At 60.5% G+C, this 115,343-nt stretch carries 102 protein-coding genes, 1 tRNA gene, 1 pseudogene and 1 riboswitch (2 of these 105 only partly in view); of the genes and pseudogenes, 40 read left to right on the forward strand and 64 right to left on the reverse strand.

What is annotated here, in order from left to right; all coding sequences use genetic code 11:
• From J5274_RS15265 to J5274_RS15280, 4 genes are all read right to left on the reverse strand, one after another.
• Positions 1–1,127: the 5' portion of a penicillin-binding protein 2 gene (locus J5274_RS15265; RefSeq protein WP_142823226.1), read on the reverse strand. Its footprint begins 598 nt before the window's first position; 1,127 of the gene's 1,725 nt are visible here — the first part of the coding sequence; it begins with the start codon at positions 1,125–1,127; its stop codon lies beyond the left edge, outside the window.
• 194 nt (positions 1,128–1,321) lie between these two features.
• Positions 1,322–1,666: a RidA family protein gene (locus tag J5274_RS15270; RefSeq protein WP_111223016.1), complete on the reverse strand. Its 345-nt coding sequence runs from the start codon at positions 1,664–1,666 to the stop codon at positions 1,322–1,324.
• Positions 1,667–1,748: 82 nt separating this feature from the next.
• Complete coding sequence (locus J5274_RS15275; protein WP_142823227.1) at positions 1,749–2,087, reverse strand: beta-lactamase hydrolase domain-containing protein; 339 nt, start codon at positions 2,085–2,087, stop codon at positions 1,749–1,751.
• 91 nt (positions 2,088–2,178) lie between these two features.
• A complete protein-coding gene (locus J5274_RS15280; protein ID WP_142823228.1) occupies positions 2,179–3,027 on the reverse strand; it encodes a DUF4432 family protein in 849 nt (282 codons plus the stop codon).
• Between the two features lie 249 nt (positions 3,028–3,276).
• Between J5274_RS15280 and J5274_RS15285 the strand changes: the two genes are divergently transcribed.
• Positions 3,277–4,698 (forward strand): L,D-transpeptidase, encoded by a 1,422-nt coding sequence (locus tag J5274_RS15285; RefSeq protein ID WP_142823229.1) that lies wholly within the window; start codon positions 3,277–3,279, stop codon positions 4,696–4,698.
• Positions 4,699–5,226: 528 nt separating this feature from the next.
• Positions 5,227–7,773, forward strand: coding sequence for an AAA family ATPase (locus J5274_RS15290; protein WP_224127731.1), 2,547 nt, complete (start codon positions 5,227–5,229; stop codon positions 7,771–7,773).
• Between the two features lie 391 nt (positions 7,774–8,164).
• Here the strand turns inward: J5274_RS15290 and J5274_RS15295 are convergent, their stop codons facing one another.
• From J5274_RS15295 to J5274_RS15320, 6 genes are all read right to left on the reverse strand, one after another.
• Positions 8,165–8,881 (reverse strand): ParA family protein, encoded by a 717-nt coding sequence (locus tag J5274_RS15295; RefSeq protein ID WP_142823231.1) that lies wholly within the window; start codon positions 8,879–8,881, stop codon positions 8,165–8,167.
• Between the two features lie 220 nt (positions 8,882–9,101).
• The gene (locus tag J5274_RS15300) at positions 9,102–10,250 is read right to left on the reverse strand and encodes an iron-containing alcohol dehydrogenase (RefSeq protein ID WP_142823232.1); all 1,149 of its coding nucleotides are present in this window, start codon (positions 10,248–10,250) and stop codon (positions 9,102–9,104) included.
• Positions 10,247–11,632, reverse strand: a complete 1,386-nt coding sequence (locus J5274_RS15305) for an aldehyde dehydrogenase family protein (RefSeq protein ID WP_142823233.1) — start codon at positions 11,630–11,632, stop codon at positions 10,247–10,249. Before J5274_RS15305 ends, J5274_RS15300 begins: the two co-directional genes overlap by 4 nt.
• Before the next feature lie 263 nt (positions 11,633–11,895).
• A complete protein-coding gene (locus tag J5274_RS15310) occupies positions 11,896–13,266 on the reverse strand; it encodes a glutamine synthetase family protein (RefSeq protein WP_142823234.1) in 1,371 nt (456 codons plus the stop codon).
• 115 nt (positions 13,267–13,381) lie between these two features.
• On the reverse strand, positions 13,382–14,953 hold the full coding sequence (locus J5274_RS15315; RefSeq protein ID WP_142823235.1) for an amino acid permease: 1,572 nt from the start codon (positions 14,951–14,953) through the stop codon (positions 13,382–13,384).
• A gap of 116 nt (positions 14,954–15,069) precedes the next feature.
• Positions 15,070–15,837, reverse strand: a complete 768-nt coding sequence (locus J5274_RS15320) for an N-formylglutamate amidohydrolase (protein ID WP_142823236.1) — start codon at positions 15,835–15,837, stop codon at positions 15,070–15,072.
• A 178-nt stretch (positions 15,838–16,015) separates the two neighbouring features.
• Here J5274_RS15320 and J5274_RS15325 point away from each other — a divergent pair, with 178 nt between their 5' ends.
• The 8 genes from J5274_RS15325 to J5274_RS15360 all read left to right on the forward strand — a co-directional run bounded on the left by J5274_RS15325 (position 16,016) and on the right by J5274_RS15360 (position 23,724).
• Positions 16,016–16,888 (forward strand): MurR/RpiR family transcriptional regulator, encoded by an 873-nt coding sequence (locus tag J5274_RS15325; protein WP_111222809.1) that lies wholly within the window; start codon positions 16,016–16,018, stop codon positions 16,886–16,888.
• A 187-nt stretch (positions 16,889–17,075) separates the two neighbouring features.
• Positions 17,076–18,173 (forward strand): ABC transporter substrate-binding protein, encoded by a 1,098-nt coding sequence (locus tag J5274_RS15330; RefSeq protein WP_142823237.1) that lies wholly within the window; start codon positions 17,076–17,078, stop codon positions 18,171–18,173.
• Between the two features lie 75 nt (positions 18,174–18,248).
• Positions 18,249–19,166: an ABC transporter permease subunit gene (locus J5274_RS15335; RefSeq protein WP_142823238.1), complete on the forward strand. Its 918-nt coding sequence runs from the start codon at positions 18,249–18,251 to the stop codon at positions 19,164–19,166.
• On the forward strand, positions 19,163–19,990 hold the full coding sequence (locus J5274_RS15340) for an ABC transporter permease (protein ID WP_111222807.1): 828 nt from the start codon (positions 19,163–19,165) through the stop codon (positions 19,988–19,990). Before J5274_RS15335 ends, J5274_RS15340 begins: the two co-directional genes overlap by 4 nt.
• The gene (locus J5274_RS15345; RefSeq protein ID WP_142823239.1) at positions 19,987–21,048 is read left to right on the forward strand and encodes an ABC transporter ATP-binding protein; all 1,062 of its coding nucleotides are present in this window, start codon (positions 19,987–19,989) and stop codon (positions 21,046–21,048) included. The genes J5274_RS15340 and J5274_RS15345 overlap by 4 nt, the downstream gene beginning before the upstream one ends.
• An 87-nt stretch (positions 21,049–21,135) precedes the next feature.
• Positions 21,136–21,300, forward strand: a riboswitch (FMN riboswitch).
• 90 nt (positions 21,301–21,390) lie between these two features.
• Positions 21,391–21,870: a 6,7-dimethyl-8-ribityllumazine synthase gene (locus J5274_RS15350; RefSeq protein WP_111222805.1), complete on the forward strand. Its 480-nt coding sequence runs from the start codon at positions 21,391–21,393 to the stop codon at positions 21,868–21,870.
• Positions 21,871–22,044: 174 nt separating this feature from the next.
• Positions 22,045–23,388 carry an MFS transporter gene (locus J5274_RS15355; protein WP_142823240.1) on the forward strand — a complete coding sequence of 448 codons (1,344 nt, stop codon included), beginning with the start codon at positions 22,045–22,047 and terminating at the stop codon, positions 23,386–23,388.
• Between the two features lie 30 nt (positions 23,389–23,418).
• Positions 23,419–23,724: an NIPSNAP family protein gene (locus J5274_RS15360; RefSeq protein ID WP_142823241.1), complete on the forward strand. Its 306-nt coding sequence runs from the start codon at positions 23,419–23,421 to the stop codon at positions 23,722–23,724.
• Between the two features lie 399 nt (positions 23,725–24,123).
• Here J5274_RS15360 and J5274_RS15365 read toward each other — a convergent pair whose 3' ends face one another.
• From J5274_RS15365 to J5274_RS15385, 5 genes are all read right to left on the reverse strand, one after another.
• Complete coding sequence (locus J5274_RS15365) at positions 24,124–25,122, reverse strand: ABC transporter ATP-binding protein (protein ID WP_142823242.1); 999 nt, start codon at positions 25,120–25,122, stop codon at positions 24,124–24,126.
• Between the two features lie 11 nt (positions 25,123–25,133).
• Complete coding sequence (locus J5274_RS15370) at positions 25,134–26,198, reverse strand: Gfo/Idh/MocA family protein (protein ID WP_142823243.1); 1,065 nt, start codon at positions 26,196–26,198, stop codon at positions 25,134–25,136.
• Positions 26,195–27,034, reverse strand: coding sequence for a carbohydrate ABC transporter permease (locus tag J5274_RS15375; RefSeq protein WP_142823244.1), 840 nt, complete (start codon positions 27,032–27,034; stop codon positions 26,195–26,197). Before J5274_RS15375 ends, J5274_RS15370 begins: the two co-directional genes overlap by 4 nt.
• Before the next feature lie 10 nt (positions 27,035–27,044).
• Positions 27,045–27,998, reverse strand: a complete 954-nt coding sequence (locus J5274_RS15380) for a carbohydrate ABC transporter permease (RefSeq protein ID WP_142823245.1) — start codon at positions 27,996–27,998, stop codon at positions 27,045–27,047.
• 171 nt (positions 27,999–28,169) lie between these two features.
• Positions 28,170–29,432: an ABC transporter substrate-binding protein gene (locus J5274_RS15385; RefSeq protein WP_219274662.1), complete on the reverse strand. Its 1,263-nt coding sequence runs from the start codon at positions 29,430–29,432 to the stop codon at positions 28,170–28,172.
• Positions 29,433–29,902: 470 nt separating this feature from the next.
• On the opposite strand from J5274_RS15385, the gene J5274_RS15390 reads away from it, so the two are divergent.
• Entirely contained in the window at positions 29,903–30,787 is an 885-nt protein-coding gene (locus J5274_RS15390) for an N-acetylglucosamine kinase (protein WP_142823247.1), read from the forward strand.
• Positions 30,784–31,548 carry a GntR family transcriptional regulator gene (locus J5274_RS15395; RefSeq protein ID WP_142823248.1) on the forward strand — a complete coding sequence of 255 codons (765 nt, stop codon included), beginning with the start codon at positions 30,784–30,786 and terminating at the stop codon, positions 31,546–31,548. The genes J5274_RS15390 and J5274_RS15395 overlap by 4 nt, the downstream gene beginning before the upstream one ends.
• 3 nt (positions 31,549–31,551) lie before the next feature.
• Here J5274_RS15395 and J5274_RS28800 read toward each other — a convergent pair whose 3' ends face one another.
• The 4 genes from J5274_RS28800 to metH form a co-directional block, all read right to left on the reverse strand.
• On the reverse strand, positions 31,552–31,692 hold the full coding sequence (locus tag J5274_RS28800; protein ID WP_224127735.1) for a hypothetical protein: 141 nt from the start codon (positions 31,690–31,692) through the stop codon (positions 31,552–31,554).
• 76 nt (positions 31,693–31,768) lie between these two features.
• The gene (locus J5274_RS28805; RefSeq protein WP_224127738.1) at positions 31,769–31,954 is read right to left on the reverse strand and encodes a type II toxin-antitoxin system VapC family toxin; all 186 of its coding nucleotides are present in this window, start codon (positions 31,952–31,954) and stop codon (positions 31,769–31,771) included.
• A gap of 11 nt (positions 31,955–31,965) precedes the next feature.
• Positions 31,966–32,184, reverse strand: coding sequence for a type II toxin-antitoxin system Phd/YefM family antitoxin (locus J5274_RS15405; RefSeq protein WP_142823249.1), 219 nt, complete (start codon positions 32,182–32,184; stop codon positions 31,966–31,968).
• A gap of 185 nt (positions 32,185–32,369) precedes the next feature.
• Positions 32,370–36,146, reverse strand: coding sequence for a methionine synthase (gene metH / locus J5274_RS15410; RefSeq protein ID WP_142823250.1), 3,777 nt, complete (start codon positions 36,144–36,146; stop codon positions 32,370–32,372).
• A gap of 404 nt (positions 36,147–36,550) precedes the next feature.
• On the opposite strand from metH, the gene J5274_RS15415 reads away from it, so the two are divergent.
• Positions 36,551–37,798: an AGE family epimerase/isomerase gene (locus J5274_RS15415; RefSeq protein ID WP_142823251.1), complete on the forward strand. Its 1,248-nt coding sequence runs from the start codon at positions 36,551–36,553 to the stop codon at positions 37,796–37,798.
• A 55-nt stretch (positions 37,799–37,853) separates the two neighbouring features.
• On the opposite strand, the gene J5274_RS15420 is transcribed toward J5274_RS15415, so the two are convergent.
• Positions 37,854–38,348: a heme-degrading domain-containing protein gene (locus tag J5274_RS15420; RefSeq protein ID WP_142823252.1), complete on the reverse strand. Its 495-nt coding sequence runs from the start codon at positions 38,346–38,348 to the stop codon at positions 37,854–37,856.
• Positions 38,349–38,503: 155 nt separating this feature from the next.
• Between J5274_RS15420 and J5274_RS15425 the strand changes: the two genes are divergently transcribed.
• From J5274_RS15425 to J5274_RS15440, 4 genes are all read left to right on the forward strand, one after another.
• The gene (locus tag J5274_RS15425; RefSeq protein WP_142823253.1) at positions 38,504–39,469 is read left to right on the forward strand and encodes a polysaccharide lyase; all 966 of its coding nucleotides are present in this window, start codon (positions 38,504–38,506) and stop codon (positions 39,467–39,469) included.
• An 87-nt stretch (positions 39,470–39,556) separates the two neighbouring features.
• On the forward strand, positions 39,557–39,853 hold the full coding sequence (locus tag J5274_RS15430) for a hypothetical protein (RefSeq protein ID WP_142823254.1): 297 nt from the start codon (positions 39,557–39,559) through the stop codon (positions 39,851–39,853).
• A 289-nt stretch (positions 39,854–40,142) separates the two neighbouring features.
• Positions 40,143–40,340 (forward strand): hypothetical protein, encoded by a 198-nt coding sequence (locus J5274_RS15435; RefSeq protein ID WP_142823255.1) that lies wholly within the window; start codon positions 40,143–40,145, stop codon positions 40,338–40,340.
• A 150-nt stretch (positions 40,341–40,490) separates the two neighbouring features.
• Positions 40,491–41,201 (forward strand): LuxR C-terminal-related transcriptional regulator, encoded by a 711-nt coding sequence (locus J5274_RS15440; RefSeq protein ID WP_142823256.1) that lies wholly within the window; start codon positions 40,491–40,493, stop codon positions 41,199–41,201.
• A 6-nt stretch (positions 41,202–41,207) separates the two neighbouring features.
• Here the strand turns inward: J5274_RS15440 and J5274_RS15445 are convergent, their stop codons facing one another.
• From J5274_RS15445 to J5274_RS15470, 6 genes are all read right to left on the reverse strand, one after another.
• A complete protein-coding gene (locus tag J5274_RS15445) occupies positions 41,208–41,912 on the reverse strand; it encodes a hypothetical protein (protein ID WP_142823257.1) in 705 nt (234 codons plus the stop codon).
• A gap of 257 nt (positions 41,913–42,169) precedes the next feature.
• A complete protein-coding gene (locus J5274_RS15450; RefSeq protein WP_142823258.1) occupies positions 42,170–42,526 on the reverse strand; it encodes a hypothetical protein in 357 nt (118 codons plus the stop codon).
• A 134-nt stretch (positions 42,527–42,660) separates the two neighbouring features.
• Positions 42,661–43,092, reverse strand: a complete 432-nt coding sequence (locus J5274_RS15455) for a pyridoxamine 5'-phosphate oxidase family protein (RefSeq protein ID WP_142823259.1) — start codon at positions 43,090–43,092, stop codon at positions 42,661–42,663.
• A 95-nt stretch (positions 43,093–43,187) separates the two neighbouring features.
• Entirely contained in the window at positions 43,188–43,538 is a 351-nt protein-coding gene (locus tag J5274_RS15460; RefSeq protein ID WP_142823260.1) for a CAP-Gly domain protein, read from the reverse strand.
• A gap of 145 nt (positions 43,539–43,683) precedes the next feature.
• Positions 43,684–43,845: a hypothetical protein gene (locus tag J5274_RS15465; protein ID WP_162854782.1), complete on the reverse strand. Its 162-nt coding sequence runs from the start codon at positions 43,843–43,845 to the stop codon at positions 43,684–43,686.
• Positions 43,846–43,957: 112 nt separating this feature from the next.
• A complete protein-coding gene (locus tag J5274_RS15470; RefSeq protein ID WP_142823261.1) occupies positions 43,958–44,374 on the reverse strand; it encodes a hypothetical protein in 417 nt (138 codons plus the stop codon).
• Between the two features lie 342 nt (positions 44,375–44,716).
• Between J5274_RS15470 and J5274_RS28810 the strand changes: the two genes are divergently transcribed.
• Positions 44,717–46,330: a tlde1 domain-containing protein gene (locus tag J5274_RS28810; protein ID WP_257625647.1), complete on the forward strand. Its 1,614-nt coding sequence runs from the start codon at positions 44,717–44,719 to the stop codon at positions 46,328–46,330.
• Between the two features lie 168 nt (positions 46,331–46,498).
• Positions 46,499–46,867 carry a response regulator gene (locus J5274_RS15480; RefSeq protein WP_142823262.1) on the forward strand — a complete coding sequence of 123 codons (369 nt, stop codon included), beginning with the start codon at positions 46,499–46,501 and terminating at the stop codon, positions 46,865–46,867.
• A gap of 187 nt (positions 46,868–47,054) precedes the next feature.
• Here the strand turns inward: J5274_RS15480 and J5274_RS15485 are convergent, their stop codons facing one another.
• The 3 genes from J5274_RS15485 to J5274_RS15495 form a co-directional block, all read right to left on the reverse strand.
• Complete coding sequence (locus J5274_RS15485; protein ID WP_142831458.1) at positions 47,055–48,905, reverse strand: methyl-accepting chemotaxis protein; 1,851 nt, start codon at positions 48,903–48,905, stop codon at positions 47,055–47,057.
• A 341-nt stretch (positions 48,906–49,246) separates the two neighbouring features.
• Complete coding sequence (locus tag J5274_RS15490; RefSeq protein WP_142823264.1) at positions 49,247–51,175, reverse strand: methyl-accepting chemotaxis protein; 1,929 nt, start codon at positions 51,173–51,175, stop codon at positions 49,247–49,249.
• A 197-nt stretch (positions 51,176–51,372) separates the two neighbouring features.
• On the reverse strand, positions 51,373–52,479 hold the full coding sequence (locus J5274_RS15495; RefSeq protein ID WP_142823265.1) for an aldo/keto reductase: 1,107 nt from the start codon (positions 52,477–52,479) through the stop codon (positions 51,373–51,375).
• Positions 52,480–52,585: 106 nt separating this feature from the next.
• Here J5274_RS15495 and J5274_RS15500 point away from each other — a divergent pair, with 106 nt between their 5' ends.
• A complete protein-coding gene (locus tag J5274_RS15500; protein ID WP_142823266.1) occupies positions 52,586–53,479 on the forward strand; it encodes a LysR family transcriptional regulator in 894 nt (297 codons plus the stop codon).
• 93 nt (positions 53,480–53,572) lie between these two features.
• Here J5274_RS15500 and J5274_RS15505 read toward each other — a convergent pair whose 3' ends face one another.
• Positions 53,573–54,223 (reverse strand): NAD(P)-dependent oxidoreductase, encoded by a 651-nt coding sequence (locus tag J5274_RS15505; RefSeq protein ID WP_142823267.1) that lies wholly within the window; start codon positions 54,221–54,223, stop codon positions 53,573–53,575.
• Positions 54,224–54,414: 191 nt separating this feature from the next.
• On the opposite strand from J5274_RS15505, the gene J5274_RS15510 reads away from it, so the two are divergent.
• Positions 54,415–55,371: an AraC family transcriptional regulator gene (locus J5274_RS15510; protein ID WP_142823268.1), complete on the forward strand. Its 957-nt coding sequence runs from the start codon at positions 54,415–54,417 to the stop codon at positions 55,369–55,371.
• A gap of 83 nt (positions 55,372–55,454) precedes the next feature.
• On the opposite strand, the gene J5274_RS15515 is transcribed toward J5274_RS15510, so the two are convergent.
• The 4 genes and pseudogenes from J5274_RS15515 to J5274_RS15530 all read right to left on the reverse strand — a co-directional run bounded on the left by J5274_RS15515 (position 55,455) and on the right by J5274_RS15530 (position 58,234).
• Positions 55,455–55,691, reverse strand: a complete 237-nt coding sequence (locus tag J5274_RS15515; protein WP_142823608.1) for a hypothetical protein — start codon at positions 55,689–55,691, stop codon at positions 55,455–55,457.
• A gap of 859 nt (positions 55,692–56,550) precedes the next feature.
• A pseudogene (locus J5274_RS15520) lies at positions 56,551–56,926 on the reverse strand (transposase); the annotation flags it as partial.
• A gap of 654 nt (positions 56,927–57,580) precedes the next feature.
• A complete protein-coding gene (locus J5274_RS15525) occupies positions 57,581–57,925 on the reverse strand; it encodes a hypothetical protein (protein ID WP_224127743.1) in 345 nt (114 codons plus the stop codon).
• A gap of 233 nt (positions 57,926–58,158) precedes the next feature.
• Positions 58,159–58,234, reverse strand: a tRNA-Ile gene (locus J5274_RS15530).
• 149 nt (positions 58,235–58,383) lie between these two features.
• Between J5274_RS15530 and J5274_RS15535 the strand changes: the two genes are divergently transcribed.
• Positions 58,384–59,127 (forward strand): SIMPL domain-containing protein, encoded by a 744-nt coding sequence (locus J5274_RS15535; RefSeq protein WP_142823269.1) that lies wholly within the window; start codon positions 58,384–58,386, stop codon positions 59,125–59,127.
• Positions 59,128–59,214: 87 nt separating this feature from the next.
• On the opposite strand, the gene J5274_RS15540 is transcribed toward J5274_RS15535, so the two are convergent.
• The 7 genes from J5274_RS15540 to J5274_RS15570 all read right to left on the reverse strand — a co-directional run bounded on the left by J5274_RS15540 (position 59,215) and on the right by J5274_RS15570 (position 64,767).
• Positions 59,215–59,565, reverse strand: a complete 351-nt coding sequence (locus J5274_RS15540) for a hypothetical protein (RefSeq protein ID WP_142823270.1) — start codon at positions 59,563–59,565, stop codon at positions 59,215–59,217.
• Positions 59,566–59,745: 180 nt separating this feature from the next.
• Positions 59,746–60,048, reverse strand: a complete 303-nt coding sequence (locus J5274_RS15545) for a hypothetical protein (RefSeq protein WP_142823271.1) — start codon at positions 60,046–60,048, stop codon at positions 59,746–59,748.
• 125 nt (positions 60,049–60,173) lie between these two features.
• Positions 60,174–60,596 (reverse strand): secondary thiamine-phosphate synthase enzyme YjbQ, encoded by a 423-nt coding sequence (locus J5274_RS15550; RefSeq protein WP_142823272.1) that lies wholly within the window; start codon positions 60,594–60,596, stop codon positions 60,174–60,176.
• A gap of 147 nt (positions 60,597–60,743) precedes the next feature.
• Entirely contained in the window at positions 60,744–61,556 is an 813-nt protein-coding gene (locus tag J5274_RS15555; RefSeq protein WP_142823273.1) for a siderophore-interacting protein, read from the reverse strand.
• A 25-nt stretch (positions 61,557–61,581) separates the two neighbouring features.
• Positions 61,582–62,172 carry a PadR family transcriptional regulator gene (locus J5274_RS15560; protein ID WP_142823274.1) on the reverse strand — a complete coding sequence of 197 codons (591 nt, stop codon included), beginning with the start codon at positions 62,170–62,172 and terminating at the stop codon, positions 61,582–61,584.
• Between the two features lie 195 nt (positions 62,173–62,367).
• A complete protein-coding gene (gene ftsZ, locus J5274_RS15565; RefSeq protein ID WP_142823275.1) occupies positions 62,368–63,393 on the reverse strand; it encodes a cell division protein FtsZ in 1,026 nt (341 codons plus the stop codon).
• Between the two features lie 273 nt (positions 63,394–63,666).
• Positions 63,667–64,767 carry a branched-chain amino acid aminotransferase gene (locus J5274_RS15570; protein WP_219274663.1) on the reverse strand — a complete coding sequence of 367 codons (1,101 nt, stop codon included), beginning with the start codon at positions 64,765–64,767 and terminating at the stop codon, positions 63,667–63,669.
• 212 nt (positions 64,768–64,979) lie between these two features.
• On the opposite strand from J5274_RS15570, the gene J5274_RS15575 reads away from it, so the two are divergent.
• A complete protein-coding gene (locus J5274_RS15575; protein ID WP_142823277.1) occupies positions 64,980–65,750 on the forward strand; it encodes a pyrroline-5-carboxylate reductase in 771 nt (256 codons plus the stop codon).
• 22 nt (positions 65,751–65,772) lie between these two features.
• On the opposite strand, the gene J5274_RS15580 is transcribed toward J5274_RS15575, so the two are convergent.
• From J5274_RS15580 to J5274_RS15590, 3 genes are all read right to left on the reverse strand, one after another.
• Positions 65,773–66,312, reverse strand: a complete 540-nt coding sequence (locus J5274_RS15580) for a GNAT family N-acetyltransferase (RefSeq protein WP_142823278.1) — start codon at positions 66,310–66,312, stop codon at positions 65,773–65,775.
• Entirely contained in the window at positions 66,305–67,531 is a 1,227-nt protein-coding gene (locus J5274_RS15585; protein WP_142823279.1) for an MFS transporter, read from the reverse strand. Before J5274_RS15585 ends, J5274_RS15580 begins: the two co-directional genes overlap by 8 nt.
• Positions 67,532–67,700: 169 nt before the next feature.
• Positions 67,701–68,048 carry a helix-turn-helix transcriptional regulator gene (locus J5274_RS15590; protein ID WP_142823280.1) on the reverse strand — a complete coding sequence of 116 codons (348 nt, stop codon included), beginning with the start codon at positions 68,046–68,048 and terminating at the stop codon, positions 67,701–67,703.
• A 298-nt stretch (positions 68,049–68,346) separates the two neighbouring features.
• Between J5274_RS15590 and J5274_RS15595 the strand changes: the two genes are divergently transcribed.
• Positions 68,347–70,191: a methyl-accepting chemotaxis protein gene (locus tag J5274_RS15595; protein ID WP_219274664.1), complete on the forward strand. Its 1,845-nt coding sequence runs from the start codon at positions 68,347–68,349 to the stop codon at positions 70,189–70,191.
• A 36-nt stretch (positions 70,192–70,227) separates the two neighbouring features.
• Here J5274_RS15595 and J5274_RS15600 read toward each other — a convergent pair whose 3' ends face one another.
• From J5274_RS15600 to dnaG, 7 genes are all read right to left on the reverse strand, one after another.
• Entirely contained in the window at positions 70,228–70,743 is a 516-nt protein-coding gene (locus J5274_RS15600) for a GNAT family N-acetyltransferase (RefSeq protein WP_219274665.1), read from the reverse strand.
• Between the two features lie 22 nt (positions 70,744–70,765).
• A complete protein-coding gene (locus tag J5274_RS15605; RefSeq protein WP_219274666.1) occupies positions 70,766–72,094 on the reverse strand; it encodes a DUF930 domain-containing protein in 1,329 nt (442 codons plus the stop codon).
• Between the two features lie 429 nt (positions 72,095–72,523).
• Entirely contained in the window at positions 72,524–74,578 is a 2,055-nt protein-coding gene (gene rpoD, locus J5274_RS15610) for an RNA polymerase sigma factor RpoD (RefSeq protein WP_142823284.1), read from the reverse strand.
• Between the two features lie 436 nt (positions 74,579–75,014).
• Positions 75,015–77,837, reverse strand: coding sequence for an NACHT domain-containing NTPase (locus J5274_RS15615; protein ID WP_142823285.1), 2,823 nt, complete (start codon positions 77,835–77,837; stop codon positions 75,015–75,017).
• A gap of 34 nt (positions 77,838–77,871) precedes the next feature.
• Positions 77,872–79,866 carry a DNA helicase RecQ gene (gene recQ, locus J5274_RS15620; protein WP_142823286.1) on the reverse strand — a complete coding sequence of 665 codons (1,995 nt, stop codon included), beginning with the start codon at positions 79,864–79,866 and terminating at the stop codon, positions 77,872–77,874.
• Positions 79,867–80,161: 295 nt separating this feature from the next.
• The gene (locus tag J5274_RS15625; protein WP_142823287.1) at positions 80,162–81,550 is read right to left on the reverse strand and encodes a GntP family permease; all 1,389 of its coding nucleotides are present in this window, start codon (positions 81,548–81,550) and stop codon (positions 80,162–80,164) included.
• 532 nt (positions 81,551–82,082) lie between these two features.
• Positions 82,083–84,089, reverse strand: a complete 2,007-nt coding sequence (dnaG, locus tag J5274_RS15630) for a DNA primase (protein ID WP_142823288.1) — start codon at positions 84,087–84,089, stop codon at positions 82,083–82,085.
• A 419-nt stretch (positions 84,090–84,508) separates the two neighbouring features.
• On the opposite strand from dnaG, the gene J5274_RS15635 reads away from it, so the two are divergent.
• Complete coding sequence (locus J5274_RS15635) at positions 84,509–84,844, forward strand: BrnA antitoxin family protein (protein WP_142823289.1); 336 nt, start codon at positions 84,509–84,511, stop codon at positions 84,842–84,844.
• A 244-nt stretch (positions 84,845–85,088) separates the two neighbouring features.
• On the forward strand, positions 85,089–85,265 hold the full coding sequence (locus J5274_RS15640; RefSeq protein ID WP_153816481.1) for a hypothetical protein: 177 nt from the start codon (positions 85,089–85,091) through the stop codon (positions 85,263–85,265).
• Positions 85,266–85,440: 175 nt separating this feature from the next.
• Here the strand turns inward: J5274_RS15640 and J5274_RS15645 are convergent, their stop codons facing one another.
• A complete protein-coding gene (locus J5274_RS15645) occupies positions 85,441–85,893 on the reverse strand; it encodes a GatB/YqeY domain-containing protein (protein WP_142823290.1) in 453 nt (150 codons plus the stop codon).
• A 285-nt stretch (positions 85,894–86,178) separates the two neighbouring features.
• Between J5274_RS15645 and carA the strand changes: the two genes are divergently transcribed.
• Positions 86,179–87,384: a glutamine-hydrolyzing carbamoyl-phosphate synthase small subunit gene (gene carA, locus J5274_RS15650; RefSeq protein ID WP_142823609.1), complete on the forward strand. Its 1,206-nt coding sequence runs from the start codon at positions 86,179–86,181 to the stop codon at positions 87,382–87,384.
• A gap of 39 nt (positions 87,385–87,423) precedes the next feature.
• On the opposite strand, the gene J5274_RS15655 is transcribed toward carA, so the two are convergent.
• The 5 genes from J5274_RS15655 to J5274_RS15675 all read right to left on the reverse strand — a co-directional run bounded on the left by J5274_RS15655 (position 87,424) and on the right by J5274_RS15675 (position 91,976).
• Positions 87,424–87,720 (reverse strand): addiction module antidote protein, encoded by a 297-nt coding sequence (locus tag J5274_RS15655; RefSeq protein WP_307877639.1) that lies wholly within the window; start codon positions 87,718–87,720, stop codon positions 87,424–87,426.
• 6 nt (positions 87,721–87,726) lie between these two features.
• Complete coding sequence (locus J5274_RS15660; RefSeq protein ID WP_142823292.1) at positions 87,727–88,020, reverse strand: type II toxin-antitoxin system RelE/ParE family toxin; 294 nt, start codon at positions 88,018–88,020, stop codon at positions 87,727–87,729.
• 82 nt (positions 88,021–88,102) lie between these two features.
• Positions 88,103–89,509, reverse strand: coding sequence for an MATE family efflux transporter (locus J5274_RS15665; protein ID WP_142823293.1), 1,407 nt, complete (start codon positions 89,507–89,509; stop codon positions 88,103–88,105).
• 146 nt (positions 89,510–89,655) lie between these two features.
• Positions 89,656–90,894 carry a TCR/Tet family MFS transporter gene (locus J5274_RS15670; RefSeq protein ID WP_142829287.1) on the reverse strand — a complete coding sequence of 413 codons (1,239 nt, stop codon included), beginning with the start codon at positions 90,892–90,894 and terminating at the stop codon, positions 89,656–89,658.
• A 170-nt stretch (positions 90,895–91,064) separates the two neighbouring features.
• Positions 91,065–91,976, reverse strand: coding sequence for a LysR family transcriptional regulator (locus tag J5274_RS15675; protein WP_219274667.1), 912 nt, complete (start codon positions 91,974–91,976; stop codon positions 91,065–91,067).
• A gap of 114 nt (positions 91,977–92,090) precedes the next feature.
• Between J5274_RS15675 and J5274_RS15680 the strand changes: the two genes are divergently transcribed.
• Positions 92,091–93,095, forward strand: a complete 1,005-nt coding sequence (locus tag J5274_RS15680) for an aldo/keto reductase (protein WP_142823296.1) — start codon at positions 92,091–92,093, stop codon at positions 93,093–93,095.
• 97 nt (positions 93,096–93,192) lie between these two features.
• A complete protein-coding gene (locus J5274_RS15685; protein ID WP_219274668.1) occupies positions 93,193–95,004 on the forward strand; it encodes a tetratricopeptide repeat protein in 1,812 nt (603 codons plus the stop codon).
• Positions 95,005–95,031: 27 nt separating this feature from the next.
• Here the strand turns inward: J5274_RS15685 and J5274_RS15690 are convergent, their stop codons facing one another.
• Positions 95,032–95,880 carry a helix-turn-helix transcriptional regulator gene (locus J5274_RS15690; protein ID WP_142823298.1) on the reverse strand — a complete coding sequence of 283 codons (849 nt, stop codon included), beginning with the start codon at positions 95,878–95,880 and terminating at the stop codon, positions 95,032–95,034.
• A 95-nt stretch (positions 95,881–95,975) separates the two neighbouring features.
• Here J5274_RS15690 and J5274_RS15695 point away from each other — a divergent pair, with 95 nt between their 5' ends.
• Positions 95,976–96,863, forward strand: coding sequence for an SDR family oxidoreductase (locus J5274_RS15695; protein WP_142829286.1), 888 nt, complete (start codon positions 95,976–95,978; stop codon positions 96,861–96,863).
• Positions 96,864–96,939: 76 nt separating this feature from the next.
• Here the strand turns inward: J5274_RS15695 and J5274_RS15700 are convergent, their stop codons facing one another.
• On the reverse strand, positions 96,940–97,863 hold the full coding sequence (locus tag J5274_RS15700) for a neutral zinc metallopeptidase (protein ID WP_142823300.1): 924 nt from the start codon (positions 97,861–97,863) through the stop codon (positions 96,940–96,942).
• Between the two features lie 94 nt (positions 97,864–97,957).
• Positions 97,958–98,440 (reverse strand): DUF2306 domain-containing protein, encoded by a 483-nt coding sequence (locus J5274_RS15705; protein ID WP_142823301.1) that lies wholly within the window; start codon positions 98,438–98,440, stop codon positions 97,958–97,960.
• A 184-nt stretch (positions 98,441–98,624) separates the two neighbouring features.
• On the opposite strand from J5274_RS15705, the gene J5274_RS15710 reads away from it, so the two are divergent.
• The 3 genes from J5274_RS15710 (at position 98,625) to J5274_RS15720 (ending at position 104,567) form a co-directional block, all read left to right on the forward strand.
• Entirely contained in the window at positions 98,625–99,659 is a 1,035-nt protein-coding gene (locus J5274_RS15710) for a zinc-dependent alcohol dehydrogenase family protein (RefSeq protein WP_219274669.1), read from the forward strand.
• Positions 99,660–99,818: 159 nt separating this feature from the next.
• A complete protein-coding gene (carB, locus tag J5274_RS15715) occupies positions 99,819–103,304 on the forward strand; it encodes a carbamoyl-phosphate synthase large subunit (protein ID WP_142823303.1) in 3,486 nt (1,161 codons plus the stop codon).
• 72 nt (positions 103,305–103,376) lie between these two features.
• Complete coding sequence (locus J5274_RS15720; RefSeq protein WP_219274670.1) at positions 103,377–104,567, forward strand: DUF2235 domain-containing protein; 1,191 nt, start codon at positions 103,377–103,379, stop codon at positions 104,565–104,567.
• Positions 104,568–104,571: 4 nt separating this feature from the next.
• Here the strand turns inward: J5274_RS15720 and J5274_RS15725 are convergent, their stop codons facing one another.
• Positions 104,572–106,080 (reverse strand): UdgX family uracil-DNA binding protein, encoded by a 1,509-nt coding sequence (locus J5274_RS15725; RefSeq protein ID WP_142823610.1) that lies wholly within the window; start codon positions 106,078–106,080, stop codon positions 104,572–104,574.
• Positions 106,081–106,094: 14 nt separating this feature from the next.
• Positions 106,095–107,327 (reverse strand): putative DNA modification/repair radical SAM protein, encoded by a 1,233-nt coding sequence (locus J5274_RS15730; RefSeq protein ID WP_142823304.1) that lies wholly within the window; start codon positions 107,325–107,327, stop codon positions 106,095–106,097.
• 248 nt (positions 107,328–107,575) lie between these two features.
• Here J5274_RS15730 and greA point away from each other — a divergent pair, with 248 nt between their 5' ends.
• Together greA and J5274_RS15740 are read left to right on the forward strand one after the other, a co-directional pair.
• Positions 107,576–108,052, forward strand: coding sequence for a transcription elongation factor GreA (gene greA / locus J5274_RS15735; protein WP_142823305.1), 477 nt, complete (start codon positions 107,576–107,578; stop codon positions 108,050–108,052).
• 17 nt (positions 108,053–108,069) lie between these two features.
• Positions 108,070–109,122 (forward strand): glycosyltransferase family 4 protein, encoded by a 1,053-nt coding sequence (locus tag J5274_RS15740; RefSeq protein ID WP_142823611.1) that lies wholly within the window; start codon positions 108,070–108,072, stop codon positions 109,120–109,122.
• Here J5274_RS15740 and J5274_RS15745 read toward each other — a convergent pair.
• On the reverse strand, positions 109,086–110,000 hold the full coding sequence (locus tag J5274_RS15745; protein ID WP_142829284.1) for a glycosyl transferase: 915 nt from the start codon (positions 109,998–110,000) through the stop codon (positions 109,086–109,088). The genes J5274_RS15740 and J5274_RS15745 overlap by 37 nt on opposite strands.
• Before the next feature lie 2 nt (positions 110,001–110,002).
• On the reverse strand, positions 110,003–110,470 hold the full coding sequence (locus J5274_RS15750) for an Lrp/AsnC family transcriptional regulator (RefSeq protein WP_111223008.1): 468 nt from the start codon (positions 110,468–110,470) through the stop codon (positions 110,003–110,005).
• A 243-nt stretch (positions 110,471–110,713) separates the two neighbouring features.
• Between J5274_RS15750 and trxB the strand changes: the two genes are divergently transcribed.
• From trxB to J5274_RS15775, 5 genes are all read left to right on the forward strand, one after another.
• Positions 110,714–111,688: a thioredoxin-disulfide reductase gene (trxB, locus tag J5274_RS15755; RefSeq protein WP_142823307.1), complete on the forward strand. Its 975-nt coding sequence runs from the start codon at positions 110,714–110,716 to the stop codon at positions 111,686–111,688.
• Positions 111,689–111,711: 23 nt separating this feature from the next.
• Positions 111,712–112,608, forward strand: coding sequence for a LysR family transcriptional regulator VtlR (locus J5274_RS15760; RefSeq protein WP_111222730.1), 897 nt, complete (start codon positions 111,712–111,714; stop codon positions 112,606–112,608).
• Between the two features lie 541 nt (positions 112,609–113,149).
• Positions 113,150–113,443 carry a helix-turn-helix transcriptional regulator gene (locus J5274_RS15765; RefSeq protein WP_142823308.1) on the forward strand — a complete coding sequence of 98 codons (294 nt, stop codon included), beginning with the start codon at positions 113,150–113,152 and terminating at the stop codon, positions 113,441–113,443.
• Position 113,444: 1 nt separating this feature from the next.
• On the forward strand, positions 113,445–114,614 hold the full coding sequence (locus J5274_RS15770) for an MFS transporter (RefSeq protein WP_142823309.1): 1,170 nt from the start codon (positions 113,445–113,447) through the stop codon (positions 114,612–114,614).
• 37 nt (positions 114,615–114,651) lie between these two features.
• Positions 114,652–115,343: the 5' portion of an alkene reductase gene (locus J5274_RS15775; RefSeq protein WP_142823310.1), read on the forward strand. The gene runs 433 nt beyond the window's last position; the window shows 692 of its 1,125 coding nt (coding positions 1–692); its start codon is at positions 114,652–114,654; the stop codon falls past the right edge of the window.

Genomic DNA, 115,343 nt, shown 5'->3' on the forward strand with positions numbered 1-115,343 from the left:
AGATACGCCCTCTGTGCGTCCATTCCGACAATTTCGATCATGCGTGCAGTGCCGATATTCGAAGAATACCGAAAAATCTCGGGAACCGTAAGCCAGCGACGGGGCACGTCGCGGTCGTCGTGGATCGTGAAGCCGGCGACATGCAGAGACTGGGAGGCATCGAATGTATCGGTCAGCTTGACGCTGCCAGTGTCCATCGCCATGGCCATCGAGAAGGTCTTGAAGGTCGACCCCATTTCGTTGGTACCGTTCGTCATCCGATTGAGCCAACCATCGGCCCCATTTGCATTCGGCGCGTTCGGGTCGAAGTCCGGTGCAGACGCCATGGCCAGCACTTCGCCCGTTTTGATGTCGAGAATGACCGCGCCGGCTGATTTGCTCTGGTACTTCGTCAATGCATCCACGACGACATCGTGAACGATATTCTGAACTCGGATGTCGATCGACAGCTTCACCGGTTCAAGCGGTTCGCTGCTGGCAAGACCCGCCGACGTCAGGTCGGAAAGGCCCTGGTTGTCGAGATATTTCTCCATGCCGGCAACGCCATGATTGTCGATATCGACATAGCCAAGCACATGCGCAGCGGTGCTGCCGCCCGGATAGAAGCGGCGGACTTCCGGGCGGAAGCCGATGGCGGGAAGTCCGAGGGCGAGGATTTCGCCCTGCTGCTTCGGTGTCAGCTGACGCTCCAGCCAGACGAAATGAGATCGCTTGTCTGACAGCTTGCGATAGGTTGATTTCCTGTCGAGATTGGGAAATATCTTCGTCAGCTTTTCGATGGTGTCATCGACGTCGACCATCTTGATCGGCTCGGCATACATCGAGAAAGTCCGGATGTCGGTTGCCAGCAGCGCGCCGTTGCGATCCTCGATATCGGGACGCGAGGCCATGGCCGGACCTGCGGGAATGTTCGTCGTGTCGGCCTGCGGCTGCATGCCGAGGAAGATCAGCTTCCCGAACACCACGCAGTAGACGACGCAGAGAGTACCCGCCAAAATGCCGAGCCGCGACTTGCTCTGCCGTGATTTGCGGACATTGCCCTTCTTGGAACCCTTGCCGCGGGGGGCGCCAAGACTAAGCCTTATCAGGCGATCGCTGCGAAGCGTAAGGGCGTGGATAAGAGACATCGTCCAACTTTTTAACAGGCACGGATGCGGTTGAAGACGGCAACCTTATAATCAGATTAACTTAGCGTTAAGGATATTAAGAAACCGTAAAGCCGGAGGCACCGCTGCGCTCACGGTTCCGTTACGACCGCCTATCCACAAAAAAGCCGGCGAGGATAAGGCACCCGCCGGCTTTCTTTGTACAATACCAATGATCAGCCGATTGCGGCTGTGACCGTGAACTCGACCTTGTATTTCGGCGCGGCAAGCTTTGCCTCGCTGGTGGCGCGGGCCGGCGTGTTGGCCGGATCGACCCAGGCCTCCCAGGCAGCGTTCATCTCGGCGAAATACGACATGTCCGACAGATAAATCAGCGTCTGCAGGATCTTGGACTTGTCGGTGCCGGCAGCCGCCAGCAGGCGGTCGACTTCGGCCAGCGCGTATTTGCACTGTTCGGTAACGGTTTCGCCCTCGCCGACCTGGCCAGCGAGATATACGGTGTTACCGTGGACGACTGCGCCGCTCATGCGGGCGCCGGGGTCGATGCGCTTGATGCTCATGTGGTTCTCCTGATGGTGGTCGAATTCTATGGTCGTGATGCCGCAGGGCGCGGCACCGGCAGGCATGTCCGCAGGGTGCGGATTACATGCGCATATGCTTGGTCTTTTCGTAGATCGCCGTCGAGCGCGCGCCGGAGCGGCAGTAGCCGAGCATCGGGCGCGGAAACTCGTCCAGCGCATCCATCATGCTGCTGACCGCCTCCTCGGTGACGCCCATCGGGCCGACCGGCACATGCGCGACGATGAAGCCGAGTTCCTCGGCGCGCGTCGCGATATCGTCGAACAACGGCTGATCCGGGCTTTCATGGTCGGGACGATGGCAGACGATCGACTCGAAGCCCATCGCCTTGATCTCGTCGAGATCGTCGACCGATATCTGACCTGTGACCGAGTATTGGTCGTCGATCTTGCGGATATCCATAGCACATTCCTCCTTGAGACCGGTCTTTGGGATCGGCTTTCTCTGAAACGGTAACGCTGATCTACGACGCGAGGCCGCGAGCGTCAACCGCTCAGCCGGCCTCGACAAAAGCAAAGCTGAGGCCGAAATTCCGCCCCTCGCTCGGCTGCAGAATATTGAACTCGCCGGCCTCTTCGAGCTCTGCGCGTGGCAGCCACCGGTGCGACACCGGTTCGATCCCGAGCACATCGGCGGGTGCCTTCTGATTGCGCCAGACCTGTAAAAACGGCAGTGTCCCGGCTGCAATCCGCACCCGCAGCGTCTTGCCGCCAATCGCCGCAATCGGCCCGAGGGACACCTCGGAAAACGCGCCGTCCGTTGCCGGCGCCGGCACGCAGAATATGCCGCCGAGTTCCTCTCCGAAAGCCCAGGGGAAACCACCGCCTTCCAGCATTTGCCCGGTCAGGCGCACCGCGTCGTCGAACCATTTTCCACCGATGTTCATGTGATACATCAGGAACACAGGCATCGGCTCGCTGCCGGTGTTGATCACCCAGTCATCGAGGAAAACCTCGCCCGTCGCCCCGTCGATCCTCCACAAGCGCTCAAGCCGCGCTGTGCCTCCTTCGGCCGTCACCACGTCGACATCGGCCCGGCATTCCGCATCGCCCTTGTCGAAGCGGGTCCAGAGCACCCGGGCAGGCGTTGCCGAAAAGGACCCGTGCAGCGGATAGGTCCGGCCGGCATGGGGGCCGTGCATGGGCTCGCGATGGCGGATATGGTCCGGACCGCAGGTGAACAGAAAACCCTCGACCGAATGGGATATGCGCGCATCGCCATCGTCCGGAACGGCCTTGCCGGGCGCAAGGTCGATGCCATCTACGACACAGGCGCCGATATCCATCACCGACGCTTCGTCCAGGCTCAGCTTCGGCCCGTTAGTAGCTGAAAATTCGATCATCCGCAGTACCCTCCCTTGCGCCGGCGCTGCCTGCCCGCCACCGCGCGTTATAACACTGTTAACCATACCGAACGTGGCCTGCATCACGAAATCAGGAGCCGGCAACCAATCCCGCAGCGCGGCGTTACGTCGATAACCACAACGTGACGAATTTTTATCTTTTATTCAGCATGCTGCCGAAATATTCCACACTCGTGTCAAGATTGAAGTGTGTGTGGCAACCGACGACCGATCGAGGACAGACCTAACGTGAACCGATTCTTCCAGACAGGCTTATCGCTGGCCGCCGTGCTTGCTGCTTCCGTCGCGACGCTCTCGCCCGTCGAGGCGCAGCAATACTACGGAGGCCAGAACAGTGACACGGTGCTGGTCGCACCCGATGGACGCATCCTTGAGCAGATCCCGGAACAGGGCGACGTCGTGATGACGCGCGACCGCCGCGGCAACCGCGTCCTCGTCGACCGCTACGGCACCGTCATCGCAACCGAAATGCGCGCCAGCACCTATTACCCCAAGGCTCCGAGCCGCGATGGATATGGCGGCAGCGACACGAACCGTTATGGCGATACCGAACTCAGCAGCAACCGCGGCTACGGCAACGATTACGGCAACGGCCAGCCAGACGATTTCTACGGCCAGCGGGAACCCGGCGCCGTCACCGGCGGCATTCCGGGCAGCGGCTCCATAGAACGGATACCTTTGGACAACCAGGGCATTCCGGATGCCCAGGGCAATGGCGGCGGAAATGGCGACTACGCGTCGCTCAACCCCGATGACGCCCCCGCAAGACCGAGAACGGCAGAGCCCGTCATCACCCTCAAAAACAAGTCGAAGATGGAGATCACCGCGCTTGAGGTGTTCCTCGATCGCAAGGGCATTTCACCCGGTGCCATCGACGGCCGGATCGGCGGCAACGTCACCAAGGCTATCTACGCCTACCAGCAAATGACCGGCCAGCAACTCGACCCGAACAACACCGACGCGATCCTCGAGGACCTTCGCAACTCCGGCGGCATGCCGATCGTCAACTACACGATCACGCCGGCAGACGCAGCCGGACCTTACGTCGCCGAAATTCCGGAAGACTATGCCAAGAAGGCAAGCCTGACGTCGCTCGGATACACCTCCACGACCGAAATGCTCGCCGAGCGCTTCCATATGGATGAGGGTTATCTGAAAGAGATCAACCCGGGTGTGGATTTCACCGTGCCGGGTTCAACGGTTAAGGTCGTCAACATCGGCCCGCCGAAGACCGGCGAAGTCGCCCGCATCGTCGCCGACAAGGCGCGCAAGCAGGTGTTCGCCTATGACGCCAGCGGCGCACTGATATCCGCCTATCCGGCATCGATCGGCTCGACCGACACCCCCTCGCCTTCGGGGACGGTCACCGTCGAGCGCGTCGCCTTCAATCCGGGCTACACCTACAATCCGAAGATCAATTTCAAGCAGGGCGCCAACGACAAGGTGCTGGACATTCCTCCAGGCCCCAACGGTCCGGTCGGTACTGTCTGGATGGCCCTATCGAAGCCGACATATGGTATCCATGGAACGCCAGAGCCTTCCAAGATCGGCAAGTCGCAGAGCCACGGCTGCGTGCGTCTGACGAACTGGGACGCAACGGAACTGGCAAAGATGGTCAAGCCCGGCACCGTCGTCGAATTCGTCGACTAGAAAAAATCAGACACGATAAAAAGCTGCCGGACATCCCTCCGGCAGCTTTGTTATTTCAAGAGCTCTGGTTTCAGGAGTAAGCACTGCCTTCCTCGCATATTGACCAAGCGCGATAGGCAGTTCCGAAATGAAAGTTTGATGGCGGCATTGCGCCAAGAGCTGCCATACTCAATTCAACTTTTGAAAGTCGGAAAAGGGGCAGGGAGGGGACTGGCGGCTTTGAACCAATTGAGGGCAATAGCAGACATCAATCGGCATTCGGCATTGCGGTGAACGGGGCATCGTTCGGGGTGTGTCCCGGAGTCAAACATAAAAGGGAAAATCAGCACACCGCCGGCATTGGGCCTGCGTTTTGTTGAAAACTACGAGTTTCGACACCCCATCGATTGTATGTTACGTGTGCTAGTATAGGTTGCGGGCTGCTGCCATTGTCGCAAAACACCTCTAAGTAAAGCTTTGATTATGCACCAAGCTGGCCCGCCGAAAACTGTGCTTCAAACGATACTGGATTGGTCGCAAGGGCGTCCATTGTGGCAGCGAGATGCACTGCGGCGTATTGTAACGGGTGGTACACTTGATGCTGCGGCCATCGACCAAGTTTTGGACCTCTGTAAGAAAGAGCACGGCGCGCCCGATATCTCACTGATGGCCGCAGCGCTGGAAGCGGTGCATTTGCCTGCGAACCCCGGTAACGGCGCAACCATCGCATTAGTCTCCCTCGGCGATGTCGTCGGCGTGAACCAATTGGCTCCGAGGCAGACCCTTACGTTCGAACAACAGGGCCTGACAGTTGTTTACGGACCAAACGGAGCCGGCAAATCGGGATATGGGCGAGTGTTGAAGCGTGCCTGCAGGGCACGCAAAGCCGGTGAAATTATGCCCGACGCATTTTCCTTAACGATCGGCGGCAAGGCCACGGCCAGTTTTACAATCTCGCAAGACGGCGTGCAGCAGTCTGTGCTGCCATGGGAGGACAACAAGAATCCTGATCCGGTGCTTTCTGCCGTTAGCGTGTTCGACCGCGAATGCGGCGCAGTCCACATCCAGGACAAGACAGAGGTTGCCTTCCGGCCGTTCGGGCTCGACATTCCCGACGACCTCGCGGCGGTCTGCACGCAGATCAAAGTGCTGCTACAGGCCGAAGAGACCCAGTTCAAGGCGCTCCGCGATCCCGTGTTCGAGATGCCTACTTGGCGGGCGACCACAGCCGTCGGGCGTATCATGTCCAATCTCAAGCACAATACCAAGCTGGAGCCGCTGGCGACCCTCGCAGTCATGACCGATGCCGAACGGGCACGGCTCCAGCAACTCACCGAAGACCTCGCCAAAAATCCGGTTGAGGCCGCCGCCGAGCAGCACCAGTTTGCCGATGGTATCGCGAGGGTCCTGCGCTATCTCAGAAAGGTTGAGGAATACTATTCCGACGACGCTATCAACACGCTGAAATCGCTTGCAGACGATGCCAGAACCAAACGGTTTGCCGCGACGATCGCCGCGGAAAACGCCTTCAAGGACGCCACCTTCCCCGGCGTCGGCGCGGAAGTATGGCGGGAGCTATGGGAGGCGGCGCGGCACTATTCTAAGCATGTTGAGCGGCAGTTCCCGGCGGCGGAAGGTGAACACTGCATATTGTGCCATCAGCCGCTCAACGCCGAGGCCGGTGCGCGGCTGGGCGGCTTCGAGGGTTTCATCCGCGATGATACGGAAAAGCAGGCTGACGCGGCCGAGAAGGTCTATATGAATACACTCAAAGAGTTCCGGATGCGTAAACCGGATATTCGGCTAGTGGCGGACATACGCAGGCGGATTTCCATCCAGCGCGCTGATGTCGCCGCCGAGGTGCTGCGCTTTATGGCCACCGCCGATCTGCGTAGACTACAGTGTCTGCGAGACATCGAGCACAGCGTTGTCATGACACTGTCGCCGATGTCGGTGATCCCGGAAGCAGAGCTGCTGGCACTTGAAAGTGACACCCGTACCTATGCCGGCCAGTTAGAGGCGGCAGCCGATGTCGTAGGCCGTCAGATCCTGCAGGCCGAGCATGACGAGCTCGAAGACCGAGCTGCAGCTACCGCCCTTCACGCGGTCGCCACGAAGGAGGTCAAGCGGCTGGCAAAGCTCGAGCGCATTGCCAAGTGCCTGGGGCAGACCGCGACGACAACTATCACGAAACTTGGCAACGCACTTGCCGATGATATCATTACTCCCCGGATGCGTGATCGCTTCCAGAGAGAGATCATCAGGCTTGCGGCGGAAAAGGTGCGTGTTGAAGTGGTGCGTTCCGGCGGCCAGTACGGCTCGCCAAACTACCAAATCCGTCTGTTCGCAAATCCCAAGACCAAGGTGCATCTGGTGCTGAGTGAAGGCGAGCAAACCTGCGTAGCACTGGCGGCTTTCCTGACCGAGCTCGCGACAGCCACACACAAGTCCGCACTCATCTTCGACGACCCTGTGACATCGCTCGACCACCGCTGGCGCAAGAAGGTCGCGCAAAGGCTCGTGGAGGAGGCGAAGGAACGTCAAATTATTGTTTTCACCCACGACCTGGTGTTCGTGAACGATCTGAATGACAACGCCCGCGGCCAAGGCATTCCCGCCAAGCTTGCAAACCTTTCACGCGGCCCGGAAGGTACTGGTATCGTGGGCGATGGATTGCCGTGGGATCATGCTGGCGTCAAGGCGCGCTTGGACCGGCTCGAGAAAGACCAACGGGCTGCCAAGGCTCTTTATGATGCCAACGACGAGGACGGCTACCGCAGCTCCGGCGTCAGACTTTACGGTTTTCTGCGGGCCACGTGGGAGCGCGCGCTCGAGGAGATCGTTTTCGCAGGTGTGCTGATGCGGCACCGGGATTACATTGATACCAAGCATTTGAAGAAGGTCACCGCGCTTTTGGAGACGGATACGGAAGCGTTCCGAGCAGCGTTTAAGAAATGCAGCGACATCATCGAGGCGCATGATCCGTCGCGCGTTCGTAATGAGGAGCCACCGCCACCTTCGGAGATCTCGGACGATATTAAGGCCCTAAAGGACTGGGCCGACGCTCTTCGTATTCGGCAGAATGCAGTAGCATAGTCATTCTGAGGCCCGCGTAGGAAACATGGCGCGGCAGCGAGGCTATGCCCGCTCTCGGGCGCGTGCCACTACAACATCTACGACTGCCATGAAGGCGCGAGGCCGACGTTGGCTTAGCGCCTCCTCGATGGCTGCTTCGGGCCGACAGCAGACTTCAGCCGTTTGTTCGTCCAGAATAATTCCACGGCATCGGCGGCGCTGACCGCTCAACCGTCTGGCAAAGCGAGCCTCCGGATCGAGCCCAGGCAGTTCAGCCTCGATCCAATACAGCTCTGCAAGCCACTTAACGACTGAGCCGTTGCGGGTCGTCTCGACCAGCTCGCGCCAGGCGTGCGCCCTGCAATACGCAAGCCGGATGTCCGGGCCACCGCGCTCTGGGACTGTCTGTTTTTCAGGCCGCGCGGGACATCAGTCTATGGGCTGCGATGCGGGCTGAGGAGGTGAGCCGGACGGGCAATTTCGCCAGCATCTCCTCGGCGAACTCGCTGGCATTGTGACGCGCCTTTTCAAGGTTGCTGACCCTGGCCGGATCGAGCGTCTGCAGCGTGCCGCCGACGTCGAAGATATCGCGGAAGGCCGAGCGTTCGACGATCGGCGTTTCCAGCACCGATACCTGACGCTGGTTGAGCAGCGTCTTGACGGTCTGCAGGGCACGGGTCGTCACCATTGAATTGACGCGAGTGAGCACCACGGAGTGATCGATGTGGATGCTTCCCTTCTGTGCCAGGTATTGCAAAAGTTCCAGCACCTGCGCGCCGCCGCGAGCATCCATGGCGCAGCCCTGGATCGGGATCAGCACGTGGTCCGACAGGCCGATAGCCGTTGCCAGCAGCGGAGTGCGCGTGCCCGGCAGGTCGATGATGAAATAATCGGTCGATGCCTGGTTCTCGCGGATATGCAGCGGCAGCGACGTGGCGGTGACGAAGTCGATAACGGAGATGTTGGCAACCGGCCCGGACATCTCGCTCCAATGCGAAATCCAGTGCTGCGGATCGGCATCGAGAATGGTGACGCGGTAGCCTCTGCGAGCCAGTTCGGTCGAAAGCAGCAGAACCGCAGTGGTTTTACCGGCGCCGCCCTTGGTATTGGCAAATGTGATGACTGGCATGGTATGTCCTAGGCAAAGGGAGCTTCACCATCGCTCCGGCTTGCACCGGGGGGTCATGGTGCGTTTAACCATCCTTTCGAATTATGGTTAACAAAGTACAAACGTCGCCACCCTCATTTCATGCGGACATTCTCATAATCACGTCGGAACAGCGATATAAAGCTGCGAGACCGGGAGCGCTTTCGCCTCCCCCGGCCGTCGTCTGTGTTCGCTGCAACGGCTAGAAGCAATCGCGAAACAGCGTCTTGGTGTTTTCCAGCGTCAGCGGAACAGGATTGCCCCCGGCACTCGGATCTTCGATCGCCATCGCTGCGAGATCGTCGATCCGGTCGCTTGCGATCCCCATTTTGGTGAGGTTATCCGGGACACCGAGATCGGCCCGCAGTTGCAGCACATAGTCGTAAAACCCGTCGAACCCGCCGGGAATTCCAAGATAGGCAGCAGCCCGGGCGATCTTCTCCTCGATCGGCTTCCTGTTGAAGCGCAGCACAGCCGGCATGACGACCGCGTTGGTCATGCCGTGGTGGGTATTGTAGACGGCGCCGATCGGGTGGGAAAGCGCGTGGATGGCGCCAAGCCCTTTCTGGAAGGCGACCGCACCCATGGCGGCAGCCGCCATCATGTTGGCGCGGGCCTCGAGATCGGTGCCCTCCCTGACTGCGCGCGGCAGGAACTCCTTCACCAGCCGCATGCCCTCGAGCGCGATACCGGCCGACATCGGATGATAGAAGGGCGAGGAGTAAGCCTCGAGGCAATGGGCAAAGGCATCCATGCCCGTGCCAACGGTGATGATCTTCGGCATCCCGACCGTCAGTTCCGGGTCGGAAATGACGACGCCGGGCAGGAACTTCGGGTGGAAGATGATCTTTTTGACATGCGTCACCGAATTGGTGATGACGCTGGCCCGGCCAACTTCCGAGCCCGTGCCCGCTGTGGTGGGCACCGCAACGATGGGCGCGATACCGTCGACGTTGGCGCGCGTCCACCAGTCGCCAATATCCTCGAAATCCCAGACCGGGCGCGTCTGCGCCACCATGAAGGCGACGCACTTGCCGAGATCGAGGCCAGAGCCACCACCGAAGGCGACGACACCATCATGGCCACCATCCTTGAAGGCCTTGACGCCGGCTTCCAGGTTTTTCTCGTTCGGGTTCGGGTCGACTTCGGCAAACATCGCCCGCCCGAGGCCCGCTTCTTCCAGAATGTCGAGAGCCGTCTTGGTGATCGCCATAGTCGCGAGACCACGGTCGGTAATGAACAGCGGCTTCTTCATTCCGAGGCTCTTGCAGGCCTCGGCCAGCTCCGAAATACGGCCACGGCCGAGCTTCAGGGAGGTCGGATAGCTCCAGTTGGCAGTAATCGCGCTCATGCTGTCACCTTCTTCAGATGGTAGGATTTGGGACGTGTCAGATTGTGGAAGCCAAGTACGGACAGCGAGCCGCCACGACCCGTTTGCTTGACGCCGGTCCAGCAAAGCGCAGGATCGAGATAGTCGGCGCGGTTCATGAACACGGTGCCGGTCTCGATCTCGCGGCCAAGCCGGGCTGCCCGATCCGAATCCTGCGTCCAGAGCGACACCGTCAGCCCGTACTGGCTGTCGTTCATCAGTTCGAGCGCTTCGGCGTCGCTTTTCACCTTCATGATACCGACCGCCGGACCGAAGGTTTCCTCGCGCATGAACGCCATGGAGTGATCGACATCGACGAGGATCTGCGGCGCGAGATAGGCACCTCCGTCATCGGCCGGAAACAGTTTCGGGTCGACCAGCGCCTTCGCACCCTTGCCGACGGCATCTGCAATCTGTTCGCGGACAACCTTGGCAAACCGCTTGTGCGCCATCGGCCCGAGCGTCGTTTCCGGGTCGAGCGGGTTGCCAAGCTTGTAGTTCGATACCCAGGCAACGGATTTTTCGACGAAGGCATCATAGAGGGTTTCGTTGACGTAGATGCGCTCGATCCCGCAGCAGCACTGGCCGGAATTGAAGGTGGCCCCGTCCATCAGCGTGTCGACAGCCGCGTCCAGATCGGCGTCCTCCATCACGTAGCCCGGATCCTTGCCGCCAAGCTCCAGGCCAAGCCCGGTGAAGGTGCCGGCCGCAGCCCGCTCGACGGCGCGACCGCCTGCGACCGAACCGGTGAAATTGATGAAATTGAAGCTGCCTTCGGAGATCAACGCGTCGGCGATATCGTGCTCGAGAAAGACATTCTGGAACACATCGGCAGGCACGCCAGCCTCGACAAAGGCCTGCACCATGCGCTCGCCGACCAACAGCGTCTGGGCCGCATGCTTCAGGATGATGACATTGCCGGCCATCAGTGCCGGGGCAATCGTGTTGATCGCCGTCATGTAGGGGTAGTTCCAGGGCGCGATGACGAAGACCACGCCGTGCGCCTCGCGCTCGATGCGGCGTTCGAAGGTTACACTGTCCTCGACCACCAGCGGCGCAAGCGCGTCGGCTGCAATCGCCGCGACATAGTTCGAGCGTTCGTTGAAGCCGCGGAACTCGCCGCCATACTTGATCGGCCGTCCCATCTGCCAGGCCAGTTCCGGCACCACGTCATCGACCATCTCGTTCAGCCGCGCCACGCCCTTCATCACCAGTTGCACGCGGTCTTCAAGCGGCCGCCGCGCCCAGTCCTTCTGCGCCTTGCGGGCGCGGGCGACAGCCTCCCTCGCCTCCTCCAGCGACAGGCCGGGTCGCTCGGCATAGACCTCGCCGTTAACCGGCGAAATGCATTGAATCATGCTCATTCTCTCTGCTCCAAAAGGCTCAACAAGCCAATGTCTTGACGTGACCGGCGGCACCATAGGCTAGGATCGCACGGTCGCGGGTGATGATTGTCAGGTCGTGTTCGCGGGCGGTCGTCTGGCATGGCCAAGTGCCGCAAGGGCAAGTGGCAACAGCGATTCATTCCGAGCGCCGTCGATGTGTCCCATGACGGCCTTCAAAGATCGAGGGCAAGCCTAGCATAGTGCCTCTAAGGCAACAACAACCCACAACCATTGCGATTATCTCACGCCCGCTCGAACCCCCTCGCCACCTCCCAGTCCGTGACGCGCCGGTCAAAATCCTCCTGCTCCCATTCACCTGCGCGGGTATAGTGGTCGATGACATCGTCGCCGAGGGCTGCGCGCAACATCTTCGATTGCGTCATGGCAACCGTGGCCTCCCGCAAGGTCCGGGGGACTTCGCGCACGTCGCGGGCTGCGTAGGCGTCGCCGACAAACGCCGGCTCCAGCGCCATCTTTTTCTCGATCCCGTCAATGCCTGCCGCAAGTAGGGCCGCGAAGGCGAGGTAGGGATTGAGGTCCGAGCCTCCGACGCGGCATTCGATGCGGATGGCCTTGCTGTCGGCGCCGCAAAGACGATAGCCGGCCGTCCGGTTATCTGTGCTCCAGACGGCTTTGGTCGGCGCAAAAGTGCCCGCCACGAAGCGCTTGTAGGAGTTGATGTAGGGCGCCAGGAAATAGGTGATCTCGCCGGCATGGGCGAGTTGGCCGGCAATGTAATGCTGCATCAGGGACGACATGCCGTGCTCGGCCTTTTCGTCGAAGAACAATGGCGTCTTGCCATCGGCGCTCCACAGCGACTGGTGGACGTGCGACGAACTGCCGGCAGATGCGGCGCTCCATTTTGCAAGGAAGGTGATGGACTTGCCCTGGGACCAGGCGATCTCCTTGCAGCCGTTCTTGATGATGACGTGGCGGTCCGCCATGGTCAGCGCGTCGGCATAACGGACATTGATCTCTTCCTGCCCGGCCGATGCTTCTCCCTTGGAATTTTCGACCGGGATGCCGGCGCCCTGCAGGCCCTTGCGGATAGCGCGCATGACGCCTTCTTCCTTGGTCGTCTGGAAGATGTGGTAGTCTTCGTTATAGGCGCTGGCGAGCGGCAGGTTGCGATATCCGGATGCCTGCGCCTGCTCGTAGCTCTGGTCGAACAGAAAGAATTCCAGCTCGGTCGCCATGAAGGCCTTCATGCCCATCGCTTCGAGCCGTGCCACCTGCTTCTTAAGAATAGCGCGTGGCGAATGCGGCACGTCGGCATGGGTGTGGTGGTCGAGAACGTCGCAAAGCACCAGCGCCGTGCCCTCCAGCCACGGAATGCGGCGAAGGGTCGAAAGATCCGGCTTCATGGTGTAGTCGCCATAGCCCTTTTCCCAGCTTGTCGACGCATAGCCGGAGACGGTTTCCATCTCCATGTCGGTCGCCAGCAGGTAATTGCAGCTGTGCGTTTCCTTCCAGGCACTCTCGAGAAAAAACTCGGCCTGGAACCGCTTGCCCATCAGCCTGCCCTGCATATCCACCTGGCATGCGAGAACCGTGTCGATGCGCCCTTCGGCCACATCCTTCTTCAAATCGTCAAACGTATAGATGCTGCTCATAAAATCCGCCCTGACCCTTTAAATTCTGCGATCTCGTCGGTCTTGCGCCCGACGCCCCTGCCGACCGCCCTGTCGAGGAGCCGCCCGAAGGCGACCCCTCATGGCTCTATATCGCTCAGATTTCCCCGACTGCCTTCTCGGCAGCAGCAATGCTTGCCGCGCGACGGGCGACTTCCTCGCCGATCGGTGGCCCCTTGAAGCGCCGGTTCTCGAAGACCAGCCAGACGAGGGCCGTCAGCACGAGAAAGCCGACGGTGATGTAGAGTGCCCAGTCGTTCGGCGGCTGTACACCGATAACGAACATCACCACCATCGAGATCAGCGCCAGCACCGCCACGACGCGGAACAAGGTCGGACCGATGCTCCATGGACCCATTTTCGGCCATTTCGGCGTGCCGTAGGCGAGAAGGCCGAGGCCGATCGGAACGGCGAAAGAGAGAAACAGGAAGATGACAGTGCAAGACACGACGATGGCATAGGCCGAGGATTCGCCGATGGTGATCACCGAGGTGAGCCATACAAACAGCACCGACAGGATCGATCCCGTCCAGATCGCCGCAACCGGCGTGCGGAACTTGGGGCTAACCTTGGCAAGCGTGCTGGAGCCCGGAAGGCCCTTGTCACGCGAGAACGCATAGATCATCCGCGACACGGATGTCACTGTCGCCAGACCGCAGAGGAACTGCGATACGAAGATGGCGATGTAGAGGAGGATCTTGACCGTCGGGTTGACCTGGCTGTCCATCGCCCAGAAAAACACGTTCCAGCCCTGCTTGGCAGCATCTTCCATGTTGGGCAGCACCAGAACGAAGGCGCACAGCATGATGTAGCCTATGACCGAGGCCCAGACTGCGGCAGAGACCATGCCCTTCGGCACCGAGACGGATGCCTTCACGGTTTCTTCCGACGTATGGGCCGAGGCGTCGTAGCCGGTGATGGTGTAGATCGGCAGCAGCAGACCGAGCGCAAAGACCCAGGCACCCGAAACGGCCGGCCAGACCGGCGGCCCGCTCTGTGTTCCGTCCGCAGCCATCGTCGCCAATCCGGAATAATTGGTGAAGGTGAACAACCGCGAGAACTCGTAGGATGGTGCGCAGATCAGGCACACCACTGTCAGCGCCAGAGCCGCGCCGAGGATGAGGTAGCCGGACATGTCCGTGAGCTTGGCGGTGAGCCCGATACCCATGTGGTTGACCAGCGCCATGATGGCGGTGATCACGGCGACGAAGGTGATACGAACCACCACCGTATCCTCCATGCCGAAATAGGTGCCAAACGCACCGAAGAAGAAGTAATAAGTGCCGACATTGATGGCACCCAGAACGGTGATCAGGCCGAGCAGGTTCAGCCAGGCGGACAGCCAGCCTGTGAAGCGGTTGCCGAGGATGGAGCCCCAGTGATAGAGGCCACCGGCTGTCGGATAGGCCGACGATATCTGTGCCAGAGCCAGCGCAAAGAAGATCGACATCAGGCAACCGACCGGCCAGCCGATGCCGATGGCGATGCCGCCTGCGCCGGACGTCGCCTGCGCCAGCGAATTGATACCCCCCGACATGATGCAGATAATGGAAAATGAAATCGCGAAATTCGAGAACGAACTCATCCGTCGCTCGAGCTCCTGGGCGTAGCCCATGGAGTGCAGGATGCCGACATCCTGCTTCTTATCCAATTCGGTATAATCCGACATGTGAAACGTCCCCTTCAACCGAAAGTCCGCGGAATTGCGGACCGTCCCCATTTATGGCGTGGCAAATATGTTGCCCCGCCTGCCGCAGTTTGACTGTTCCCCGGGGTCTTTATTGTTCAGGCGTCCAGGCTACGCTGGATCAGCCCTGTCAGATAATCGGCCATGACCCCTTGGCCGACATCATCCACGATCAGGTCGTTGCGGACCTCGATCATGACATTCTTCAAATGGTTCGATACGCCGTGTAGTTGCAACGTGTGGGTAACCCCGTGTTGCGGCCCGTAGGGCTGGTTTCGCTCCGTTCGATAGAGCGGCGCTTCGCCTGCCAGCGCCAGCATGCGGTTCGCCAGCCGGTCATCCGTATCGTGCAGGATGCCGAGTTCGACCTCGCGGTACCGGCCGTCATAAATCGGCGTGAAACTATGAATTGTGACAATGACGCTGGCCATCCCCAGCGCCGTCCGGCGCAAGAGTAAATCGCGGATACGTTGATGAAACGGCACATACAGTGCTTCGGTCCGCGCCCTGCGCTCCTCGCTATCCAGCTGGCGATTGCCCGGAATATCATAGATTTCGCTCACCTCCGGCATGGCTGCGGGAGACTCCGGCGGACGGTTGCAATCGTAAATCAGCCGCGAAAAGCGCTGGTAGACCAAAGACGCATCGAGATTGCGTGACAGTCCCCTCGCAACCGCCAAAGCACCCGGATCCCAAGCGATGTGGCTGTTCCGCGCTTCTTCGGACAGGCCGAGATCGCCAAACCGCTCCGGCAACCGGGAGGATGCGTGCTCGCAGATCACCACGACCGGGCTGCGACCATCTGGTCGCTCGACGGCAACACATTCCCCTTCTTGTTCGCTCAGCACAGCCTGATGCATCAGCATCCCGGCCCTCCACCCAAAGTTTAACAAAACCTTCACAGAAAAGAATTCTTCAGCTTATGGCGAGTGTCAACCGTAAACTGAAATTATCTCTTCAATTTAGACATTGACTCAATATGTGACAGCGTTGTTTAAAGTGTCATGGAGACAGGCAAAGACCGTCCCTGGGGGCTAAAACAGAGTGATCAACGCATCGAAAACCGTGGCTGACGTTATCCATGCCCATTTCGATGGGCTGACGCGGGCCGAGAAGCAACTGGCGGAAAGCCTGCTGGACAATTACCCTGTCTCGGGCTTGGGAAGCATCACCACGGTTGCAGAAAATGCACGCGTCTCGACGCCGACTGTTGCACGCATGGTGCAGAAACTCGGTTTCAAGGGCTATCCGGAATTCCAGTCCCATCTGCACCAGGAGGTCGAGGCAACGATCTCCAATCCGCTGACAAAACGTGGGCGCTGGGCAAGCAATGCGCCCGGCACGCATATTCTCAATCGCTTCGCCGATGCCATCAGCGCCAACCTGCGCCAGACGCTCACCGATCTCGATACCGCCACCTTCGACAGCGTTGTCTCCCTGCTTTGCGAGAGCCGCCGTGAGCTTTATTTCGTCGGTGGACGCATCACCGGCGCACTGGCAGAATACTTTTTCACGCACATGCAGGTGATCCGCGCCAACACGACGCTGCTATCCGCCAATTCGAGTTCATGGCCGCAATATGTGCTCAACATGAACCCCGGCGACCTGCTCATCATCTTCGACATCAGGCGCTATGAGCTTGAAATGGTGAGCCTGGCGGCCGCCGCCCGCCGACGAGGCGCCGAGATTATCGTCTTCACGGACCAGTGGGCCTCGCCCGCCTCCAAACACGCAAAACATACCTTCCGCGTCCAGATCGAGGCGCCGTCCGCCTGGGATTCCTCTGTGGTGACACTGTTCATCGTCGAGGCTCTCATCGAGGCTGTCCAGAACTCGACCTGGGACGAGACGAGCGAGCGCATGAAGACACTGGAAGGCCTGTTCGAACAGACCAAGCTCTTTCGTAAAATCGGCTAGAGGAGAAGAAAAAAGGTCGGCAACACGACCACGCCGAAAACCGCTGATGCTATCGATATTCGAGCGCAGGGAGACGCGCCGACATCCCGGCAATTTCCCGCTAATCGGGTGCAAAACAACCGTCACACAAGCTTCACGCAATGTCATTAACAGCTTCGCCAGACACTGAAGATCAAGGAGAACAACAGTGACCAGATCTATTCATCGCCTCCTTTCGCTCTCGACCGCAATCGTCATGGCGTCCACCGCCATAGCCTCTGCCGCGCCGAGCGACGACCTCATTGCAGCCGCCAAAAAAGAAGGCTCGCTGACCACGATCGCCCTGCCGCACGACTGGTGCGGCTACGGCGACGTCATCGCAGGCTTCAAGGCCAAGTACGGCCTGACCGTCAACGAACTGAACCCGAACGCAGGTTCCGGCGACGAAATCGAAGCCATCAAGGCCAACAAGGGCAACAAGGGCCCACAGGCCCCTGATGTCATCGACGTAGGCCTGTCCTTTGGTCCATCCGCCAAGAAGGACGGCCTGCTGCAGCCTTACAAGGTTTCCACATGGGACTCGATCCCTGACAGCGCCAAGGATTCCGAAGGCTACTGGTACGGCGATTACTACGGCGTTCTGGCCATCGGCGTGAACAAGGACGTCGTCAAGGAAAGCCCGAAGAGCTTTGCCGATCTGACGGACTCCAAATATGCCAACGCAGTTGCCATGCCTGGCGACCCGCGCACCGGCAACAGCTCGATGATGACCGTTTACGCGGCCGGCACGGCCAAGGGCGGCAAGGGCGGCGCTGAAACAGCCAAGCTCGGCACTGCATTCATGAAGGACCTCAAGGCCAGCGGTAACCTGGTACCGGTCAACGGCAACGCCCAGAACATGGCGCAGGGCACCACGCCGGTCCTGTTCGACTGGGACTACAATGTCCTTGCCATGCGCGACAAGCTCGCCGGCAACCCGCCGATGGATGTCATCGTACCATCTGACGCCGTCATCGCCGGTGTCTACGTTCAGGCGATCTCCGCATTTGCGCCTCACCCGAACGCTGCCAAGCTCTGGATGGAATACCTTTATTCGGACGAAGGTCAGGTCGGCTGGCTGAAGGGCTATTGCCACCCGATCCGCTTCACCGACATGGCGACCCGCAAGGTCATCCCGCAGGCACTGCTCGACAAGATGCCAGCAGCTGAAGGCTATGCAAAGGCCATCTTCCCGACCCTCGAGGAACAGTCCGCAGCCAAGGCTGTCGTTGCTTCCGATTGGTCCAAGGAAATGGGCGCCAAGTAATCGGATCGATAATCTCGCGCGGATGCCGGCACCAGCCGGCATCCGTTTTCATTACTTGCTTCAAGGGTGTTGTGCATGAGTGTCGCGAATAACGCCTCCAGGTCACCGCCGGGATCGCCTGCGAAGGCGCCGACCGCCCGCCGGACTGGAGCCATCAACTGGGACTGGCTTGGCGTTGCGCCGTTCTTCCTGTTCGCTCTCTTCTTTCTGATCGCACCCGTTCTCTACCTGGTCACCGGCGCATTCGAGAATTCGGCCGGCGGATTTACATTCGACAATTTCATTGCGCTGACCTCCCCGACCATTCTTTCCGCGTATTCCCTCTCGCTGCGCCTCAGCCTCGTCGCCGCTGCGCTCGGTGCGGTTGCCGGCTTGCTTCTCGGATATGCCGTGGTGCTCGGCGGGCTGCCCCCCTGGGTACGCACCGCGTTCATGACGTTTTCCGGGGTGGCCTCCAATTTTGCGGGCATTCCGCTCGCCTTCGCCTTTATCGCGACGCTCGGCCGCCTTGGTCTGGTAACCGTGTTTCTGCGGAACGTCTTCGGTTTCAACCTCTATGGATCGGGCTTCAGTCTCTTCTCGTTCGCGGGCCTAGCGATCACCTATCTTTACTTCCAGCTGCCGCTGATGCTGCTGATTATCACACCTGCGCTCGATGGCCTTAAGTCGGAATGGCGGGAGGCTGCGGAAATTCTCGGAGCAGACCGCAGGCAATACTGGCAGATGATCGCGCTACCCGTGTTGATGCCGTCCATTCTGGGCTGCTTCCTGCTGCTGTTCGCCAATGCCTTCGGCACCCTCGTCACTGTCTACGCCCTCACCGGATCGAGCTTCGGGGTCGTTCCGATCGTCCTCTACCAGCAGATCCAGGGCAACGTGCTCTACAATCCCAACCTCGGCTACGCGCTGGCGGTCGGCATGGTTGTCATCATGGGGATCAGCAACACGCTGTATCTCGTGCTTCGCAACAAAGCCGAGAGGTGGCGCCAGTGACCAAGCGTTTCCCCATCGTCTCGACGTTCATCGTGATCGTTGCAGCATCCTATTTCCTGATACCGCTCTATGCGACCTTCCAGTTCTCGCTGCAGATGCTACGCGGACAATGGAGCTTTGCAGCCTACCGGTCGGTATTTTCGAGCGAGAAATTCCTGGCGACCCTCGGCTTCTCGGCCACCGCATCCCTGCTTGCCATCATAGCCGGCGCCCTCATCGTCGTTCCGACCGCCTACTGGGTACGCCTGAAACTGCCGAAAATCCGCCCGATGATCGAGTTCATCTCGCTGATGCCGTTGATCATTCCGCCTGTGGTTCTGGTGTTCGGATATATCCGGCTGTTCGGCTCCAATTCGTTCCTGCCCCTGACGATGTCGGAAACGGGAACGAACGTGCTGCTGGTCATCGGCTATGTCGTGCTGTCCCTGCCCTACATGTTCCGGGCCGTCGACAACGGCATGGCGGCCATCGACATTAAGACGCTGACGGAAGCCGCCGAAAGTCTCGGCGCATCCCGCTTGCGCACTGTCGCCCAGGTGATTTTCCCGAATATCCGGTCCGCCATCCTGTCCGGGGCCTTCCTGACATTTTCCATCTCGCTCGGCGAGTTCGTGCTCGCCAGCCTGCTGAACAGGCCGGCCTTCGGTCCGTACCTTGTGCAGACCGGGCAGGATCGCGCCTATGAACCAGCAGCACTCGCCATCATGTCTTTCGGGATCATCTGGTTCTGCATGGTGCTGATGCAGTTGTTTGCCACGAAAAGACCGGGACAGCGCTGGTTGCCGCGCCTGTCACAAAAAACTGCAAGGAGTGTAGAGCCATGAGCTTCCTCAGGATCGATTCGGTCAGCAAGAGTTTCGGCCCGAACACCGTTGTCAAAGATTTCAACATGGGCATCGAAAAGGGTGAGTTCGTCTCGTTCCTCGGCCCGTCCGGCTGCGGCAAGACGACGGTTCTGCGGATGATCGCCGGCTTCGAGACGCCGACTTCGGGCTCGATCCTGATCGGCGGCAAGGAACAGCGGGACCTGAAGCCGAACAAGCGCAACATCGGCATGGTCTTCCAGGCCTACGCCCTGTTCCCCAACATGTCGGTTTTCGACAATGTCGCCTTCGGCCTGAAAGTCGCCGGCGCGCCAAAAGCGGAAATCGAAAGCCGCGTCAAGGAAATGCTGTCGCTGATCAGGCTCGATCATCTGGCCGACCGCTTCCCCTACCAGATGTCCGGCGGCCAGCAGCAGCGCGTGGCGCTTGCCCGCGCGCTTGCCGTCAAGCCGCAGGTGCTGCTGCTCGACGAACCGCTGTCGGCGCTGGACGCCAAGATCCGCGTGTCGCTGCGCGAGGAAATCCGCCTCATCCAGCAGAAACTCGGCATCACCACCGTCTTCGTCACCCACGACCAGGAAGAGGCTCTCTCGATCTCCGACCGCATCGTCGTCATGAACGCCGGCCGCGCTGACCAGATCGGTACGCCCTTCGAGATCTACAATCACCCGGCAACGCGCTTCGTCGCCTCCTTCGTCGGGACGCTGAACCTGATCGAGGCGAAGGTCGTCGATCCCGCCACCAACCGTATCTCGATCGGCGACCAGGGCGTGACGCTGAAACAGTCGGTTACCGCCTTCAAGGCAGGCGACACGGTGTCGCTGGCGTTGCGGCCGGAGGCGGGATCGCTGTCCGAAGGTGCCAAGGGCGATACCTCGCTCACCGGCGATGTCACCTCGGCACATTTTCTGGGCTCGGTCATCCGCACCCGCATGAATGTCTGCGGCAACACGATTTCCTTCGACATGTTCAACGCTCCCGGCAAGATGCCGCCGGCCGTCGGCGAACGCGTCACCCTGCGCTTTGCCGCGGAAGACCTGCTGGTCATCAACGACTGATCTCCCTGTCAAGATACAGTGTTCACAAACGCCGGGTATTTCCCGGCGTTTTTGCTTTGATTTCTGTGTTGCAGCGCGGCATATTGACTATGTTCTCAGGGCGGGGTGCAATTCCCCACCGGCGGTATCAGGATCTGCGCGAATGCAGCGAATGGAGCCCGCGAGCGCCTTTCGCCGAAGAAAGCGGAAGGGTCAGCAGATCCGGTGCGATGCCGGAGCCGACGGTCATAGTCCGGATGGAAGAGAGCAGGCCTGATCGACGACCTTTCCGCGCGAAAGGTCTCGGGATCGGGCGTGTTCGCCCAAGGGATATTTGAAACCCTTGAAAGGCAAAACAGAACCATGACCATCTCCACACTACCGCAAAAAGGCAAGATCGCCCTCGTCCGCGCCCGCTGGCACGCCGAAATCGTCGATCAATGCATAGACAGCTTCATCGCCGAATGGAGCAAATACGACGATCGCGGCGCGGCCGCCGTCGAGGTCTTCGATGTGCCGGGCGCGCTCGAAATCCCGTTGCACGTCCAGACACTGGCCCGCACAGGCCGCTACTCCGCCGTGGTCGCCGCCGCCTTCGTCGTCGATGGTGGCATCTACCGCCACGATTTCGTGGCAGGCAGCGTGCTCGACGCGCTGATGCGGGTGCAGCTCGATACGGGCGTCCCCGTTCTCTCCGTCGTCCTGACGCCGCATCACTTCCAGGATACCGAGGCGCATCTCGGCTTCTTCAAGGAACACTTCGTGGTCAAGGGCCGGGAGGCAGCCAGCGCCTGCCAGCACATCCTCAGCGAACGCGCCCGCTTGATGACCTTTGCGGCCTGATGACAACAGGCGGCGTGCACTTCGCGCCGCCACGTCTGCCGGGATCATCGATCCGGATACAGCCTATCCCGGGGCTCGATGGCCGTGACACCAAATACCGCTTGAAATGCCCGCCGCGATCCCGCATGCAACCTGTGGAGTTGAGGCCCGAACATTTCAGCAGAGTGCATTGCCATGTCCCCCATGATGACGCCAGCAGCGGCGCCCCGCCGCCTGACCGCCCAGGATTTTCGAACGCTGGGCCTCGCAGCCCTCGGCGGTGCGCTGGAATTCTACGATTTCATCATCTTCGTCTTTTTCGCCACCGTCATCGGCAAGCTGTTCTTCCCGCCCGACCTGCCCGACTGGCTGGTGCTGATCCAGACATTCGGCATCTTCGCAGCCGGCTATCTGGTACGCCCCATTGGCGGCATCGTGCTCGCCCATTTCGGCGATCTATACGGTCGCAAGCGAGTGTTCGCCTTCTCGCTGCTGCTGATGGCGCTGTCGACGCTCGGCATGGCCGCCATGCCCACCTATGCATCCATCGGCATTGCCGCTCCCATCCTACTCGTCTGCCTGCGTATCCTGCAGGGGGCTGCCATCGGCGGCGAAGTGCCGGGCGCCTGGACTTTCGTCGCCGAGCACGTTCCCTTCCGTCGCGTCGGCTTTGCCTGCGGCTTCCTCTGCTCCGGCCTGACGCTGGGCATCCTGCTCGGCTCGTTCATCGCCGCTATCATCAACACGGTCTTTACTCCTGATGAAGTCGCCTCATATGCCTGGCGCATCCCCTTCCTGATCGGTGGCATCTTCGGCCTGATCGCCGTCTACCTGCGCCGCTGGCTGCACGAAACGCCAATCTTTGCCGATATGAAGAAAAGCCGGGCGCTGGTATCGGAACTGCCGCTGAAAGCGGTGCTGCGCGACTATCCGAGGGGCATTGTCATCTCGATGCTGCTGACCTGGATCCTGTCGGCCGGCATCATCGTCACCACGCTGATGACCGCCACCTTCCTGCAGAAGCTCTACCACTACACCGCCCAGCAATCGCTGGCCGCCACCAGCTTCGGCACGCTCTTCCTGATCGTCGGCACGGCAGCCGCCGGCGCCATTGTCGACCGTATCGGCTCCGGTAAATTCTTCACCGTCGCCAGCCTGTTCTTCGGCGCCGCCACCTTCGTCTTCTACAGCTACGCCGCCACCTCCCTGACAGTCATGTTCATCCTCTACGCGGTGATGGGACTGTCTGTCGGCCTCGTCGGCGCCGTTCCCTATGTCATGGTCCGCGCCTTCCCGGCCCGCGTCCGCTTCACCGGCCTGTCCTTCTCCTACAATGTCGCCTACGCGATCTTCGGCGGCCTCACGCCCATCGCGGTCAGCACGCTGCTGGCCATCAATCCGATGGCGCATGCCTATTACCTCCTCTTCATCGCCGCCCTCGCCTTCTGCCTCGGGCTCTACCTGATGGCCAAGGGCGATGAGATCGAAGCGCAAGCCGGCATCGAGGAACTGACGACGCGGCTGGCAGCAGGTTCCTAGACACCTTCAACGACCGTCCGGAGACAGCCAATGATCACCTGCCACCTCCGCTACATCATCGACGCCTACAAGATTGCGGAATTCGAGGACTATGCACGGCGGTGGATCCCCATCGTCAACCGCATGGGCGGCACCCATCACGGCTACTTCCTGCCCTCCGAAGGCGCCAGCAACGTCGCCGTGGCACTCTTCTCCTTCCCGAGCTTCACAGCCTACGAAGCCTACCGCAACAGCATGGCCGCAGACGCAGAATGCCAGGCGACGCTCGAACTTGAGGCGAAAAACCGCAGTATCATCAGCTACGAACGCAGCTTCATGCGGCCGGTGTTGGGGTAGCGACTGCGGGGCTGGCGATGAAGCTGATGCCGATAGCCACGAACTCCGGTCACCTAGCCAGGCTCGCGCCTTGCGAGGGTATGGAAGTGGGAACAAGTACCACCCTACTTCCCGCATTCGGGTGCTCGTCACAGGAATCCTGTACGCCAAGTCCTTAGACGCAATAGACTTTTTTACAAAACTGCGGAGAGTCCTCTCACCGCGCAGACGCGCGGTGGCTGGATTCCTGTGACGAGCACAGGAAAGAGGGAAACCGTGTGGCCTGAAAATGAAATTCATCGCCTAACGGGCTGCACGTTCATCCTTGCCGAAACGATGCATCTGCCCCCGGTTCCGCGTCGCGCACGGTATCGCGTCGGAGGGCGTAACAGCGAGGGAAACTGGTGTAATATCCGCCCCCTACCGCATCGCCTTGTCGTCCTCGCCGAACCGGTGCATGTGGGCCGGGTCTGGTGTGGCAAAAACCGTCTCGTCCGGCGCATAGGGATGCTCGCCGAAGAGGCGGACCGTCAGCAGGCCGGTCTGGTCGGTTTCGAGGTAGAGGATAGTGTCGGCGCCGAGGTGCTCGACGTGGACGACCTTGGCAGGCCAGGTGCCGCTCTCGCGCGACAGGGTGATGTGCTCGGGCCGGACGCCGATGGTTTTTGCGCTTTCGCCGAGCTTGGCGCCCGGGATCATGTTCATCTGGGGCGAGCCGATGAAGCTGCCGACGAAGACGTTGGCGGGGCGATTGTAGAGCTCCATCGGGGTGCCGACCTGCTCGATGGTTCCGGCATTCAGCACGACGATGCGGTCGGCAAGCGTCATGGCCTCGACCTGGTCGTGGGTAACATAGATCATCGTCGCCTTCAGGCTGCGGTGAAGACGGGCGATCTCGAGCCGCGTCTGGACGCGCAGCGCCGCATCGAGATTGGACAGCGGCTCGTCAAACAGGAAAAGCGCCGGTTCGCGGACGATGGCACGGCCGATGGCAACGCGCTGGCGCTGGCCGCCGGAGAGTTCCGCCGGACGACGGGCCAGATAGGGCTCGAGGGAGAGCATGCCGGATGCCTTGGCAACCCGCTCCTCTATCGCGGCCTTCGGGGTGCCCGCCTGTTTCAGCCCAAGGCCCATATTGTCCTTTACCGTCAGGTGCGGGTAAAGCGCGTAGGATTGAAACACCATGGCGATGCCACGCTTGGCCGGCGGGGTCGTGGTGACGTCGACTCCGTTGATGATCACCGTTCCATCAGTCACGTCCTCGAGGCCGGCGATGCTGCGCAGCAAGGTCGACTTGCCGCAGCCGGACGGGCCGACGAAGATGACGAATTCGCCGTCCTTGACCTCGAGGTCGATGCCCTTCAGCACCTCATGGGTGCCATAGGCCTTTCGGATGGATTTCAGTTGAAGCGATCCCAAAGCTTTTATCCTTACAAAGTGACGGTCTTGCCGGTCCGGACGCTCTCGTCCGCGGCAAGGCAGATGCGCAGCGACTGCACGGCATCGTGCATGTGCCGCGTCAGGTCGATATCCTCGATGATGGCTTTCAGCACATAGGCCTGCTCGAAATCGCAGAGTTCCTGATGCCCGGGCTCACCATCCATATGCAGGTCGCGATCAGGCAGGATGAACCGGCCATCCGGGCCGGTTTCGGCATTGTGCAGCCGGATGACCGATGTCTTGGTGTGCGTGTCGATATCGTCGGACTTGGCGTTCGGGTCCATGACGATCGAAACGGCGCCATTCGGCGACATCACGTCCTTCACGAAGAACGCCGTCTCCGAAATCATCGGCCCCCAGCCGGCCTCATACCAGCCGACCGAGCCGTCCTCGAACTTCACCTGAAGGTGGCCGTAGTTGTACATATCCGGCGCGATCTCATTGGACAGGCGCAGGCCCATGCCGCGCACTTCGACAGCCCTCGCATCGGTGATCTGGCACATGACATCGACATAGTGCACGCCGCAGTCGACGATCGGCGAAGTCGTCTGCATCAGAGCCTTGTGGGTTTCCCAGGTCGGGCCGCTCGATTGCTGGTTGAGGTTCATGCGAAAGACATAGGGACCGCCAAGATTGCGGGCCTCGGCAATCAGCCGCATCCAAGACGGATGATGGCGGAGGATATAGCCGATGACGAGCTTCTTGCCCGCCGCCTTTGCGGCTGCAACCACGCGCTCGGCATCGGCAACCGTCGTTGCCAGCGGCTTTTCAATGAAGACGTCGCAGCCGGCCTCGAACGCCATGACCGCATAGTCGGCATGGCTGTCGGAATAGGTACAGATCGAGCAGAGATCGGGCTTCAGTTCTGTCAGCGCGGTCTGGAAGTCGGCGTGAATCGTATAGCCGTGCAACGCTTCGTCCAGCACTGGCTTGGAGCGATTGACGAGGCCGACGATCTCGAAGCCTGCGTTATTGTGATAGGCGAGCGCATGGCTTCGGCCCATGTTGCCAAGCCCGGCGACAAGCACGCGGATGGGTTTTTCGGATAGGCTCATTTGACCGCTCCCGCAGTGATGCCGCGGATCAGCTGCCGCGAGAAGATGACGTAGAGGACCAGGATCGGAAGAATGGCCAGCGATAGCGCCGCCAGAACTGCATTCCAGTTGGTGACGAACTGGCCAATGAAGATCTGGCTGCCGAGGGTGACAGTCTTGGTCGCTTCGCTCGGCGCAAGGATCAGCGGGAACCACAGGTCGTTCCAGATCGGTATCATCGTGAACACGGCCACGGTCGCCATGGCCGGACGGATCAGCGGCAATACCAGCCGGATGAAAATCGCATACTCGTTCAGACCATCGATGCGGCCGGCGTTCTTAAGGTCATCAGAGACTGTCCGCATGAACTCGGACAGGATGAAGATCGCCAGCGGCAGACCTTGCGCCGTATAGACGAGGATCAGTGCCGTCAGCGTGTTGACCAGACCGGCGGCGACCATCCCCTGCAGGATGGCGACAGTGCCGAGCCGGATGGGGATCATGATGCCGATCGCCATGTAGAGCCCGACGACCATATTGCCGCGAAAGCGATATTCCGAGAGCGCAAACGCCGCCATCGCGCCGAACAAAAGTACCAGCACGATCGAGACGATGGTGACGACAAAGCTGTTCTGGAAATACATGGCGAAATTGCCCTGCCCCAGGACCGTCTGGTAGCCGATCAGGCTAAAGGTGGTCGGCGTCGGCACCATCATCGGCGCGCGAAAGATCGCGCCGCGATCCTTGAACGAATTGATGACGGTCAGGAAGACCGGAAACAAGGCGATCAGCGTGTAGCTGATCAGGGCCAGATGGACGAGACCGGTGCGGATGGTGGATGAGCGTGCCTTGGACATCGGTGCCGCCTCAGAACTGGTAGCGGCGGATGCGCCGCTGAACGATGAACAGGTAGAACGAGACGCCGGCAAGGATGATCAGGAACATGACGGTTGCGATCGTTGCGCCCATGGAGCGGTCGCCAAGCTGCAGCTGGAAGCCGAAGAAGGTGCGATAGAGCAGCGTGCCCAGAATATCGGTCGAGCCATCAGGCCCGGCGAGCGCACCCTGCACTGTATAAACCAGGTCGAAGGCGTTGAAATTGCCAACGAAAGTGAGAATCGAGATGATCCCGATAGCCGGCAACACCAGCGGCAGCTTGATCTTCCAGAACTGGCTCCAGCCGGTAATGCCGTCGCATTCCGCAGCTTCGATCACTTCTTCTGGGATGTTGAGCAGCGCCGCATAGATCAGCATCATCGGGATGCCGACATATTGCCAGACGGAGATCAGGGCGACCGCGATCAGCGCCGAACCCGGTTTGCCGAGCCACGGGCTGAACAATGCCTTGAGGCCAACGAGGTCCATCATCCACGGCGTGACGCCCCAGAGCGGCGACAGGATCAGCTTCCAGATGAAGCCGACAATGACGAAGGACAGCAGCGTCGGCAGGAAGATTGCCGTGCGGTAGAAGGTGACGAAGCGAAGCTTCGGCAACGACAGCATGGCGGCCAGCGCCACGCCGATCGGGTTCTGCACGCACATGTGGATGACGAAGAAGATGAAGTTGTTGCGAAGCGCATTCCAGAAATCATGCGCCCACCTGATATCGCCGAACAGCACCTTGAAGTTGGCAAGGCCGACGAAGGTAAGCTGCCCGTCGACCAGATTGTAAAAGGATTGCCGCAGGGTCTCGACCAGCGGCAGGATCATCACCACCGTGTAGACCAGGAACGCCGGAAAAAGGAAAACGAGAATATGCCAGCGCCGCTGGCGCTTGATCGAAACCGGCTGCAGGGCCGCTGAAGTGGTGATGTCGCTCATGGCTTTGCCTGTTTTCTTGGGGCTTGCGCGGGCACAGCATGATCACGGTACCTCCCCCTTGAGGGGGGAGGTCGCAGCGAGGCTGCGGGTGGGGGTGACGCCACACGCGCAAGGATCACCCCACCCCGGCCCGTCGGGCCGACCCTCCCCCTCAAGGGGAGGGTAAACTTCTTACTTGGCAGGCTTGAACCAGCTGTCGAGGCCGGTCTGTAGCTTCTTGGCAGCAACTTCCGGCGTATCCGTGCCGTTGATGACGTTGGCCGATTCCACCCAGGTTTCGTTCTCGAGGTTAGGCGTGCCACGCGACAGGATCTGGTAGGTCGAGCGAACCGTCGACTTGTACGGACCGCGCCAGGAGACGAATTCCTGCGCCAGCGGATCGCTCATCTTCACCGGTGTCGAGTTCAGGCTGAAGAATCCCGGCAGCGAGTTGGCGTAGATGTCGGCGAATTCCGACGAGGCAACCCAGGACAGGAACTTCTTGGCTTCTTCCGGATGCGCCGATTTGGCATTCAGGCCAACGCCGATATCCGGATGATCCGAGATGTAGCCCGTGTCGCCGGCCTTCGGAACCGGTGGCGGGAAAGCGCCCATCTTGAACTGGGCTTGGGCTGTGAACAGCGCGATTTCCCAAGAGCCGGCCGGATAGATAGCGGCGCGGCCGAGAGTGAAGAGGTTCTGGCTGTCGGCATAGGTCTGGGCTTCGAAACCGTCGCCGAGGTATGGCTTCCACTTGGCCAGCTGCTTGAAAGGCTCGACCCAGTCGGCGTCGGTCAGCTTCTGCTTGCCTTCCATCAGCGCAACTCGGCCTTCTTCGCCCTTCCAGTAGTTGGGACCGATGTTCTGGTAGCCCATCGTTGCGGCTTCCCAGAGGTCCTTCGTGCCCATGGCCATCGGGATATAGGTACCGTCAGCCTTAATCTTGTCGAGCGCGGCGTAGAACTCGTCGGTGGTCTTCGGAACGGAGATACCGAGCTTCGCGAAGGCATCCTTGTTGTAGATGAAGCCATGGATGACAGACGCCATCGGTACGCAGAAGGTCGACTTGCCGTCATCCGTCGACCAGGCAGCCTTGGCGACCGGCGAGAAATTGCTCATGCCCGGCAGCGTCGTCAGGTCGGCAAGGTGCTTCTTGTTGAACAGGTCCAGAGAAGCGTCGAACGGACGGCAGGTGATGATGTCGCCCGCAGAACCGGCATCGAGCTTGGCATTCAGCGAGGCGTTGTATTCGGTCGGTGCTGTCGGCGAGAAAGTGATCTTGATGCCCGGGTTCTTGGCTTCGAAAGCCGGGATGATCTTTGTCTGCCAGATCGACAGGTCGTCATTGCGCCAGCTCTCGACGTTCAAAGTGACGTCGGCCGCATGAACGAACCCGGCCGAGCTCAAAAGGCTGGATGCGAGCAGCAAGCCCTTCAAAATTTTTTTTTGTGTCATTTTTTTCCCTCTCCTGTTCCTGGCGTCTCAAGACGCCGTTTTCGATCTGAAACGAGCACCGGCCGGCTCAAGCCAGCGGCGACCCATATCCCCGCATGAAACCGCAGCAGGAATACATATCAATCAGGAAAACGCTACAACGTCACGCCGCACGGATCGAAATCGATCCGCCCTTTGCCGTGACATCTGCTGACGAATATTGTCGTCCGCCTGGCGCTCCGGCTATTTTTGTTTGCCGCTTCCGCCGATGTCCGTCGATGCTGTTCCCTTGGTCGGAATTAAGTCCAAAAAAATACCAATTGTCCAGTTGAATTTAACCTTTTCGTCGCAAAAAATCCTGGAAACGAAAAATTCACAACAAAAACAATCGAATAAAAACAAACGGCGCAGATCATCTTCGCACTTGGTAAATGGTATTTTTTTGGTATGGTAGTGAAAAACGCGGGAACGGACGGCATCCGGGGGCTCACATGACGAAGTATGCAATCGGCATAGACGGCGGCGGAACGAGTTGCCGTGCCGCCGTAGCAGATGCGACCGGCAGAATTCTCGGGCGCGGCAAGGCTGGCCCTGCCAACATCATGTCGGACCGCGTGATGGCCCTTGAGAACATCGTTGCCTCCAGCCGCAGCGCCCTTGAGAACGCCGGGATTGATCCATCCTGCCTCGTAAGCAGCACCGCCGTGCTTGGCGTTGCCGGCGCCAATGTCGGCCCTCACGGTAGCCTCATCCGCGAAGCACTGCCATTTGCCAAGGCCGAGGTCGTCACCGACCAGCTGATCGCCCTGCAGGGAGCACTCGGACCCTCGGACGGCGTTGTCGCTTCCTTCGGCACCGGTTCCGTCTACGGCGCAAGACGTCACGGCAAGGTAACCGAGATCGGCGGATGGGGGTTTGTCGTCGGAGACCAGGCCAGCGGCGCCAGGCTTGGCCGCGACCTCCTCGAACTGGCACTGCTTGCCCACGACGGCGTCTGCGCCGCAACGCCGCTGACGCGCATCGTCATGGCCGCATTCCGCAACAATCCGCAGGACGTCGTGGAATTCGCGCATAGTGCCACGCCGGGGGATTTTGCCCGGTATGCGCCTCAGGTTTTCGAGCACGCTGCTGCTGGCGACGCCATCGCAACCCGGATCGTCCGCAAGGCGGCGTCTGACATCGACAACAGCCTCGATGCCCTGCTCTGGCCAGATTGCAACACTGTCTGCCTGCTCGGTGGCCTCGCTCTCGCCTATCGCGCGTGGCTGAGCACTGCGCATCAGGCGCTGCTTGTCGATCCACTCGGTGACGCGCTGCAGGGAGCCGTGTCGTTTGCGGTCGCCCTTGCCGGGCAAGACGAAAGGCGCAGCGCATGACCGGCGACCTGACCCTGATCTTCTCTCCCGCCCGCATGCAGGAAGCAGGCACGGGGCCGCTCTACGTCAAGCTGCGCAGAACGCTGGAGGAGGCCCTCAAGGCTGGTACGTTGAAGCAGGGCGACGCTCTGCCGCCGGAGCGCGACATTGCCGAATATGCCGCCGTCAGTCGGGTCACCGTGCGCAAGGCCATCGACAACCTGGTGACCGACGGGCTGCTGGTGCGGCGCCATGGTTCCGGTACCTTCGTCAGCAAGCCGGTCTCCAAGGTCGAGCAGAAGCTGTCGCAGCTGACCTCGTTCACCGAGGATATGGCCCGGCGCGGCATGACGGCGCGATCGCAATGGCTGCACAAGGGCATCCACACGCCCTCGCCCGACGAGATGATGATCCTAGGCCTTGCCGCCGACACCAAGGTTTCCCGCCTGAGCCGCCTGCGCATCGCCGACGACCAGCCGCTGGCGATCGAACACGCCAGCGTCTCCGGCGAATTCCTGCCCGACCCGTCGACCGTTACCGCCTCGCTTTACGCCGAACTTGAGAAGCGTCAGGTGCGGCCGGTGCGCGCCGTGCAGCGCATATCTGCGACAAACATGAAGGAGACGGATGCGGAATTGCTCGGAGTATCGGCTGGAGCAGCCGGCCTGTCGATCGAGCGCATCTCCTATCTCGCCTCCGGCCGCGCAGTCGAATTCACCCGCTCGCTCTATCGCGGCGACGCCTACGATTTCGTCGCGGAACTGACCATCGGGCCGGGTTGATGTTTACCAGATGCGAGCGATCCAGTCTCCGAGATCGTCGAGAGCATCGAAAACAACGTCTGCCGAGATGATCGCGATGCGACTGTCCATGGCCGTTGCTGCAAGCAACCGGTCGAAGGGGTCGCGGTGGCCCCAGTTCATCATCGAAGCATTGACGCATATTGCAGGAGTAATATCAGCGATTTCACCGCCCTGCTGCTAGAGAAGCGCCGGAAGTTCCTCAAACAAACGGCTCCATCTCCGGCCATTTGCCGATACGGACCTTTTGGCAGATTTCAAACAGGCTGCTCGGGCTGACGAAAATATGCTCGGCCTTCTCCATCACTGCGACCGCTCTCGGTGAGAGCCGCTTGTCGCCCGTCAGCGACCATGCCCAAACATGGGTGTCGAGCAGGAATGAACTCACTGCGCGCCTTCTCAGAGCGCCAGTTCTTCCTCATCCATGTCGGTGAGAAAATCCGGAGCATCGCCTGTCAACTTGCCTTTGAGGATGCCTATCTTGAACGACCGCCGCTCGATGGGCACAAGCTTCACAACCGGCTTGCTGCCCTTGGCGATGACAACCTCTTCCCCGGAAAGCGCAGCATCAATGAGCTTGGACAGATTGGTCTTTGCGGCGTGGACGGTGACTTGCATCTTCTGGCCCTTAGCTAAGTTAGCCAAAATAACATCGGGGCAAACGCATCACCATCCATTTTCAATCGAGCGCTATGTGCTGCCTGATCAAACACTTACGGCCGAAAGGTGAATCACCTTCCGGCCGCATGAACGTGAATCAAATCGCCAGCGTCTAGCCCTAACCGCTTGCAAAGACACGCCGATCAGGCGGCAGCGTCGATCTTTTCCTCGCGCTTGTTCGGCACGTAGTTGAGCACCGGGCCGAGCCAGCGCTCGACTTCCTCGACCGGCATTCCCTTGCGGGCGGCATAATCCTGCACCTGGTCGCGCTCGACTTTGGCGACACCGAAATAGTAGGAGCCGGGGTGGCCGATATAGACGCCGGACACTGACGAGCCCGGCCACATGGCATAGCTCTCGGTCAGCTTGACGCCGGTGGCCGCTTCCGCATCGAGCAGCCGGAACAGCGTTTCCTTCTCGGTATGATCAGGTTGGGCCGGATATCCCGGCGCCGGCCGGATACCGGCATAGGTCTCGCTGATCATCTCCTCGGGCGACAGGGTCTCTTCGGTCGCATATCCCCAGAATTCGCGGCGCACCCGCTCGTGCATCCGCTCGGCAAAGGCTTCGGCGAAACGGTCGGCCAGCGCCTTGACGAGGATCGACGAGTAGTCGTCGTTGGCGCCGGCGAAGCGTTCCGAAATCGCCACTTCCTCGACACCAGCCGTGACCACGAAGCCACCGATGTAATCCCCGGCGCCGCTGTCGACGGGTGCCACGAAATCCGACAGCGCCACATTCGGCCGTCCATCGCGCTTCGAGAGCTGTTGGCGAAGCGTGTAGAAAGTCGCAAGCTCCGCAGTCCGCGTCTCGTCGGTAAACAGCCTGATGTCGTCGCCGACGGCACCTGCTGGCCAGAAACCAATGACGGCGCGCGGACGAAACCACTTTTCGTCGATGATTTTCTTCAGCATCGCTTGTGCGTCAGCAAACAGTGCGCGTGCCGCCTCGCCCTGCTTTTCGTCCTCGAGAATGGCCGGATAGCGGCCCTTCAGCTCCCAGGTCTGGAAGAACGGTGTCCAGTCGATGTATTGCGCCAGTTCGGCCAGATCATAGTCCTCGAAGATCTTGGTGCCGAAGAACGACGGCGTCTTTGGGGTATAGGCCGACCAGTCGAGCTTCTCAGGATTTTCGCGGGCACGGGAAAGCGGCAGGCGGACCTTTTCCAGTTCGTTGCGGGCATGCGCTGCCGCAACCTTGGCGTATTCCTCGCGGATGGTGTCGACATAATTTTTCTTGCCCTCAGGCGACAACAGCGCCGAGACGACGCCGACTGCGCGCGACGCATCGGTGACGTAGACCGCCTGGCCAGAGGAATAGCCCGGATGGATCTTCACCGCCGTATGAACGCGGCTTGTAGTCGCTCCGCCGATCAGCAGGGGAATATTGAAGCCTTGGCGCTCCATCTCTGCCGCGACATGCACCATTTCGTCGAGCGACGGGGTGATCAGGCCGGACAGGCCGATGATGTCGACCTTCTCGCGGATTGCTGTCTCAAGGATCTTCGCCGCCGGCACCATGACGCCGAGGTCGATGATGTCGTAGTTGTTGCAGGCAAGCACGACGCCGACGATGTTCTTGCCGATATCGTGAACGTCGCCCTTGACCGTCGCCATCAGCACCTTGCCGGCCGCCTCGCGCTCGCCGTTGCCGCCATTGGCCAGCTTTTCAGCCTCCATGTAGGGCAGCAATACGGCGACGGCCTGCTTCATGACGCGAGCGGATTTGACCACCTGCGGCAGGAACATCTTGCCCGAGCCGAACAGGTCGCCGACGACGTTCATGCCGGACATCAGGGGGCCTTCGATGACGTGCAGCGGTCGCTCGACACCCTGGCGCGCCTCCTCGGTGTCGGCCTCGATAAATTCGGTCACGCCGTTAACCAGCGCGTGCTCTATGCGCTTTTCAACCGGGAGCTCGCGCCAGGACATATCCTGTACACGGGCTTCGCGCACGCCGGTTCCGCGATAGCGCTCGGCGACCTCGAGCAGCCGCTCCGTGCCGTCAGGGCGGCGGTTGAGAACCACGTCCTCGCAGGCCTCGCGCAGAACAGGATCGATGGTGTCATAGACGACCAGTTGGCCGGCATTGACGATGCCCATGTCCATCCCCGCCTGGATGGCGTGATAGAGGAAGACAGAGTGCATCGCCTCGCGCACCGTATCGTTGCCGCGGAACGAGAATGACAGGTTCGAGACACCGCCGGAGATATGCACCAGTGGCATGGTCTGCCGGATGGTCCGCGTCGCCTCGATGAAATCGACGCCGTAATTGTTATGCTCCTCGATGCCCGTGGCGACGGCAAAGACATTCGGATCGAAGATGATATCCTCGGGTAAGATGCCCGCCTGTTCGGTCAGGATCTTGTAGGCGCGGGTGCAGATATCGACCTTGCGCTGGTAGGTGTCGGCCTGGCCGGTCTCGTCGAACGCCATGACGACGACCGCGGCACCATAGGCATGTACCAGCCGTGCCTGCTCGAGGAACTTCTCCTCGCCTTCCTTCAGCGAGATCGAGTTGACGATCGACTTGCCCTGGACGCATTTCAGGCCGGCCTCGATGATCGACCATTTCGACGAGTCGATCATGACAGGCACGCGAGCGATATCCGGCTCGGCTGCGATCAGGTTCAGGAACTCGACCATCGCCTTCTCGGAATCGATCAGGCCTTCATCCATGTTGATGTCGATCACCTGAGCGCCGGCTTCGACCTGGTCGCGAGCGACAGCCAGGGCCGCGTTGTAGTCGGCATTGGTGATAAGCTTGCGGAATTTCGCCGAACCGGTGACATTGGTGCGCTCGCCGACGTTGACGAACGGAATATCCTTGGTGAGTTGGAACGGCTCGAGACCCGACAGCGACATGAAGGGACGATGTTCGGGGATGGCGCGCGGCTTGTATTTCGACACGGCTTCGGCGATGGCGCGGATATGGTCCGGCGTCGAGCCGCAGCAGCCGCCAACGATGTTGACCAAACCCTCGGCTGCAAAGCCCTCGATCTGCGCCGCCATCATCTCGGGCGTCTCGTCGTACTGGCCGAATTCGTTTGGTAGGCCGGCATTCGGGTAGGCGCAGATCAGCGTGTCGGCAGCCCCTGACAGCTCCTGCAAATGCGGCCGCATGGCATTGGCACCGAGCGCGCAGTTAAGGCCGATGGTGAACGGATTGGAATGGCGAACCGCGTTCCAGAACGCCGATGGCGTCTGGCCCGAAAGGGTACGGCCGGAAAGGTCGGTTATGGTGCCGGAGATCATAACCGGCAGGCGGACGCCCTTGGCGATAAATCGCTCCTCGCAGGCGAAGATCGCGGCCTTGGCATTCAGCGTGTCGAAAATGGTTTCGATCAGGATGATGTCGGCGCCGCCATCGATCAACCCATCGATCTGCTCGCCATACGCAATGCGCAACTCGTCGAAGGAGACGGCGCGGAAACCGGGATTGTTGACGTCGGGCGAGATCGATGCCGTACGGTTTGTTGGGCCGATGGCGCCGGCGACAAAGCGGCGACGGCCGTCTTCCCGCTCGGCACGGATGGCAGCCCGGCGCACGACGCGTGCACCCTCCTTGTTGAGATCGTAGACAGCGCCTTCCATCTCGTAGTCGGCCTGGGCGATGCGCGTCGAGGAAAACGTGTTGGTTTCCAGGATGTCGGCGCCGGCCATGGCGTAGCGATAGTGGATTTCCTCGATGGCGTCGGGCTGGCTGAGGATCAGAAGGTCGTTATTGCCCTGCTGGTGACAGGCGCAGCCGATGAAGCGGTCGCCGCGGAACTGCTCCTCGTCGAAGCCAAGCCCCTGAATCTGCGTGCCCATGGCACCATCGAGCACCAGAATGCGCTCGCTGGCTGCCTGCTTAAGCGCCGCGAACACATCGCTGCCGTCCCGCTTCGCCGCTTCCGGACCAAAAAGATCGTCAAACACCAGCATACTCCCTCGACCCGACTGCGACTCCGCATTCAATCACATAAAGATATCTTTATGTCAATATATGCGGTCGATCATAGTGATTTGCAATATAGCCGCTCTTTTTGCCGAACGGCAAAAAACATGCAGGTGCGCCCGCGATTACCGGACTTCGGTCTTGGTTGCTGGCGCATCGGTCGTCGCAAAACATACTGCACCCGCAGAGGGCAAGAGTGGTGAGGTGCGGCTTGATATCTATGCAGCCTGCACCACGTTTTTCAGCGATCCACCGACAAGCACTCGAGTGCGCGCAACGCACTTGACGCCGCAGCTCTGTTCTTGTCGGATCACTGACACTAAGAATCCCGGCCAAGGGCGCGCACCGCGCTTGGCATTTATAAAGACTCCCGGAGGAAACACTTTTGATCGCAGCTGAACCCGCCACGCTGGGAAACTGGAGCAACCGCGACTATCATCGCCGCTGGCTGCTCGATCAGGCCAACGGCTTGTTCGATTTCTTCCAGTATCGCGCCGTCAATCCGAAGGGCGGGTTTTACGACATGGACGATGCGGGCAAGCCGCTCGGTGCCGATAACTCGGTGCGCGGCATTCATTCGTCCGCCCGCATGGTCCACTGCTTTTCGATCGCCAGCCTGCTGGGGCGGCCCGGGGCCGACGAGATCATCGACCACGGCATGAGCTACCTCTGGCATCATCACCGCGACAAGACCCACGGCGGCTACTTCTGGACTGTCAACAATGACGGTCCCGTCGATGCCAGCAAGCAGGGTTACGGCCACGCCTTCGTGCTGCTCGCCGCATCATCGGCAAAGACCGTCGGCCATCCGCTGGCAGACGAGATGCTCGCCGACATAACGAAAATAATCGACGAGAAATTCTGGGAAGACAGCCACGGCGCCATCGCCGAAGAGTTCAATCAGGATTGGTCACCGATCGGTGACTACCATGGCCAGAACTCCAATATGCATCTGACCGAGGCGCTGATGGCAGCGTTCGAGGCGACGGGCGACAGGTCATACCTCGACAAGGCCGAACGTATCGCCGACCTCATCATCCGGCGGCAGGCAGGCGCTGTCGGCTTCCGCGTGCCCGAGCATTTCGATGCCCAGTGGCAGCTCGACAAGACCTATCGCGGCAACGAGATGTTCCGCCCGTCCGGCACGACGCCCGGCCACTGGCTGGAGTGGGCACGCCTCGTGCTGCAGCTCTGGACGCTGGGCGGCAAGCGCCACGACTGGATGCCGGAAGCGGCTCGCCACCTGTTTGCGCAGTCGATGTCGCTGGGCTGGGACAAGGAGATCGGTGGCTTTTTCTACACGCTCGATTGGGAGGATGTACCGGCCAAGCGCAACAAGCTGTGGTGGCCGGCCTGCGAAGGAGCCGGCGCTGCCCACTATCTCAACGCGCATCTGCCTGATGACTTCCACGAGCAGAGCTATCGCAAGATCTGGGGTATCATCGGCAAGGCGTTTATAGACCGTCAGAACGGCGGCTGGCATGAGGAACTGACGGAAGATCTGGCCCCTGCCCACACACTGTTTAGCGGCAAGGGAGATATCTACCACGCCCTGCAGGCCTGCCTGATCCCGCTATTTCCGGCGACCGGCAGCTTGACCAGGGTGATATCGGAAGCCAGCGGCAGGCTCTGATCGCTATCCGATGACGGCGCGGGGCGATGCCATCCCGCGCCGCATTCTCGTGTGGCTATTCCGTCGCCAGGCTGAGATTGTGCAATTCATGCCCGAGCGTCAGTGCCAGCGCCTCGACCACCAGATTGTGGTCGTCGCGCTGTGGCAGGCCGGAGACGGTGACGGCACCGATGCAGCCTGTGCCGATGACGTGGATCGGGAAGCTGCCGCCATGCGGCGCGTAGTCGGCCGCCGACAGTCCGTTGTTCTCGACAGTCTTGCCGGCTTTCTTCAATTCAAGACCGCTGGCATAGCTGCTGCGGAAATAGCGGAGAACCATCGCCCGCTTGCGGCGGATCCAGTTGGCGTTATCCGGCGTCGAGCCGGCAAGCGCCACGTAGAATACCGGCATCGAATGCAGGGTGATGTCGATGGCCACGCCGAGATTGCGCTCGCGCGCCAGATCGTGCAGCAGATTGCCGAGAACCCAGGCGGTGGAGAAATCGAAAGAGTCGAAGCGCAGCACTTCTTCCTGCACGGCAATGCGGCTGAGATCGTGGTCAATGGTCATTGTCGGAACTCCCTCGTCTTCTCTGAACGCAATCAAGCCCCAAGCGCGCTGTTTGTCCACCGGCTTGTCTTCGATTGTCCAATCACCGCCCCTTGCCGAGGCGCTGCGTTCACGTCAATGATGCGACAATCGAAATATGCCGGAGCCCCGACTTAATGCGCGCCAAGATCATCTTTCTGGCCATCCTGACCGCGATCTCGCGGATTGCCAGCGCCCGGGCCGAAGACGGTGGCCAGCAAGTGCTGCGCGACGGCTTCGACGGGAAAGATTTCGCCCCGGCCGGTCACCTCTACTATCGCAATAACGCCGAGCAGAAGGCAGGCACCTACCAGTTCCAGTCCGCGGTGAGCCGAAGCGGCGGCGGCGCGTTGAAACTCACCATCAAGCCGAATTGCGCAGCCGGCAAAGAAAATTGCAGCGAACGCGCCGAGATCTGGGAGAAAACCAAATATCGCGTCCCCTATGATCAAGGCGTCTGGTACGGATTTGCGGTCAAGTTCGCCGATCCGATACCATCAGGAGACCATCGTTACCTGATTGCCCAGTGGAAGCGCGAGATCGGCCCGGAGGCCAAGGGCGACTTCAGCCCCTTCCTCGCCCTGCGCCTCAACAACGGCAAGCTGTTTGCGACTGTCGAGACGAACTACGTCGCGCCGCCGTCGGGTGCGCCAAGCGTGAAACCCGGATCCTGCGCTTCCGGCCAGACGCCTGTCTGGTACCGCCCCGACACCAACCAGATGCGTGCCCTCGTCGCGACAGACGCCACCTGGACCAAGAGCGACGGCGGTGAGTTCACCAGTTGCACGGATGCGATGACCATCACCGATCGTGGCAACAAACTGCCGACGCCCGGTTCAGGCTGGATCGATTTCGCCATCTACACGCAGCCTGGACCAGACGGCACCGGCCGCATCGAGATTTTTGCCAACGATAAATGGATTGTCACCGTAAAGGGACATATCGGCCACGCGGACAAGGGTCTCGGCAGGAACCAGTATTTCAAGTTCGGCCCTTATCGCGACGCGGACACTACTGAATGGACCATGTATTACGATGATTTCCGCCGTTCGCCCCGCTGCAGGGATGTTCTGGCCGACGCATCGCTGTGTCCCGCAGACTAAAGGCGAAATAGCGACGAAATTGTTTGGAGGAGCGAACCATTGCGCGCATGGTGCGTTTAGTAAAGTTGTCATCAGGAGGCGATAGCTATGCTTAACACAACCCGTGACTGTGCTCGCGATAGCGCGAAAAATGCAATCCCGTCGCTGGGAGAAATCGAAGGTCGCCTCGCGGTGCTTGAGATCTTGGCCCAATGCGCCCTCACCCATGCACTCAGTGAAGGCGACCAGAAGGTCGACAAAGCTCTTCTGGAGGAAATTCGCCGCGCCATGCATGCGAAATGCGGTGAACTGAAGCTCGGCAGCGAGGACGCAGAATCTGCCTTCGGCTTTGCCGAGGAACTGATCAGCGCATCAATAGAAGCATCGAGGCTTAATCGCCAGTGATCTCGCGTCGTGCACAAATCATCCTCGCAGCCATGGTCGGGCTGGCCGTCATCCTGACTGTGCTGCTTCTCGTCGTCCCAAAAGTCCCTGAAATTCCAGGGACCGATCTGCCCCAGTCCGGGGCAGCAGCGCCTTCCAAATAGCAGTAATGTACCGTTACGGAACGGTGGGGTGTCCCGTTTTCGGAGGATATTAACACCCCCGTGCGGTCTCGCTTGAATATTAGAAAAATCGCGGCTTTATGGGATCGTCACCTGATCGCGGGTGCTTTCATCAAGAGGGGGGCGATATGACCATGCTGATCCAGACGCCGATCTGCTCCGAAGAAGTCGATGTTCTCGCCGGTGCCCTCTACGCTTGGTGTGCGGAACGGGAAATTAAACTTTCAAGCCAGGCCGGCCTTGCGGCGGCCAACAGGGCAATCGACCTCCTTCATGCGGGACATCGTACGCAGGAAGATCTCCTCAGCGCTTTGCACAACGCATGAACCTAAGGGGCTGACCGACGTCGGACCACGGGGTCTCGGCCTGACGTGAGATATTCGCGCAACAGTCGCAAAAAACAACCCACGCGACAGATTGATAATTGTTAAATCAACCATGCGAATCTGCGGGCTTGCCGTTACGGTAAGCCTAGCATGACTTCAAAATCGACTTTCAATTCCATATCCCAGACCCTGATCGACAACTGGCTGGATGCAACCAGCCCGATAGAAGATCCGGAGACGTTCTGCGGCACGATAAGCGAGACCATGTCTCTGAAGATGTCGCTCAACTTCATCGACACCAGAAGCGATGATCCTCTCGACTGGTATTTCCGTCGCATCAAGCCCTACGGGATCAACAGTCGCATTCTCAATCTGAAAAAGATGTTTCCCGACGGTCCGTTGAGGAACCTGCCAGACAGGACCTACCTCCTCGACGCCGTCATCCCCCACTACAGCCGCGCGCTTTCGCTGCGAAAGCCCTTGATCGATCTGGTCCTGACGAAAATCGCCGGCATCAATGTCGGCTACGACCGTTTGCTGATCCCTCAAAAAACCAACGGCCGGGCGGAATGGTGCGTATCGTTCACCGAAGGCCGTTTCCTTTTCAAGGCACCTGTTGACGCCAAGCTGGACCCGGTTGACGAAGTCATCATCCAACTGCTGATGGAGGGCGAGACCGCCAGGGAAATCGCCGTGGAGCTTGGCTTGTCTCAGCGGACCATCGAGCACCGGATCGACAAGATGAAGATCCGCTATGAGGCGCGCAACGTCGTCCATCTCACCGCCAAGCTTTTCTCCATCCACATGGACCGCCGCATGGCGGAAGACCGGATTATCGATGCGGGCCAAAGGGAAGACTAGCGCGGCCTACCTCTTGCGCGCGGCCGCCTGCGCCCGTGCCTTCAGTTGCTCCATCGAAAGACCGGTGGCAGCGGCGGCAACATTGTAAAGCGCCTTGTTCAGATCCTTCGTCTTGAATGCGATACCGTCGACGCCGCGCTTGCGATCGAAACCCAGCGGATTACCGTCCCGATCAACCACGACATGCACGCCAAAAAACATCTGGTCGAACTCGCGACTATTCGGCTTGTAGAAGCTTGCACCGGCGGAGGTGTCGAATTCCCCGTCGAAATTGGCAATGAAAAGCTGCAGCACCGAATAGCTCGCGGACGACTGGCCGACCACCACTTCGCCGAACTTGCAGCTGCCGAGATAGGGGATGGAAGGCAGCACGCTGGAGCGGTTCGCTTTCCTCATCCGGTTGTTGGCCGGCAGTCGATCGGAAAAAAGATCATGTGCGTCGTTCCCAAGGATCGACAGGTTTTCGCGCGTCGCCGACGCGACCTCGATGGCGTCCATTGTCGGCAGGATCTTGCGGAAACGCGCTCGTGACGTCTCGGATGGCTCCGGTATTACCTCGCCGTTGCTGAACCATCGGGCGTATTTCGCAGCTGCGATTTCGGATTCGGAAGATTGGGAGGCAAGGCTGAGGGAGGCATTCGCTAACTTTACGATGTCGTTTCCGAAGCGATTTCCGTATTGTAGCTTTTCGGCGGCCTTCTTGTCAGACACTGCAATTCCCCTTTTTTCCCGAGCAGTCTCGTTGCGCTCTGTTGGGATGCTATGGACGAAATCTTAATGCGACGGCCGATTGGCACCGTAGATTTACCGTGCCAACGTCAAGTTGTGTCTCCCACGTCGGTTGATGGTTAGCAAACTGTGATGATCGGACAGGCGCCATTGAGAGGCAAGCAACGCCCAAATTCGGTAAAATTCACGAAAAAAGGCGACCCTGAGGCCGCCTTTATAATCGCTGAAGCTGATACCGATTACTGGATCCGGATGCGGAACGCACCCGATGGATACCAGAAGCCATCGCTGTGGCGGCGATAGCCGGGACGGCGTTGCTCATAGCCACGATAACCGTTCCAATTGCCGCGACGATCGCGCGGAGGGCCGCGGCGGAAGCCAGGGCGTTCATCGTTGCGGTAACCGGGTGGGCTGCGGCGATCGCGGTTCATGCGACGAGGCGGTGGCGCATCGGGATTGTACTGGACAGTCGTAACGTCAGAGCCACCAGCCATTGTCATGGCAGGCAGCGGCGCAGCAGACGCCGGCGCAACCCCGGAAAGGCCAACCATCGCAGCAAGCGCTGCTGCAGCAAAACCTGTAAAAATTTTCTTCATCGGTACTCCAATTCGGCGTTATCGCCGCTCATTTCTCAAGGAGCGCGATGGGAATGACATAGGGTGCAGGCAACATCCGACAAGACGTAAGGTTGTATAATCTGCAGGTTTGCGCCCGATTGTCCCTCACGAGGCTACTGATCGTCCTCCGGAACCTGAACCTCGCCTTGATCCTCCCCGTCCCAGTAATGGACGCGTTCGGCATGGACGTGGATCATCACAACGCCCGGGGTATCCACACCGTCCTGGAACCAGACGTCCAGCTCGCTCGTCCAGTGCTCGGCAAATCGTGCCTTGTCGCGGATCAGCGCTGCTTCGCCTTCGACAGCGACCGCGAAAGACTTCTCGCCTTGAAATGTCAGCGACACCTTTGGATTGGCCTCGATGTCGGCGACCATCTTGGCCTCTTCCCAGGTGAAGTAGTAACTGTCGCCATCGTAGTCGACATCGCCGTTGTTGCTCATCGGCCGCCCGGCAATCGTACCGTTTTCGGCATGCGTCAGCAGCATGGCGATATCGATATCGCGCATCTTTTCGGCCAGGTCTTTCAAGGTCATTTCGCTCATCCCGACAGTCCTCCAGGTTGCATGAACACGTCTAACGTGTTCATGCGATGAAGGTTCAGGCAGTCGGAGGCTCTAAATACCGATCTACCGTCGGTTCAGACTTTTTCGGTCTTTTTGACGGGCGCCTTCTTCTGGGGCTCGACCGGGGCATCGGGTGTCGGTGCCAGCAGCTTGCGCAGCGAGCTGATCTTGTCTTCCACCAGTGGCCGGAAACGGGAGGCGCGATAAGGCATGTCGGCAGCGCCATAGCCTTCCGGACCGTCATCGTCCCCACGGAAGATCTCGGCTACCTTGATGCCGAGAAATTCGCCGTCGATGTAGTGCGAATACATGCCAACCCAGCGGATCGTATAGATCTCGTCCTTGCGGATCAGCTGGTCGATCGACACGTTCTTGAACTTATCGTCGATACAGACGACTTTCTGGCCGACGTAAAAATCGTTCATCTCATCCTCATGCAAGAAAACTATCGTCGCCTTGTGCTGCCGGTGAAGAAAACCGCAGCTGCAAGTTGACAGCCTTATCGCATAATTTATGGCATTTTGCCGACCGGCGCAAACGTTGCGCTTAAAAATTGGCCTCTGTCGGCGATCAGTGAATGCTGTCGGAGGGGACGTCCTCGCCAAGAATACGAAAGGCTTCGCTGAGAGCAGCGACCAGAATGTCCGTCAGTTTGTCTGCATCATTGTCCATCAGGAAAAGAGCGACAGTGGAATCCTTGGGGTCGCGGTAAGTCTCTGTTTCGTTCGACATATCATTGTCCTTTTTCCCGCCGCGTCACATCCCGGCGTCTTCGAAGAGTCATAGGCGGCATGGCTTGTGCAAAGCTTGTTAAGGTCTGGCGCGCGGCGACATCAGCGAGAGGTCAGTGGCGACTTCCCGTCCAGCCCGTCAGCACCGTGTCGTTGACGTCGAGGTCGATCCAGCAGTGATAGTCTTCGTCCCTCGAGCTTCCGGAAGCACTGACTTTCCGCTGGCAACGCGAGGCTCCGGGCCCTCCCTCGCTTCCGAAACGGCGCGTAATCAGCGTAACGCCAGCGGCGGACGTATCGCTGGTCTCGGCACCAAGGGTTTCGAGCGCGTCGTAGAAATACCTGGCGCCGTCGTCATCGCAGGCAATCTGCGCCACGGGCTTATCCTTGCCGAGAACCACGGGCCTGTTTTCTTCGGCAGCCTGCACGATGCATGCCGTCAGCGCCTTGCCGATGCTGTGCGGCTGGGCAGAAGCCGTCATGGGAACGGCCACAAGCGCGCAGAACGCCAGGAAAAGCCGTCTTTCCATTTCTTTTCTCCCATATTTCGGCCGCACGGATTGCCTATGCAGCGCGTCGTCATCGTACCGTCATATTAACCACCCGGTCCGGAATGGCGCAACGGTCAAGACGGCCGAACTGTTCCAAAAACGAACGCCGAGGTGCCGCTCTTGAGCCGCGACGGACAGAAATTTGCGGCAGAGGCTTCTAATATTCACCGCGTAAAGGGTTTAGTTACCAAGATTCTTCATTCTTTGAGACGAGCGGCGGGAAGCAGCGGAGACAAACATCGTCTAGCTGACCACCAGCATGGGCTCCGGCAATCCGGATCGCCTGGCCGCCCGAGTGTGTATCAGTGTGGAACGAGTATCATGGCGTTTGCGATCGAGACGTTTAGGGACGTCAGTCCCAGGGCAGGAAAGGCCGGCAAGAAAGGCTCGTCCCGCGTCATGACGGTCGGCACCGTGATGATCGGCACCGGCGTGGTCGCCTTTTCCTGGGTAGTAGCCACCGCCTTCGCTCTCCAGAGCGTCGTCGGTCCCTACGCATCAGGATCTCCCATCCTGCAGAAAACCGGCCCATCGCTGGTGGCACGAGCAGCGTCGCAGCCTGTCGGCCATCCAAGCCTGCGGCTTGCGACCCTCGACCCCGCCGGCATCAACGCTCTCGCGCTCGCCAACGCCCATCGCTCGGCAATCGCTGCCGAAATGGCCGCCCTCGCCCCGAGCTACTCCGTCATTGCCAAGAGCGACCGCGTCGTACATGCACCGACCGAGATCGCCGATGCAGGCCAGTCTTCCCATGCGCTCGCAAAGTCGGGACGCCCGCTGCCTGCCGACGTCATGGCAGCCTTGAAAGTGGCGTTGGCCGCCGTGCCGGCCGGAACAGCCGATGCCGCCGCCGTCCGCACGGCAAGCGTCGATCTCGACCGCGCCGCAGCGACCAGCGAACGCGCATTGACAGCCTCGGCTCCTGCCCTCCCCGTGACCTCACGCGACGACAGGCTGGCGCTTGCCAGCGCCGCGCCGACAGGCCCTGGCTCGCAAATTCCGACACCTATGCCCAACCCGACGACGGCGGCGACAGCGTCAGCCGCAGACCGGCCTGTCCAGATGGCCATGATCGACCCGACGCCTGCTCCCGCGCGCGACGCGACGGCCCTCGTGCCAGCACAACGCCCGCAGGCCGCCGCAAAGCCTGCCCGTCCGGCAGCCGTCTCCACCCGTGAGATCGTGCCGCAGCAGCGCCCCGCTGAAAACGACGACGGTCTTCCGTCCAGCGCCGCTGCCATGGTCGAGCCCGATGCACGGCGCGCCAACGTCGCTGTAGAACAGACCTTCGGACTGGTCATGCCGACCGCTTCCGGCGATTCGTCTGGCACGTCTTCCGCTGATGACATGCTAATGTCGAGCATTCCGCTGCCAACCATGCGCCCGGCCCCTTCGCCGGATGCGGCAACGACGCCGGCCGCAAAGCTGACCCGCCCCTCCAAGGCGCTGCTCGCCTACGCCCGTCCTGACGATGCAGGGATGGACAACGAGCCGGCCTTCAAGGCGCCGACCTCGCTGCCGAACGCCCGCACCCGCGTTGCGATCTACGATATCTCGGCGGCCCGCGTGTACCTGCCCAATGGAGAGCAGCTTGAGGCCCATTCCGGGCTTGGCCAGATGATCGACAACCCGCGCTACGTCAACCAGAAGAACCGTGGCCCGACGCCACCGCACACCTACGACCTGACGATGCGCGAATCGCTGTTCCACGGCGTCGAGGCGATCCGCCTCAACCCCGTCGATCCGCGCGCCATCTACGGTCGCGACGGGCTGCTGGCCCACACCTACATGCTCGGCCGTCGCGGCGATTCCAACGGCTGCGTCTCCTTCAAGGACTACCGCCGCTTCCTCGCAGCCTTCAAGCGCGGCGAAGTCAACCGTCTCCTCGTGGTTCCCCACCTCTCGGTCGCCCCCGGCCGTATCGCCTCGCGCTAAGCGCTCCGTCCCAGCCGATCCACGCGACGGCAGGGACGACTACGTTAAGACCCGCCGGCACTTCTTTCGCATTTAATTAAACATGTCCTGATATATCTGCGATGCGCCTGTATCGAAATCCAAGTACCTGCGTTTAGATCGAGACAGAGCAACGGACAGGAGCCAGGAATGGCAAGCGACAAAATGACGGTTTTGGTCGTCGAGGACGAAGCGCTGATCCGCCTCGACATCGTTTGCGCACTCGAGGATGCTGGTTTCGAGGTTCTCGAAGCCCCGAATGTCGCAAATGCCGTGGCTGTCTTGACGGCACATCCCGAAATCTGCGCTGTTTTTACGGATGTCGATATGCCGGGATCGATGGATGGACTGAAGCTTGCAGCCGTGGTGTCGATGCAATGGCCGGACACCAAGATCATCGTCACCTCCGGTCGCTGCAACGTCCAGCCATCCGACCTGCCCGCGGCCAGCCGTTTCGTCGGCAAGCCCTACCATCCGGAAACGATCATCAACAATCTCAGCCAGATGCTGGCCGCTTAGCAAGCACGCACCAGCGCACTGTTGGAAAGTCGAACCGACTTAATGTTGGGGCGCACACTCGCGCAGTTTGCTGCCGGGGCCTAACACACTCACATCGTGATTTGTGCCATCCTGTACGGGAGAACAGCGACCTGCGCGCGGAGGTCTTATCCACGCGCAGGCGATTGAACCCTCGTACTGTGCTTCCTCAGGCGCGCCGCAGCTGGCGCCTGGCGACAGGGGCAAGGTCATCCATCTCGGCATCCGCGTGGCGGAGGGTGGATGTGCGGCTGAGCTTGAAGCGGCCGACGAGTTCCGTCAGCACGCTTGATCCGGAGAAAAGTTCGTTGCTGAGAGCTGTCGTCTCTTCGGCCATGGCGGCGTTTCTCTGTGTCATCTGGTCCAGCGCGTTGACGGCCGAACTGATTTCCTGGAGGCCCGTCGCCTGCTCGACGCTGGAGGTGGCGATGGCTTCCACCTTGGCGTCAATCTCGGAGACAAAGCCTTCGATCTTGCGCAGGGCGATGCCGGTCTCTCCCACCAGACGGACGCCGGTCGAGACCTCGTTGGACGAGTTGACGATGAGCGCCTTGATCTCTTTTGCAGCCTTGGCCGAGCGCTGCGCCAATTCGCGCACCTCATGGGCAACGACAGCGAAGCCCTTGCCCTGATCTCCCGCCCGCGCCGCCTCTACGCCCGCGTTCAAAGCCAGCAGGTTCGTCTGGAAAGCGATTTCGTCGATGACGCCGATGATCTGCGTAATTTCTCCCGACGCCGCCTGGATGCGGTTCATGGCAGCAACCGATTCCTGCACGGTCATGATCGAGGCATGCGCGCACTGCTTGGCATCGGCAACGAGGTGACGCGTCTCGAGGCTCCGCTCCGACGAGGACCGTACGGTAGCGGTTACTTCTTCCAATGCTGCGGAGGTCTCTTCCAGCGCCGAAGCCTGCTCTTCGGTACGCTTGGAAAGGCTGTGCGCAGCCTCCTGCATCTCGGTTCCGTTGCCGTGCACCAGCCGGGTCTTCTGCAATACTTCTTCCAGCGTCGTCTGGAAGTTTGCCAGCGAATTGTTGAAGTCGGCACGCAGGGGTTCGAACTGCTCGCTGAAGCTTGAATCGATCGTCGTCTGCATGTTGCATTGGGCAAGCCGGCCAAGCCCGGCGCCAAGGGCGTCGATCACCATCTTGACTTGCCTGGATTCTTCCAGCCGCTCGGCCTCGCGACCGCGCCGCTCGGTTTCGGTCTGGGCTCTCGAGGCCTCCGCCTGATCGTGCAGGCTTCGATTTTCGAGGCCCGCCGTCCGGAAGACATTGAGCGCCGCAGACATCGCGCCGATCTCGTCGGTCCGGTCGGCGTAAGGGGCAGCCTCGTCGAGATTGCCGCCCGCCATCCTCGACATGGCTGTCGTCATTTTCGTGATCGGCCGGATCGCTCTCTGCCGGATGGTGACGAGGCCAGCCAGGAACACCACGACCGACAGGCCACCTGCACCGAGCGCCAGCGACATCAGGCTGGACGACATGCGGGCGGTTTCCGCCTCCTGCGCTGCCGACAGCGCGTCCGACATCTTCACCAGCTTGAGGACTGCCGCCTCATGTGCGTGGAACGTGTCTTTCAGCTCCATCAGAGCCGCATGCCTGTCAACCGAGCTGTCGGTAGACAGAAAGCGCTCGTCCATGACCTTCCAGAATACGTCTCCCTTGGCGAGAACATCGTTCTCCAGCTCGTTCTTGATTCCATCAGGGAGCCCGGACGCACGCCAGTAGGCACGACGCTCGTCGTAATCCTTCCTCAGCGACCGTATCTTTCCGGCATTGACCGCATAGAGATCGGGGTTGCTGCCGATCTCGTTTGCCAGCATGTAAGATTCTATCAGGTAAAGAGGCGGCGGCAGGATGTCGGCAACCAGATCCTTGCCCTCGACGATCGACTTGTAGATCGGTCCGTTCACCTTGAGCTTCTCGATCGCATAGGTCTGAAGACCGATGGACACGAGCAGGCCGGCGCCGACGACCAGCCCGAACAGCAGCAAGGTGCGGGATAGATTGATTTTCATTTAGGGAGTCCTCATTTAATCGAAGACTGGCATTCAAATCTCAATAAATTATGCACTTAGCGGCGTCCCTGGCCCCGGATCCTTAACGATTCCAGTAAATTCGCCGGCCGACGGACGGCAATGCAGCCACGCATTGAGGATCGTCCGAAAGGACTGCACGCTCCGATATGTGAGCGTCAATACGCTGTAAACACGTGCATTTTAGCAAGAGGCAATCTTCGCGAGCGCGCCGGCCTTGATCACAGAAAGAACAACTCCGAGGCTAAAAGGGTGCTGGACGGTGGAGCAGATCGCTGCTCCACCGTCCGGTTCCGAAATCCCTTCATAAAAATGCGATGCGCTTAGAACTCTTCCCAGCTAGCGCCTGAACTGCCGCCGCCTGCTGCCATCTTGCGTGGTGCGGAGAACTGCGCCGCCGGGCGGGACTGACGCGCCGGAGCAGCCATGGCCTGCGCCGTCTGCCTGAGCGCCGATGACTGCGTGTTCCTGACCCCTTCGAGCTTGAACTGGCTGACGAGTTCGAGAAGCGTATTGGCCTCGTTGGCGAGCGTATTCGACGCGGCGGTCGACTGCTCCACCATCGCGGCATTCTGCTGTGTCGTCTGGTCCATCGAGTTCACGGCCTGATTGACTTCATGGAGCCCGGTGGCCTGCTCCTTTGCAGACGTGGCGATCGAGTCCATGTGGCCGTTAATCTCGACGATGAACTGCCCGATGGTCTTCAGGGCATCGCCGGCATCGCGCACCAGCTTCACGCCGTTTGCGACTTCGGACGAAGAGCTGTGGATGAGACCCTTGATTTCCTTGGCTGCCTGCGCCGAACGCTGGGCAAGCTCGCGAACCTCCTGCGCTACGACGGCGAACCCCTTGCCTGCCTCGCCGGCACGGGCTGCCTCGACGCCGGCATTCAATGCCAGCAGGTTGGTCTGGAAGGCGATTTCGTCGATGACGCCGATGATGTTGGAAATCTGCTGCGACGAGGTCTCGATCTTCTCCATTGCCTCTTCGGCCCGCGAAACGACTTCAGCAGACTTTCCAGCGGACTCGTTGGCGCGAGATGCCACGTCGCGTGCATCTTCGGTGCGCTTGGCGGAGTTAGCCACGTTGACGGTGATTTCCTCGACGGCCGCAGCGGTCTCCTCGATCGCGGCAGCCTGTTGCTCCGTCCGCTTCGACAGATCGTTGGCGCCGGCTGCAATCTCGCGAGTGCCGTTGCCCATGCTGGATACGCTGGTGGTGATCGACGACAGGGCGCCGCCGAGCTGCTCGACCGACCGGTTGAAGTCGTGGCGCAAGGCATCGAAATCCGGAGAAAATGCTTCCGTCAGCTGGAAGGACAGGTCACCTGCTGCGAGGCGCTTCAGACCATCGGCAAGACCCGAGGTTGCGATGCGCAGACGTTCGGCCGCTTCTTCTTCAGCCCGGCGCTGACCCTCGATCCGGTCGATTTCAGCTTGCCGCCTGTTGTCTTCCGCCTCGCGTTCCAGGCGATTGTTGGAAATCGCTGCCTGACGGAAGATTTCGACCGCGCCGGCCATCTGGCCGATTTCATCGGCCCGGCGGGCAAAGGGAATTTCCGAATCCGTGTCGCCTTCCGAAAGCTTGCGCATCGAGGTGTTGATGCCGGCAAGCGGACGCGAGACGTTCATTATGGCAAAGAGCGCGGAGGCAATACCAAGAAGGAGAGCAAGCCCGAGGCACGCGTATGTGACATCCGACGCAAAGGAGATGGTGTGCAACGTAGCGGCGCCTTCGTCCTTGGTGTTCATGGCGATGTCATCGACAGCTGCCTGAACGGCGTCGCCGGCCGAACTGTAGTCGGTGAGTGCCTTGCCGTAGAACAGCGCTCTCGCCTCATCCGCTTTGGCATTCTTTGCGAGATTGCCCACTTCACCCCAAGACTGCAGGCCTGCGCTCCAGTTGCGCTTCAGCGTGGCAAACAGCTCGATGTCTTCCTTGTCTACCAGAAGCGGCTCATAGGTGCGGATGTCATTCTCGACCTTATCGATTGCAGTCTTCAGTATATCTGAGAACTTCTGGCGCTGCTCCGCTGGAGCGTTCAGTACGGCGCTTTGATAAATGCGAACATCGCCGATGTCAGCATTCATCTGCCCAAGAAGAATGAAACCCGGAATGCGCTTTTCAATAATGACATGGTTTTTCGTTTGAATAGAATCGAGAGAATAAACCGCAAAAAAACCTAATCCGGCGGTCATGGCCACAGACACCGAAAATATGCCTAAAAGCTTCGTTGCGACAGAAAGATTCATACTCTTGACCCCGATTCGCTGATGCTGGAAATACCAACCGTCAAGAAAATATCGGACAATCGTTAATTATAATATAAACTACTTGTAAAGTATAAAGACGTTTCTGCAACGCATCGCGCATAGACCATTCGATACTGCATCTATGCTGCTTGGGGCACAGGCGTTGATCGGGGCCGGTTGCCGGCCCCGGTTCCGGCTCAGGCGGGCCTCACCCAGGAACGCACGGTCGTGCCGCCGAAAATCACCTCTTTCGGCAGATCGAAGATGAAATACGGGTTGAACGCCGGCGTCGCACCGATCGCATCGAGGCGATGAAGGTGATCGCCCGTCAGTACGATCTCGAGCGAGGCTATGTTCTCGGCGAGTTGCCCGGTGCGGCTCGCCCCGACAAGTACGGAGCCAACGCCCGGACGCTGCATGAGCCAGGCGAGAGCGACCGCCGCCATCGGCCGGCCCAGTTCGGCCGCAACCTCCCTCAGCACATCGACCACCGCGAAGTTCTGCTCGGTAAACAGGAGCCCCCCGAACGGATTGTCACCGTTGAGGCGGCCATCGCTTTCGCCCTCGCCGCCATCGCCGGCGGTGTCCGGAATTGCCCCGGCCGGCCCGGCACGGCTCAGCATGTCGCGGCCGTATTTGCCGGTCAGCAGACCCGCGGCAAGCGGGCTCCACGGCACGAGGTCCATTCCGAGTTCGGCAGCAGCGGGAAGAATGTCGAGTTCGACGCCACGATCAACGAGCGAATAGGCATATTGCAGGCCGATTGGCGCCGGCAGGCCATGCGCAGCGGCCAACGTCGCGAGCTTGGCGACATACCAGGCCGGCGTGTTCGAGAAACCGTAGTGCAGGATCTTTCCGCTTCGGACCGCATCTGTCAGCGACTGCAGCACCTCTTCTGCCGGGGTCGTGCGATCCCAGACATGGATCCAGTACATATCGATATAGTCGGTCTGCAGCCGTCTCAGCGATCCCTCGATGCCGAGCCGGATGTTCTTGGCACCATTGCCGCCATGGAGCGGCGTGCCCTGGCTCCGGGAAAAGCCCGACTTCGTTGCGATCACCACCCGGTCGCGCAATCCCGCCTCCGCGATGAAGTCCCTCAGCATCTCCTCGCTACGCCCGCCGGAATAGACATCCGCCGTATCGAAGAAGTTGCCGCCGGCAGCGATGTAGGTATCGAAAAGCTCGCGCGATGCCTTGCTGCCCGAACCCCAGCGCCCGGCGCCGAATGTCATGGTGCCGAGCGCAAGCGGGCTGACGATGAGGCCCGAACGTCCGAGCGTGCGATAGCTGGTGAGATCCATGCGAATATCCTTCCGGTTTCGATGTGTTGCTGCGCTCATCCTACAGCACGCCGGAAACCTCGATTATCCATTGCATGGCGCATGAACTTATGAGCACACTGCATCAATGGAACGCGGCGAACTGAATGATCTGATGGCATTTGCCGCCGTGGCGCGTGAGCGCAGTTTCACGCGGGCAGCAGCAGCGCTGGGTATTTCGCCGTCGGCACTCAGCCATGCGATCAGGGGCCTCGAAGAGCGGCTTGGGGTCAGGCTGCTGGCGCGCACGACCCGCAGCGTTGCGCCGACCGATGCCGGCCTGCGGCTGTTGCAGCATATCCAGCCGGCTTTTACCCAGATCGAAGCCGGGCTGGAAGCGCTTGGCGAATGGCGCGACAGTCCCTCGGGCAAGGTCAGGCTGACGACCTTTTCCTACCCGGCCCGGACCATTCTCCGCCAGAAGCTCCCGACCTTTCTTCTGGAAAACCCCGATGTCGAGGTGGAAGTCGACATCAACGACCGGCTGGTGGATATCGTCACCGACGGTTTCGATGCCGGCATTCGGTTCGGGGAAACGGTGGCGAAGGACATGATCGCGGTGCGCGTCGGCCCAGATCTCAGGACCGTCGTCGTCGGCACGCCGTCCTATTTCGAAAACCGCAAGAAGCCCGAGGTGCCGGCCGATCTCGAAGGACACAATTGCATAGGCTATCGGCTCGCCAGTGCCGGTGGTCTCCTGCCGTGGGAATTCCAGTCGGGGGCACGCGAGATCAAGATCAGGACATCCGGATCCTTCGTCGTCAACGATGGTGACCTCGCCGCCGCAGCCGTTCGCGCCGGTGCCGGCCTCGGCTACATCATGGAAGACGACGTCGCAGACGACATCGCCGCAGGCAGGCTGATCCGCGTCCTCGATGCATGGTGCCCGCCGTTCCAGGGCTGCTATCTCTACCACCCCAGCCGCCGCCAGACCCCACCAGCCCTGCGCGCCCTCATAGCCGCGCTGAAGGAGGAGGCGTGATCTTATCCGAGGTCATGTAGAAATGCATCGCCGACCGTCCGGCGCGAACATTGCCGTAATGGCATCCGGACGCTCTTGCAGAGGCCACTGAGCCTAGCTGCGGGCGTAACAGCTGAGATCAGACGTATGAATCGCCGCAGGCGTCATGATTATCCTATAATTGTAAACCGCGCAGTCACAGTGTGTTGCTACGCTGAAGTTGGATGCCGACCGCTCGAGCACGCCTTTCGACGGACCGTCCGAACCTATTCCCGCTCTATGAACGATCCACTCCATGTCATTGGCCTCTGTCGCAAGATATTGCATCACCGCTTCGTTGTCTTCATGCTGACCGATATAGGCGCGGGCCAAGGTGTTGCGTATCGTCCAGAAGAGTGGAGAAAGTCTCCCGTTATAGGGTCTGCTCAGTCCTCCCGCCTGGTAGAGAAGACGCTTTACGCCGTGCCGCCGCATCGAGGGGACAAGCCTTTTCACGAAGGCGGCATTGATCCTGTCGGTCCTCTGGAGCTTGACATCGCCGAGCATCGAAATGACGAAATCGACCCCGCTCACCAAGGCATCCGTGTCGATCGGATCCGTGATCGACCCCTGACGCACCTCGAGGTTCGCCGTTGCGCCGCCCAGCTTTTCCGGAGACCTCGCCAGTGCCCTCACCCTGTGGCCGCCCGCAAGAGCCAGGGAAACGAAATGCTTGCCCGTACCGCCAGTGGCGCCGAGTACCAGAAAAGTCGATTGTTGGGTCATTCGTGATATCCGTTCGTTAGTGCAACCACGCCCCGGCGCCATAGGAGTGAGGCCCTTGCCGCTTGGCTCCGAGTCCAAAGCCTGCCACACCCGTTCACGCACAGCCGGCTGCTCCCGTCAGAAAAACTCGCGTCTTTCGCTCCCGTTTCCGTGAGTTGAAATTAGACCGGGATCTCCGTAGGTTCTATGGCATGGAATCCACATTAGTATCGCGATCGTCCATTCTGGCCAGCGATCCGCTATCGGACGTGCTGTCACTGGTGAAAACGCGCGGCTATATGTCGGGCGGGTTGGATTTTGGCGGCAACTGGTCCTACAGCTTCGCGGCGGATTCAGCCTTTCGCTGTTTCGCGATCGTATCCGGCCAGTGCTGGCTCTCCGTTGCGGATGGACCGGACCCTATCCTGCTTAGGGAAGGCGAGTTCTTTGCCCTGCCCCATGGCCACCGTTTTTCCCTGGCAAGCGACCCGGCAATCGACCCGGGCAACATCTATGACGAGGTGGACGGTCCCCTCAACGGGCGCGTGCTTCAAATCGGTGGCGGCGGTAACTGTTGCCTGTTCGGTACCATTTTCACGTTCAGGCAGGAGCTGTCGAGCCATCTGCTCAACGCCCTTCCCGAGATACTGCATATCGACGATGGCGCGGATCGCTACGCCCTCAAAGCCTATCTGGATCGGATGATGGCGTTGCTGAGGCATCCGCAACCGGGAAGCGTTCTAGTTGCCGAATACCTTGCCGAGACGATGTTGGTCGAGGTTTTGCGGCTGCACCTCGCGCAACAGGCAGAGATCGGCATAGGCTGGCTGTTCGCCCTGTCGGATAAGCGCCTTAACCGAGCCGTTACCGCCATTCACGAACAGCCCGGCCACAGATGGAGCGTTCGGCAACTCGCAGAGCGCGCCGGCATGTCCCGCTCGGCCTTCGCTTTCCGGTTCAAGGAGAAAGTTGGAGTATCGGTAATGGAGTATGTCGTGCAGTGGCGAATGATGCTCGCAGCGGACCGCCTCCTGACCACCCCGGACACTATAGCCAACATAGCCAGCAACCTCGGATACGATTCCGAAAGCGCATTCGTATTCGCATTCCGCAGGGAAATGGGCTGCACACCGCGCCAGTACAGCCGCCGAGCCGCGCGCGGGGCGTAGCCTGTGCCCATGCGGCCGTGATGGCTGGCAGGGGTCAGCGAGCGTGAAATCTCAGCCCGCCCGTCTGGCAGCACCACATAGCTTTACGACGCCGAGAATTTTACGGTTACGCCGCGCTGGCGAAAGTAGGCCTGCATCAGCTTCCTGCCTGAGCGATTGTTCTGCACGAGCCGTGAAGGGTCGAATACGGCCTCTTTCAGGCCGGCTCGCGTCAACGCTGCCTTCAGATCCGCGATATATAAGTCGATATCGGCATTGTTCGCCTGAAGCGATTCATAAACCCGGTTTGTTGCGTCTGCTACGGTTGGTTCGCTCACGATCACTCCGGTCGCCGTCTGTCAGGCGATTACTATGTTTTTCCGCCCCGATCCTATTGTGGTGAAAATCGCTGGCGTCAATAGGGGAACATGGATTGAAACATTACGACCGGGTCGGAGAGGCGCGATACAGACCATATATTGTGAAACCGGTCAGAGCCCCTGCCTGGCGGGCGATCCGCCAGACCGCCCCGCGAGATGTGTCCGATCCGAATTCTAAAGTGAATGGCGGCCACGGTCTTTTGCTGTCGGCCAGGCTTCAGACCGACACCGACCTGTCCGCGACAGTGGGACCAACATTCCTGACGGCGGTGACCAGTCTCGGAAAGTCTAATCTGGCAACAAGCATGTAGCAAACCATCGATAACCCGTTCGGCACGACGTTGTCACCTATGTCTCCGGGTCGGACATGACGAGACAAGAGTCCGCCGCAACACCTAAGTGATTGAAAAGATTCGACGTCACTGTGATTCACGCAACAAACCTGCAATGATTCACGCATCAGCCCGACTATTATGTAATAAAATCAGCAATTTAAGTTTTTACGAAAATTGGCGATTTGTCGCCAAAAATGCCCAAATGAAGCTTCGGGCGCTGTATCGCGATTGTTCGACAACACCCAAATCGACGGAAGCGCTCACCCGAGAGTCGTGCATAGGGATACCCTTTAGTGTGTTGTGAGCGTGGGACAACATGTAGATCTGTTCCCCATAGACCCAGACCCTCGCCACATCAAGGTCGTCATTTAGACTGCCTGGTACGCTCGAAACACTGGCCATAAGATCCACGAGACTGGTACCCATCTTTCCGCGTCGATCGACAAGCGACGTTCTATTTTGAAGTTGCGCACGCACTTCCATTTGCGATAGCGGATCGTCTTGCGTTCGGCGGATATGATGTTGCAGGCCCGTCGTTCCGAAAGACCCATGACGGTCTTCAGATGCGTAACGGCGTCACGCTGGGCGGCGGGCCCTACCATTTTTTGCAAGAAGCTCGCGGAGTGCGGCCGCATCCAGCATCTGCTCGGCCAGCAACTTCTTTAGCCTGGCATTCTCGTCCTCAAGCGCCTTCAGCCGCTTCGCCTCGGAGACTTCCATGCCGCCGTATTTGGCCTTCCAGTTATAAAATGTTGCTTCTGAAATCCCGTGCTTGCGGCAGAGATCGGCAGCCTTCGCGCCAGCCTCCTGCTCCTTCAGCACACCGATAATCTGCTCTTCCGTAAATCTCTGCTTCTTCATTCGTCCGTCCCTTAATAGGCCGGACCCTTACCCATTATGGAGGAAATTCTCAGTGGCAGGTCAGCCGATTATCAAGGAAACTCCCGAATGGTAGCCTATCAACCAACTTGAAGAAAGCGTGTTGGCAAGTCCCGCCTATGGGTCTGGATTTTCAAATCATTTCCAAAAGGAAATATATTTTTGTCCATGTTTACTTACTTTCGTCGAATGGAATATATTGCTTAAAGGGCCTTTTGGAGTCGGGAGCTTCTCCGCTTGGATAGAGCAGACAATACATTTTGCTGTGATACACGACGGCTAGAGGATAACATGAGTCAGCCGCGCTCATGCCACGAGCAGAACATATACTGAATCCCTTCCCAATATCCTGAGATGTACATTTCTCGCCAGGACAAAAGTACTGTGTTATCCCGGTGTATCCTTTGGAAAAAAACACAACTGGCTTCGAATACATGTCCAGAGACCCAACGGTCTCGGCTAGCTTTTTGTAGGCTTTGTCGACATCACTCTTATCGCCAAAACTGAAAGTCGATGGTGTGTCGTTCGTATAGTCGAACTTAGAAACATCTGTTTCACAGTTCAGAGCGAAAGCCGGTGAGAAAGAAATGATCGCGCCGATCAGTCCGATAAAGATGATATATTGGTGTGATTTCATCAATTTAGGTCAATCCTCCCACTATCAATAACGACACGCTTCTCGCCGTTTACTTCAATCTCGTCAAAATCCAGGAAAAGTTTAGTGTCTGAGATGGCGATTGAACCGTCTTCGTGCATCAAGACATTTGAATTGCCACAGGTTAGGTGAAGTTCACCGTTACTCTGCAATGCGGTGCTGTTTTGGGTCGTTAAAGAGAGTGTGTCATTGCTCATAAGGTTAATACGTGAACCTGCGTTGACGCTGTAGGACAAACCGACATTCGTCGTCATTCCTGCACCAACATTCACTGCATTAAAAACACCCACGCTCTCGGTCTTGTTCTTCTCGACAATGACCGACATGTTACCTTCGCCCGGATTCAGTATTCCGGGAAAGCCGAGTTTTTTGCCACCTCACCTATTCCGCCGGCCAAAGATGTCAACAAGGAAGTCACTATCCTACCAATGCCGCTTGGCCCCACCGTAAGCATCATGTTTCCGCCAATGACCTCCGTGGTGATTGTTTTCCGCCTCAGTTGCACCAATCGTTGCATTTGTTGCAGCGACCATTGGTTTCGTCAGGACATAGAAAAATGTGGTGGGCCCGGAGAGACTCGAACTCCCAACCAAGCGGTTATGAGCCGCCGGCTCTAACCATTGAGCTACAGGCCCTACCTTGCGCTCTGCGCAATATATCGGAGCAATGGTCCTCCGGTATGTCTTGCCTCTAGCCCAAAACTTGTGTCACGACAAGGGATTGCCGCATTGGCTACACAATCAATCGACACAAGGGTATTCCAGAAGAACAACGGAGGAAACCGATGACCCTGCCCCAGCCAGCCAGACTTGCCTGCAGCGCCTTTGCCGGCCTTGCCCTGCTGACGCTCACCAGCGCGACGGCCTTTGCAGCGGGCGAGCCGCGCCAGGCGCTGATCAGCGTTTCCGGCGAAGGCCAGGCGGCTGTCGCGCCCGACATGGCGGTCGTCACGCTGTCGGTCGTCAAGCAATCAAAGACTGCCCAGGATGCACTCGATCAGGATAACAAGGCGATGGGCGCGGTTCTGGCGACCCTGAAGAATGCCGGCATCGCCGAGCGCGACCTGCAGACCTCCGGCTTTGCCATCCAGCCGCAGTATAATTATCCACCTGCAAAGGACGGCCAGCAGCAACAGCCGGAACTGGTCGGCTACCAGGTGACGAACGGCCTGACCGTGCGCGTGCGCGACCTCGGCAAGCTCGGCGGCCTCATCGACCAGGCGGTCGGCCTCGGCATCAACCAGGGCGGCGACATCCAGTTCGTCAACGACAAGCCGGATGCGGCAATCGAGGCGGCTCGCAAGGATGCCATGGCCAATGCCGCCGCCAAGGCAAAGACGCTCGCCGAAGCCGCCGGCGTCAAGGTCGGCCGCGTCATCGAGATCACGGAAAATGCCGTGCGCGCAGCACCGCAGCCGATGATGCGTCCGCTTATGCTCAAAGGGGCTTCGGACACGGCCGTGCCTGTCGCCGGCGGTGAGAACAGCTATAACGTCACTGTCAACGTGACCTATGCGCTCGAGCCATAGGCCGCAGCGCTCACGGCAACGCCTCAAACGAAAGCCGCCCCGGGTTCGAAGACCCGGGGCGGCTTTTTCGTTCGATGTTCACAGACCTCAGCGGCCCATCATCGGGCAGCCGCGGACGTTGGCAAACATGATGGTATCAGGACCACGGCGGCTGAAACCGTTGACGACGACACGGCGCGGCGTGACATCGACGACGCGGGCGCGGCGCAGGCCGTAATCGCGGGCGATACCTTCTGCCTGGCGCGGATCGCAGCCGCGACCACGGAAGCCGGGTGGCGGCATCGGCGGACGGCCGTAATAATCCGGCGGTGGCGGACGGTGATGTCCGGGACCGACGTAGATATCGAGGTTCTGTGCAGAGGCCGAGGTCACCGTGCCGGAAAAGGCACCGGCAATCAGCGCCGCCGTCAGGGCGGCTTTGGCCAGAATAAGTTTCATGTCATCCTCCATGGAGTGTAAATACGATCAGCGCCCACCGCGCCTCCCGCGCAATCGGCGCTGGTGCAACGGCTGGAACCGAAAACGGTTCAGAATCAGCCAAAGGCATCTTCCAGTTAAAAGCAAGTCCCGCGAGACGCCAGATCAAATATCGCTAAGCGGTGCGGAAAGCCTGCCCCCCTATCGGCGCAGCACCGGGCAATCGGACTGGTTGGCAAACACCATCCGTTCCATGCCATGGTGGCTGCGGCCGACGACCACGACGCGGCGCGGCGTGATCTTGGCAATCTCGGCGCGCCTTATGCCGGCGGCCCGTGCCTTGCGCACGGCCATCAGCGGCGAGCAGATGTCGCGACCACGATGTTCGTAACGGACCTTCTCCACCGGAGACGAAAGACCGGCAGCAGAGACCGAGGGCACCATGACCGACACTGCGCTCAACGCAATCAGGCCGGCGGTTCCGAGTTTCGCAAACAGGTTCATCGCATTCACTCCGTTTCCTCAATTTCATTGCCCGACGGATCGGGCATGCGGTGAAACCTAGAGGAGCGAGCTTGAACGACAAGCCAACGGCCCGTTCACTTCATATTCAGCGTTCTCTCCGGAACTTATGCGCCGAGATGCAGTATTACCTCGCGCTGGTGCGGCCGATCCCTGTGTTCGAAAAGGTAGATCCCCTGCCAGGTGCCGAGCAGCAGGCGACCGTTGTTGACGGGAATGCCGATGGACGTCTGCGTCAGCGCCGCCTTGATATGGGCCGGCATGTCGTCGGCGCCCTCGGCAGTGTGGATCACCCAGCGCATGGACGGATCGGAGGACGGTGGCACCAGCCGCCGGAAGAAGGCATCGAGATCGGTCCTGACGTCGTCGTCGGCGTTTTCCTGGATGATCAGCGAGGCCGAGGTATGGCGCACGAAGACGGTGAGCAACCCTTCCTCCGCACCGCTGCGGCGCACGAACGCCGCCGCCGCATCCGTGAATTCGTACAGCCCCTGGCCATGGGTCGACAGCTTGAGAACGGTCTGCGGCATGAAAACTCCTTCGCGCACGGTTTCCCGTGAGGTCGGTCGCGGCGGCGACAAAGTCAAGGGCAGCGAGACCGCCGGCCGGCTATCGACCAGCCGGCGTTCTTTTCAGGCCGGCAAACCCCGGCATGTGCCTTGGCGTACCCGCCCCGTTCAGTCGCTGTGGCTTTCGTGAAAGCCCGCGCTGCCATGGCGCCAGTAGCCGGCCGACTTTATCCAGCCGCGCGGCACGCCGCGTTGCTCCACCAGCACCTTGCGCAAGGCCTTGGCGACATCCGTCTCGCCGGCAATCCACACATAGCCGTCGCCATCAGGCAGGGTCAGGTCGGAAAGCGCGGCGAGCCACGCGGCTGTGTCGCTTGCAGCCGACAGCGGTCGGTGAAGCCATCTGATGTCGAGGTCCGCGCTACTGCTAAAGGCCTGCTCTTCGGCTGGGCCCGTCACGGCGGCGATAACGATGGCGCGCACGCCAGTGCGCAGTTCCTCCAGCCGTCGGCCGATGGCTGGCAGCGCCGTCTCGTCGCCGACCAGAAGGTACCAGTCGAAATCGTCGGTGACGAGGAAGGAACCGCGCGGACCGCCGACCCCCAGCCGGCTTCCCGGCACCGCGTTGACGGCCCAGTCGCTGGCCGGACCGGCCTCGTGCACGGCAAAATCGATCGTCAGTTCCTGCCTGTCGGCATCGTATCGACGCGGCGTGAAGTCACGCACCGGAGACGCGACGACGCCCTCTGCCAGTGGCGTCGCATCCGGTCCGATGGCCGGCCATACCGGTAGCTCCTCGCCGGGTTTGGGAAAGCAAAGTTTGACATGGTCGTCGTATCCGGCGCTGACGAAGCCGGCGAGATCCTCGCCTCCCAGCGTGATGCGCAGCATGTTGGGCGTCAGGCGTTCGGTTGCCGTGACGGTCAGAAGCCGGCGACGCAGTTCGTGCCGAACCCGGCCGATGGCGTGTTTTTCTGTCATGAAATCTCCTTGGTGGAGGCGGCCTCTAGCCGCGATTGATTTCGGCGACGGCGCGGCGGAGGATGTCTGCCAGCCGGCTCGCCTCGTCGGTGGAACAGCCGCGCTTGTGGAACAGCGCCGTCTTGATCGCCAGCCGCGCCACTTCAAGCGCCTCGTGGCCATGAGCCTCCGGGTCCTGCCCCGCTTGTGGACCGCGCCCCTCCATCACGTCGCGCACCGCATCCATCTTGGAACCGATATGGGCGAGATCGTCGAGAATGCGGTCGGCGCCGGCCCTGTCCGCCGACAGCGCGGAAAGACCGGTCTCGGTGATGCGAAACAGCTTCTTGTTACCCTCGGCCTCGCAAACCGCATGACCGATCTCGTCGAGATAGGTGAGCGCCGGGTAGATCATCCCAGGGCTCGGTGTATAGAAGCCGCCGGAAATATCCTCGATCGTCTTGATCAGCTCGTATCCATGGGCAGGCTGTCGGGCCAGCAGCGCCAAAATCAGCAGCTGCAGATCGCCCGAGCTGAGCTTGCGGCCGGCCCGAAAGGCGCCGCTGGCGGCAAACCCGCCCTCGAAACGGCCATGCCCGCCCCTGCCACGCCCGTCTCGTCCATGATGATCGCGCATCACAATTTCCTTACGTAAGATACAACAGAAAACATATCTTAAGATATATCGGCACGGAGCTATTCGCAAGCGAAGATCGATCCAGCGGTCCGATGCGAAAGAAGAACGAAATCCGCCTCCCGGATACAGTTGCGCCGGCCGACGCGATCCTGGGTGAACCGCATTGGCCGGCGCTTGTCAGGTAAAAAGCTTGGACTATTGAAGCGTGGGTCGCTGTGCCTCGGCGACGGCACTGGCTGCCATTTCGCTGTTGGTCTGGCTGCGGTCGAGGCCGGTGGCAACCACGGAGACACGGAATGCGCCATCGAGATTGCGGTCGAAAATCGCGCCGACGACGATATCGGCATCTTCGTAGACTTCATCGCGAATGCGGGTAGCGGCTTCGTCGACTTCGAACAATGTCATGTCCATGCCGCCGGAGATCGACACCAGCACGCCCTTGGCGCCCTTCAGCGATACGTCGTCGAGCAGCGGATTGGCAATTGCCGCTTCGGCCGCCTTCATTGCACGGCCCTCGCCTGAGGCCTCGCCAGTACCCATCATAGCCCGGCCCATGCCCTGCATGACGGATTTTACGTCGGCGAAATCGAGGTTGATCAGGCCTTCCTTGACGATCAGGTCGGTGATGCAGCCAACGCCGGAATAGAGCACGCGGTCGGCGATGACGAAGGCATCGGCGAAGGTGGTCTTGGCATCGGCAATGCGAAAGAGGTTCTGGTTGGGAATGACGATGACGGTATCGGCCGCCTCGCGTAGCCGCTCGATCCCCTCTTCGGCAGCTTCCATCCGGCGCTTGCCTTCGAAGGTGAAGGGCTTCGTTACGACCGCAACGGTCAGGATACCGGCAGCACGTGCTGCAGCGGCGATCACCGGAGCTGCTCCCGTGCCGGTGCCACCGCCCATGCCGGCGGTGACGAAGCACATGTGCGTGCCCTGCAGGTGGTCCATGATCTCGTCGATCGATTCTTCCGCAGCCGCGCGGCCGATTTCCGGCAGCGAACCGGCGCCGAGACCTTCTGTGACCTGCGCACCGAGTTGGATGAGGCGGGTTGCCTTCGACATGGTCAAGGCCTGCGCGTCGGTGTTTGCCACGACGAATTCAGCGCCGCTCAGGCCTTCCGCTATCATGTTGTTGATCGCGTTACCGCCGCCGCCGCCGACGCCGATGACGGTGATTTTAGGCCGCATCTCGGCAATGTCGGGCTTTGTGATGATGGCCATGTGTCGTCTCCCGTGCCCACGGCGCGGTGGGCTTTGCTATCCTGGTGCGCGTCGGAATGGTCGCCCGCGACGACCGCTCCGAATCAATTGGCCCAATGTAGCGGGTTAAAAAGGCTAAGAGCAGGCATATATGCAAAAACAGGTGAAAGCCGTGCAGGATTTTTAAAGCCGCCGAAAGCATCGCGCCAGAGCGGTTGCCGCCTGCCGGCGCGGACCATGTCCGGTCGGACAGGCAGCACGGGCCGGCCTTTTCGCGCCGGCCAGGCTAGAGGGTCAGACCTCGACGGCGTGCGTCCAGCCATGCGGGTCGTTGGTGGCACCCTGCTGCATGCCGACCAGCGCAGTGCGCAATTCCGCCGTCAGCGGCCCGGTTTCGCCATCGCCGATGGTGAACTGGCCGTCCGAATGCTTGATCAGGCCGATACCGGCAAGCACAGCCGCAGTGCCACAGGCAAAGGCTTCGCGGAGCTTTCCGCTCGCCGCATCTGCCTGGAACTCCTCGAACGAGTAGCGCTTCTCCTCGACGCGCAGACCCTTGGCCTCAGCCAGCGCGATCACCGATTTGCGGGTGATGCCGGGCAGGATCGTGCCGCCGAGCGGCGGGGTCACCATGCTGCCGTCCTTCATGACGAAGAACACGTTCATGCCGCCGAGTTCCTCGATCCAGCGATGCTCGGCGGCATCGAGAAACACCACCTGGTCGCAGCCCTGCTTGGCTGCCTCGGATTGCGCAACGAGGCTGGCCGCATAGTTGCCGCCGCACTTGGCAGCGCCGGTGCCGCCATTGGCAGCGCGCGTATAATGCTTTTCGACCCAGACCGACACAGCCTTGCTGCCGCCCTTGAAATAGGATCCGACCGGCGAGGCGATAATGCAGAAGATATAGTCATGCGCCGGACGGACGCCGAGAAAGGCTTCATTGGCGAACATGAAGGGGCGAAGATAGAGGCTCGCGTCGCCCGACGGGATCCACGCCTTGTCGACCCGCACCAGCGTTTCGACCGCCTTGATGAACAGGTCCTCCGGCACCGGCGGCATTGCCATGCGGATGGCGCTGTCGGAGAAGCGTCGTGCATTTTCTTCCGGGCGAAACAGCAGGATACGGCCATCGGCAGTCTTGTAGGCCTTCATCCCCTCGAAGATTTCCTGCGCATAATGCAGCACGGCGCTGGCCGGATCGATCGACAACGGCTGGCGGGCGGTCACCTTGGCGTCGTGCCAGCCCTTCTCTGTGGTCCAGCGGGCAAGCACCATATGGTCGGTGAACACCTTGCCGAAACCCGGTGTCGCCAGCGCCAGCGCACGGTCGGCGTCGGAGACCGGCGACGGGTGAAAATCGATCTTGATTTCGGCAATCTTTGAAGTCGTGTCCATTCCATCCACCTTGTAACGCAGCGATCGACCCTGCCGCCCGCCAATGATTCACGGGACAATAACGGGGAATTCCGCAAATGGGCAGTGCTGCCTTGGCCAAAAACGTCGTGAAATCGCGTTATCCGCGTGGGCAGAGCACCAATCGCGCTCCTGCAACATTGCCCTCAGAGAAGAACCGGCGATAGATGACGAAAAGGGCAAGGGAGACGTGCATGCGATTGGGATTTATCGGGACCGGCGCAATTACCGAAGCGATCGTCACCGGCGCGCTCGGTGCAGATCTCGCCATCGCATCTATCCTCGTGTCGCCGCGCAACGCCGACGTCGCAGCCAGGCTCTCTGCCGCCTCGCCCCTCGTCCACATCGCCAAAGACAACCAGGCCGTCGTCGATGGCGCCGACATGGTGTTTCTCGCCATCCGGCCGCAGATCGCCGAGACTGTGGTGCGGGCATTGACATTCCGCGCCGACCAGCACGTCGTCAGCCTGATCGCTGCGACTGACGGGACCGCCCTTTCCGACTGGATCGGAACAGACCTGCGGCTGACCCGGGCGATCCCTCTGCCCTTCGTCGCCGAGCGGCAGGGCGTGACAGCCATCTTTCCGCCGGACGAAGACGTCGCCGCCTTTTTCAACGCGCTGGGATCGACCGTCGAAGCAAGGACCGAGGAGGAATACCAGCTTCTCGGCTCAGCCAGCTCCCTGATGGGAACCTTCTTCGGCATTCTCGAGATCGGCAGCCGCTGGCTGGAAGCGCAGGGGATGCCTTACGACCAGGCGAAGAGCTACCTTGCGCCGCTGTTTGCCAGCCTCGCCGATACCGCCGCCCGGCCGCAAGCACCGGATTTCGACGTGCTGCGCGGTGAATTCTCGACCAAGGGCGGCCTCAACGAGCAGGTCTTTTCCGATTTTACAGCCGCGGGCGGTGCGAAGGCGCTGACCGAAGCGCTCGACGACGTCCTCGCCCGCATCAGGGGCAAGTAGACATCGGGAGAAGCCATCCCGTTCAGCGCTGGCTGGATATCGCGCGGTATTCGGACTTCAAAAGCCCCATCATCGCCATATCCCATCTTTCATCGCCGACACGGGCGCAGGAGCGACGCACGCCTTCATGCACGAAACCGAGCTTTTCATAGGTGCGGATCGCGGCGCTGTTGAAAGTGTAGACGTTCAGTTCCAGCCGCTCCATGCCCTCGATGGCAAAGGCATGTGTAACGACTGCCGAAAGCATGGACAGGCCAAAACCACGACCGCGTTCTTCAGGCGCTATGGCGACGCGCGCCGGGCGGCCCACACCATTTCGGCGATCCAGCGCCAGTTGCACGTGGCCGACGATGCGGCCATCCAGCGCCCGCGCCGTCCAGATCAGCCGCTCGGGCGCTTCCCCTTGCGTCTCGGCCAGCATCGCCTCGCACTGGGTGATATCGAGCGGAAACGCCAGCGTCGGACCCGCCCACTGGATCAATTCGACCTCGGTACCAAACCAGCCAATCAGTGCCTCGAAATGCCGCGGCGAAAACGCCTCGAGGGTTACTGCCTCAGCCATTCAAAGTCTCCACCTTGGCGAGCGCCGGGAACAACCTCATCCACGCCAGCACCACCACGATTGTTCCAATACCGCCGATGACGCCTGTCGCCACCGGCCCGAGGGCCCCGGCCAGCATACCCGATTCGAATTCACCGAGCTGGTTCGACGTACCTATGAACAGCGAATTCACCGCATTGACCCTGCCGCGCATCGAATCCGGCGTCAGCAGCTGGACAAGCGAACTGCGTACGACGACGCTGACGGTATCCGACGCACCGACCACCAGCAGCGCCAACACGGAAAGCGCGATGTTGCTCGACAGCGAGAAGACGATGGTGGCAAGTCCGAAAATGGCGACGGCGAGCAGCATCGTCTTGCCGACCCCGCTTTGCATCGGCCGGCGCGCCAGCACGATCGACATGGCAAGCGCGCCAACGGCCGGTGCCGCCCGGAGGAGGCCAAGCCCCCAGGGACCGGCCTTGAGGATGTCATGGGCGAAGATCGGCAGCAGCGCCGTTGCTCCGCCGAGCAGCACCGCAAACAGGTCCAGCGAGATAGTGCCGAGCATGATCGGCCGGCTGCGGATGAAGGCGACGCCGGCAAACACCGAGCTTAGGGTGACCGGCGCACGCGCCACCGGCACCCGGCGCGCCATGCGGATGGAGATGACGTTGAAGCTGGCGACGGCAAACAGCACCGACGCCATGACGAAAGGCGCCACCGCATCGAGGCCGTAGAGCAGTCCGCCGACCGACGGGCCGATGATCAGCGCCGTCTGCATCATCGATGTCGAGGTGGCGATGGCTTTCTGCAACAGCGGCGCGGGCACGATATTCGGCAAAAGCGCTGCCATCGTCGGCCGCTCGAAGGCCTGCACGGCCCCGAGCACAGCAACGGCGGCTAGGATCCCGGCGGGCCCGAGCCAGTCGCGCCACACGGCGATGGCAAGTACCACCGCCGTGACCGCCTCGACGATCTGGCAGGCAAGGCCGATGCGACGTCGGTCGAAGCGGTCCGCGACATGGCCGACGACGAAGGTGAGGATGACCATCGGCAGGAACTGGCAGAAGCCGACGAGGCCAAGGGCATAGGCACTGTGGGTCTGGTCGTAGATCATCCAGCCGAGTGCGACGGTCACCGCCTGGAAGGAAAGTTGCGAACAGACCCTGGAGGCAACAAAGGAGAGATAGGCGGGGTTGCGCAGCACGCTACCCCCGGCAGGTTGATCGCTGTCCATCGGATGTCCTCGGGAACACCGGCCGCCTGATACAGGTCGACGCGGAGACTGCCATGGGAGACTTACTTCTCCTGCTCCGCTCGAAACACCGATTTGTCAATTCACGAAATCCGGCGTCTCTCCGAAAGACACGACGGCGACGTCGTGGAGCGCAGCTGTCGACAGCCTCTCAAGGCGCGCCCGAACCGCCGCGTTCCGGCGGACGCTCGAGAGAAGAGCCGGGCAGGATGTCGTCGAGCGTTTCGAGCACTTTCTTCACCTGATCCGAGCGGCACGAAAAATAATCCGTATCAACCCGCCTGGTACAGACCACCAGTCCCGCACCACGAAGCGCACCGAGATGCTTGGAACATGCCCCGCTGCCGATACCCGTTATTAGCGCCAGCGCGTTGAGCGGCAATTCACGCTTCAGCAAGATCCTCAGGATCAGCAGCCGGTCGCGATCTGCAAGTGCCGCCAGCAATGCCGCGCCGTGCTCGAAAAAAGCACTGTCTCTCAAGGGTTCATCTGAAGGCATCAAGGCTCCGCGATCATAAACGACGCCGTACTCGTACGACCGATGTGAATGCCGGCTAAGGAAACTGCATCGTGCCGACCGGGTTGATACGCAGGCAGCGGACGCAAAGTTTCAGGAAATTGCGCGCAATGTCGTCGGCGCATAGCAAATAACCGGACGCAACATCCGATTGAACTCACCGCCAGGCCGCCCACCATCGGGGCTTCGAGCGTGCAACCTCAAGATTAAATTGCCGGCGTTTTCGCTTCCTTAATCACATTTGCCAATATTGCCGAAAAAGCCCGCAGGAGTTGCGCTGATGAACCGATTGCTTCCTTCAACCATTGTCTCACAGATTGTTTTTGTCACAATAGGGCTGATTTTTCTCGGAATTTCGGCTGTCGCTGGAGCAACGTACTACCAGTTGCGGGAGCGCGTCCTGACGACGGCGGCTGACGATGTCAGGGATGCAAGCCGCGCGATGGCGGTCATCTACAGCGTGAAACTCGCCGGCACGACAGTCGATATACGCGACGGCGAACTTCGCGGCATCGTGCATGATGGCGCCCAACAGGTTTCAGATCATGATCTCGTCGACAAGGTGGCCACGTCGATCGGTGGCGTCGCTACCATCTTCCAGGTCCAGGACGGCGACTACCTGCGCATTTCGACCAATGTGAAGAAGGAAAACGGCGAGCGAGCCGTCGGTACCAAACTAGCCGCCGACCATCCAGCCCGACCGATGCTTGCCGCCGGCAAGCCCTACTACGGCGAGGCCGTTCTGTTCGGAAAGCCGTATATAACCGGCTATTTCCCCATCCGCTCAACCGCCGGCGCGACGACCGGGGTTCTGTTTACCGGCATCCCGATGCAGGTCTATTCGGACCAGATCGATGCGCTGAGAACGCTGATTTTGATTGTCGGCGCTGCCGCCATGATCGCCATCGGACTGCTCGCCTATGTAACAACGGGGCGTTTGATTCGCCCGCTGACGGTCCTCAGAGGCTCAGTACAGGCGATTTCCTCCGGCACGCTGGACGCCGCCATACCTTACCTGTCCCGCCGCAATGAATTCGGCGACATCGCCCGGGCACTGGAAGGGTTTCGCGACAACGCCCGTGCAAAGCAATTGATGGAAGGCGAAAACGCCAGGCAGCGCGCATCCGTCGAGGAAGAGCGGGCTCGCAACGAAAGCGACAAGCGCAGTCTCGACAGCCAGATCGATTTTGCTGTCGAACAGCTCGCCGGCGGCCTCGCCCGGCTTGCACAGGGCGACCTGTCGCATGACATCGACACACCGTTCGCCGGGCGGCTGGAGCAGTTGCGCATCGACTTCAACGGCTCGCTGGTGCGCCTGAAGCAGACGATGGTGCAGATCCGCGAAAATACACTCTCGATCCAGGGCAGCGGCTCAGACATGCGTCAGTCCGCACTCGACCTTGCCAAGCGGACCGAAGATCAGGCAGCATCGCTGGAGGAGACAGCCGCCGCTGTCGAGGAAATCACCGTCACCGTGCGCTCTTCGGCTGACCGAGCCCGCGATGTTCAGCAGGTTGTCGGCAAGACGCGCCAGACCGCCAGCAGTTCTGAATCTGTCGTCAACAATGCCATCGAGGCAATGGGCCGCATTGAAAGCGGCGCGCGGCAAATCGAGCAGATCATCGAGGTGATCGACAGCATCGCCTTCCAGACCAACCTTCTGGCCCTCAATGCCGGCATCGAGGCTGCACGGGCCGGAGATGCAGGCAAGGGATTTGCCGTCGTCGCCCACGAGGTACGCGAACTTGCACAGCGCTCGGCCGACGCGGCAAAGCAGATAAAGGGGCTGATCGACCAGTCGACCGCCGAGGTCAAGACCGGATCGGCGCTGGTGCGCGAGGCCGGCCAGGTGCTGACCAGCATCAGCACGCAGATTGTCGAGATCAGCAAGCACATCGATACCATCGCCACCGCCGCCCAGGACCAGGCCTCGGCCCTGCAGGAGGTGAACAGCTCCGTCAATGCCATGGACCAGATGACCCAGAAGAACGCCGCCATGGTCGCCGACACGACAGCTGCCAGCAACGAACTGGCCGACGAGGCCGACGCCCTGCTGACCATCGTCCAGCAATTCCGTACGGACGACGTAACGCAGGCGACGCCACGGATGGCCCGCGCGGCGTGAGACTTAGGCCTCTGGCAGCAGACCGTGCTGACAGGGTTAAGCACGGACTGACGTATCAAGCATGATGGCCATGCTGATTGTATCGATGAAGCGGCCGTCGATGCGGACGGCTCGCCTGAGAACCCCCTCGGTTGCGAAACCGACCTTCTCGTAGAGCGCGATGGCGGCGACATTGTCCGCATGGACGGAGAGCTCGACGCGGAGAAAATCCCGCTCTCGGGCTTGCTCCAGAGCCGCCTCGATCAATCTCCTGCCGATCCCCCGTCCGCGAAATTCCGGGATCAGCCCCATCGCCAGGCTACCGCGATGGGCGTGGGCAGGGAAAAAATGACGGGTGATGTCACACCATCCCACTGCGCGGTTGTCGGCGATCGCCACCACGTGCGGGTTTTTCCGCCCGATCATATCGAGTACATGCGCACGCGTTTCCGCCAGCGAGAAGGCTTCGAGCATCGTCAGATATTTTCGCTCCCGGGCAACCGTGTCGAGGGCAGCGTGGAAGCTTTCGACATGCTCGTCTGAGGTCGCGACAATCTCGATTTCCTGTTCCACGCTCCTGCCTCTTTACCAAAAACTACGCCCCGGGAACACGACGTGTCTTCCATTGGCTACGCGGTATAATTCCATTTATGCGAAACGCAAAATTGACTACCTGGGTTGCGTCGTCGTCGACTTCACACCGAAAACTCACATCGTAAGCCTTGCCATCCCCTAGCACGGGACTACTGGAAACCTCCAAGACATTGCTGGCGATAGCTCTGTATGTCCAAACCACCGGAGTTCCAAGAAGTTGTAGAGCGTGACCAATCTGTGAGGTTAGTTCGGAAGCGCAGAGCCTGGTAAATCGCGCACTCCGTGGCATGCCGCTGGTCGACTGGGTTGCTATGGCATCGCCCGTCTCGCTGCGAGAAAACAGCGTCTTGGCCTTCGTGAGACCTGCCTGTTTGGGGTTTCCACCCGGCTTTGGCGGAGCAGGCTTGCCTTTCGGCAGATCGGAGGGCGGTGCTGGCGCAAGTTCGACTTTGGCACTGTCGGGGCTGTTGGAGGGCGGGCCATTTTTTTCGGCGGAGTTGTTGGGGACATCGACCTGCGGAAGGTCGATTTGCGGCGGCAAAGGCCCTGCCCCGGCCGGAGGATCCATCGGCGACGTATCGGCGAGAGGCGTCTCGCTCGGTGGTTTTGCAGCTGGCGGCTGGTCGCTAGGAGGCGCCTCAGGGGGTGTTTCCGGGTTTTCCGCGTCATCCGGCGTTTGCGCCGCTGCGGCATCTGGCTTGACATTAGTCGCATCAGCCTTTGCTGCCTCGTCAGGCGTCGCCGGTTTGGTATCGCCCTCGGCGCTGCTGCCGTCCTCCGATTTTTTCGGCCCGGCATCCTTGTCGCCATAACGGAACGCCCCATCGAGCGCGCGGACCTGTGACTGCCGGGCGGGAGGCTCTGCCTTCGGGGGCTCCTCGGGCGGCTTTTGCTCTGGAGGTGGCGGCTTTTCCTCCGGCGCCTTCTCAGCTGGCAGCGGCGGCGGCGGCGGTGGTGGCGGCGGTGCCGGCTTTCCTCTGGCGGCTTTTTCAGCCGGAGGCGGCGGCGGGGGCGGTGGCGGCGGTTCGGGAGGAGCCGGCGGTTGCTCGGCTTTCGCAGGTTCGGCTGGTTTGGCCGGTTCGGGCGGCTTTTCCGGCTCCGGCATTTTCAAAGGCTCGGGCGGCTTTTCAGCCGGAGGCTTTGGCTCCGGCGGTTTCGGCTCTTCCGGCGGCGGCACCAGTTCGACGCTGACGGTATCCTCCTTGGCGGGCTCCGGCATCTTCACGGCGTCCGGCAGGAAGAACAAAGCTACGACCAGCACATGCACGACAAGCGAGGCAAGCACCACCCAAAGCGTCTTCCGCCACCGCACAAGCCGTTCGCTCGCCATGCTTCAGTGCCGGTCAAGCGACGCGTCGCCGCCTGGAAAATATGCCAGAATACCAATCATACGAATTCCTTAACGCCTGCCGACTTGCGAAGATACCGGATTCTCGATCACCATCCCGTCAGCAGACAGAGAGAGCAGAGATGGGGATTGCGGGACGGCGCGTCCAGCCATGACCGACAGAGCTCGCGAAATTGCCGCAAGATTGCCGGTCTTCGAGGCTGCGGCACTCCTGTGTGACCGACATGAGCTCGGGATACGCGCCGCCGGCGCTGCATCTGACGATTGCCATGGACGCGTCCCCAACCCTGCTCACCTTCGACCATCTTCTCCTGAAAGCCGCGTCGAGCCTTGGCCACCCCAGCCCGCCCCATAAAAAAACCCGGCCAGTGAAAACTGACCGGGTTTCTGTTGGTAACCTCTCGCAAAACCTCAGCTGTCGAGGAACGAGCGCAGCTTGCGGCTGCGGCTTGGGTGCTTGAGCTTGCGCAGCGCCTTGGCTTCGATCTGGCGGATACGTTCGCGTGTGACCGAGAACTGCTGGCCGACTTCTTCCAGCGTGTGGTCCGTGTTCATGCCGATACCGAAGCGCATGCGAAGCACGCGTTCTTCACGCGGGGTGAGCGAGGCCAGCACCCGGGTCGTCGTTTCGCGAAGGTTCGCCTGGATGGCGGCGTCAATCGGCAGCAGCGCGTTCTTGTCCTCGATGAAGTCGCCGAGATGGCTGTCTTCCTCGTCGCCGACAGGCGTTTCGAGCGAGATTGGCTCCTTTGCGATCTTCAGGACCTTGCGGACCTTTTCGAGCGGCATGGCGAGCTTTTCGGCCAGTTCTTCCGGCGTGGGCTCGCGGCCGATCTCGTGCAGCATCTGGCGCGATGTCCGGACGATCTTGTTGATCGTCTCGATCATGTGCACCGGAATGCGGATCGTCCGCGCCTGGTCGGCGATCGAGCGGGTGATCGCCTGGCGGATCCACCAGGTCGCATAAGTCGAGAACTTGTAGCCGCGGCGATACTCGAATTTGTCGACCGCCTTCATCAGGCCGATATTGCCTTCTTGGATAAGGTCGAGGAACTGCAGGCCACGGTTGGTGTACTTCTTGGCGATGGAAATGACGAGACGCAGATTTGCCTCGACCATTTCCTTCTTGGCGATGCGCGCCTCGCGCTCACCCTTCTGCACCATGTGGACGATGCGGCGGAATTCCGAGATGGAAATGCCGGTTTCGGTCGCAAGGCTCTGGATATCGCCCCGGATGTCGAGGATCGTCTTGGCTTCGCTCTCGGCAAACTGCTTCCAGCCGCGGCCGGTCAGGTTGGAGATGAAGGTCATCCAGTTCGGATCGAGCTCGGCACCGGAATAGTGCTCGAGAAAACTGTCGCGCTTGACGCCGTAGGATTCCGACAGGCGCAGCAGCTTGCCCTCGTTCTGCACGAGACGCTTGTTGATGTCATAAAGCTGCTCGACCAGCGCATCGATGCGGTTCTGGTTGAGCGACAGCGACTTGACCGACTTGATGAGCTCGTCTTTCAGCTCCTTGTAGCGGCGCTCCTGGGCCGACGACAGGGCGCCGGCGGCAGCAAGACGCTGCTCGACCTGCTGGTCCTGCAGCTTGCGCAGCTTCTTGTAGGTCTCGGCAATGGTGTCGAGGGTCAGCATGACCTGCGGGCGCAGCTCGAATTCCATCGCGGCAAGCGAAAGGCTGGACTCGTCGTCCTCCTCTTCCTCTTCCTCGCGCTGGCCTTCGCCGCCGACATTGGTGATGTCGTCGTCGCCGAAGCGTGCCTTGCGGGTCTTTTCCTTTTCCTCGGCGAGCTTACGGTCGGCCTCGATCTTCTCAGGCGACTGGAATTGCGGAGCGGCCTTTGCTTCCGGGCCGGAATAGGTGGTTTCGAGATCGATGATCTCGCGCAGCAGCGTCGTGCCCTCGTTGAGCTCGTCGCGCCAGATGATCAGCGCCTGGAAGGTCAGCGGGCTCTCGCAGAGACCGCCGATCATCGTCTCGCGACCGGCCTCGATGCGCTTGGCAATGGCGATTTCGCCCTCGCGCGACAGAAGCTCGACAGAGCCCATTTCGCGCAGGTACATGCGCACCGGATCGTCGGTGCGGTCGGTCGGCTCTTTCTTCTTGGCGGTGGCCAAGGCGGTGCCAGCCGAAGGCGCAAGCTCGCCGCCTTCGCTCTCTTCCTCGTTATTGTTGTCATCGTCGTCGGAAGAGGCCGGCGTGCCGGGCTCCTCGACGTCCTCGTCTTCCACGACGTTGATGCCCATGTCCGAGAGCATGGCCATCGTATCTTCGATCTGCTCGGAGGTGACTTCCTCGGACGGGAGGACGGCATTGAGCTCGTCCATCGTCACGTAGCCGCGCTTCTTGGCGGCCTTGATCATCTTCTTGACCGCGTCATCGGAAAGATCGAGAAGCGGGCCGTCGGAGGCGCCGTCGCGTTCGACTTCAGCTTCTTCGTTTTCTTTGACTTTGGTTGCCATCTATATAGTCGCTTTCCCTGACGCTGCCCTGCCTGCGGTTGGGCTTGAGAGCCCCGGGCAAAAAACTCGCCCGCCGCAATTGTTCACGAACACCTACGGAATGATCTTTAATTCCGAATTAACCACGCGCGCCCAAAAGCTCAAGGCCAGACGGTTCACCTGGCGAACTGCTGGACATTTCTGCCCCATGACGCGCGAGACCTTCTCTGCCTGAAATGGTGATTCCCACTATTTCCCTTCCCGTCAAGCTATTCCGCGAAGAATGATGCGGAAAACCCGGAAAAAGCCCGACATACATGGGCCGACTTGGCACGGAGGCCGGTATGGGTGGGATATGGGGAGGATTGGGGAAAGACAAGGGTGGGGGTGGGAGGGGTGAGGCCCTACCATTCAGATAACTTGAAGCGCGCGCATATCGGATCGAACGGCACCGTTCTTACGTCGCGGAAAAATCCGAGAAAAGCATTTTTAGTTCCGCCGCGATCCAATCATGCGCAAGGGTAAGCGCCGGAGTTTCACCTGTGAAGCCACCGGTCGGAGCGTAGCCATCAAACGCAGGCAATTGTCCAGACCTTGTCTCAACAGTCACATCAGACGGCCTACCCAACTTATCCAGTCGTGACAGAACATTTTGGTAATGCCCATTAAATTCAACCCGCCGACTACTACCGATGTCAGGTCCTGAAACAGGCTGAACAACAACTTTGGGATCAGTGTAGCTTTCAACAGGAATCCACCACTGCTTCAGTTGCCAATCCCCATCTTCTGAACCATTCAATCTCAGGCACCACTGAATTGGCCTAATTAGATATCCCTGCATTTCGTCGCGGATAGAGAGAAAACTGAATTGAACAATCTCAACAAATATTTTTTCTGCGCGCTCATATGTCTCAATAAGTGCTTCGGGCGCTTTTCCAATATCAATTCCGCCGCATTGGCCAGAATATTTTGTCCACCAAACATCAATTTGGACGTCACCAGCGTCTAGGCAGATTTGCAAGTCATCTAACAGCGCGCTGATAGCGAAATCTCTGTTGTCACTCCCGAAATCACTAACACTGACAAAACTCTCCCTTGCAGGATCGAGAGCCATCTTGATCGAAACAAGATCAATGCAGTCTCGCGGGAAATTTTCCTGCTCAACCAATATCCTCATACGAGACACTAACCGCTCTCGGGAAAGGTTAACTCCACCCTTTAACTTTCGCCCTTTAATAATATTCTTGAGGGTTTCACGTAAGACTCCGACACCGATCGCGCGGCCATCGTCTGGCTTTAATCTTGAAAGTAGGATATTTACATATCGTTGACGAAAACGGGTATCAGTCTGACCCAATGAGACCCGAGCATCATTTACTGAACGCATTTGGAACGAGTATGAGACGCTCGACAAACGGGTGTCCAACATTCCTTCTATACCTAATCCACAATTGTTAACCCCTACTTCCTCAAGACAAATTTCATCCCATAACTCTGGAAAATAGGCTAAACTTGTCCCCTCGAAGCCATCAAGAATGTCTTGCAACACATTTTGTTGAGCCTCCATCTCCGGAAGCTGGAATAGCATGGAAGACGCGTCGGCTCGAAATTTGAAAGCTCCAAGATATTCGCATATGCCAGACTGGCTGAGACGTTCCCACAGCGCACGTTGGTAGTGGGGATTGGGTATTTGGCCCATCAGCAACGTTGCTAACAATGAATCGTTTCGAAAGGTAGTCCGCTCGGTAGAGGTCCTAAATTCTTCTAGCGAGAGCGATGCAAGATGCTTCGCCCTTAAAAAATCCGCCAGCGCCTCATGTACAAGCTCGACATTGCTCTGCGAAATGTTAAGCGCATCAGATTGCACCAACGCATTAAAAATCTCCTCATCGAAACCAGCTTTTATTAACATACCAAAGGCGGCTATGTTTGAAAGTGGCTCGACAAGGCTCTGCTGCGCAAGCAAAAGCAGGGCTGCTTCACGCCGCACACGTATTGCAGGCGACCCATCCGACCATCCCAAAAACTTTGTCAGCCAGTCATCAAAGAGCTTTGTTAGTGTTTCTGGGCGACTTCCAAATTTGCTGTAGTGTTCACAGATTAACCTGAGGAATAAAGGGTGCCCCAACCGAGCATTGAGCGCCTTCGGCAAATCCCACGATATATTGTGAGCTATTCCTGAAATTATGCCCTTCTGGAACTCTTGTCTTTGTTCGTAGTCCAGCTCCTTAAGTCTGACCGCGGGGAGGTAGACATCAGCCGTAGCGGATGGACGTGAAAAGACGAATAGGACAACTTTCGGAAAGTCGCGTCGAATGGCAGAAATTTCTGCGGCAATGTGTGCTCTACGTGAACTCTGGACTCTCTCTAACCCATCGCAGAATATTATCGCGCCATCCTGCCTACAGACATCCCGCCATTTAGAATCTGTAATATGTGGACAATGCGCATTGATCCGCTCATGGGCATATTTGAAAATAGAGATCCCTTCTGCCACCAACTCTACTAAGGGAACTTCAACTGGAATTTTATTACTGGCAGATTTAGAATAAGATCCGACGGCAACATGAAAAAGATGCTCACATAGCTGAGTTTTGCCGAATCCGGATGGTCCGGTTATTAAAGCGCCCTTAGGAAATTCTGCTTGCAACTCGGCGCTTGAAATTGTCGGCAGATCCTGTCCCCTAGCTAATGACCGTTGAACAAATCGCTTCGGAGGATTTGTCCTATCGATCTCTGCCGCAATGTAAGCCGCCATTTCACCCGCAGCGGTGGCAAAATCCTTTCCCCACAGTCCCTGACAATGTGATATAGCGGCCTGACGCGATATCAATGCCTCAACATCACCGCGCCGTAAGGCCAGTTCAGTTACGCTGCATGTAAACACCAGACTGTTTTCAGCGGACAATTGCTGCTGCCATATTTCAAACTTGAGGCCGTTTGTAATAATAATGAAGGGTGTTCGAAGCACTCGAGCGTAAGATTCTACCTGCTGAAAAGCACCCTTTATATCTTTACTTGGGCGCTTCGCCTCAATGACAGCAAGGGAGGTATTTTCGTCTTTTATTGGACCGCAATATACGACGAAATCCGCTTCAAACGGCCGCCCCTTTTTTACTTGCCCCTGATGAAATTCGACACTTTTTTTTGGAACTATGTCATCATCTTTGTCGTACCCCAGCGCATGCAACAATGGAGTTACTAGCCGAGATTCGACAACGGCCTCGGTGTCATCCGGATCAAAAATGATAGCTCCAACCGAACTCCAGAAGTCGTTCATAGACAGACCCAAAACACCAGCATCATCCCCCCAATCACCCCCGCCCAATCACCGCCAAAAACGCATCCCCATAGCGCTCCAGCTTCGCCTGCCCCACGCCCGAGATCGCCAGCATCTCGTCCGCACTGCCCGGCCGTTCGCTGGCCATGGCGATCAGCGTCGTGTCCGGAAACACGACATAGGGCGGCACGCCCAGCGTCTTGGCGATCTTCATGCGCTCGGCCCTCAATTCCTCGAACAGCGCCGCATCCGCTGCCGACAGGCCGGCCGTCCTCGGCGCGCCGCCGCTTGCAGCGCTCGCGCCGGCACCGCGCCTCGCGGACTTGGCCGTGGCCGGGCGATCCTTGCGGAACTGGATGCTGCGTTCCTTCTTGAACACGGCCTTGGCATCCGGCGTCAGCTTCAGCGCGCCATAGGCGGTATGATCGACGCTGACGAGGCCGGCGGCGAGAAGCTGGCGGAAGACGGATTGCCAGGTGCGGACGGGGATGTCCTTTCCGACGCCGAAGACCGGCATGTCGGCATGGCCGAAGCGCTGGGTCTTCTCGTTGACATTGCCTGTGAGCACATCGATGACGTGGCCGGCGCCAAAGCGTTCGCCGGTGCGGTAGATGGCGGCCAGCGCCTTGATCGCCGCCTCCGTGCCGTCCCAGGTTTCCACCGGCTTCAGGCAGGTGTCGCAATTGCCGCAGTTCCCCGCATGGCTCTCGCCGAAATGGGCAAGAATCGCCTGGCGGCGGCAGCCGGAGGTCTCGCAGATGGCGAGCAGCGCGTTGAGCTTGGCGCGCTCCACCCGCTTGATTTCGGGGGCCGACGCGCCTTCGTCGATCATCTTGCCGCGCTGGATGACGTCGGCCATGCCATAGGCCATCCAGACGTTGGACGGCAGGCCATCGCGGCCGGCGCGTCCCGTTTCCTGATAATAGGCCTCGACGGAGCCCGGGATGTCGAGATGGGCGACATAGCGCACGTTCGGTTTGTCGATGCCCATGCCGAAGGCGACCGTGGCGACAAGGCAGAGGTCTTCCTCCTTCAAAAATGCATCCTGGTTGGCATCGCGCACCGCCCGGTCCATGCCGGCGTGATAGGCGAGTGCCCTGATGCCCTGCCCGTTCAGCCATTCGGCGGTGTCTTCGACCTTGGCGCGCGACAGGCAGTAGACGATGCCGCTGTCGCCCTTGTGGCCGGAGAGAAAGCGCAGCAGCTGCTGGCGCGGCTGGTCGCGCTCGACGATCTCGTAGGCGATGTTGGGGCGGTCGAAGCTGGTGGAGAAGATTTTTGCGGTGTCGAGCTGCAGCCGGGCGATGATGTCGTCGCGGGTGTGAGGATCGGCCGTCGCCGTCAGCGCGATGCGCGGCACGCCCGGAAACTGTTCGGCGAGCTTGCCGAGTTCGCGGTATTCCGGCCGGAAATCATGGCCCCACTGCGACACACAATGGGCCTCGTCGATGGCAAACAGCGCAATCTTCGCGTCACCGATGGTCTGACGGAAATTGTCGGTAAGGATGCGCTCGGGCGTCATGTAGAGCAGTTCGAGCGTGCCGTTGCGGATGTCGCGATAGATGGCTTGCGCCTCTTCGCGGGTGATCGACGAATTCAACGCTGCCGCGTTGACACCCAGCTGCTTCAGCGCCTGCACCTGGTCGCGCATCAGCGCAATCAGCGGCGAGACGACAATGCCAATGCCGTTGCGGCAGAGCGCCGGGATCTGGAAGCACAGCGACTTGCCGGCGCCGGTCGGAAACAACACGACCGCATCGCCGCCGGAAACGACGTGCTCGACCACCTGCTGCTGCTTGCCGCGAAAGGCCGGATAGCCATAGATCCGCTTCAGCACATCGAGCGGCGCCTGCCCGGCGGACGACCTCGGTAACGCCCGCGAGGTGTGCGGCTCTGGCGCAGCGTACGGCTCGCCGTAGGGCTCCCATCCGGCCGCTTGATCCGGCTCGAAGACATCCCTCGGCGGTTCGAGGCCAAACAACGCCTCGTCGGTGGAAAACCGTGGATCGTTCTTCTCCGGCTTCGACATTATCTTCCTTCGCTCGGCAGGTCTTCACGCCCGCCCTGGCCCTTCCCGGGCTGCTGTTTCATTTCGGCCGCCGCCGTCGAATCGACGGGTGGGAGGCACCCCCGGGGCTGGCCCACCATGGCATGTTTCGAAGTCGACTGCACCCGCTGCACTTCCCTTCTCCCCTCGGGGAGAAGTGCCGAGCGAATGCGCGGCGATGAGGGGGTCTTCGCGCCGTCGCCGTCGGCTCAAGGCCCCTCATCCGCCCTTCGGGCACCTTCTCCCCCGAGGGGAGAAGGGGAAACGTCCTTCCCGATCAGATCAGCGGCGGCAGCAGGTTCATGAGCAGCACCATGACCAGCCCGACCGCCGAGACGATGGACTGGACCACGGAGATCGTCTTCGTCGCTTCGCCCATAGACATGCCGAAGGATTCCTTCACCAGCCAGAAGCCGGCATGGTTGGCATAATTGAAGAACAGCGAGCCGCAGCCGATCGAGAGCGCCAGCAACGGCACATTGAGCCCCTCGCCGCCCGCTAGCGGCCCGAGCAGGCCGGATGCTCCGACGATGCCGACGGTGGCCGAACCCGTCGACACCGACAACAGCATCGAGATGATCCAGCCGAGGATAAGCGGCGATAGGGAGAACTGCTGGCTGAGATGCATGATCGCATCCCCGACCTTGGCGTCGGTCAGGACGTGCTGGAACGCGCCGCCGCCAGCGATGATCAGGAGCACGTTGGCGACCGGCTTGACGCTCGCCGACATCGAGCTGCGCAGCGTCTCCGTGTTTCCATTTCTGATGTAGACGAGCATCAGGGCGGCAAACAGCACACCGATCAGCATGGCAATGGCCGGCTCGCCCAGAAACCCGGTGACATGGACGATAGCCGCGTCCTTGGGGAAGACCAGTTCGGCAATCGCGTTCGCCAGCATCAGCAGCGCCGGCAACAGGGCTGTGAGCAGGCTGAGCGCGAGGCCAGGCGGTGTATGGTCTGCACCGTCGACGGGGCCTTCGGACGAGAACTGGTCGATGAGCGCCTGATCCGGCCGAACGGACAGTCGCGGGGTGATGAAGGCGCCATAGACCGGTCCGCCGAGAATGATGGCCGGGATTGCGGCGAGGAAGCCATACAGCATCGTCGCGCCGATATTCGTATGCAGCGAGGCGATGGCGGTGAGCGGTCCCGGATGCGGCGGCACCATGCCGTGCATGGCGGCAAGCGCGGCGATCACGGGAACGCCGACATAGACATAGGCCGAGCCGCGAATACTGGAGGCCGCATCGAGCTTGCGCGCCACGCTGAAGACCAGCGGCAAGAGGACGACCAGCCCGACCTCGAAGAACATCGGGATGCCGATGATGAAGGCCGCCCCGGCCATCGCCCAGGGAAGCAGGCGCACGGAGGTCTTGCGGATGATGATGTCGGAGATGCCTTCGGTCACCCCACCATCCGCCAGTATCCTGCCCAGCATCGCCCCCAGCGCGACGACGAGACCGACGGCGCCAAGCGTGTTGCCGGCACCCGACTCGATGGACTTGACCAGCTTGTCCGTCGGCATCCCCGTCAGCAGACCGACAGCGATGGACGTGATGATCAGCGCGATCAGCGGATGCAGACGCGCGCGGGAAACGATGAGAACGACGAGAAAAATGACGCCGCCAAGGGCGGTCAGCAAGAGCGCAATGTCCGAGTTTTGCATGGTCTTTTCCAGCGCCCCCACGGGCCTCGGCGGCTGTCCGCCCGGGCTCGGGAAGCGAATCCTTGATGCCTCGACGATAATGTCGGCCCCTCTTCGCAGAGCGCCCGGTTTCTGTAAACCGTAGTTGCGCGAACGATGCGTTCCGACTTCGGCCCTCTGCACCGGAGGCGCCGCTGCAGAGGCTGCGGGGCAGACGCTGTGTCAGCGCAGGTTACCTGGTCCACAGACCGATCGGGATCGGCGGTGATCAAAGGGAACGGGAGACGCATGAGAGGAAGCGCGTCCCGGCGCGTCGCTTCCCTCCGGCTCAGGCGGAAAATGGGACGGTTCCGCTGATCGAGAATCATCTGGCGCGGTGACCGCAATGGATTGTGAGTTTGCGGCGGCGCCCCCCTCTGTCCCTACGGGACATCTCCCCCACAAGGGGGGAGATTGGCCGAGAGCTTTGGGCCCAAAAGGGAAAAGAATGATCTCCCCCTTTGTGGGGGCAGATATCAGCGCAGCTGACAGAGGGGGGTATAGCCCATAGTCATCAGCCGCCGTGGGTGACGGCTGCCTTGACGCGGCCGGACAGCAGGCCAAAGCCGTCGATGATGGCTTCCTGGTTTTCCATGCGGGAGATTTCCAGCTGGATCTCGTTCAGCGCCCGCATCAGTTGATCGATGTCATCCTCGGCACCGGCCTCGGTGGCATCGGCAATCTCGCGCTCGAGCTCGATCTTCTGCCAACGCAGCGCTTTGGTGCGCTTGTGCAGGCCAAGCGCCTGACGATATCCCTCGCGGGCATCCTCGATGGCGGCCTCCTCGGTGGCAGTCCAGAGCCGCGCATTGCGCACCTGCTGGTCCAGCCCCTTGATCAGCGCCGCAAACCCCTGCGCCTCCAGCCTCTCGACCAGATGCTCGCGGGTCAGGTGCGGCCCGGCCAGTGCCGCCGCGGTACCGAGCATGGCCGACCACAGGCGCTGCAGATCACGGTTGTCGTAGTCGATCGAGGCGATCTCGTCGTACTCATCCTGCAGCAGCAGCGGATGGTTGACGATGGTCAGCGCCAGCACGCTTTCGCGTAAGGCCGGCGCAGCGCTATGGCCGCGCACCATGCCGGAGCCGGTCAGCCGGTTGGAAATGGCATTCGGCGCCTTGGTGCTGGCAGGGCCGTTGCCGCGCGGATCGTTGCGACCGGCGCGACCGCCGCTGGCGTTGCCGCTCCTGAAATTGCGGCCCTGCTGGTTGCCGCCGTTGCGAAACTGCGGCTGGAAGAAAGCATTCAGCCGGTCGCGGATATCCTGCTGGTAGTGGCGGCGGACATTTTCGTCGGCAATGACCGATACCATCTGCTTCAGTCGTGCCTCGAGTTCGGCGCGGCTTTCCGGCGTGTCGAACTTGCCGCTCGAGACCTCGCGGCTCCAGACCATCTCGGCCAGCGGCCGCGCCTGCGACATGACCTTGTCGAACGGAGCCCTGCCCTCGTGGCGGACCATGTCGTCGGGGTCCTTGCCGTCGGGCAGCATGGCAAAGCGCACCGAATAGCCGGGCTTCAGCCGCGGGAGGGCGAGATCGACGCCCCGGTTGGCGGCGCGGATGCCGGCGGCATCGCCGTCGAAGCACAGAACCGGCTGCGGCGTCATCCGCCAGAGCAGCTCCAGCTGGTTTTCCGTCAGCGCCGTGCCGAGCGGCGCCACGGCATTCTCGATGCCCGCCTGATGCAGCGCGATGACGTCCATGTAGCCTTCGACGGCAATGATCGTGCCTGATCCATCAGCGCCCTGGCTGGCGCGCCGGGCGCGATTGAAATTGTAGAGCACGTTGCCCTTGTGGAAGAGCTCGGTCTCGTTCGAGTTCAGGTACTTGGCCGGCGCATCCGGCGCCATGGCGCGGCCGCCGAAAGCAATCACCTTATCGCGCGACGACAGGATCGGGAACATGATGCGGTCGCGAAAGCGGTCGTAGGCAACGGGGATATCCGGCCCGTGGACCACGAGCCCGCAGGCCTCGATCTGGTCCTTCGGGACGTTCTTTCCCGCCAGATATTCCTTCAGCGCGTTGCGGCTGTCGAGCGCAAAGCCAAGCCGGAAGGTCTCGATGGTCCGGCCCGTCAGGCCACGGTCACGCAGATAGGCCCGCGCCCGCGCACCGCTCGGGCTCTGCAGCTGCTCCTGGAAATACTGCGTCGCCATCTCCATCACGTCGAGCAGCGAGGTCTGCTCGCGCTGGCGTTTTTCCGCGACAGGATCGGCCGCCGGCATGGCGATGCCGGCCATGTCGGCCACCTGCTGCACCGCCTCGGGAAAGCTCAGGCCCTCGAGATCGGTGAGGAAGCGAAAATGGTCGCCGGTGACGCCGCAGCCAAAGCAATGATAGCGGCCCTTGCGGTCCTCGCAGTGAAAGCTCGGCGATTTCTCGCCGTGGAACGGGCAGCAGGCCCAGTAGTCGGCCCGCGACACGTTGGTCTTGCGCTTGTCCCAGCTGACGCGCCGCGCGATCACGTCCGATATCGGAACGCGGTCGCGGATCTCGTCAAGAAAGGTCGGGGAAAATCGCATGGACACCTCTGGCTGATGCTTCTCCTATAAGCCCTAACGTCCGCCATTGCCATGAAACTCGTGGGGGTCAGTGCTGATCCACAGGATTGACAAAGCGGGTGCTGTATATACAAATTGAAATACAGAAATCGAGTTTAGCGGCTGTGAGGGACGAGAGAACTCCATGCCGCTGATCCGAATACAATTTGCCTCCCACGAATGGGATGAGGACAAACGCCAATCGAATTTGCGCAAACACTGAATAGATTTCGAAGATGCCGTTCTCGCTTTGCGTGAACCGCATATCGAATACGGCTTTGACAGAGAAGGAGAAGTCCGCACGGTGGCAATCTGCCCCGACTCCGGAAAACTGATCGCCGTTGTCTATACGATGAGAGGCGAGATCTGCCGGATCATTTAAGCCTGTGCGGCACGAAAGAATGAAATCAGAGAATATCACCAGAATAACCGCTGACGAAATCCTTGCGAAACGCGCCCGTGGCGAGGTGAGCGAGACAGACTGGGCGCGCGTCGATGCCATGAGCGACGAGGACATCGAGCGCGCCATGCGCGACGATCCCGATTGGGCTGACTTCATCGACATCGACTGGTCGAAGGCCGAGTGGGTCGTTCCCGTTGCCAAGAAAGCCCTGTCGATCCGGCTCGATCAGGATATCGTCGATTTCTTCCAGGCCAGCGGCAAGGGCTACCAGACCCGGATCAACGCTGTCCTGCGTCACTACATGAGCGAGGAAAAGAAGCGGCGCGCCAAATAGTGGCGGCATCGGTCGCAACAAGGATGCAGATCGCCGCTGCCGACACCTCGATCACGGCGCATTTGCGGCCGAACTTGCCGCGCGAAACATTATTTTTTTGTAATTTGAAAAGCATGCTGCAGCGCAATAGCTTGCAGATACGGACTGGGACATGCCGGCAGAGTTGATATCTTTGCGACGCGACATGTCCGGACAGCCCCGCCAAACCGGAAGCCGAGGAGAGCTTCCTGTTTAGGAGACTGGCATGCGAATACTGATCGTCCCCTTTGCCGCCGCAGCCATCTTCGCGATGGCAAACTACAGTGCCTCGGCCATGAACGACAGCCAGGCAAATAGCCTGAAATCTTTCGACCAAGCTGTCATGGCTTGGCAGATGGCGCATCACCCCGCGACACCAACGAAGGCCTCGACAAACCGCTGATTTCTCGAATTCCCGTGTGAGACACCATCCCTACCCCCGGCGCGGTCTCACATGGGTGGCTTTGCTATAGACGTCTGATTTTGGGCCCCACCCTGCGTCATCAGACGGCTGCAAAGTACAAAGGCAGGAGCTCCCCCCAGCTCCTGCCTTTTTTATGTCCTTGGGCTCGTCGGGATTATTTCAGCAGATCCTTCAGTATCCCGGAGGCTTTGGCGAAATCCATCTGGCCGGCATAGCGCTCCTTCAGCACGGCCATGCACTTCCCCATGTCCTTAATGCCGGCAGCGCCGGTCTCGGCGATGACCCCGGCAATGATCTCCCGGGCCTTGTCGTCGGAAATCTGCTCCGGCATGTAGCCTTGGATAATGGCGATTTCCTCGCGCTCCTTGGCAGCCAGTTCCGGGCGCTTGCCCTCGTCGTAGATCTTGGCCGATTCGTCGCGCTGCTTGATCATCTTGGCGAGGATCTGCAGGATCTCGTCGTCGCTGGCCGCCTCCTTGGCGACGCCGCGATTGGCGATGTCGCGGTCCTTGATGGCCGACAGGATCAGCCGCACGGTCGAAAGCCGGGCAGCATCCTTGGCACGCATCGCATCTTTCTGGGCGTTGGCAAGCGTTTCGCGGATCATGGTACACTCCTTCAACGGGCCAGCCGCGAAAATCGGCCGCCCCTCATCTGTTTGCATGTCTCTTAGACTATCGGGTCGCGACCGATCAACGCAATTGCACCGGAATTGCCCTAGATAGATTGACCGGCGGGACACATTTGGCTATTGACCGGGACCTGCACACACATCGATATCAGGACCTGATACAGCGCGACCCTTGTCGTGCGCTCCTGTCCGCGAACCAGAATGGCGACTGCGGCCGACCTTTGCAAGGTTTGGCACGCGCACGCCGGAAACGGGATGACAATGACCGCGACTGCCCCTTGGACGACCGAACTGCCGACCGCCATGCTGGTTCTTGCTGATGGCACCGTGATCGAGGGCAAGGGCATCGGGGCCACCGGCAAGGTGCAGGCCGAAGTCTGCTTCAACACGGCGCTGACCGGCTATGAGGAAATCCTCACAGACCCCTCCTACCTCGGCCAAATCGTCACCTTCACTTTCCCGCATATCGGCAATGTCGGCGCCAATGACGAAGACGTAGAGGATCTGACGCCCGCCGGGCGCCACGGCGCCGTCGGCGTCATTTTTAAGGCCGACATCAGCGACCCTTCGAATTATCGGTCGCTCAAGCATCTCGATGCCTGGCTGAAGGGCCGCGGCATCATCGGCATGTGCGGCATCGACACAAGGGCGCTGACCGCCTGGATCCGCGAGCATGGCGCGCCGAACGCCGTCATCGCCCACGAACCGACCGGCACCTTCGACATCGACCAGCTGAAGGCCGACGCCAAGGCGTGGAGCGGCCTCGAAGGCCTCGATCTCGCCAAAGTCGCGACTTCGGGCCAATCGGCCCAATGGGCTCAGACCCCTTGGGTCTGGAACGAAGGCTATGGCGAACTCGGCCCCGAAGAGGCAAAATACCACGTCGTCTGCCTCGACTACGGGGTCAAGCGCAACATCCTCCGACTGTTTGCCGGCCTCGACTGCAAGGTCACGATCCTGCCGGCCAATGCCTCGAGCGAAGATGTGCTTGGCCTCAAGCCGGACGGCGTCTTCCTGTCAAACGGGCCTGGCGACCCAGCAGCAACCGGCGAATATGCCGTGCCTGTCATCAAGGACCTGATCGACAGCGACATCCCTATGTTCGGGATCTGCCTCGGCCACCAGATGCTTGGCCTGGCGCTCGGCGGGAAGACCGAAAAGATGCATCAGGGCCACCACGGCGCCAACCATCCGGTCAAGGACCACACGACAGGCAAGGTCGAGATCGTCTCGATGAACCATGGTTTCGCGGTCGACGCGAAGTCGCTGCCGGAAGGCGTTGAAGAGACTCACGTATCTCTGTTCGACGGCTCGAACTGCGGCCTCAGGCTTTCCGGTAAGCCGGTGTTCTCCGTCCAGCACCATCCGGAGGCTTCGCCAGGCCCGCAGGACAGCCACTACCTCTTCCGCCGCTTCATGAACATGGTGCGCGAGAAGAAGGGCGAACCGGCCCTGACTGAACGCTAAACCTTATTGAGGAAGATAGATCGAGCCCCGGCTGAATTTTCAGTCCGGGGCTTTTTTGTTGCGAGGGGCCAATTTCAGCTGGATGTCGAGAGCGTTGAGCACGCCAAGCAGCGTGCTCAGCTTCGGATCGCCGTCGGCGCTGAGAGCTTTGTATAGCGCTTCGCGGGTTATGCCTGCCGTTTTCGATACTTCCGTCATGCCTTTGGCGCGCGCAATGACGCCCAACGCCACCGCGACATAGGATGCGCTCCCGGAATTAAAAGCATCGCTCAGCAACTCAAGCTGGGATTGGCCGCTCTGCAAATGATCTGCAGCATCGAAAGGTAGCGTCTTCACTGGCAATCAAATCTCCAAATCATCCGCCATGGCCTTGGCTTTCCGTATATCGCGGGTTTGAGAACTCTTGTCGCCGCCCCACAGTAAAATGACCAGGACAGATCCGCGCTGCACAAAATAAACCCGATACCCAGGCCCATGATCGACGCGCAACTCGCCGATGCCATCGAAGAATTTTATGTCTCCAAACAAACCGGCTTGCAGTCGAACGATACGCTGGGTGATCCGCTCGACCGCACGCTTGTCTTTCAGGCCATCGAACCAACGCCTGAACAAGATCGTCTGCCGAACTTCGAGCATCGACACAATGTAGAGACAGCTCACAGTTTTGTAAACTGTAGATTACAGCTTCTTCACAGGACTCATCCTCCGAGCCGCAAATTCAGTCAGCCAACTCGTCGCGCCCTTCCGCCTTCACCAGCAGATAAAGCCGGACGCACAGCATCGTTGCTGCTGCGGCGAGACCTAGAAGGAAGCCGAGCCAGATACCTATGCCGCCGAGGCCGAGTGGGAAGGCCAGCACCCATGCTAGCAGGAAGCCGATAGGCCAGTAGGCGACCAGCGCGATGATCATCGGCACCCGCGCGTCCTTCAGACCGCGCAAGAGGCCGCTGGCGATGGCCTGCAAACCATCCACCAGCTGGAAAATTCCGGCAACGACGATCAGCGGCGCGGCATAGGCGAGCACCTGCGGCGCCTCGGCAGAGGTCACATCGAGGAACCAGCTGCCGAAATATTCAGGCATCGTGGCAAACAGGATGCCGCCAATGACGGACAGCGTCGAGGAGATGATGAGCACGGTGATGGCGGCCCGCACGAGTGCGGTGCGGTCGCCACGGCCATGGGCAACACCGATCAGCACGGTGGCCGCCTGCGAAAGCCCGAGCGGGATCATGAAGGCGATCGATGCCCATTGCAGCGCAATGCCGTGGGCGGCAAGCTCGATGGTGCCGATCCTGCCGATCAGCAACGAGGCTGCGGTAAACAGGCTGACTTCGGCAAGGATGGTAATGCTGATGGGCAGGCCGAGCCGGACGACGTCCCACAAGGCATGCCAGTCCGGCCGCCAGAGGCGAACGAAAATCTCATAGCGGCGTGTCTCGGCAATGCTCTGCACATAGCCGACGATGAACAGGAAGCCAGCCGTCTGCACCGCAAGCGCCACATAGGCGGCACCCCGCAGACCCATGGCAGGCAGGCCGAAATGGCCGAGCACCAGCCCGTAGGCCAGCAGCGCATTCATGGCGAGCATGGCGATGGTGACGTATAGCACGATACTCGCCCGCCCGATGGCGCTGACCAGCGAGCGGATCACATTGTAGAGCGACGCCGGCAGCAGCGCGAAGTGGCCGATCTCGATATAGCCTGCGGCAAGTCTGGCGACATCCGGCTTCTGCCCGGCGGCAAGCAGAATGTCCTCGGCGTAGTAAAACGCCGGCTGCATGATCAGCCAGTAGGCAACGGCCACCCACAGCCCCATCCGCAGAGAGCGGCGAACGCTGATGACGTCGTCGCGCCCATAGGCCTGCGCCACCATCGGAATGACGGCGATGGAAAAGCCGGAGCCGAAGATCAGGATGGTGAACAGGAACTGGCCCGAAAGCACCATGGCGGCCAGTTGCTCGGCCCCGAGCCTGCCGACGATCATCACATCCGTCGTGTTTATACCGAGCTGCGCCAGCTGTGCGCCGATCAGCGGCACGCCAAGCATGATTGCAGCGCGGAAATGCGCTGGCCAGGAATTGTCGTCGTTATGCGCAAAACGCTGCGCAAGCAAAGGCGTATCCATGTCGAAAGTCTCGTCGTTCGCTGCGCCGGTCGACCGGATGGGTCGCAAGCGTTTCGGGCGCTGGTAGCGCAAATAGGCTTTATAAGCCAGTCGCGAGAGCAATTTTGACGAAGAATGCGGCAGATTCCATGAGGAATGACTAAGCCTTAGGCATTTTCTTCAATGTCTCGCGCTTTCGAGCGCACCCTGACCACAAAGACCACAAGCGCCACCAGCAGGAAGACCGATGCCATCGCATAGGGAGCCCCGGCAAAGACGATGGGTGCGCTGGGCCCGGTGAACCAACCGAACAACTGGGTGAAGATCAGCGGTCCGATGATCGTCGTCAGACTGGAAAGGCTGCTCATGGCACCCTGCAACTCGCCCTGCGCCGAGGCCGGCACCGAGGCTGAGGCAATGCTGCGCAGCGGCGCATCCGCCACGCTTTCCAACGCTGTCGCAACGATGACCGCATAGACCATCCACCCCTCCCAGGCGAAGGCATAGCCGGCAAGACCAGCGGTACAGAAGGCAAGGCCGACCAGCGCCGTCCGCCATTCGCCGAGGACGGGCACCAGGCGCGGCATGACGAAGCCCATGACGACGGCGCTGCCGATGCCGAACACGCCGAGCGAAAGACCGATCTGCCGTTCGTTCCAGCCGTACCGGTCGGCGCTGACGAAAGGCCAGACGGCGGGATAGACGGTGTGAGCCAGCCAGTAGAGAAAAAACACCAGACCGATCCAGCCGATACCGGGATAGCTGCGCATCTGCTTCAGCGCACCGAAAGGGTTGGCCCGCGAGAGGTCGAACCGGCGGCGGTTCTTCGCCTCCAGCGTCTCCGGCAACATGAAGCAGGCGAGCACGAAGTTGACCAGCGACACGAATGCAGCGCCGAAAAACGGCACGCGCGCACCGAACCCGCCGAGAAAACCGCCGATGATCGGCCCGAGCACGAAACCCACGCCGAAAGCGATGCCGATCAGCCCGAAATTTTTCGAGCGGTTCTGGTCATCGCTGACATCGGCGATGTAGGCCGAGCATGTGGCGATGCTGGCACCGCTGATGCCGGCCAGGATTCGGCCGACGAACAGCATCCAGTAACTTGTCGCCAGCGCGCAGATCAGGTTGTCGATGGCAAAGGTCAGTACCGACGCCAAAAGGACGGGCCGGCGCCCGAACCGATCCGAGAGATTGCCGATAAGCGGGGCAAACAGGAACTGCATGCCGGCATAGGCGAGCAGCAGCCATCCCCCTTCCACCGCAGCCTCGCTGATCGAGGCCCCCGTCAATTCCTCGAGATAGGCCGGCAGCACCGGCATGATGATGGCTATGCCGATGATGTCGAGGAGCAGGATGACAAAAACGAGGAAGAGGCCGCGGCGGGCAAATGTCGGATCGATCATGAAAGGCGCCTGTATTGATACGCCCGGGCGTCTGAAGAGACAGAACGGGAACGCAAAACCGCAGTACTTGTGAGCGCTATCGTAGCGCAGAAACAATGGGTGAACAGATCAAATTTATTGATCGATAAATCGCTAAAATTCGTTCCAGACCAGAACATTAGATATTGATTTCACGGCTGCACGGCCCGTTTCTGGTCGGCCTTCAGAAAATCCACGAACGCGCGCAGCGGCCCGGGCATGTGGCGGCGGCTGGCATAGTAGAGAAACGGTCCGGGAAAACGGCTGACCCATTCGTCGAGAATAAGGACCAGCTCTCCCGTTGCGACGGCTGGCGCGACAATCTCCTCGAAGCAGCGCAGCACGCCCAGTCCGCGCACGGCGGCACCGACCTCGATCTCGAGCGAATCGGTGATCAGCGAGGCCGGCGGCGACAGGACGAGGCTCTCCTCGCCTCGCTCGAATTCCCAAAGTCCCACCGAACGGCTGACGAAGCGGTGTCGGATGCAGCGGTGCTCGAGCAGGTCGCTCGGATGTTGCGGCGTACCATTGGCTTCGAGATAGGCCGGAGACGCGGCGGTCACATAACGCTGCTCGCGCGGCCCGAGCGGTACCGCGATCATGTCCTGTTCCAGCCGCTCGCCATAGCGCACACCGGCGTCGAAGCCGGCGGCCATCACGTCGATGAAGCTATCGTCGGCCGCCACCTCCAGCCGGATATCCGGATAGAGCGCCATGAAACGACCAAGCAGCCCGGGCATGATATAACGGGCAACGATGGAGGGGATGTTCAGCTTCAACGTGCCGGCCGGGTTATCGTCGGAACTGTTGATCTGGTCGAGAGCGGCAGCAACGTCGCTGAACGCCGGCGCCAGCCGCTCCATTAGCCGCTCACCGGCTTCCGTCGGTGTAACGCTGCGGGTGGTACGGTTCAACAGCCGCAGGCCGAGCTTTTCCTCCAGCCGGCGCACTGCCTCGCTAAGCGCCGAAGGCGAGACGTTGCGCTTGCGGGCGGCGGCGCGAAAACTGCGCTCTCGGGCAACGGCATGGAAGGCGGCGAGGTCGCCGAGCGGCAGGTCGTCCATTGTGCAAAAATCCGTACGGCCTGTTTCTAAATATACCGATTATCGCACAACGCGGGACGGAGTAAACGTCTTTCGAAGACTTCAGACGGAAGTCCGCCATCAAGGAGAATGAGCATGGAAAAGGTTCGTCTGGGCACCACCGGCCCGCAGGTATCGTCAATCGGCCTCGGCTGCATGGGCATGTCCGGCATGTACGGTCCATCGGACCGGGCAGAAAGCATCGCCACCATCCACGCGGCTCTCGATGCAGGCGTCAACCTGCTCGACACCGGCGACTTCTACGGCATGGGCCACAACGAGTTGCTGATCGGCGAAGCCATCAAGGACCGCAGTCGCGACGACTTCCTGCTCAGCGTCAAGTTCGGTGCGCTCCGCGATCCCGCCGGCGGCTGGAGCGGCTATGACTGCCGGCCTGCGGCAATCAAGAACTTCGTCGCCTACACGCTGCAACGGCTCGGCGTCGATCACATAGACATCTACCGCCCTGCGCGGCTCGATCCGAACGTGCCAATCGAAGAGACGGTCGGCGCCATCGCCGACCTCATCAAGGCGGGATATGTCAGGCATATCGGCCTTTCGGAAGTCGGTGCCGATACCATCCGCCGGGCCGCAGCCGTGCACGAGATCGTCGACCTGCAGATCGAGTATTCGCTGATCTCGCGCGGCATCGAGGAGAAGATCCTGCCAACGTGCCGCGATCTCGGCATTGCCATCACCGCCTACGGCGTCCTGTCCAGGGGCCTGATCAGCGGCCACTGGCAAAAGGATGGCGGCAAGTCCATGGGGGATTTCCGCGCCTTCAGCCCGCGCTTCCAAGAAGGCAATATCGATCAGAACCTCGCACTGGTAGAGGCGCTTCGCACGGTTGCGAAAGCCCGGAATGCCTCGGTGGCGCAGATTGCCATTGCCTGGGTGGCGGCCAAAGGCGCGGACATCATCCCCCTCGTCGGTGCCCGCCGTCGCGACCGTCTGAGCGAGGCGCTCGGCTCGCAGGCCGTGCATCTTTCCGCCGACGATCTGGCCGACATCGAGACAGCCGTCCCGAAAGATGCTGCCGCCGGCGACCGTTACCCGACCGCAATGCTGGCCCACATGGACAGCGAAAAGAGCCAGCGCTGAATTCACCAATGCGCTGGTCAGCTTCAAACAAGACTGAATTGGCAATGAGACAACGGGGCAGAAACTACGATTACCGCGTCTCTTGAAAGCCGATTTTATGAACCAGTACGTCGTGCCTTTGTCTCCCGAGCCGTCAGCCCTGCCCGCCATCCTCGGCCGAACGGCGGAATTGCTGGGCGCGGCAGACTATCATGGTGCCATTGCCCTCCTGCAGTCGGAGCACAGGCTCGTCACCGGCGAACCTGTCGCCTGCAATACGCTCGCCTATCTCCTGATCCAGGTCGACAGGCCATTGGAAGCCGTTTCCTGGTTCGAAGCATCGCTGCGCATCCGACCGGACGATATTCAGGCGCTGAACGGCCTGGCGATCGCACTGCGATCGACGGGCGATGCGGCAGGTGCCTTGCAATGCTACGACAGGCTCGTGACCTTGCGGCCGGACGATGCTGTCTGCTGGTACAACCGCGGCGAGTTGCAGGCAGAAGGCCGGCGTCTGCAGGAAGCCCTCTCCAGTCTCGACCGGTCGATTGCCCTGAAAAACGATCATGCCCCGGCCTTCGTGAAGCGCAGCCATGTGCTGGAATCGCTGGGCGACCTGCCGGCGGCGATCGATGCCGCTGCCCGAGCCTGCACGCTTCAGCCGGCCGACGTCTCGTCGTGGTCGTTGCTCGGCGATCTCCTGCAGAAAGCAGGCAACCTCGGCCAGGCGATTGCTGCCTATGGACGCGCCCTGACGCTCTCGCCCGATGATATCTCATGCATGACGAACCTCGGTGTAGCCCTGAAAGCTGCGGGAAAGATGGACGAAGCGCTGCTGGCCGCTCGTGCCGTGCTGGCACTCGAACCCGGCAACCAGGACGCGCTGCTTCTCTGCGGCAACGCCGAACTGCATCTCGGCAACGCCGATGCCGCAAGGACGAGCTTTCTTGCCGCCGCCAAGGCCGGCGTGGCCTGCAGCTATCCGGCATCGCAACAGCCGGCAGCTTTCCGGGCGCTGATGCTGTTCTCACCCTTTGCTGGCAATACACCCTACGAAGATCTCATCCGGAATGTCCGCTTCGATACGGACCTCGTGATCGTGCTGGAGAACCATTACTACGATGTCGCGGCACTCGCCAAAAGTGCCGACGTCGTCGTCAACCTCATCTCCGATGCCGACCTCGGCCTCGACATGATCGGCGCTCTCGGTGAACTCGTCGCGTCGCTGCGCAAACCGGTAATCAATCATCCGGCGCTGATCGTCGGAACCGACCGCCAGACAATCTCGCGGCGCCTGGTCGCCGTCCGCGATACCGTCGTGCCCGCTACCAGCCGTATCGGCGCGGCCGAACTCCTGCGCCGCCTTGCCGATGGTGAGAGCCACGCCTTTCCGCTGATCGTGCGCCATGCCGGCACGCATGGTGGCGAGATGATGGAAGTTGTGGCCAGCCGGCAAGAATTGCGGACTTTTGCCGAGCAAGCCGGCGATCAGCCGCTCTATCTCACAGACTTCGTAGACTATCGCTCGCAGGACGGTTTCTTTCGAAAATACCGGCTGATTTTCGTCGGCGACGAGATCTTTCCCTACCATCTGGCGATCGGCGAAAGCTGGAAAGTCCATCATATCTCGACACGCATGACGGAACTCGAATGGATGCGCCGGGAGGAACAAGCTTTCCTGGAAAAGCCGACGCATGTCTTCGGCCCATCCGCCATGGCAGCCCTCGAGACCATCAGGCGCATCGTCAATCTCGATTATTTCGGCATCGACTGCTCCATCGATGCAAGTGGCAAGGTCGTGGTCTTCGAGGTCAACGCCACCATGCTGGTCCATCTCCACAATGAAGGCTTCGAATACAAGACGCCGCATGTCATGAAGATCAAAGCGGCTTTCGAACGGCTCCTGGAGAAGCGGGCGTCCGCCGTTTGAAGGTCTCTCAGGCTATTCTGGCGGCGTTCAGGTCGAATTTCCCTCGCGAGCATGTTGACGCTCTGCGGCAAGCACGCGGATGCGGCCGGCGATATCTGGGTCGACTGGATTGTAGATGAACAGGCTGAGATCGGGCCGGCCATCGACGGCGAAGGCGGAGTATTCCAGTTCAACCAGGCCGAGGATAGGATGCTGGATCCGCTTCAGGCCATCGCCGTGGATCTTGACGTCGTTTTCCCGCCATAGCGCCGTGAATTCGGGGCTGGCCTGACACAGTTCCTCGACAAGATCTGCAACCTCGGACACTGCGCCTGCCCGCGCCACATCGGCCCTGAAGGCGCTGACGACGACGCGCGCGACACTTTCCCAGTCGTGCTGCTTGCCCTTGATGGCTGGGTTGCAGAACATCAGGCGCAGGATATTGCGCTGCTCGGCCGGAAGTGCGCCGTAGTCCGTCAAAACGACCGCAGAGGCCTGGTTCCAGGCGACGACATCCCAGGTGGCTGTCTTGATGAACGCAGGACTGGCGTCGAGCGTATCCAGCAGTCGTTGAAGACGGGGAGAGACGCCCTCGACCGATTTGTAGCAGACCTCGGGTGGCCGCCCGAGACCAAGCATGAACAGATGCTCGCGTTCCGGCTCTGTCAACATCAGCCCGCTGGCAATCCGGTTCAGGACGTCGGCAGACGGTGCGCCACCGCGCCCCTGCTCCAGCCATGTGTACCAAGTCGGACTGATGTTGGCGCGCTGGGCGACCTCCTCCCTGCGCAGTCCGGGCGTCCGCCTGCGTCCCGAGAACCCGAACGCCGCCGGGTCGAGCCGTGTGCGACGATCCTTCAGGAAGGACGCCAGTGAACCTGCGGCATTTGTCGGCATAGCGATCCCGTTATAGTTTATACCCTGATAAGGTCACTACTTTAACAGGATAAGTATGTCGGCGATAGTGATTGCACCCAACAAGGAGGTCTATCGTGCGAATATTTCTGACCGGTGCTACCGGCTTCATTGGTTCGGCCCTGGTGCCCGAACTCCTTAAGGCAGGCCATCAGGTGATCGGCATGACGCGCTCGGATGCGGGTGCTGCGGCGTTGGCTGCAGCGGGTGTCGAAGTCCACCGTGGAACGCTGGAGGACACCGACAGCCTGCGCAGCGGAGCGGCAAAGGCGGACGGCGTCATCCACGCTGCATTCGACCACGAGTTCTCGCGATTTGTCGAGAATTGCGCAAAAGACGGACGCGCTATCGAAGCACTGGGATCGGCGCTTGCCGGTTCGGACCGGCCGCTGGTCATCACATCAGGCACCGGCATCGGTAGCCGCGGCCCTGGCGAGCCTGCCACGGAAGACGTGTTCGATGTCAGCCATCCCAATCCACGCATTGCCTCGGAGTTTGCCGGCAACGCGCTTCTGGAACAGGGGATCAACGTCTCGGTGATGCGGTTGCCGCAGGTCCACGACACGTACAAACAAGGCCTGATAACGCCGCTGCTCGATATAGCGCGGCAGAAAGGCGTCTCGGCCTATGTTGGCGATGGCCGCAATCGCTGGCCTGCCGGCCATCTCCTGGATGTCGCGCGCCTCTATCGGCTCGCCATCGAAAAGGCCGAACGGGGAGCGCGCTATAACGCTGTTGGCGAGGAAGGCATCGAGAGCCGCGCAATCGCCGAAGCCCTTGGGCGTGGTCTCAACGTGCCAGTCGTCTCGATCGCACCTGAAAAGGCGTCGGAGCATTTTGGCTGGATGGGCATGTTTGTCGGCATGGACATGCCCGCATCGAGCGCCCACACTCAGTTAGCGCTCGGCTGGCGCCCAACAGGCCCAACGCTGCTGTCGGACCTCAATGCCATGAAATACGCGTAACAAGCAAAAGGCCGGCGTCGCAGTATCCCTGCAATGCCGGCCTCTATCGATACCAAACCGGACAGCGAGCGTTCGCTCAGACCGGGTTCGAGAACGTGTCGCAGGAGGTCAGTTTGCCGCTGTCGAAACCCTGCTTGAACCATTTGACACGCTGCGCCGACGTGCCGTGGTTGAAGCTGTCAGGCACGACATAGCCCTGGCTCTTCTTCTGCAGCGTATCGTCGCCGATCTGCTGGGCTGCGTTCAACGCCTCCTCCAGATCGCCATTGTCGAGAATACCCTTCTGCTGCGTGAACTTGCCCCAGATCCCGGCAAAGCAGTCAGCCTGCAACTCGATGCGAACGGACATCTTGTTGCTGTCCACCTCGTTCATCTGGCTGCGGGCCTGATCGGCCTTCGGCAGGATGCCGAGCAGGTTCTGCACGTGATGGCCGACTTCGTGCGCGACGACATAGGCCTGCGCGAAATCGCCTGAAGCACCGAACTTGTCCTTCATCTCCTGGAAGAATCCCATGTCGAGATAAATCTTGCGGTCGGACGGGCAGTAGAACGGTCCCGACGCGGTCGACGCGAGGCCGCAGCCCGAGTTCAGCCTGTTGGTGAACAGCACCAGCTTCGGGTCCTCATAGGTCTTGCCCATGGATTTGAAGATGCCGCCCCAGGTATCCTCGGTCTCGGCAAGCACGGTGGCGACGAACGCCTTTGTTTCATCGTTGCCCGGGTTCTGCGGCGCCGAGTTGCTCTGCTGGTAGCTGGAACCGGTATTGCCGGTGTCGCCTTGGCTGAGGATCTGTAGCATGTCGATGCCCATCGCCTTGAGAATGAGGTAGATCACCACCAGGAAGACGATCGTGCCAATGCTGAGGCCGCCGCCGGCCCGCCGCATGCCACCGCCCGGAAAGTTGAAACCTCCACCACCGCCGCCAAGCGGTCCGGTGCCTCCTGAAGAGCCACGCTCATCCTCGATATTGTCGGACTGTCGACGTCCCTTCCATTCCATGACCTGTCTCCCCGGCTGCGCTCACGGATATCCCGTTAAAGCCTATATATCCGCCGCATGCCCAATGACCAGTCGCGAAGGCCAACATCGCACATCAGACAGGAATGCTCGGGGCGCCCCAGGCGGCCCATGCAAGAAATAATGCCATCGCCACCAGCAGCAGCAGGGGCATCGTCTCGTGACCGGTAAAGACCACAGCGTTCATGATCCGGTGCGGCAGCAGCGTGAAGGCGCCGGCACCCCCGATGCCACCAAAATAAAGTCCCAGGACAACACGACGATGACGCGCAATGTCATGCCGGCGGGCAGCGACAATCGCCTGGACGCAGGAATAGAGGACGAAGACCGACAGAAGATGGATCGGGCTGAAGCCATGAAAGACGTTCAACTCATGGATGAAGAAGCTGGAAAACGCCCCGACGGCCATCAGCAAAAGCCAGATCTTGCCAAGCAGCCGATGCAGCCACGTCCCCTTGCGCCGCAACAGCACGTAGGCGCCGAGCAGCGCTGATGTGACCACGGCAACCACATGGATGTGAATGGCGGGCGAAGCCGACAGCAGCGGTTCGAGGGTCATGGTACAGCACCTCACAAGGCTACCGATCCGACGTCGGCTGGCTCGATCATACCCGACGGCTGCCCGAAGTCGAGGGGCCAACGCGGGCGAGAATTCAGTTATAATAGCAGCAGATAGCCTTGACGCGGCAAGGCTTTTGACGCCCATTGCCCGCCAGTCCTTATATCTCTGGGAGGAGACATCGATGCAAGCCATACGTCTCGACGCCGTCGGCCAATTGACCGTCAGCGAGATCGAAAAGCCGGTGCCCGGTAGAGGCGAACTGCTCGTCCGCGTCGAGGCTTGCGGCATCTGCGGCACGGATCGCCATATCCTCCACGGCGAATTCCCGTCCGCACCGCCGGTCACGCTGGGCCACGAATTTGCCGGCATCGTCGAGGCCGTCGGCGCTGATACGACAGGCTTTGCGCCCGGTATGCGCGTCACCTGCGATCCGAACATTTCCTGCGGCCTCTGCAGCCAGTGCCGCAGCGGCCGCGTCAACCTCTGCGAACGGCTGCAGGCAATCGGCATCCACCGCGATGGCGGCTTTGCCGACTACGCGATCCTGCCCGTCACCCAGGCCTTCGAACTGCCGCTTGGGCTCGACCCGCTGCACGGCGCCTTCTGCGAGCCCCTCGCCTGCTGCCTGCACGGCGTCGACATGGCGAAAATCGAAACCGGTGCCTCGGTGGTCGTGCTCGGCGGCGGCGTCATAGGCCTGCTGGTGGTGCAACTGGCACGGTTGGCCGGCGCCACCCGCGTCGTCCTAATCACCCGTCACAAGGACAAGCGCGCCCTTGCCGAGCGCCTCGGCGCCACCGCGACACTCGATCCAGGCCTCAGCGACCCCATCGCCGCCATATCGGGGCCGGATGGCCTGCTGCCCGGCGGTGCCGATGTGGTGTTCGAATGCGCCGGCGTCGCCGAGACGGTGCAGCAATCGACGCGCATGGCAAAGAGCGGCGGCACCGTTGTCATCCTCGGCGTCATGCCGCAGGGGCAGACCGTGCCGATTGAGCCCTTCGACCTTCTGTTCCGCGAACTGAAATTCATCGGCTCCTTCATCAACCCGTTCACCCACCGGCGCGCCGCCGATCTCATTGCCTCGGGCGCCGTCGACGTCGCACCACTCATCTCCCGCGTCGTCGGCATGACAGACGGTGCCGAAGCCATCCGCCAGCCGGCCCGCCCCGGCGAAATCCGCGTCCTGGTGGTGCCCGATCACGCCGCAAGGTAGGCCACACTCGGAATCCTGTCGATTGGACGATTTATGGGGTTCCGTTTGCAAAAACATTTGCCTATAAGCCGCTTCTAGCCTTTTGAGATGCAGAGCGCGCGCCCGGCCGGTGGACACACCTGGCTGGTTTTTGGCGCACGCAGAAAATGGATAGAGATCATGCCGAAGCGCGAAGACATTAAATCGATCCTCATCATCGGCGCGGGGCCGATTGTCATCGGTCAGGCATGCGAATTCGACTATTCAGGCACCCAGGCCTGCAAGGCACTGAAAGAGGAAGGCTACCGCGTCATCCTCGTCAACTCTAATCCGGCGACGATCATGACCGACCCGGATCTGGCCGACGCCACCTATGTCGAGCCGATCACGCCTGAAGTCGTCGCCAAGATCATTGCCAAGGAGCGCCCCGACGCGCTGCTGCCGACCATGGGCGGCCAGACTGCGCTCAACACCGCGCTCTCCCTGAAGAGAATGGGCGTCCTCGACCGCTACAATGTCGAGATGATCGGCGCCAAGCCGGCCGCCATCGACATGGCTGAAGACCGCGCCCTGTTCCGCGAAGCCATGGCCCGCATCGGCCTCGAAACGCCGAAGTCGCTGCTCGCCAACGCCACCGACATCAAGGAACTTGATCGCAACCGCCACGAAGCAGCGCGCGACGAGGTCAGGTCCAGGTTGAGCGGCGCCGAGCTGGACACAGCGCTTGACGACCTCGAAAACACCTGGAACCTCGGCGAAACGGACCGCAAGCAGCGCTACATGAGCCACGCCATGGCTCTGGCAGCCCAGGCGATCGACGTCGTCGGCTTGCCCGCCATCATCCGTCCGTCCTTCACCATGGGCGGCACCGGCGGCGGCATTGCCTACAATCGCTCGGAATTCTTCGAGATCGTCGGCTCCGGCCTCGACGCCTCGCCGACCACGGAGGTGCTGATCGAGGAATCGGTGCTCGGCTGGAAGGAGTATGAAATGGAAGTCGTCCGCGACAAGGCGGACAACTGCATCATCATCTGCTCCATCGAGAACATCGACCCGATGGGCGTCCACACCGGCGATAGCATCACAGTCGCCCCGGCCCTGACGCTGACCGACAAAGAATACCAGATGATGCGCAACGCCTCGATCGCCGTGTTGCGCGAGATAGGCGTCGAGACCGGCGGCTCAAACGTGCAGTTCGCCGTCAACCCGGCCGATGGCCGCCTCGTCGTCATCGAGATGAATCCGCGCGTTTCGCGCTCATCGGCGCTGGCCTCCAAGGCGACCGGCTTCCCGATTGCGCGCGTCGCCGCCAAGCTCGCGGTCGGCTACACGCTCGACGAACTCGACAACGACATCACCGGCGGCGCGACGCCTGCTTCGTTCGAACCGTCGATCGACTACGTCGTCACCAAGATCCCGCGCTTTGCCTTCGAGAAATTCCCGGGCGCCTCGCCAGTGCTGACGACAGCGATGAAGTCGGTCGGCGAAGTCATGGCCATCGGCCGGACCTTTGCCGAATCCCTGCAGAAGGCGCTTCGCGGCCTTGAAACCGGCCTCACCGGCCTCGACGAGATCGAGATCCCCGGCACCGAGGAAGGCGAAGGCAGCCGCAACGCCATTCGCGCAGCCATCGGCACGCCGACGCCGGACCGCCTGCGCATGGTGGCCCAGGCGCTGCGCATGGGCATGAGCGCCGAAGAGGTGCACGAAGGCTGCAAGATCGACCCATGGTTCATCGCGCAACTCAAGGCCATCGTCGACATGGAAGCCCGTGTTCGCGAACATGGCCTGCCGGACGATGCGGTCAATCTGCGCATGCTGAAGGCCATGGGCTTTTCCGACGCGCGCCTGGCGACCCTCACCAACAAGCGGCCGAAGGAAGTGGCCGAGAAGCGTAACGCCCTCAACGTGCGTCCGGTTTTCAAGCGGATCGACACTTGCGCTGCCGAATTCGCCTCGCCGACTGCCTACATGTATTCGAGCTACGAGACGCCCTTCGTCGGCGAAGCGCGCTCCGAAGCCAATGTGACGTCGGCCAGAAAGGTCGTCATCCTCGGCGGCGGTCCGAACCGCATAGGCCAGGGTATCGAGTTCGACTATTGCTGCTGCCACGCCGCCTTCGCGCTGCAGGATGCCGGCTATGAAGCGATCATGATCAACTGCAACCCTGAAACCGTGTCGACCGACTACGACACCTCGAACCGCCTCTATTTCGAGCCGCTGACGGCCGAGGACGTGATCGAGATCCTGCGCGCCGAGCAGGAAAGCGGCGAAGTCGTCGGCGTCATCGTCCAGTTCGGCGGACAGACTCCGCTGAAGCTGGCCGAAGCGCTGGAAAAGAACGGCATCCCGATCCTCGGCACCGCGCCAGATATGATCGATCTCGCCGAAGACCGCGACCGGTTCCAGAAGCTGCTGATGAAGCTCGACCTCAACCAGCCCAACAACGGCATCGCTTATTCGGTCGAACAGGCTCGCGTCGTCGCTTCGGAAATCGGCTTCCCGCTGGTGGTCCGCCCATCCTACGTGCTCGGCGGCCGGGCGATGCAGATCATCCACTCGGAATCGATGCTGCAGAGCTACCTGCTTGATACCGTCCCCGGCCTCGTGCCGGAAGATATCAAGCAGCGTTACCCGAACGACAAGACCGGCCAGATCAACACGCTGCTCAGCAAGAACCCGCTGCTGTTCGACAGCTACCTGTCGAATGCCATCGAGATCGACGTTGATTGCCTGGCCGATGGCGAGAACGCCTTCATCGCTGGTATCATGGAACACATCGAGGAAGCCGGCATCCACTCCGGCGACAGCGCCTGCTCTCTGCCGCCGCGCACGCTGTCCTCGGAGATGATCGACGAACTGGAACGCCAGACCAAGGCGATGGCCAAGGCGCTGAATGTCGTCGGCCTGATGAACGTCCAGTACGCCATCAAGGACGACGTCGTCTACGTGCTCGAAGTCAATCCGCGCGCCTCGCGCACCGTGCCTTTCGTTGCCAAGGCGATTGGCGCGCCCATTGCCAAGATCGCTGCTCGCATCATGGCCGGCGAAAGCCTTGACGCAGCTTTTGCCGCCTACGGTGAAAAACCCGATCCGCGCAACCTCAAGCACATTGCCGTCAAGGAAGCCGTTTTCCCGTTCGCCCGCTTCCCCGGCGTCGACACGCTGCTCGGCCCTGAAATGCGCTCGACCGGCGAAGTCATCGGCCTCGATACCGACTTCGCTCTCGCCTTCGCCAAGGCGCAGCTGGGCGCCGGCGTCGAACTGCCACGCGGCGGCACGGTTTTCGTGGCCGTGCGCGACGATGACAAGCCACGCGTCCTGCCGGCCATCCGCATGCTCGTCGAACAGGGCTTCAAGGTGATGGCAACCGGCGGCACGGCCCGCTTCCTCGCCGAACACGGCATCGCCACGACCAAGATCAACAAGGTGCTGGAAGGCCGCCCGCACATCGAGGACGCCATCCGCAACCGCCAGGTCCAGCTGGTGATCAACACGACGGACAGCAACAAGGCGATCTCGGACTCCAAATCGATCCGCCGCGCAACGCTGATGCAGAAGGTGCCCTACTACACGACCATGGCCGGCGCCGAAGCCGCCGCCATGGCGATCCAGGCCCTGAAAGCCGGCAATCTCGAAGTCCGGCCGCTGCAGAGCTATTTTTGATCGGCAAAATCTACCATTAGTTGCATTCTCCTTGAAGGCGCGCTAGCGTGGCCAGTCTTCAGGGGGAATTCAATGTCGAAGAATATTGTTATCCTTTTTGACGGTACCTCGAACGAGATATCGAACGACCGTACGAACATTCTGCGCTTGTTCGGCACACTCGAGCATTCAGCACGCCAGATCGTCCGGTACGACCCCGGCGTTGGCACCTTCGGAGCCGACGACAGCTGGTCCCCGCTGTGGCGTGGAACAGTCGAGGTCTGGGGCTTGGCAACGGGTTGGGGTCTGGATCAGAATGTCAAGGAAGCCTACCGCTTCCTCGTCGAGAACTATGATGCGGGACCAGTCGAGGATGGCCAGAATGTTGACCGGGACCGGATCTTTATCTTCGGGTTCAGCCGTGGCGCCTACACCGCCCGCGTTCTTGCCGGCTTCCTTCACGCCTTCGGATTGACGAGCAAATACAACCTCAACCTCATCGACTATGCATACAGGACCTACAAAAGCGTCAACGCCGACGGCGATGCCGCGGCGGTGGACGGAACATCGCGCTTCGCCAAAATGCGCCTGTATGAGAAAACACTCGTCAACGACCACCCGCCGATCAAGCTCCTCGGTCTTTTCGAAACGGTAGCGTCGCTGCTTGAAGTTGGCCACGGCCGTCTGCAGATGAAAACGCATCCCTTCACGGACGCTAATCCCAGCGTCGAATGGGTGCGGCAAGCGCTGGCGATCGATGAGAAGCGAACGATGTATCGGCCGGAGTACTGGAAACCCGACCAAGACTATCACGCCCGTCACTCTGCTACCGCGAAGTCGAAGCAGAATTTCATGGAAGTCTGGTTTGCGGGCGTACATTGCGATGTCGGCGGCGGCTATCCCGAAACGGAGAGTGCTCAGATCAAGATACCCCTCGACTGGATGATCCGGGAGACGGAACCAACCGGGCTCCATTACCGGCACGAAGTCATAGACCGGATCGTTCTCGGCAAAGATCCGGAGATGCCAAGATATCAACCTCTTTCACCGACCGGGCCGCTGCACAATTCGATGAATGCCGCGTGGCGTATCCTGGAGTGGATACCGAGGGAGATTCCACGATCCTCGTTGCGAAAGGCACACGCTCACGGCATGTATATTCCCCGCAGCGATCCACGTCTGATCCCCGCAGGCGCGCTCCTGCACGAATCCGTCAGGACAAGGCTAGAGACGGGTGACTACAAACCGCAAAACCTGCCGCGCACCCATCACTATGTGCCCTGAGAACTCAAGATGCGCCCTCCGCCTGCCCTACGAGACGGCTTATGGAACGAATTTCCGCTTGAAACCGCGCCAGTTCCTCGGCCTTGCGCCCCGCGTCGGGAATGCGCAGCAGATAGGACGGATGGACGGTGACAAACAGGTTGCTGCCATCTGCCAGCGGAACCGGACGGCCCCTCATATCCTCGAGCCTCTCCCGGCTGTCGGTTAGTGCGAACAGCGCCGTAGCGCCGAGTGCCACGGTCAGTTTCGGGCGGATCAGGGCCCGTTCTCCATCCAGCCACCAGCGGCAGTGGCGGACCTCGCCCATCGTCGGCTTCTGGTGGATGCGCCGCTTGCCCCGCAGTTCGTATTTGAAATGCTTGACGGCATTGGTCACGTAGAGCGTCGTCCGGTCTATGCCGGCATCGTCGATCGCCTGATTGAAGACCTTGCCGGCCGGACCAACGAACGGGCGGCCTGCAAGATCCTCGTGATCGCCCGGCTGCTCGCCAACCACCATCACCGATGCGTCGACAGGCCCCTCACCGAACACCGTTTGCGTGGCGTGGCAGTGCAACTCGCAGCGGGTGCATTGGCGGGCCGCCTCCCGCAGCCCTTCCATGCTGCCCGCTGGCGCCGCCGATACGGGCATTTGCTCGGCAGCTGCGGCCGCCTGCAGCCTCTGGTGAAACGGCAGCGGCTCGGTTGCCGCGCGCCTTGCCATCGCCAGCACGCTGGCCTCGGCGCCGGCGATAAGACCGGGAATGAGATCGGCCTCCGGCAGGTTTTTCCAATATTTTTTCGGCATCTCGGCCTGCATGGCCTTCACCTTCAATCGTGCAGGATTGAAAATATTGCTGAAATAGGTGCGCCACAGCGTGTCCGCCTCGTCTGTCAGCGATGGTTTCTCAACCGGCAGATCGGAGATCGTCAATTGGGTGCCGTCCCAGGCGGCCGAGCCGCGCGGCGTGGCGATCAGCCAGTCCATGTCGTTGAACCGGCGCTGGAAGAACGGTGCGCTGCGGGCGACGATATGGTGATCCGGTTCGAACCAGGCAACGAAGCGCCGCCGCGGCAATGCCAGCGCGCTATCCACCTCCTTGAAGCGCACAAAGGCGGTCATCTTGTGACAGTCCCGACGGACAGACTTCTGCAGCATCAGCGCCCGGTGAACATCGACATCCGCGACCATGCCGAGCAGATGGCGGTCGCTGCAAAGACGAAACAGGATGCGGTAAAGCAGCGCAAAACGACCGGGATCGGAATGACAGATCACGGCCTCCGCCAGGCTGATGAAGGCCGGAGGCACGGAAACGGGTGATGAGCCTGCAGGCCTGACGCCCGCCTCGCAACCTGATGGACGCTCCGTCGGCTCCAGCAACAGGCGCTCGCCAGCAGTGCCAAACAGGTCTCCGCCCAACGTGGCCTCGTGCCAGTCGATGGCCTCAGGCAACACACCTTCCGCAAGCAGCCGCCGCGCCACGTCGCGCCATTCGGCCAAGTCACCCCTACCCTTCAGCGTTACGCGACGCATCGCTGCCGAACCCATCAGAGCAGCGTCAACTGTACCGGCTTGGGCGCGAACATCGCACGAAGATCCTGCCGGTCGGCCAGCTTTCGCGGGCTCCAGCCCTCGGCAACGATGAAGGCCTGCACCTTCTTCACGGACACTCCGAGGCGCGCGAGGTCCTCGATCCGAAGCCGGCAAAAACGACGGGCCGACAGAATGGCCTTGACCGTCTTCGTGCCGAGCCCCGGCACGCGCAGCAGCGTCTCGCGCTCAGCGGAGTTAATGTCGACCGGGAATGCGTTTCGGTTGCCAAGCGCCCAGGCCAGTTTCGGATCGAGATCGAGATCCAGCATGCCGCCCGCCTGTTGGCCAGTAATCTCGGCGATCCCAAAGCCGTAAAATCGATACAGCCAGTCCGCCTGGTAAAGGCGATGCTCGCGCATCAGCGGCGGCTTGATCAGCGGCAGGTTCTTTGACGAATCAGGGATCGGGCTGAATGCCGAATAGTAGACCCGCCTCATCCCGTAGCTGCCGTAAAGCCGTGCGCTGGTCCCGAGAATGGTTGCATCGTTCGCATCGTCGGCGCCGACTATCATCTGGGTGCTCTGGCCGGCCGGTGCGAAGCGCTTGCGCTTTTTGCTCTGCAACGTCGGATCGCTGGCCTCCTCGATCTTTAGCCGCAGCGCACCCATCGCCTGGCGGATGCCGGCTGGCTTCTTTTCCGGCGCCAGACGGGTGATACCGACATCGGTCGGAAGCTCGATGTTGAGAGACAGGCGGTCGGCATAAAGCCCCGCCTCCTCGATCAGCTTCGGCGACGCCTCCGGAATGGATTTCAGATGGATGTAGCCCCGGAAATTATGCGTAGTCCGCAGCTCACGTGCGATCCGGACCATCTCTTCCATCGTGTGGTCGGAGGAGCGGATGATGCCGGAGGACAGGAACAGGCCCTCGATGTAATTGCGCCGGTAGAATTCCATCGTCAGCCAGACGACCTCCTCGACCGTAAACCGGGCTCTCTCGACGTTGCTTGAAGATCGGTTGACGCAATAGGCGCAGTCATAGATGCAAAAGTTGGTCATCAGGATTTTCAGAAGCGAAATGCATCTTCCGTCCGGCGCATAGGAATGGCAGATGCCGGAGCCTTCCGTTGACCCCAATCCGCCGGACTTCGCCGAACTGCGCGTCGAGGTACCGCTGGAGGCACAGGACGCATCATACTTGGCGGCATCGGAAAGAATGGCTAGACGATCGTTCAGCGACTTTTTCATATCATGTTCACTATATGTTCTATCGCTAATCGTCAAGACGGACCGCTTCGGAATGTCGGTAAAATAAGCAGGCTAACGAAAAGAACCACATGCACTTGCACCGTTGCGGTGCGAATTCTCTGGAAATTGGCGGTCGTATTCTGTTATAAGTGCCCCATATAGCGGCTATTGCACGGTTCCGAAGTTTTCCTTCGGGACCTGTTTTCTTTTGTGTCGGCAGCTACGACATAGGACTGAAGGACAGAGACATGGTTGACAAGGTACCGATGACGCAGAGCGGCTTCGCCAATTTGCAGGAAGAACTGCGCTGGCGCCAGCAGCAGGAACGGCCGCGGATCATCGAGGCAATTTCCGAGGCTCGCGCCCACGGCGATCTGTCGGAAAATGCGGAGTATCATGCTGCCAAGGAAGCCCAGAGCCACAACGAAGGTCGCATCGGCGAAGTCGAGGATCTTGTGGCCCGTGCCGAAGTCATCGACCTGTCGAAAATGTCCGGCACCACAGTCAAGTTTGGCGCCCGCGTCAAACTGGTTGATGAGGACACCGAGGAACAGAAGACCTACCAGATCGTCGGCGACCAGGAAGCCGACGTAAAGGCCGGCCGCATCTCCATATCTTCGCCTATCGCACGTGCGCTGATCGGCAAGGAAGTCGGCGATTCCATCGAGGTCAATGCCCCCGGCGGTTCCAAGGCCTACGAAATCCTCTCCATCACCTGGGGCTGAGCCCGGTGGCAGCGGACCTGCGCGAGACCGAGATCGTCGCGCCGAATTTCAAGCGGCGATTGTCGGGGGTCACCTCGACCATCGTGCAGCTCGTTCCCAAGCAGGTCGCGCTCGGCACCCGCATCGTAACGCTCGGCCCAGGCTTGCCGCCGCACCTGCCGAAACTCGGCTGGAGCCAGGTTCCGGGCCTCTGGGTCCGGCCACGCCGCTACGAGGTTCGCGTCTGGCATGCCCGCCGCAACAATGAAATGCTGTTTGGCCTCCTGTTGCGGGCTGTGTTGCGCATGCCGATCAAGCTGCTGTTCACATCGGCAGCGCAACGGCGCCATTCGGCTTACACGCGTTTTCTGATTCGCCGCATGCACGCCGTCATCGCCACCAGCACCCGTTCCGGCAGCTTCCTGCAGGTGCCCCACACTGTCATCCAGCACGGTGTCGATCTAAACCTGTTCCATCCGCCGGAAGGGCCGGCCGACCGCATGGCCGCGACGGACCTCCCCGGCCGATACCTGATCGGCTGCTTCGGCCGCGTGCGTCACCAGAAAGGCACGGATCTTTTCGTTCAGGCAATGATCGAGCTGCTGCCCAACCATCCCGATTGGACGGCGATCGTCTGTGGCCGTGTGACACCGGAGCATAAGGTATTTGCCGACGGTTTGACCAAGGCCGTCGCTGACGCCGGCCTGTCGGATCGCATCCGCTTCATGGGAGAAGTCAACGACATCCGCCCCTGGTATCGCCGCGCAACGCTCTACGTGGCGCCTTCGCGCAATGAGGGTTTCGGCCTGACGCCGCTGGAAGCCATGGCCTCGCAGACGGCGGTCGTCGCCTCCGATGCCGGTGCCTACGCCGAGATGATCGTGCCGGGCGAGACCGGCATGGTCGTTCCGGCCGGCGACGGCCCTGCCCTCACGGCAGCCATCGAAACCTATCTGGCCGATCCCGACGAGGCCCGCCGCCAGGGCCAGAACGCTGTCGTCCATGTTCGCAGCAATTTTGCGCTGGAAAAGGAAGCCACCGCTATCGCCGCCGTCTATGCAGGCCTGCTGGGCGAAAAGCGGTCGTTATAGCCAAAGCCGGCACCGGCCAGTGCCGACACCGGCGAATAATTGACGATCTCGATGCCCCGCTCAGCCGCAACTGACTTGGCAAGCACGAAATGCGCAACGATGCGGGCTTCCGCGTCCGCAATGCCGGATGAAGCGGTTTCGCCGGTGGTCTCGTAGAAGCGCGGCTGATGGGCGTTGGATATGTCGATGCCGAACAGCCCGATTGTCTTCGGTTCACAATAGAGAGCAAACTGCAGGGCAGACACGGCAACCGAGCCACCACGAAACACCCCGCGATCCGGGTCGAACGAAAGGCCGGCATTGACCTCCGCATCCCTGCGAATGAAATCGAAGGCCTGGATCGTATCGTACCGCCGCCGCCTTGCACCGTAGGGTTTACGGATATCATCGATCAGCACGATGGTCCGGTCGCGCAGGAACCCCAGGTCTATCTCGCAAATAGCCCGCAACACCTCGACGGAAAACAGGCATGGCGTATTGTCTTTCACACGCTGCTTCACGAGATCGAAGTGCCGCCAGATGAAACGTTCGTCCTCGACGGCGACGGCCAGCTCGTCTGCGACAGGCTGACCCGACAGGCTGATGGCGCCGTTCAGCAGAATGGCAGTTTGCGGCGGCAGACGGGAAAGATCGTTACCGGCTATCGAGGGGCCGGAGCCGACGATCGCCACCGTGTCGCCGGATCGGCTTCGGAGGACAGAGGCGCTCGACAGCGCTGCGACAGCAGCGCCGCGATAGCGAACCTCACCCGGCGCATCCACGGTTGCCCGCACGACGGACAGTCCCGGAAACGCATCCTGGAAATGCGCGCGCGCGCTGCCGAGCAGCAGGCGCGTGCCCGTCTTGATCAGTGAACGGTGCCAGGGGCGATCGGACATGCCTAGAGTTCCACCAATCCCAGCTTCTTGACCTGGCGGATGGTGAGCATGGTGCGGACCGTGTCCACATGCTCGTTGGCCGTCAAAACCTCGATGACGAAATCCTGGAAAGCGGTCAGGTTCTGGGCGACGCAATGCAGCAGGAAATCGCTGTCTCCGGATACCATCCACGCCTGGCGGACGAGCGGCCATTGCAGCGTGGTGGCGGCAAATGCCTTAAGGTTGGTTTCCGACTGGTGCTTCAGCCCGACCATGCAGAAGGCGACAAGATCAAAGCCGAGCCGCGGGCTGTTGAGCATCGCATGGTAACCCTCGATGATGCCTGCTTCCTCGAGCTTGCGCACCCGCCGGAGGCAAGGCGGCGCCGAAATTCCGACTCGGTCGGCGAGCTCGACATTGGTCATGCGGCCGTCCTGCTGCAGTTCGCGAAGAATTTTTATGTCGATGGCGTCAAGTTCTGCCCGCAGCACGGTCATGCCTTTCTTTAATTCCTCCGTCGCACCTTCTATATAAAGAGCAGAAATTCGCAACAATGTTTCCCGCGCACGCCTGAATCTTGCCCGTTGGCCATTTGCCCTGTTGGTAATGCAAGGCTGCCCTTGAATAAATGCATGCGACAATCATAAATGAGGCAGCGCATGGGAAAGATCGACGGCAATGCCGCTAGCAGGCAGTGCCACCATCCCATCGCTGCCATTGAAAGGACTTGCCTCATGTCTGCCCGCCACACGAAGGTGCTCATCATCGGTTCCGGCCCCGCCGGCTATACGGCTGCAGTCTACGCTGCCCGCGCCATGCTGAAGCCGGTGCTGATCGCCGGCATGGAACAGGGTGGCCAGCTGATGATCACCACCGATGTCGAAAACTATCCGGGCTTTGCCGATCCGATCCAGGGCCCCTGGCTGATGGAGCAGATGCTGCAGCAGGCCAAGCACGTCGGCACCGAGATTGTCAACGATCTCGTCACCGAGGTCGACACATCGCGCCGCCCCTTTGTCCTCAGCACCGATTCCGGCACCGTCTGGACCGCCGATACGCTGATCATCGCCACCGGTGCCAAGGCGAAATGGCTCGGCATAGAGAGCGAGCAGCATTTCCAGGGGTTCGGCGTTTCCGCCTGCGCTACCTGCGACGGCTTCTTCTATCGCAACAAGGACGTCATCGTCGTTGGCGGCGGCAATTCGGCCGTCGAGGAGGCGCTTTATCTTTCGAACATCACCCGCTCGGTAACCGTGGTTCATCGTCGCGATTTCTTCCGCGCCGAAAAAATCCTTCAGGAGCGGCTGTTCGAGAAGCCCAACGTCAAGGTTCTATGGAATTCGGAAATCGCCGAAATCACCGGCACGCCAGCCAAACCGCCAATGCCGCCATCGGTGTCGGGCGTCAGGCTGCGCGACATCAAAGCCGGCACTGTCACCGACATGCCGATCGACGGCGTGTTCGTTGCCATTGGCCATGCGCCGGCGACCGAACTCTTCAAGGGAAAATTGAAGCTCAAGGACAACGGCTATCTCTGGACGGCCCCTGATTCGACTGCCACCGACGTGGAAGGCATCTATGCCGCCGGCGACGTGACCGACGATACGTTCCGCCAGGCGATAACAGCTGCCGGCATGGGATGCATGGCGGCGCTGGAGGCGGAGCGCTACTTGACCGGGCTTATGCCGGTCGCGATGGCTGCGGAGTGAAGCAGCCAATGAGGGGGAGCGGAATGCCATTGGATTGGGACAAGCTGCGGATTTTTCACGCGGCTGCCGAAGCCGGATCGTTCACCCATGCGGCAGACAAGCTGCATCTGTCCCAATCCGCCATCAGCCGCCAGGTCAGCGCCCTCGAGCAGGATGTCGGCATCAAGCTGTTCCACCGCCATGCCCGTGGCCTCATCCTCACCGAGCAGGGCGAACTGCTGTACCGCACCGCCCATGACGTGCTGCTGAAGCTCGAAACCGTCAAGATGCAGTTGACGGAGACCACCGACAAGCCGAGCGGCAAGCTGCGCGTCACCACGACGGTCGGTCTCGGCCAGGGCTGGCTGACGGACAAGATTCAGGAGTTCCTGCAGCTTTATCCTGACATGCAGATCCAGCTGATCCTCGACAACGAGGAGCTGGACGTCAACATGCGCCACGCCGACTGCGCCATCCGTCTTCGACAGCCGCAGCAATCGGACCTGATCCAGCGCAAGCTGTTCACCGTCCACATGCATGTCTACGCCGCCCCCTCCTACATCAACCGCCACGGCGAGCCGCAGTCCGTCGACGATCTCGACGATCACAGGATCATCTCGTTCGGCGAACCCGCTCCGCAATACCTGCTCGACATCAACTGGCTGGAAGTCGCCGGGCGCTCGTCCGACAACAAGCGATTGTCGCACCTGCAAATCAACAGCCAGACCTCGATCAAGCGCGCCTGCCTGCTCGGTATCGGAATTGCGGTGCTGCCGGACTATATCGTTGGCCGCGACCCTGGTCTGATCCAGCTGTCGCTGAATGCCGACGTGCCATCCTTCGACACCTACTTTGCCTATCCGGACGAAATGAAGAACGCCGCGAAGCTCAAGGTCTTCAGGGACTTCATCGTCGCCAAGGCTCGGAACTGGAACTTCTAGCAAAGGGCAAAATCATTAGCCGCGCTAACGAGCCATGTGCCTGCCACATGGCCGATATGCACAAACAGTCATTGATGCGTGCCCATTTTACGACCATATCGATTACAGCTGATGCATACGGTGGCTTTTCCTCCCAGTTCCACCGCAGAAGCTGTTCCCCTCTGGAGGTTTTTGACCTTCATACCTACAGGGCCCTGGTTTCGATCGGCGGCCCTCTTTTTTTGCCAATTTTCCGGATTTGTCGCTGCGACGCACAAACGCATAGCTGCCGTGCACAAAAAAACATTGCCACCTGCACAAATTGAAGACATATTGCCCACAGCTGATGCACATGGTGGCTTTTACCTCCCAGTTCCACCGCAGAAGCTGTTCCCCTCTGGAGGTTTTTAACCTTCATACCTATAGGGCCCCGGTTTACCGGTGGCCCTCTTTTTTTGCCTATTTTTTAGCCTTTCTCGATCACGCCCATGTGATCGCGCCGTCCTATTGCATCGTGTCCAGCCGATATACATATCGTCTCAACACGATGCAGGTCTGGATCATGGACAGAGATGAAATTCTGAAAGCGCTGGCTCACCCCACCCGGCTGGAAATTCTCAGCTGGCTGAAAGAGCCGGAAAAGCATTTCGCCACGCAGGACCACCCGCTTGAACTCGGGGTCTGCGCCGGACAGTTCGAGCGCTGCGGCCTCTCCCAATCGACAGTCTCGGCCCATCTCGGCACTCTGCACCGCGCCGATCTGGTGACTACCAAGCGGCTTGGCCAATGGGTCTTCTACCGACGTAACGAGGCCATCATCGCCGAGTTCCTCGCGTCGCTTCAAAAGGAACTTTAGAATGCCTTTAGCCCTATTCATCCTCGCGCTGAGCGCTTTTGCGATCGGCACGACGGAGTTCGTGGTGCTTGGCCTCCTGCCCGACGTCGCCGGCGACCTTGCGGTGACCATTCCACAGGCCGGATGGCTGGTGACCGGCTACGCGCTGGCGGTTGCAATCGGCGCACCGATCATGGCCGTCGCCACAGCGCAGCTGCGCCGCCGCTCCGCACTTATCATGCTGATGGGCGTATTCATCCTCGGAAACGTAATGTGTGCGCTTGCTCCCGACTACTGGATCATGATGATCGCCCGCGTCGTGACGGCGCTCTGCCATGGCGCCTTCTTCGGCATAGGTTCGGTTGCCGCGGCAAACCTCGTCGCCAGCGATCGCAAGGCCAGTGCCGTTGCGCTGATGTTTACCGGCCTGACACTTGCCAACGTGCTCGGCGTACCGCTCGGTACAGCCCTCGGCCAGGCCTATGGCTGGCGTGCACCTTTCTGGGCCGTCGCCATTCTCGGCGTCGCATCGATCATCGGCCTGATGCTCGTTTTGCCGAAAACGGAAACCGCCCCAAAGAGCAATATTTTGGGAGAAATCTCTGCGTTGCGCGGCGCCGGCCTCTGGCTATCGTTGCTGATGACGGTGTTCTTCTCGGCGGCAATGTTTGCGCTGTTCACCTATATCGCCCCGATCCTGCGCGATGTCACCGGCGTCTCGCCCCAGGGCGTGACATGGACCCTGTTCCTGATAGGCCTTGGCCTGACGGTCGGTAATCTCGTCGGCGGCAGGCTTGCAGACTGGCGCCTCGGTACCAGCCTTGCTCTTATCTTTGCCGCCATAGCGCTGACATCGGCGATCTTCAGCGTCACCAGCAAAGCGCTTGTTCCAGCCGAGATTACCCTGTTTGTCTGGGCTTTCGTCACATTCGCTGCCGTCTCGGCCCTGCAGATCGGTGTGCTCCGCTACGGCAAGGACGCACCGAACCTTGTCTCGACCATCAACATCGGCGCCTTCAACGTCGGCAATGCACTCGGCGCGTGGGCCGGTGGCGTGGTGATCGCAAACGGCTTTGCGCTAACCCGAGTACCCCTCGCCGCCGCAGCACTGGCCTTGGTCGGCCTCGCCATCGTCGCCCTCACCTTCGCAACCCCACGTGCACGTCGCAACGCCATTGCGGCCGCCGAATAAGTCACTACCTCCCAACCACCAACAACGAGGAAATACCATGACAAAACTGTTCGAACCGACCAAGCTCGGCGATATCTCCATCGCCAACCGCGTCGTCATGGCCCCGCTCACCCGCAACCATTCCCCGGGCGCCGTACCCAACGACCTGAACGTCACCTATTACGTGCAGCGCGCCAGCGCCGGCCTGATCATCACAGAAGCCACTGCCATCACCCAGCAGGGTCAGGGCTACGCCGACGTACCGGGCCTCTACACCAAGGACGCCCTCGATGGCTGGCGCAAGGTCAACGACGCCGTCCACCAGGCAGGCGGCAAGATGGTCGTGCAGCTCTGGCACGTCGGACGCATTTCCCACGACAGCCTGCAGCCAAACGGTGGCAAGCCGGTCTCCTCGACTGCCAAGCAGGCCGACGCCAAGACCTTCATCATCCAGGACGGCAAGGGTGCATTTGTCCCGACGTCCGAGCCACGCGCACTGGAAACCTCCGAGCTCCCCGGCATCGTCGAGGATTACCGCAAGGCCGCACGTGCCGCTATCGATGCCGGCTTCGATGGCGTCGAGATCCATGCCGCCAACGGTTACCTTATCGACCAGTTCCTGCGCTCCGGCGTCAACGACCGCACCGACCAGTATGGCGGCTCGATCGAGAACCGCGCCCGCTTCCTCTTCGAAGTCGTCGAGGCCATCACCAAGGAAATCGGCGCCGGTATCACCGGCATCCGTCTCTC

It is taken from the genome of Rhizobium sp. L51/94, from assembly GCF_019355555.1.
GTDB classification, from domain to species: Bacteria; Pseudomonadota; Alphaproteobacteria; order Rhizobiales; family Rhizobiaceae; genus Rhizobium; species Rhizobium rhododendri.

What these genes read in the sequence shown, in the direction of transcription:
- J5274_RS15405 (WP_142823249.1), bottom strand. Translation starts at nt 32,184, where the DNA reads ATGCAAGTCACCGTCCACGCCGCAAAGACCAATCTGTCCAAGCTCATT.
- J5274_RS15505 (WP_142823267.1), bottom strand. Translation starts at nt 54,223, where the DNA reads ATGACCCAACAATCGACTTTTCTGGTACTCGGCGCCACTGGCGGTACG.
- J5274_RS15770 (WP_142823309.1), top strand. Translation starts at nt 113,445, where the DNA reads ATGCCTTTAGCCCTATTCATCCTCGCGCTGAGCGCTTTTGCGATCGGC.
- J5274_RS15395 (WP_142823248.1), top strand. Translation starts at nt 30,784, where the DNA reads ATGACCGGCGACCTGACCCTGATCTTCTCTCCCGCCCGCATGCAGGAA.
- J5274_RS15660 (WP_142823292.1), bottom strand. Translation starts at nt 88,020, where the DNA reads ATGCTCGAAGTTCGGCAGACGATCTTGTTCAGGCGTTGGTTCGATGGC.
- trxB (WP_142823307.1), top strand. Translation starts at nt 110,714, where the DNA reads ATGTCTGCCCGCCACACGAAGGTGCTCATCATCGGTTCCGGCCCCGCC.
- J5274_RS15605 (WP_219274666.1), bottom strand. Translation starts at nt 72,094, where the DNA reads ATGGCGAGCGAACGGCTTGTGCGGTGGCGGAAGACGCTTTGGGTGGTG.
- J5274_RS15360 (WP_142823241.1), top strand. Translation starts at nt 23,419, where the DNA reads ATGATCACCTGCCACCTCCGCTACATCATCGACGCCTACAAGATTGCG.
- J5274_RS15685 (WP_219274668.1), top strand. Translation starts at nt 93,193, where the DNA reads ATGAACCAGTACGTCGTGCCTTTGTCTCCCGAGCCGTCAGCCCTGCCC.
- J5274_RS15490 (WP_142823264.1), bottom strand. Translation starts at nt 51,175, where the DNA reads ATGAATCTTTCTGTCGCAACGAAGCTTTTAGGCATATTTTCGGTGTCT.
- J5274_RS15370 (WP_142823243.1), bottom strand. Translation starts at nt 26,198, where the DNA reads ATGAGCCTATCCGAAAAACCCATCCGCGTGCTTGTCGCCGGGCTTGGC.
- J5274_RS15690 (WP_142823298.1), bottom strand. Translation starts at nt 95,880, where the DNA reads ATGCCGACAAATGCCGCAGGTTCACTGGCGTCCTTCCTGAAGGATCGT.
- J5274_RS15385 (WP_219274662.1), bottom strand. Translation starts at nt 29,432, where the DNA reads ATGACACAAAAAAAAATTTTGAAGGGCTTGCTGCTCGCATCCAGCCTT.
- J5274_RS15305 (WP_142823233.1), bottom strand. Translation starts at nt 11,632, where the DNA reads ATGAGCATGATTCAATGCATTTCGCCGGTTAACGGCGAGGTCTATGCC.
- J5274_RS15720 (WP_219274670.1), top strand. Translation starts at nt 103,377, where the DNA reads ATGTCGAAGAATATTGTTATCCTTTTTGACGGTACCTCGAACGAGATA.
- J5274_RS15575 (WP_142823277.1), top strand. Translation starts at nt 64,980, where the DNA reads ATGCGATTGGGATTTATCGGGACCGGCGCAATTACCGAAGCGATCGTC.
- J5274_RS15280 (WP_142823228.1), bottom strand. Translation starts at nt 3,027, where the DNA reads ATGATCGAATTTTCAGCTACTAACGGGCCGAAGCTGAGCCTGGACGAA.
- J5274_RS15455 (WP_142823259.1), bottom strand. Translation starts at nt 43,092, where the DNA reads ATGAGCGAAATGACCTTGAAAGACCTGGCCGAAAAGATGCGCGATATC.
- J5274_RS15480 (WP_142823262.1), top strand. Translation starts at nt 46,499, where the DNA reads ATGGCAAGCGACAAAATGACGGTTTTGGTCGTCGAGGACGAAGCGCTG.
- J5274_RS28800 (WP_224127735.1), bottom strand. Translation starts at nt 31,692, where the DNA reads ATGATGAACTGGGGCCACCGCGACCCCTTCGACCGGTTGCTTGCAGCA.
- J5274_RS15350 (WP_111222805.1), top strand. Translation starts at nt 21,391, where the DNA reads ATGACCATCTCCACACTACCGCAAAAAGGCAAGATCGCCCTCGTCCGC.
- J5274_RS15555 (WP_142823273.1), bottom strand. Translation starts at nt 61,556, where the DNA reads ATGACAGAAAAACACGCCATCGGCCGGGTTCGGCACGAACTGCGTCGC.
- J5274_RS15435 (WP_142823255.1), top strand. Translation starts at nt 40,143, where the DNA reads ATGACCATGCTGATCCAGACGCCGATCTGCTCCGAAGAAGTCGATGTT.
- greA (WP_142823305.1), top strand. Translation starts at nt 107,576, where the DNA reads ATGGTTGACAAGGTACCGATGACGCAGAGCGGCTTCGCCAATTTGCAG.
- J5274_RS15380 (WP_142823245.1), bottom strand. Translation starts at nt 27,998, where the DNA reads ATGAGCGACATCACCACTTCAGCGGCCCTGCAGCCGGTTTCGATCAAG.
- ftsZ (WP_142823275.1), bottom strand. Translation starts at nt 63,393, where the DNA reads ATGGCCATCATCACAAAGCCCGACATTGCCGAGATGCGGCCTAAAATC.
- J5274_RS15375 (WP_142823244.1), bottom strand. Translation starts at nt 27,034, where the DNA reads ATGTCCAAGGCACGCTCATCCACCATCCGCACCGGTCTCGTCCATCTG.
- dnaG (WP_142823288.1), bottom strand. Translation starts at nt 84,089, where the DNA reads ATGCGATTTTCCCCGACCTTTCTTGACGAGATCCGCGACCGCGTTCCG.
- J5274_RS15560 (WP_142823274.1), bottom strand. Translation starts at nt 62,172, where the DNA reads ATGCGCGATCATCATGGACGAGACGGGCGTGGCAGGGGCGGGCATGGC.
- J5274_RS15545 (WP_142823271.1), bottom strand. Translation starts at nt 60,048, where the DNA reads ATGAACCTGTTTGCGAAACTCGGAACCGCCGGCCTGATTGCGTTGAGC.
- carB (WP_142823303.1), top strand. Translation starts at nt 99,819, where the DNA reads ATGCCGAAGCGCGAAGACATTAAATCGATCCTCATCATCGGCGCGGGG.
- J5274_RS15535 (WP_142823269.1), top strand. Translation starts at nt 58,384, where the DNA reads ATGACCCTGCCCCAGCCAGCCAGACTTGCCTGCAGCGCCTTTGCCGGC.
- J5274_RS15525 (WP_224127743.1), bottom strand. Translation starts at nt 57,925, where the DNA reads ATGTCGGTCATTGTCGAGAAGAACAAGACCGAGAGCGTGGGTGTTTTT.
- recQ (WP_142823286.1), bottom strand. Translation starts at nt 79,866, where the DNA reads ATGTCGAAGCCGGAGAAGAACGATCCACGGTTTTCCACCGACGAGGCG.
- J5274_RS15615 (WP_142823285.1), bottom strand. Translation starts at nt 77,837, where the DNA reads ATGAACGACTTCTGGAGTTCGGTTGGAGCTATCATTTTTGATCCGGAT.
- J5274_RS15645 (WP_142823290.1), bottom strand. Translation starts at nt 85,893, where the DNA reads ATGATCCGCGAAACGCTTGCCAACGCCCAGAAAGATGCGATGCGTGCC.
- J5274_RS15730 (WP_142823304.1), bottom strand. Translation starts at nt 107,327, where the DNA reads ATGAAAAAGTCGCTGAACGATCGTCTAGCCATTCTTTCCGATGCCGCC.
- J5274_RS15670 (WP_142829287.1), bottom strand. Translation starts at nt 90,894, where the DNA reads ATGATCGATCCGACATTTGCCCGCCGCGGCCTCTTCCTCGTTTTTGTC.
- J5274_RS15510 (WP_142823268.1), top strand. Translation starts at nt 54,415, where the DNA reads ATGGAATCCACATTAGTATCGCGATCGTCCATTCTGGCCAGCGATCCG.
- J5274_RS15345 (WP_142823239.1), top strand. Translation starts at nt 19,987, where the DNA reads ATGAGCTTCCTCAGGATCGATTCGGTCAGCAAGAGTTTCGGCCCGAAC.
- J5274_RS15320 (WP_142823236.1), bottom strand. Translation starts at nt 15,837, where the DNA reads ATGCTGATGCATCAGGCTGTGCTGAGCGAACAAGAAGGGGAATGTGTT.
- J5274_RS15420 (WP_142823252.1), bottom strand. Translation starts at nt 38,348, where the DNA reads ATGACCATTGACCACGATCTCAGCCGCATTGCCGTGCAGGAAGAAGTG.
- carA (WP_142823609.1), top strand. Translation starts at nt 86,179, where the DNA reads ATGACCGCGACTGCCCCTTGGACGACCGAACTGCCGACCGCCATGCTG.
- J5274_RS15300 (WP_142823232.1), bottom strand. Translation starts at nt 10,250, where the DNA reads ATGAGCGCGATTACTGCCAACTGGAGCTATCCGACCTCCCTGAAGCTC.
- J5274_RS15765 (WP_142823308.1), top strand. Translation starts at nt 113,150, where the DNA reads ATGGACAGAGATGAAATTCTGAAAGCGCTGGCTCACCCCACCCGGCTG.
- J5274_RS15675 (WP_219274667.1), bottom strand. Translation starts at nt 91,976, where the DNA reads ATGGACGACCTGCCGCTCGGCGACCTCGCCGCCTTCCATGCCGTTGCC.
- J5274_RS15485 (WP_142831458.1), bottom strand. Translation starts at nt 48,905, where the DNA reads ATGAAAATCAATCTATCCCGCACCTTGCTGCTGTTCGGGCTGGTCGTC.
- J5274_RS15625 (WP_142823287.1), bottom strand. Translation starts at nt 81,550, where the DNA reads ATGCAAAACTCGGACATTGCGCTCTTGCTGACCGCCCTTGGCGGCGTC.
- J5274_RS15590 (WP_142823280.1), bottom strand. Translation starts at nt 68,048, where the DNA reads ATGCCTTCAGATGAACCCTTGAGAGACAGTGCTTTTTTCGAGCACGGC.
- J5274_RS15440 (WP_142823256.1), top strand. Translation starts at nt 40,491, where the DNA reads ATGACTTCAAAATCGACTTTCAATTCCATATCCCAGACCCTGATCGAC.
- J5274_RS15710 (WP_219274669.1), top strand. Translation starts at nt 98,625, where the DNA reads ATGCAAGCCATACGTCTCGACGCCGTCGGCCAATTGACCGTCAGCGAG.
- J5274_RS15665 (WP_142823293.1), bottom strand. Translation starts at nt 89,509, where the DNA reads ATGGATACGCCTTTGCTTGCGCAGCGTTTTGCGCATAACGACGACAAT.
- J5274_RS15495 (WP_142823265.1), bottom strand. Translation starts at nt 52,479, where the DNA reads ATGGATCTCACCAGCTATCGCACGCTCGGACGTTCGGGCCTCATCGTC.
- J5274_RS15470 (WP_142823261.1), bottom strand. Translation starts at nt 44,374, where the DNA reads ATGGAAAGACGGCTTTTCCTGGCGTTCTGCGCGCTTGTGGCCGTTCCC.
- J5274_RS15700 (WP_142823300.1), bottom strand. Translation starts at nt 97,863, where the DNA reads ATGGAATGGAAGGGACGTCGACAGTCCGACAATATCGAGGATGAGCGT.
- J5274_RS28810 (WP_257625647.1), top strand. Translation starts at nt 44,717, where the DNA reads ATGGCGTTTGCGATCGAGACGTTTAGGGACGTCAGTCCCAGGGCAGGA.
- J5274_RS15640 (WP_153816481.1), top strand. Translation starts at nt 85,089, where the DNA reads ATGCGAATACTGATCGTCCCCTTTGCCGCCGCAGCCATCTTCGCGATG.
- J5274_RS15390 (WP_142823247.1), top strand. Translation starts at nt 29,903, where the DNA reads ATGACGAAGTATGCAATCGGCATAGACGGCGGCGGAACGAGTTGCCGT.
- J5274_RS15580 (WP_142823278.1), bottom strand. Translation starts at nt 66,312, where the DNA reads ATGGCTGAGGCAGTAACCCTCGAGGCGTTTTCGCCGCGGCATTTCGAG.
- J5274_RS15705 (WP_142823301.1), bottom strand. Translation starts at nt 98,440, where the DNA reads ATGACCCTCGAACCGCTGCTGTCGGCTTCGCCCGCCATTCACATCCAT.
- J5274_RS15425 (WP_142823253.1), top strand. Translation starts at nt 38,504, where the DNA reads ATGCGCGCCAAGATCATCTTTCTGGCCATCCTGACCGCGATCTCGCGG.
- J5274_RS15295 (WP_142823231.1), bottom strand. Translation starts at nt 8,881, where the DNA reads ATGCCAGTCATCACATTTGCCAATACCAAGGGCGGCGCCGGTAAAACC.
- J5274_RS15540 (WP_142823270.1), bottom strand. Translation starts at nt 59,565, where the DNA reads ATGAAACTTATTCTGGCCAAAGCCGCCCTGACGGCGGCGCTGATTGCC.
- J5274_RS15430 (WP_142823254.1), top strand. Translation starts at nt 39,557, where the DNA reads ATGCTTAACACAACCCGTGACTGTGCTCGCGATAGCGCGAAAAATGCA.
- J5274_RS15585 (WP_142823279.1), bottom strand. Translation starts at nt 67,531, where the DNA reads ATGGACAGCGATCAACCTGCCGGGGGTAGCGTGCTGCGCAACCCCGCC.
- rpoD (WP_142823284.1), bottom strand. Translation starts at nt 74,578, where the DNA reads ATGGCAACCAAAGTCAAAGAAAACGAAGAAGCTGAAGTCGAACGCGAC.
- J5274_RS15335 (WP_142823238.1), top strand. Translation starts at nt 18,249, where the DNA reads ATGAGTGTCGCGAATAACGCCTCCAGGTCACCGCCGGGATCGCCTGCG.
- J5274_RS15595 (WP_219274664.1), top strand. Translation starts at nt 68,347, where the DNA reads ATGAACCGATTGCTTCCTTCAACCATTGTCTCACAGATTGTTTTTGTC.
- J5274_RS15745 (WP_142829284.1), bottom strand. Translation starts at nt 110,000, where the DNA reads ATGTCCGATCGCCCCTGGCACCGTTCACTGATCAAGACGGGCACGCGC.
- J5274_RS15460 (WP_142823260.1), bottom strand. Translation starts at nt 43,538, where the DNA reads ATGAACGATTTTTACGTCGGCCAGAAAGTCGTCTGTATCGACGATAAG.
- J5274_RS15315 (WP_142823235.1), bottom strand. Translation starts at nt 14,953, where the DNA reads ATGTCGGATTATACCGAATTGGATAAGAAGCAGGATGTCGGCATCCTG.
- J5274_RS15465 (WP_162854782.1), bottom strand. Translation starts at nt 43,845, where the DNA reads ATGTCGAACGAAACAGAGACTTACCGCGACCCCAAGGATTCCACTGTC.
- J5274_RS15355 (WP_142823240.1), top strand. Translation starts at nt 22,045, where the DNA reads ATGTCCCCCATGATGACGCCAGCAGCGGCGCCCCGCCGCCTGACCGCC.
- J5274_RS15680 (WP_142823296.1), top strand. Translation starts at nt 92,091, where the DNA reads ATGGAAAAGGTTCGTCTGGGCACCACCGGCCCGCAGGTATCGTCAATC.
- J5274_RS15635 (WP_142823289.1), top strand. Translation starts at nt 84,509, where the DNA reads ATGAAATCAGAGAATATCACCAGAATAACCGCTGACGAAATCCTTGCG.
- J5274_RS15570 (WP_219274663.1), bottom strand. Translation starts at nt 64,767, where the DNA reads ATGGACACGACTTCAAAGATTGCCGAAATCAAGATCGATTTTCACCCG.
- J5274_RS15275 (WP_142823227.1), bottom strand. Translation starts at nt 2,087, where the DNA reads ATGGATATCCGCAAGATCGACGACCAATACTCGGTCACAGGTCAGATA.
- J5274_RS15310 (WP_142823234.1), bottom strand. Translation starts at nt 13,266, where the DNA reads ATGAGCAGCATCTATACGTTTGACGATTTGAAGAAGGATGTGGCCGAA.
- J5274_RS15500 (WP_142823266.1), top strand. Translation starts at nt 52,586, where the DNA reads ATGGAACGCGGCGAACTGAATGATCTGATGGCATTTGCCGCCGTGGCG.
- J5274_RS15550 (WP_142823272.1), bottom strand. Translation starts at nt 60,596, where the DNA reads ATGCCGCAGACCGTTCTCAAGCTGTCGACCCATGGCCAGGGGCTGTAC.
- J5274_RS15725 (WP_142823610.1), bottom strand. Translation starts at nt 106,080, where the DNA reads ATGCGTCGCGTAACGCTGAAGGGTAGGGGTGACTTGGCCGAATGGCGC.
- J5274_RS15760 (WP_111222730.1), top strand. Translation starts at nt 111,712, where the DNA reads ATGCCATTGGATTGGGACAAGCTGCGGATTTTTCACGCGGCTGCCGAA.
- J5274_RS15270 (WP_111223016.1), bottom strand. Translation starts at nt 1,666, where the DNA reads ATGAGCATCAAGCGCATCGACCCCGGCGCCCGCATGAGCGGCGCAGTC.
- J5274_RS15450 (WP_142823258.1), bottom strand. Translation starts at nt 42,526, where the DNA reads ATGAAGAAAATTTTTACAGGTTTTGCTGCAGCAGCGCTTGCTGCGATG.